Annotated in this window: 106 protein-coding genes, 1 other RNA gene and 7 pseudogenes (2 of these 114 running past the window's edge); 81 read left to right on the top strand and 33 right to left on the bottom strand. The window is 36.3% G+C overall.

Features of this window, described 5'->3' with window-relative positions:
• Both AT575_RS04055 and ssrA read right to left on the bottom strand, forming a co-directional pair.
• Positions 1–564, bottom strand: the 5' portion of a protein-coding gene (locus tag AT575_RS04055) for a DUF3862 domain-containing protein (RefSeq protein ID WP_102777273.1). 66 nt of this gene lie to the left of the window's left edge; 564 of the gene's 630 nt are visible here — the first part of the coding sequence; the start codon lies at positions 562–564; the stop codon falls past the left edge of the window.
• Between the two features lie 248 nt (positions 565–812).
• Positions 813–1,160: a transfer-messenger RNA gene (ssrA, locus tag AT575_RS04050) on the bottom strand.
• Positions 1,161–1,251: 91 nt separating this feature from the next.
• Between ssrA and AT575_RS04045 the strand changes: the two genes are divergently transcribed.
• Entirely contained in the window at positions 1,252–1,863 is a 612-nt protein-coding gene (locus tag AT575_RS04045; protein ID WP_102777272.1) for a TVP38/TMEM64 family protein, read from the top strand.
• Between the two features lie 37 nt (positions 1,864–1,900).
• Here the strand turns inward: AT575_RS04045 and AT575_RS04040 are convergent, their stop codons facing one another.
• From AT575_RS04040 to AT575_RS04030, 3 genes are read right to left on the bottom strand one after another with little or no spacing between them, the layout of a single operon-like run.
• Positions 1,901–2,680, bottom strand: a complete 780-nt coding sequence (locus AT575_RS04040) for an ABC transporter permease (RefSeq protein WP_102777271.1) — start codon at positions 2,678–2,680, stop codon at positions 1,901–1,903.
• 9 nt (positions 2,681–2,689) lie between these two features.
• On the bottom strand, positions 2,690–3,388 hold the full coding sequence (locus tag AT575_RS04035; protein ID WP_102777270.1) for an ABC transporter ATP-binding protein: 699 nt from the start codon (positions 3,386–3,388) through the stop codon (positions 2,690–2,692).
• Between the two features lies 1 nt (position 3,389).
• On the bottom strand, positions 3,390–3,758 hold the full coding sequence (locus AT575_RS04030; protein WP_102777269.1) for a GntR family transcriptional regulator: 369 nt from the start codon (positions 3,756–3,758) through the stop codon (positions 3,390–3,392).
• A gap of 172 nt (positions 3,759–3,930) precedes the next feature.
• Here AT575_RS04030 and AT575_RS04025 point away from each other — a divergent pair, with 172 nt between their 5' ends.
• From AT575_RS04025 to AT575_RS03965, 13 genes are all read left to right on the top strand, one after another.
• The gene (locus AT575_RS04025; RefSeq protein WP_102777268.1) at positions 3,931–7,041 is read left to right on the top strand and encodes a DNA polymerase III subunit alpha; all 3,111 of its coding nucleotides are present in this window, start codon (positions 3,931–3,933) and stop codon (positions 7,039–7,041) included.
• A gap of 79 nt (positions 7,042–7,120) precedes the next feature.
• On the top strand, positions 7,121–8,134 hold the full coding sequence (pfkA, locus tag AT575_RS04020; RefSeq protein ID WP_102777267.1) for a 6-phosphofructokinase: 1,014 nt from the start codon (positions 7,121–7,123) through the stop codon (positions 8,132–8,134).
• A 73-nt stretch (positions 8,135–8,207) separates the two neighbouring features.
• Positions 8,208–9,710 (top strand): pyruvate kinase, encoded by a 1,503-nt coding sequence (gene pyk, locus AT575_RS04015; protein WP_102777266.1) that lies wholly within the window; start codon positions 8,208–8,210, stop codon positions 9,708–9,710.
• Positions 9,711–9,836: 126 nt separating this feature from the next.
• Complete coding sequence (gene lepB / locus AT575_RS04010) at positions 9,837–10,394, top strand: signal peptidase I (protein WP_102777265.1); 558 nt, start codon at positions 9,837–9,839, stop codon at positions 10,392–10,394.
• Positions 10,395–10,669: 275 nt separating this feature from the next.
• A complete protein-coding gene (gene glmS, locus AT575_RS04005) occupies positions 10,670–12,484 on the top strand; it encodes a glutamine--fructose-6-phosphate transaminase (isomerizing) (RefSeq protein ID WP_102777264.1) in 1,815 nt (604 codons plus the stop codon).
• A gap of 139 nt (positions 12,485–12,623) precedes the next feature.
• Positions 12,624–14,384, top strand: coding sequence for a PTS mannitol transporter subunit IIBC (locus tag AT575_RS04000; protein ID WP_102777263.1), 1,761 nt, complete (start codon positions 12,624–12,626; stop codon positions 14,382–14,384).
• Between the two features lie 24 nt (positions 14,385–14,408).
• Positions 14,409–16,361 carry a BglG family transcription antiterminator gene (locus AT575_RS03995; RefSeq protein WP_102777262.1) on the top strand — a complete coding sequence of 651 codons (1,953 nt, stop codon included), beginning with the start codon at positions 14,409–14,411 and terminating at the stop codon, positions 16,359–16,361.
• Positions 16,362–16,363: 2 nt separating this feature from the next.
• On the top strand, positions 16,364–16,801 hold the full coding sequence (locus AT575_RS03990) for a PTS mannitol transporter subunit IIA (protein ID WP_102777261.1): 438 nt from the start codon (positions 16,364–16,366) through the stop codon (positions 16,799–16,801).
• 30 nt (positions 16,802–16,831) lie between these two features.
• Complete coding sequence (locus tag AT575_RS03985) at positions 16,832–17,980, top strand: mannitol-1-phosphate 5-dehydrogenase (protein WP_102777260.1); 1,149 nt, start codon at positions 16,832–16,834, stop codon at positions 17,978–17,980.
• A 138-nt stretch (positions 17,981–18,118) separates the two neighbouring features.
• Positions 18,119–18,460 (top strand): zinc ribbon domain-containing protein YjdM, encoded by a 342-nt coding sequence (locus AT575_RS03980; protein ID WP_102777259.1) that lies wholly within the window; start codon positions 18,119–18,121, stop codon positions 18,458–18,460.
• Positions 18,461–18,559: 99 nt separating this feature from the next.
• Entirely contained in the window at positions 18,560–19,201 is a 642-nt protein-coding gene (locus AT575_RS03975; protein WP_102777258.1) for an amino acid ABC transporter permease, read from the top strand.
• Positions 19,202–19,212: 11 nt separating this feature from the next.
• On the top strand, positions 19,213–19,842 hold the full coding sequence (locus AT575_RS03970) for an amino acid ABC transporter ATP-binding protein (RefSeq protein ID WP_102777257.1): 630 nt from the start codon (positions 19,213–19,215) through the stop codon (positions 19,840–19,842).
• 19 nt (positions 19,843–19,861) lie between these two features.
• Positions 19,862–20,686 (top strand): amino acid ABC transporter substrate-binding protein, encoded by an 825-nt coding sequence (locus AT575_RS03965; protein WP_102777256.1) that lies wholly within the window; start codon positions 19,862–19,864, stop codon positions 20,684–20,686.
• A 34-nt stretch (positions 20,687–20,720) separates the two neighbouring features.
• Here AT575_RS03965 and AT575_RS03960 read toward each other — a convergent pair whose 3' ends face one another.
• Positions 20,721–21,959 carry a cation diffusion facilitator family transporter gene (locus tag AT575_RS03960; RefSeq protein ID WP_102777255.1) on the bottom strand — a complete coding sequence of 413 codons (1,239 nt, stop codon included), beginning with the start codon at positions 21,957–21,959 and terminating at the stop codon, positions 20,721–20,723.
• A 176-nt stretch (positions 21,960–22,135) separates the two neighbouring features.
• Here AT575_RS03960 and pcrA point away from each other — a divergent pair, with 176 nt between their 5' ends.
• From pcrA to tpx, 10 genes are all read left to right on the top strand, one after another.
• Positions 22,136–24,421 carry a DNA helicase PcrA gene (gene pcrA, locus AT575_RS03955; protein ID WP_102777254.1) on the top strand — a complete coding sequence of 762 codons (2,286 nt, stop codon included), beginning with the start codon at positions 22,136–22,138 and terminating at the stop codon, positions 24,419–24,421.
• A 312-nt stretch (positions 24,422–24,733) separates the two neighbouring features.
• Positions 24,734–24,979: a GlsB/YeaQ/YmgE family stress response membrane protein gene (locus AT575_RS03950; RefSeq protein WP_102777253.1), complete on the top strand. Its 246-nt coding sequence runs from the start codon at positions 24,734–24,736 to the stop codon at positions 24,977–24,979.
• Positions 24,980–25,101: 122 nt separating this feature from the next.
• Positions 25,102–25,347 carry a GlsB/YeaQ/YmgE family stress response membrane protein gene (locus AT575_RS03945; RefSeq protein WP_102777252.1) on the top strand — a complete coding sequence of 82 codons (246 nt, stop codon included), beginning with the start codon at positions 25,102–25,104 and terminating at the stop codon, positions 25,345–25,347.
• Between the two features lie 58 nt (positions 25,348–25,405).
• The gene (amaP, locus tag AT575_RS03940) at positions 25,406–25,987 is read left to right on the top strand and encodes an alkaline shock response membrane anchor protein AmaP (RefSeq protein WP_102777251.1); all 582 of its coding nucleotides are present in this window, start codon (positions 25,406–25,408) and stop codon (positions 25,985–25,987) included.
• Between the two features lie 9 nt (positions 25,988–25,996).
• Complete coding sequence (locus AT575_RS03935) at positions 25,997–26,185, top strand: DUF2273 domain-containing protein (protein ID WP_102777250.1); 189 nt, start codon at positions 25,997–25,999, stop codon at positions 26,183–26,185.
• Positions 26,186–26,246: 61 nt separating this feature from the next.
• Complete coding sequence (locus AT575_RS03930; RefSeq protein ID WP_102777249.1) at positions 26,247–26,768, top strand: Asp23/Gls24 family envelope stress response protein; 522 nt, start codon at positions 26,247–26,249, stop codon at positions 26,766–26,768.
• A 38-nt stretch (positions 26,769–26,806) separates the two neighbouring features.
• Complete coding sequence (locus AT575_RS03925; protein ID WP_102777248.1) at positions 26,807–27,010, top strand: CsbD family protein; 204 nt, start codon at positions 26,807–26,809, stop codon at positions 27,008–27,010.
• 11 nt (positions 27,011–27,021) lie between these two features.
• Positions 27,022–27,501 (top strand): Asp23/Gls24 family envelope stress response protein, encoded by a 480-nt coding sequence (locus tag AT575_RS03920; protein ID WP_102777247.1) that lies wholly within the window; start codon positions 27,022–27,024, stop codon positions 27,499–27,501.
• Between the two features lie 155 nt (positions 27,502–27,656).
• Positions 27,657–28,301, top strand: a complete 645-nt coding sequence (locus AT575_RS03915) for a GntR family transcriptional regulator (protein ID WP_102777246.1) — start codon at positions 27,657–27,659, stop codon at positions 28,299–28,301.
• A 99-nt stretch (positions 28,302–28,400) separates the two neighbouring features.
• On the top strand, positions 28,401–28,889 hold the full coding sequence (gene tpx / locus AT575_RS03910) for a thiol peroxidase (RefSeq protein ID WP_102777245.1): 489 nt from the start codon (positions 28,401–28,403) through the stop codon (positions 28,887–28,889).
• A gap of 47 nt (positions 28,890–28,936) precedes the next feature.
• On the opposite strand, the gene AT575_RS03905 is transcribed toward tpx, so the two are convergent.
• Positions 28,937–29,476: a TetR/AcrR family transcriptional regulator gene (locus AT575_RS03905; RefSeq protein ID WP_102777244.1), complete on the bottom strand. Its 540-nt coding sequence runs from the start codon at positions 29,474–29,476 to the stop codon at positions 28,937–28,939.
• A gap of 115 nt (positions 29,477–29,591) precedes the next feature.
• Here AT575_RS03905 and AT575_RS03900 point away from each other — a divergent pair, with 115 nt between their 5' ends.
• The 19 genes and pseudogenes from AT575_RS03900 to AT575_RS03810 all read left to right on the top strand — a co-directional run bounded on the left by AT575_RS03900 (position 29,592) and on the right by AT575_RS03810 (position 49,564).
• Complete coding sequence (locus tag AT575_RS03900; RefSeq protein ID WP_102777243.1) at positions 29,592–30,293, top strand: ABC transporter ATP-binding protein; 702 nt, start codon at positions 29,592–29,594, stop codon at positions 30,291–30,293.
• A 10-nt stretch (positions 30,294–30,303) separates the two neighbouring features.
• The gene (locus tag AT575_RS03895; RefSeq protein WP_102777242.1) at positions 30,304–32,940 is read left to right on the top strand and encodes an ABC transporter permease; all 2,637 of its coding nucleotides are present in this window, start codon (positions 30,304–30,306) and stop codon (positions 32,938–32,940) included.
• Positions 32,941–33,059: 119 nt separating this feature from the next.
• On the top strand, positions 33,060–33,659 hold the full coding sequence (locus tag AT575_RS03890; RefSeq protein WP_102777241.1) for a restriction endonuclease subunit S domain-containing protein: 600 nt from the start codon (positions 33,060–33,062) through the stop codon (positions 33,657–33,659).
• Positions 33,660–33,669: 10 nt separating this feature from the next.
• Positions 33,670–34,629 (top strand): aromatic acid exporter family protein, encoded by a 960-nt coding sequence (locus tag AT575_RS03885; RefSeq protein ID WP_102777240.1) that lies wholly within the window; start codon positions 33,670–33,672, stop codon positions 34,627–34,629.
• A 77-nt stretch (positions 34,630–34,706) separates the two neighbouring features.
• The gene (locus AT575_RS03880; RefSeq protein WP_102777239.1) at positions 34,707–36,050 is read left to right on the top strand and encodes a DUF2130 domain-containing protein; all 1,344 of its coding nucleotides are present in this window, start codon (positions 34,707–34,709) and stop codon (positions 36,048–36,050) included.
• A gap of 132 nt (positions 36,051–36,182) precedes the next feature.
• Complete coding sequence (gene truB, locus AT575_RS03875) at positions 36,183–37,061, top strand: tRNA pseudouridine(55) synthase TruB (RefSeq protein ID WP_102777238.1); 879 nt, start codon at positions 36,183–36,185, stop codon at positions 37,059–37,061.
• Between the two features lie 19 nt (positions 37,062–37,080).
• Positions 37,081–37,995 (top strand): bifunctional riboflavin kinase/FAD synthetase, encoded by a 915-nt coding sequence (locus AT575_RS03870; protein ID WP_102777237.1) that lies wholly within the window; start codon positions 37,081–37,083, stop codon positions 37,993–37,995.
• A 106-nt stretch (positions 37,996–38,101) separates the two neighbouring features.
• Positions 38,102–38,506 carry a Spx/MgsR family RNA polymerase-binding regulatory protein gene (locus AT575_RS03865; RefSeq protein WP_102777236.1) on the top strand — a complete coding sequence of 135 codons (405 nt, stop codon included), beginning with the start codon at positions 38,102–38,104 and terminating at the stop codon, positions 38,504–38,506.
• Position 38,507: 1 nt separating this feature from the next.
• Positions 38,508–38,786: a UPF0223 family protein gene (locus AT575_RS03860; RefSeq protein ID WP_102777235.1), complete on the top strand. Its 279-nt coding sequence runs from the start codon at positions 38,508–38,510 to the stop codon at positions 38,784–38,786.
• Positions 38,776–39,537 carry an inositol monophosphatase family protein gene (locus AT575_RS03855; protein WP_102777234.1) on the top strand — a complete coding sequence of 254 codons (762 nt, stop codon included), beginning with the start codon at positions 38,776–38,778 and terminating at the stop codon, positions 39,535–39,537. The genes AT575_RS03860 and AT575_RS03855 overlap by 11 nt, the downstream gene beginning before the upstream one ends.
• A gap of 177 nt (positions 39,538–39,714) precedes the next feature.
• Positions 39,715–40,575 (top strand): phosphate ABC transporter substrate-binding protein PstS family protein, encoded by an 861-nt coding sequence (locus AT575_RS03850; RefSeq protein ID WP_102777233.1) that lies wholly within the window; start codon positions 39,715–39,717, stop codon positions 40,573–40,575.
• A 10-nt stretch (positions 40,576–40,585) separates the two neighbouring features.
• Positions 40,586–41,520, top strand: a pseudogene (gene pstC / locus AT575_RS03845) (phosphate ABC transporter permease subunit PstC).
• Positions 41,510–42,397 carry a phosphate ABC transporter permease PstA gene (pstA, locus tag AT575_RS03840; RefSeq protein WP_102777232.1) on the top strand — a complete coding sequence of 296 codons (888 nt, stop codon included), beginning with the start codon at positions 41,510–41,512 and terminating at the stop codon, positions 42,395–42,397. The pseudogene pstC and the gene pstA overlap by 11 nt, the downstream one beginning before the upstream one ends.
• A 14-nt stretch (positions 42,398–42,411) precedes the next feature.
• Positions 42,412–43,215, top strand: a complete 804-nt coding sequence (gene pstB, locus AT575_RS03835) for a phosphate ABC transporter ATP-binding protein PstB (protein ID WP_102777231.1) — start codon at positions 42,412–42,414, stop codon at positions 43,213–43,215.
• An 11-nt stretch (positions 43,216–43,226) separates the two neighbouring features.
• Positions 43,227–43,985: a phosphate ABC transporter ATP-binding protein PstB gene (gene pstB / locus AT575_RS03830; RefSeq protein WP_102777230.1), complete on the top strand. Its 759-nt coding sequence runs from the start codon at positions 43,227–43,229 to the stop codon at positions 43,983–43,985.
• 27 nt (positions 43,986–44,012) lie between these two features.
• Complete coding sequence (gene phoU, locus AT575_RS03825; RefSeq protein ID WP_102777229.1) at positions 44,013–44,666, top strand: phosphate signaling complex protein PhoU; 654 nt, start codon at positions 44,013–44,015, stop codon at positions 44,664–44,666.
• Positions 44,667–44,740: 74 nt separating this feature from the next.
• Positions 44,741–47,284 carry a M1 family metallopeptidase gene (locus tag AT575_RS03820; RefSeq protein WP_102777228.1) on the top strand — a complete coding sequence of 848 codons (2,544 nt, stop codon included), beginning with the start codon at positions 44,741–44,743 and terminating at the stop codon, positions 47,282–47,284.
• Positions 47,285–47,577: 293 nt separating this feature from the next.
• Entirely contained in the window at positions 47,578–48,252 is a 675-nt protein-coding gene (locus tag AT575_RS03815; RefSeq protein ID WP_102777227.1) for a response regulator transcription factor, read from the top strand.
• The gene (locus AT575_RS03810) at positions 48,245–49,564 is read left to right on the top strand and encodes a sensor histidine kinase (protein ID WP_102777226.1); all 1,320 of its coding nucleotides are present in this window, start codon (positions 48,245–48,247) and stop codon (positions 49,562–49,564) included. Before AT575_RS03815 ends, AT575_RS03810 begins: the two co-directional genes overlap by 8 nt.
• Before the next feature lie 87 nt (positions 49,565–49,651).
• On the opposite strand, the gene rpsT is transcribed toward AT575_RS03810, so the two are convergent.
• On the bottom strand, positions 49,652–49,894 hold the full coding sequence (rpsT, locus tag AT575_RS03805; protein WP_165778641.1) for a 30S ribosomal protein S20: 243 nt from the start codon (positions 49,892–49,894) through the stop codon (positions 49,652–49,654).
• A gap of 59 nt (positions 49,895–49,953) precedes the next feature.
• On the bottom strand, positions 49,954–50,874 hold the full coding sequence (gene coaA / locus AT575_RS03800) for a type I pantothenate kinase (RefSeq protein WP_102777224.1): 921 nt from the start codon (positions 50,872–50,874) through the stop codon (positions 49,954–49,956).
• 265 nt (positions 50,875–51,139) lie between these two features.
• Between coaA and AT575_RS03795 the strand changes: the two genes are divergently transcribed.
• The 8 genes and pseudogenes from AT575_RS03795 to AT575_RS03760 all read left to right on the top strand — a co-directional run bounded on the left by AT575_RS03795 (position 51,140) and on the right by AT575_RS03760 (position 58,877).
• Positions 51,140–51,730 (top strand): class I SAM-dependent methyltransferase, encoded by a 591-nt coding sequence (locus tag AT575_RS03795; protein ID WP_281254341.1) that lies wholly within the window; start codon positions 51,140–51,142, stop codon positions 51,728–51,730.
• Positions 51,727–53,004: a pyrimidine-nucleoside phosphorylase gene (locus AT575_RS03790; protein WP_102777222.1), complete on the top strand. Its 1,278-nt coding sequence runs from the start codon at positions 51,727–51,729 to the stop codon at positions 53,002–53,004. The genes AT575_RS03795 and AT575_RS03790 overlap by 4 nt, the downstream gene beginning before the upstream one ends.
• Positions 53,005–53,013: 9 nt before the next feature.
• Positions 53,014–53,676 (top strand): deoxyribose-phosphate aldolase, encoded by a 663-nt coding sequence (deoC, locus tag AT575_RS03785; protein WP_102777221.1) that lies wholly within the window; start codon positions 53,014–53,016, stop codon positions 53,674–53,676.
• Positions 53,663–54,052: a cytidine deaminase gene (locus tag AT575_RS03780; protein WP_102777220.1), complete on the top strand. Its 390-nt coding sequence runs from the start codon at positions 53,663–53,665 to the stop codon at positions 54,050–54,052. Before deoC ends, AT575_RS03780 begins: the two co-directional genes overlap by 14 nt.
• 91 nt (positions 54,053–54,143) lie before the next feature.
• Positions 54,144–55,199: a BMP family lipoprotein gene (locus AT575_RS03775; protein WP_102777219.1), complete on the top strand. Its 1,056-nt coding sequence runs from the start codon at positions 54,144–54,146 to the stop codon at positions 55,197–55,199.
• Between the two features lie 128 nt (positions 55,200–55,327).
• Positions 55,328–56,860: an ABC transporter ATP-binding protein gene (locus tag AT575_RS03770; RefSeq protein WP_102777218.1), complete on the top strand. Its 1,533-nt coding sequence runs from the start codon at positions 55,328–55,330 to the stop codon at positions 56,858–56,860.
• Complete coding sequence (locus AT575_RS03765; RefSeq protein WP_102777217.1) at positions 56,853–57,920, top strand: ABC transporter permease; 1,068 nt, start codon at positions 56,853–56,855, stop codon at positions 57,918–57,920. The genes AT575_RS03770 and AT575_RS03765 overlap by 8 nt, the downstream gene beginning before the upstream one ends.
• A gap of 1 nt (position 57,921) precedes the next feature.
• A pseudogene (locus AT575_RS03760) lies at positions 57,922–58,877 on the top strand (ABC transporter permease).
• Between the two features lie 170 nt (positions 58,878–59,047).
• Here AT575_RS03760 and AT575_RS03755 read toward each other — a convergent pair.
• The 4 genes from AT575_RS03755 to AT575_RS03740 all read right to left on the bottom strand — a co-directional run bounded on the left by AT575_RS03755 (position 59,048) and on the right by AT575_RS03740 (position 62,774).
• Positions 59,048–60,763 (bottom strand): phospho-sugar mutase, encoded by a 1,716-nt coding sequence (locus AT575_RS03755; RefSeq protein WP_102777216.1) that lies wholly within the window; start codon positions 60,761–60,763, stop codon positions 59,048–59,050.
• A 145-nt stretch (positions 60,764–60,908) separates the two neighbouring features.
• Positions 60,909–61,478 carry an ECF transporter S component gene (locus AT575_RS03750; RefSeq protein WP_102777215.1) on the bottom strand — a complete coding sequence of 190 codons (570 nt, stop codon included), beginning with the start codon at positions 61,476–61,478 and terminating at the stop codon, positions 60,909–60,911.
• A gap of 71 nt (positions 61,479–61,549) precedes the next feature.
• Positions 61,550–62,095 carry a phosphopantothenoylcysteine decarboxylase gene (gene coaC / locus AT575_RS03745; RefSeq protein WP_102777214.1) on the bottom strand — a complete coding sequence of 182 codons (546 nt, stop codon included), beginning with the start codon at positions 62,093–62,095 and terminating at the stop codon, positions 61,550–61,552.
• Positions 62,088–62,774, bottom strand: coding sequence for a phosphopantothenate--cysteine ligase (locus tag AT575_RS03740; RefSeq protein WP_102777213.1), 687 nt, complete (start codon positions 62,772–62,774; stop codon positions 62,088–62,090). Before AT575_RS03740 ends, coaC begins: the two co-directional genes overlap by 8 nt.
• A 113-nt stretch (positions 62,775–62,887) precedes the next feature.
• Here AT575_RS03740 and AT575_RS03735 point away from each other — a divergent pair, with 113 nt between their 5' ends.
• The 7 genes from AT575_RS03735 to AT575_RS03705 all read left to right on the top strand — a co-directional run bounded on the left by AT575_RS03735 (position 62,888) and on the right by AT575_RS03705 (position 70,283).
• On the top strand, positions 62,888–63,649 hold the full coding sequence (locus AT575_RS03735; protein ID WP_245871446.1) for a lipoate--protein ligase family protein: 762 nt from the start codon (positions 62,888–62,890) through the stop codon (positions 63,647–63,649).
• Positions 63,650–63,823: 174 nt separating this feature from the next.
• Positions 63,824–65,494, top strand: coding sequence for a formate--tetrahydrofolate ligase (locus tag AT575_RS03730; RefSeq protein WP_102777211.1), 1,671 nt, complete (start codon positions 63,824–63,826; stop codon positions 65,492–65,494).
• A 99-nt stretch (positions 65,495–65,593) separates the two neighbouring features.
• Complete coding sequence (locus tag AT575_RS03725; RefSeq protein ID WP_102777210.1) at positions 65,594–65,881, top strand: DUF1905 domain-containing protein; 288 nt, start codon at positions 65,594–65,596, stop codon at positions 65,879–65,881.
• A 68-nt stretch (positions 65,882–65,949) separates the two neighbouring features.
• Positions 65,950–67,521, top strand: coding sequence for a cardiolipin synthase (gene cls, locus AT575_RS03720; RefSeq protein ID WP_102777209.1), 1,572 nt, complete (start codon positions 65,950–65,952; stop codon positions 67,519–67,521).
• A gap of 269 nt (positions 67,522–67,790) precedes the next feature.
• Positions 67,791–68,867, top strand: a complete 1,077-nt coding sequence (locus AT575_RS03715) for an aspartate-semialdehyde dehydrogenase (protein WP_102777208.1) — start codon at positions 67,791–67,793, stop codon at positions 68,865–68,867.
• Between the two features lie 51 nt (positions 68,868–68,918).
• A complete protein-coding gene (dapA, locus tag AT575_RS03710; RefSeq protein WP_102777207.1) occupies positions 68,919–69,848 on the top strand; it encodes a 4-hydroxy-tetrahydrodipicolinate synthase in 930 nt (309 codons plus the stop codon).
• A 96-nt stretch (positions 69,849–69,944) separates the two neighbouring features.
• Complete coding sequence (locus AT575_RS03705; protein WP_071793085.1) at positions 69,945–70,283, top strand: ATP cone domain-containing protein; 339 nt, start codon at positions 69,945–69,947, stop codon at positions 70,281–70,283.
• Between the two features lie 39 nt (positions 70,284–70,322).
• On the opposite strand, the gene AT575_RS03700 is transcribed toward AT575_RS03705, so the two are convergent.
• Positions 70,323–71,597 carry an aminotransferase-like domain-containing protein gene (locus AT575_RS03700; protein WP_102777206.1) on the bottom strand — a complete coding sequence of 425 codons (1,275 nt, stop codon included), beginning with the start codon at positions 71,595–71,597 and terminating at the stop codon, positions 70,323–70,325.
• Positions 71,598–71,736: 139 nt separating this feature from the next.
• On the opposite strand from AT575_RS03700, the pseudogene AT575_RS03695 reads away from it, so the two are divergent.
• The 3 genes and pseudogenes from AT575_RS03695 to AT575_RS03690 all read left to right on the top strand — a co-directional run bounded on the left by AT575_RS03695 (position 71,737) and on the right by AT575_RS03690 (position 74,120).
• Positions 71,737–73,279 (top strand): annotated as a pseudogene (locus AT575_RS03695) (ABC-F family ATP-binding cassette domain-containing protein).
• 318 nt (positions 73,280–73,597) lie between these two features.
• Positions 73,598–73,747 (top strand): hypothetical protein, encoded by a 150-nt coding sequence (locus AT575_RS10605; protein WP_165778640.1) that lies wholly within the window; start codon positions 73,598–73,600, stop codon positions 73,745–73,747.
• A gap of 10 nt (positions 73,748–73,757) precedes the next feature.
• Entirely contained in the window at positions 73,758–74,120 is a 363-nt protein-coding gene (locus AT575_RS03690; RefSeq protein WP_102777205.1) for a hypothetical protein, read from the top strand.
• A 69-nt stretch (positions 74,121–74,189) separates the two neighbouring features.
• Here the strand turns inward: AT575_RS03690 and AT575_RS03685 are convergent, their stop codons facing one another.
• From AT575_RS03685 to AT575_RS03675, 3 genes are all read right to left on the bottom strand, one after another.
• Complete coding sequence (locus tag AT575_RS03685; protein ID WP_102777204.1) at positions 74,190–75,101, bottom strand: diacylglycerol/lipid kinase family protein; 912 nt, start codon at positions 75,099–75,101, stop codon at positions 74,190–74,192.
• 91 nt (positions 75,102–75,192) lie between these two features.
• Entirely contained in the window at positions 75,193–75,843 is a 651-nt protein-coding gene (gene trhA / locus AT575_RS03680; protein ID WP_102777203.1) for a PAQR family membrane homeostasis protein TrhA, read from the bottom strand.
• Entirely contained in the window at positions 75,844–76,296 is a 453-nt protein-coding gene (locus tag AT575_RS03675) for a DUF1836 domain-containing protein (protein ID WP_102777202.1), read from the bottom strand.
• A gap of 208 nt (positions 76,297–76,504) precedes the next feature.
• Here AT575_RS03675 and AT575_RS10780 point away from each other — a divergent pair, with 208 nt between their 5' ends.
• From AT575_RS10780 to topA, 7 genes are all read left to right on the top strand, one after another.
• Entirely contained in the window at positions 76,505–79,159 is a 2,655-nt protein-coding gene (locus AT575_RS10780) for a S8 family serine peptidase (protein WP_245871444.1), read from the top strand.
• A gap of 191 nt (positions 79,160–79,350) precedes the next feature.
• Positions 79,351–81,408, top strand: coding sequence for a hypothetical protein (locus AT575_RS10775; RefSeq protein ID WP_245871438.1), 2,058 nt, complete (start codon positions 79,351–79,353; stop codon positions 81,406–81,408).
• A 152-nt stretch (positions 81,409–81,560) separates the two neighbouring features.
• A complete protein-coding gene (gene ylqF / locus AT575_RS03665) occupies positions 81,561–82,424 on the top strand; it encodes a ribosome biogenesis GTPase YlqF (protein ID WP_102777201.1) in 864 nt (287 codons plus the stop codon).
• On the top strand, positions 82,399–83,172 hold the full coding sequence (locus AT575_RS03660) for a ribonuclease HII (protein ID WP_102777200.1): 774 nt from the start codon (positions 82,399–82,401) through the stop codon (positions 83,170–83,172). The genes ylqF and AT575_RS03660 overlap by 26 nt, the downstream gene beginning before the upstream one ends.
• A 22-nt stretch (positions 83,173–83,194) precedes the next feature.
• Positions 83,195–83,746 carry a sugar O-acetyltransferase gene (locus tag AT575_RS03655; protein WP_174683090.1) on the top strand — a complete coding sequence of 184 codons (552 nt, stop codon included), beginning with the start codon at positions 83,195–83,197 and terminating at the stop codon, positions 83,744–83,746.
• A 69-nt stretch (positions 83,747–83,815) separates the two neighbouring features.
• A complete protein-coding gene (gene dprA / locus AT575_RS03650; RefSeq protein ID WP_102777198.1) occupies positions 83,816–84,655 on the top strand; it encodes a DNA-processing protein DprA in 840 nt (279 codons plus the stop codon).
• 104 nt (positions 84,656–84,759) lie between these two features.
• Complete coding sequence (gene topA, locus AT575_RS03645) at positions 84,760–86,892, top strand: type I DNA topoisomerase (RefSeq protein ID WP_102777197.1); 2,133 nt, start codon at positions 84,760–84,762, stop codon at positions 86,890–86,892.
• Positions 86,893–86,923: 31 nt separating this feature from the next.
• Here topA and AT575_RS03640 read toward each other — a convergent pair whose 3' ends face one another.
• Positions 86,924–87,808 (bottom strand): LysR family transcriptional regulator, encoded by an 885-nt coding sequence (locus AT575_RS03640; protein ID WP_102777196.1) that lies wholly within the window; start codon positions 87,806–87,808, stop codon positions 86,924–86,926.
• A gap of 188 nt (positions 87,809–87,996) precedes the next feature.
• Between AT575_RS03640 and AT575_RS03635 the strand changes: the two genes are divergently transcribed.
• From AT575_RS03635 to trmFO, 5 genes are all read left to right on the top strand, one after another.
• Positions 87,997–89,055 (top strand): PTS sugar transporter subunit IIC, encoded by a 1,059-nt coding sequence (locus tag AT575_RS03635; RefSeq protein ID WP_102777195.1) that lies wholly within the window; start codon positions 87,997–87,999, stop codon positions 89,053–89,055.
• A 15-nt stretch (positions 89,056–89,070) separates the two neighbouring features.
• Positions 89,071–90,063 (top strand): D-lactate dehydrogenase, encoded by a 993-nt coding sequence (locus AT575_RS03630; protein WP_102777194.1) that lies wholly within the window; start codon positions 89,071–89,073, stop codon positions 90,061–90,063.
• A 151-nt stretch (positions 90,064–90,214) separates the two neighbouring features.
• The gene (locus tag AT575_RS03625; protein ID WP_102777193.1) at positions 90,215–90,883 is read left to right on the top strand and encodes a SatD family protein; all 669 of its coding nucleotides are present in this window, start codon (positions 90,215–90,217) and stop codon (positions 90,881–90,883) included.
• A complete protein-coding gene (locus AT575_RS03620; RefSeq protein ID WP_102777192.1) occupies positions 90,880–91,599 on the top strand; it encodes a DUF3307 domain-containing protein in 720 nt (239 codons plus the stop codon). The genes AT575_RS03625 and AT575_RS03620 overlap by 4 nt, the downstream gene beginning before the upstream one ends.
• A gap of 132 nt (positions 91,600–91,731) precedes the next feature.
• On the top strand, positions 91,732–93,066 hold the full coding sequence (trmFO, locus tag AT575_RS03615; RefSeq protein ID WP_102777191.1) for a methylenetetrahydrofolate--tRNA-(uracil(54)-C(5))-methyltransferase (FADH(2)-oxidizing) TrmFO: 1,335 nt from the start codon (positions 91,732–91,734) through the stop codon (positions 93,064–93,066).
• 162 nt (positions 93,067–93,228) lie between these two features.
• Here trmFO and AT575_RS03610 read toward each other — a convergent pair whose 3' ends face one another.
• Positions 93,229–93,714: a PASTA domain-containing protein gene (locus AT575_RS03610; protein WP_102777190.1), complete on the bottom strand. Its 486-nt coding sequence runs from the start codon at positions 93,712–93,714 to the stop codon at positions 93,229–93,231.
• Positions 93,715–93,913: 199 nt separating this feature from the next.
• On the opposite strand from AT575_RS03610, the gene AT575_RS03605 reads away from it, so the two are divergent.
• The 6 genes from AT575_RS03605 to AT575_RS03580 are packed head-to-tail and all read left to right on the top strand — an operon-like array spanning position 93,914 to position 99,151.
• On the top strand, positions 93,914–94,666 hold the full coding sequence (locus tag AT575_RS03605; protein ID WP_102777189.1) for an ABC transporter ATP-binding protein: 753 nt from the start codon (positions 93,914–93,916) through the stop codon (positions 94,664–94,666).
• 1 nt (position 94,667) lies between these two features.
• A complete protein-coding gene (locus AT575_RS03600; RefSeq protein ID WP_102777188.1) occupies positions 94,668–96,623 on the top strand; it encodes an FtsX-like permease family protein in 1,956 nt (651 codons plus the stop codon).
• Positions 96,624–96,666: 43 nt separating this feature from the next.
• Positions 96,667–97,332 (top strand): response regulator transcription factor, encoded by a 666-nt coding sequence (locus AT575_RS03595; RefSeq protein ID WP_102777187.1) that lies wholly within the window; start codon positions 96,667–96,669, stop codon positions 97,330–97,332.
• Positions 97,329–98,273, top strand: coding sequence for a sensor histidine kinase (locus AT575_RS03590; RefSeq protein ID WP_102777186.1), 945 nt, complete (start codon positions 97,329–97,331; stop codon positions 98,271–98,273). The genes AT575_RS03595 and AT575_RS03590 overlap by 4 nt, the downstream gene beginning before the upstream one ends.
• 3 nt (positions 98,274–98,276) lie before the next feature.
• Positions 98,277–98,612 (top strand): DUF5655 domain-containing protein, encoded by a 336-nt coding sequence (locus AT575_RS03585; RefSeq protein WP_102777185.1) that lies wholly within the window; start codon positions 98,277–98,279, stop codon positions 98,610–98,612.
• A gap of 11 nt (positions 98,613–98,623) precedes the next feature.
• Entirely contained in the window at positions 98,624–99,151 is a 528-nt protein-coding gene (locus tag AT575_RS03580; protein WP_102777184.1) for an NUDIX hydrolase, read from the top strand.
• Positions 99,152–99,278: 127 nt separating this feature from the next.
• On the opposite strand, the gene xerS is transcribed toward AT575_RS03580, so the two are convergent.
• The 3 genes from xerS to AT575_RS03565 all read right to left on the bottom strand — a co-directional run bounded on the left by xerS (position 99,279) and on the right by AT575_RS03565 (position 101,152).
• On the bottom strand, positions 99,279–100,349 hold the full coding sequence (gene xerS, locus AT575_RS03575) for a tyrosine recombinase XerS (protein ID WP_102777183.1): 1,071 nt from the start codon (positions 100,347–100,349) through the stop codon (positions 99,279–99,281).
• Between the two features lie 203 nt (positions 100,350–100,552).
• On the bottom strand, positions 100,553–100,768 hold the full coding sequence (locus tag AT575_RS03570) for a hypothetical protein (RefSeq protein ID WP_102777182.1): 216 nt from the start codon (positions 100,766–100,768) through the stop codon (positions 100,553–100,555).
• A gap of 156 nt (positions 100,769–100,924) precedes the next feature.
• Entirely contained in the window at positions 100,925–101,152 is a 228-nt protein-coding gene (locus tag AT575_RS03565) for an LPXTG cell wall anchor domain-containing protein (RefSeq protein WP_102777181.1), read from the bottom strand.
• A 466-nt stretch (positions 101,153–101,618) separates the two neighbouring features.
• Here AT575_RS03565 and AT575_RS03560 point away from each other — a divergent pair, with 466 nt between their 5' ends.
• The gene (locus AT575_RS03560; protein ID WP_102777180.1) at positions 101,619–102,821 is read left to right on the top strand and encodes a peptidoglycan bridge formation glycyltransferase FemA/FemB family protein; all 1,203 of its coding nucleotides are present in this window, start codon (positions 101,619–101,621) and stop codon (positions 102,819–102,821) included.
• A gap of 18 nt (positions 102,822–102,839) precedes the next feature.
• On the opposite strand, the pseudogene AT575_RS03555 reads toward AT575_RS03560, so the two are convergent.
• From AT575_RS03555 to AT575_RS03520, 8 genes and pseudogenes are all read right to left on the bottom strand, one after another.
• A pseudogene (locus AT575_RS03555) lies at positions 102,840–103,291 on the bottom strand (threonine/serine exporter family protein).
• Positions 103,282–104,006, bottom strand: a pseudogene (locus AT575_RS03550) (threonine/serine exporter family protein). The pseudogenes AT575_RS03555 and AT575_RS03550 overlap by 10 nt, the downstream one beginning before the upstream one ends.
• Positions 104,007–104,059: 53 nt before the next feature.
• Positions 104,060–105,282 (bottom strand): annotated as a pseudogene (locus AT575_RS03545) (amidohydrolase).
• Positions 105,283–105,445: 163 nt separating this feature from the next.
• Complete coding sequence (locus AT575_RS03540) at positions 105,446–107,860, bottom strand: flavocytochrome c (RefSeq protein WP_102777179.1); 2,415 nt, start codon at positions 107,858–107,860, stop codon at positions 105,446–105,448.
• A gap of 11 nt (positions 107,861–107,871) precedes the next feature.
• Positions 107,872–108,471, bottom strand: coding sequence for an NADPH-dependent FMN reductase (locus AT575_RS03535; RefSeq protein ID WP_102777178.1), 600 nt, complete (start codon positions 108,469–108,471; stop codon positions 107,872–107,874).
• Between the two features lie 185 nt (positions 108,472–108,656).
• On the bottom strand, positions 108,657–109,079 hold the full coding sequence (locus AT575_RS03530; RefSeq protein ID WP_071793123.1) for a cupin domain-containing protein: 423 nt from the start codon (positions 109,077–109,079) through the stop codon (positions 108,657–108,659).
• A 105-nt stretch (positions 109,080–109,184) separates the two neighbouring features.
• Positions 109,185–110,609 (bottom strand): 6-phospho-beta-glucosidase, encoded by a 1,425-nt coding sequence (locus AT575_RS03525; protein WP_102777177.1) that lies wholly within the window; start codon positions 110,607–110,609, stop codon positions 109,185–109,187.
• Between the two features lie 10 nt (positions 110,610–110,619).
• Positions 110,620–112,476, bottom strand: coding sequence for a beta-glucoside-specific PTS transporter subunit IIABC (locus AT575_RS03520; protein WP_102777176.1), 1,857 nt, complete (start codon positions 112,474–112,476; stop codon positions 110,620–110,622).
• A gap of 166 nt (positions 112,477–112,642) precedes the next feature.
• On the opposite strand from AT575_RS03520, the gene AT575_RS03515 reads away from it, so the two are divergent.
• The gene (locus tag AT575_RS03515; RefSeq protein ID WP_102777175.1) at positions 112,643–113,494 is read left to right on the top strand and encodes a MurR/RpiR family transcriptional regulator; all 852 of its coding nucleotides are present in this window, start codon (positions 112,643–112,645) and stop codon (positions 113,492–113,494) included.
• A gap of 116 nt (positions 113,495–113,610) precedes the next feature.
• Here AT575_RS03515 and AT575_RS03510 read toward each other — a convergent pair whose 3' ends face one another.
• From AT575_RS03510 to AT575_RS03500, 3 genes and pseudogenes are all read right to left on the bottom strand, one after another.
• Positions 113,611–114,462: an aldo/keto reductase gene (locus AT575_RS03510; RefSeq protein ID WP_102777174.1), complete on the bottom strand. Its 852-nt coding sequence runs from the start codon at positions 114,460–114,462 to the stop codon at positions 113,611–113,613.
• A 76-nt stretch (positions 114,463–114,538) separates the two neighbouring features.
• Complete coding sequence (locus tag AT575_RS03505; RefSeq protein ID WP_102777173.1) at positions 114,539–115,087, bottom strand: flavodoxin domain-containing protein; 549 nt, start codon at positions 115,085–115,087, stop codon at positions 114,539–114,541.
• A gap of 24 nt (positions 115,088–115,111) precedes the next feature.
• Positions 115,112–115,343, bottom strand: a pseudogene (locus tag AT575_RS03500) (pyridoxamine 5'-phosphate oxidase family protein) (it continues 142 nt past the right edge of the window).

The following is a 115,343-nucleotide window of genomic DNA, read 5'->3' as shown; positions in this document are numbered from 1 at the left end:
TGTCCCTCGAACAGTTGTTTTTAAGCCACTGACCCAAACGGCTTGAGTTTGGACCTTATCACTTGAACTAGCATGCGTATAGTCATCTGGTTCTGTAAGGATTTTAGTCACCTGATTATAAGTCATGCCTTTTTTCAATTTGTTATAATCCTGTAAGGAAACTTTTGGTTTACGGGCAAAGGCAAAGTTTGCAATCGATTTGACAATAGTAGAATTCTCATACATGTTGGCCTGGACTGTAACATTATCAAAAGTCCAAGTATAGTTATCTAAGGTTACATTACCAGCAGGTTGTTTTTCATGTTTTGTTGGTTCACCATAGAGGGCTTTAAGTTCCTCGATAGTAGATCCCCCTTTGAATTGGGTTTCCGCAGTGGCAATGTGAACCTTTTCAAAAGCAATCCGTTTATCCTGGTGAGGTGCAGTAGGCGCTTCTTTAATGGCCAAAGAATCCTTGTTATCTGAACCTTTGGAAGAAGTTTCCTTGTCTTTAGAACAAGCCACCATGCCAATGCAGAGCAAGGGGAGAAGTGCAGTTATGATTAATTTATTTGTTTTTTTCATGTCTTATTAATTCTCCATATAGATTGCTTCTATTATATCATATTTTGGATGTGGTATTAAGTTGTGAAAGTTTAAAAAGTCTTGTTTTACATCTTCTTTATCATTTTCAATGCTACCTGATACTCTAAAAGATGGAGTAAATTGGGTCTCCCTTTTTGCTAAACTGATGGTGATGCATGTACAAGACCAAAAGAAAAAACCTTGATTTAACAAGGTTTTGGTAAGTTGTGATAACTTACGGTAAGTTTTTATGGAGCTGGTGGGAGTCGAACCCACGTCCAAACACCTGCCAACATATTCGTCTACAACCATAGGTTATGTATTGATTTAACAAACTAAGGACACATAACTCAAGCCATTAGAGTGCGAGTCTAAAAATCTCTTTTTAAGGTACTAGACAATACCTTAAACGTAGCTTGCTGTTTTGAGACTTCTAGCAGGACACAAGCAATCTTGTAGAAGTCACGCTAACTGGTTTTTAGGCAGCTAAAGCGTAAGTGTTTGTATTTTTTGCAGTTATATTTAACTGGCATTTTACATCTGCCGATGGGTCGCAGAACATGTCTCATAATGCCTGTCGAATCCGTAACAACCCCGTGAATAAAAGGGTAAAAAACTTACAAAAATTATTATAACAAAAAACACTTTGGATAGCAAAATCTTTTGGTTTTGTGGTATGATAAAATCATGAAAATGAATAATGCAAAAGCCTATGTCTTTTTTCAACAATTATTTAAAATATTAGGAATTGTTGCTTTGATAGGTTCCTTTGTTTTAGCTTTTTGGTTGTATAAAATGGGCATATTTAACGATAAAAATGTCTTGAAGGATGTTATTAACCAATACAAATTTTGGGGTCCTTTCATCTTCGTCATCATCCAAATTTTTCAAATTGTCTTTCCAGTTATTCCTGGGGGCATCACGACTGTTTTTGGCTTTCTGATCTTTGGTCCCATTAAAGGATTCTTGCTCAACTATGTCGGCATATTAATAGGGAGCTATATCCTCTTTATGCTGGTCCGTGTTTACGGGAAACGGTTTATTCTGCTCTTTATGGATGAAAAGACATTCTACAAGTATGAACGAAAATTGGATACACCAGGGTATGAAAAAATCTTTATCATCTGCATGGTCTCGCCCATCTCACCAGCGGATATTATGGTTATGATTACAGCCTTGACCAATATGTCGGTTAAACGTTTTATGACCATTATGGTAATTGCCAAGCCCATATCAATTGTCGCCTATAGTTACCTTTTCATCTTTGGTGAGGATATTATCAAATATTTTCTGAAATAATTCAAAAGTGCTGGAAATTGATTCCAACACTTTTTTCTTATTGTAAATTGAGTTTGTACTTCATAATGAAGTGGGTTCCAAAGTAGTAGAAGATGACTTGGATTAAGCCCTCAATTGAGGTGATCAAGAAATACTTGTTGCTTGTCATAGCGAAATTATCATCGACCCCTAATCCTAAAAGGTTATTATTAACGAAGAAGATAATAATGGTTAGGATAATTTGAATGGCAAAGTAAGTAAGAAATGCCATGATTCCACGGTGGTTGCTGAAAAGTTGACCGACTGAAATGGAAAAGTAAATAACCAAAACATAGGAAATGCTTGAAAGGATAAATGAGACAATCAAGTAGGCTGTAAAGTTAAGATTACTTGGAATCTCTTTTGCAATATCTTGAAAGCCTTGAACAATATCTGCGTGATTAAATTGTGGCAAGATTAAGATAGCAAAAGCAATAGCTAAGATCAACATATTAAAGAATGAAAAGATTAAGGATGACACCAGTTTGGACAGTAATAGTGAATGTTCTGAAACTGGAAGAGTCATGGTTAAATAGCCTTCGCGACCATATATGTTTTTGTTAAAGCGATTAATGATGATAAGTAATGTTGCTAGTAGTGAACCCGCAATTAGGGCTCCAAAGATGAGCACTAAGGCCATGGGAATGAGACTGGTAAAAAGATTGAACTCTGTTTCCTGTGTGGCAAATCTTTTAATGACAAAAGATAAGATGGCTGCAATGGCAATGATGCCTGCATTTAAGGCAAAGTACCATTTACCAATGGATTTGAATTCATATTTTAATAATTTTCCGAACATTGCTGCCTCCTAAACTTTATAGTTGCTTCTGAAGAGTGTGTCAATTGACATGGCGTGTTCTTGACGGAGATCATCCACAGAACCAGACATGCTAATGTTACCATCTTTTAAGAAGAGTACTTCGTCAAGGATTGGTTCAATATCTGAAATCAGATGGGTTGAAATGAGTACGGATGCCTCTTCGCAGTAATTATTGATAATGGTTTTAAGGATGTAATCCCGGGCAGCAGGATCAACACCTCCGATAGGTTCATCCAAAATATATAATTTGGCTTTACGACTCATAACAAGGATTAATTGAACTTTTTCCTTATTCCCTTTTGAGAGGTTTTTGAGGTGTTCATCCAAGCTTAAATTCAAATCTCTGAGAAGACTGTATGCTTTAGCAATGTCAAAATCATCGTAGAAATCATCAAAATACTGAATAATATCAGAAACTTTCATTTCTTCTCTAAGATATGATGTATCAGGAAGGTAAGAAATGATTTTCTTAGTTTCAATGGATGGGCGATAGCCATCGATGACAATTTCCCCTTTATCGGGTTGAATAAGACCATTAATTAATTTAATAAGTGTTGTTTTACCAGATCCGTTAGGTCCTAATAAACCAATGATTTTTCCAGAAGGCATGCTGAAGGTTAAATCGTCAATGACTTTTTTGCCTTTATAAGATTTACTAACATGATGCAGTTGCAATAGTTGTGGCATCCTATGAATCCCCCTTTAGATATAGTTCAAGTTCTGGTAAGATTTGGTTGACAGTAAAACCCATTTTTACCATATTGGTCACGAAGGATTCAAGCTCACTACGTGATAATTCACGACGTTTTTGGTCAATGAGACTCTGATCTTCAGTAACAAAGCGACCAGCGGTGCGTTGAGAATAGACGATTCCCTCTCTTTCCAACTCTGAAAAAGCGCGCTGCATGGTATTTGGATTGACACCAGCTTGCTCCGCATATTCTCGGACTGTCGGTAATTGATCGCCAATTTTAATTTCTTGACTGACGATTTGCATCTTAATGTGCTGGGCAATCTGGATGTAGATTGGTGATTTTTCATCAAAATTCCAAGACATACCTTCTCCTCTCTGAGATTGCTATTAACAATCAATTGTACTATATAAATAATACAGTAAAAAGACTGGATTGTCAACAATTCAAAGATTTGCAAATTCCTAGTAGGTTATAAAAGCGAGCTCTGGTAGTAAATTTATAGTATAATAGAAGAAATCAATTAAAGGAGAAGCCATGTTTGCACAGTTAGATACAAAAACAGTTTATTCGTTTATGGATAGCTTAATTGACTTGGATAGCTATATTTTAAAAGCAAAAGAACTCGGCTATCAAAGCATCGGCATCATGGATAAAGACTCCTTATATGCTGCCTATCACTTTATTATTAAAACACAAAAGGCAGGGCTACAGCCCATTCTTGGTCTTGAACTCGATTATCTCATTCAGGACCAGGCTATTGCCCTTTATGCGATAGCCAAGGATAATCAAGGTTATCAAAACCTCTTAAAATTATCGACGCTTAAGATGTCTGGGGAGTTCAATCAAGGTCATTTTCAAGATTATCTTGAAGGGGTATTGATTATTATTCCTTATTTTCCACAGTTACTTGAACTTGAATTGGATTTTGACTACTTGATTGGTGTTTTTCCAGAGACTGAATTGCAGCAGCAGCTTGCGGTGAAGAGCTTGTTCCCACTTCAAACGGTGCGGTATTTCGATGATTCTGAACGGGAAACCCTGCAGGTTCTGCATGCTATTCGGGATAATTGTGCTTTGACGGAGTCAGCTTTGGTAGAAGCTGGGCAATTCCTCAAAGACAGACGAGAAATGGACCAATTATTTGAGAGTCGTTTTCCTGGGATTCTGGGTCATGTGCAATCCATTATTGGGACGATTTCTTATCAGTTTAATCAGGATTTCAAATTACCTCGTTTTAATCGGGATATGCCAGCCAAGGAAGAGTTAGCAGAGAGAACACGTGAAGGCTTGCAAGAGAAGGGCTTATGGTCCAATGCTTATCAAGAACGGTTAGCGCATGAGTTACAAGTCATTTCGGAGATGGGCTTTGACGACTATTTCTTGATTGTTTGGGACTTGTTACGTTTTGGTCGAAGTAAGGGTTACTACATGGGTATGGGGCGTGGTTCTGCGGCTGGTAGTCTGGTTGCCTATGCTTTAAACATTACGGGCATTGACCCCGTCAAGAATAATCTTCTTTTTGAGCGTTTTTTGAATAAAGAACGTTACAGTATGCCCGATATTGATATTGACCTTCCTGATATATACAGGACAGAATTTTTACATTATGTTCGTAACCGCTATGGCAGTGATCACTCGGCTCAAATTGTGACTTTTTCAACCTTTGGGGCTAAGCAGGCCATTCGTGACGTCTTCAAACGTTTTGGTGTTCCTGAGTATGATATTAGTAATCTTAGTAAGAAGATTGCCTTTAAGGACACGCTAACTAGTGTTTACGAAAAGAATATTTCTTTCCGTCAAACCATTAATAGTCGGATAGAATATCAAAAGGCTTTTGAGATTGCTAAACGTATCGAAGGTAATCCACGTCAGACCTCTATTCATGCGGCTGGTATCGTCATGAGTGATAACCTGTTGACTGACCATATTCCTTTGAAAGAAGGGGTGGAGATGATGGTCACGCAATACGATGCGCCAGCAGTTGAAGCCAATGGTTTATTGAAGATGGACTTCCTTGGTTTGCGTAACTTAACCTTTGTGCAAAAGATGAAGGAGAAGGTGGCTAAAGATTTTGGTCAGGACATTGTCATTGAGGACATTAATCTTGAAGACAAAGAAACCTTGGAGCTTTTTGCTCGTGGTGATACTAAGGGGATTTTTCAGTTTGAACAAAGCGGTGCTATCAGTCTTTTGAAACGCATCAAACCTGTTCGTTTTGAAGAAATTGTCGCTACAACTAGCTTGAACAGGCCAGGGGCTAGCGACTACACTAGTAATTTTATCAAGCGGCGGAATGGGCAAGAAAAAGTGGATTTAATCGATCCGGTAATTGCTCCTATTCTTGAATCAACTTATGGCATCATGCTCTATCAGGAACAGGTTATGCAGATTGCTCAAGTCTTCGCAGGCTTCAGTCTAGGCAAGGCCGACCTGTTAAGGCGTGCTATGTCCAAAAAGAACCTATCGGAAATGCGAAAAATGGAAGCTGATTTCATGGCGGGGGCGCGTGCTTTGGGCCGTTCGGAAGAGACCGCTAAGTTGCTCTTTAATCGGATGGAGAAATTTGCTGGTTATGGCTTTAACCGCAGTCACGCTTTTGCCTACTCGGCTCTGGCTTTTCAACTTGCCTATTTTAAAGTTCATTACCCATCGATTTTCTTTGATGTCATCATGAATTATTCAAACAGTGATTACATTAGTGATGCTTTGGATTCTGATTTCAAAGTGGTTCCTCTCTCCATCAATTCCATTCCTTATATGGACAAGATTGATAAGCAAAGTATTTTCATGGGGCTTAGGAATCTAAAGGCAGTTCCACGAGAGATGGCCTATTGGATTATTGAAAATCGTCCTTTTAATAGTATTGAATCATTTTTGATGGCTCTTCCTTTGAAGTATCAGAAGAAAGAATTGATTGAGCCTTTGGTGGCTATTGGTCTTTTTGATACTTTTGAGAAGAACCGTAAAAAAGTTATGCAAAATATTGACGGTCTTTTGCTCTTTGTTGCGGAGCTAGGTTCCTTGTTTGCTGATTCTTCCTTCAATTGGGTGGATAGTGATGACTATTCTAATACAGAGAAGTATCAACTAGAGGAGTCTTATATTGGGATTGGCTTGAGTCCTCATCCTCTTTTGGAAATTGCTGAGCGAACTAGGGAGCCTTTCACGCCAATTTCTAAATTAGTTAAAGAAACCAATGCGACGCTTTTGGTCCAAATTGAAAAAGTTCGAATCATAAGAACCAAGTCCAATGGTCAACAAATGGCTTTCTTGACGGTGACTGACACCAAATCCAAAATCGAGGTGACTGTTTTCCCTGAAGCATTCTTGCAGTTCCAAGTTCTCTTAGCAGAAGGTCAGTTAATTTTTATTAGTGGTAAGGTTAATGAGCGCGACAATCGTTTACAAGTGATTGCCCAAAAACTATGGAAAGCAAGTAGTAAGCAGTATTGGATTTTAGTCGCAGATCACGGCAATGACAAGGAGATTGCGGAGATTTTAGCAGCTTATCCAGGGGACTATCCGGTGATGATTCATTATCAAAATTCAAAGGAAACGCTTCAAATTAGTCAGATTTTTGTGGATGGTAGTCAAGAACTGGAGAATGCCTTAAAAACAAGGGTAATGAAAACGGTTTTTCGATAAATTTAACCCATTTGTGAAGAATTTTGCTATGGAATATGCTATAATTAAGACGTTAAATTAATTAAAGGAGTACCAAAAAATGAAACGTATTGCTGTTTTATCTAGTGGTGGTGACGCCCCTGGTATGAACGCTGCTATTCGTGCAGTTGTTCGTAAAGCAATCTCAGAAGGAATGGAAGTCTATGGGGTTAACCATGGTTATGCTGGATTAGTAGCTGGCGACATCTTCCCTATCTCTTCAAGAGATGTTGGCGATAAAATTTCTCGTGGAGGAACTTTTCTATACTCAGCTCGCTATCCTGAATTTGCTAAATTAGAAGGTCAACTTGCTGGTATTGAACAACTTAAGAAAAATGGAATTGAAGGAGTTGTCGTTATTGGTGGTGACGGTTCATATCATGGCGCTATGCGCTTAACTGAACATGGTTTCCCAGCTGTCGGCATTCCAGGTACAATTGATAATGATATCGCTGGAACTGATTTTACAATTGGTTTTGACACAGCTGTCAATACAGCCGTAGATGCTATCGATAAACTTCGTGATACTTCATCAAGTCATGGTCGTACTTTTGTTGTTGAAGTAATGGGTCGAAATGCTGGTGATATTGCTCTTTGGGCAGGTATTTCAAGTGGTGCTGATCAGATCATCGTGCCAGAAGAAGGTTTCGATATCAATGTTGTTGCTAAAACAATCGAAGATGACTTTAAGAAACAAGGTAAGAGTCACCATATAATCGTCCTTGCAGAAGGTGTGATGAGCGGTGTGGAATTTGCTGAAAAACTTAAAGAAGCTGGTGATACCAGTGACCTTCGTGTAACAAATCTAGGTCATATTCTTCGTGGTGGTTCACCAACTGCGCGTGACCGTGTCTTAGCATCACGTCTAGGGGCACATGCTGTTGAACTTCTTAAAGAAGGTCGTGGCGGTCTTGCAGTAGGTATCCATAATGAAGATATTGTTGAAAGTCCAATTTTAGGTACTGCCGAAGAAAATGCATTGTTTAGCCTTTCAGAGGATGGCAAAATTATTGTTAATAACCCTCACAAAGCACGTCTTGACTTTGCTAAACTAAATCGTTCACTTTCAAGATAATCTTATCTGAGAGCTATCGTTTCTATTGTTAAACGTCGATAATCGACAGAAAAATAAGGAGTTTCATATAAATATGAGTAAACGCGTAAAAATTGTTGCAACACTTGGTCCTGCGGTTGAAATCCGTGGTGGCAAAAAATATGGAGAAGATGGTTACTGGGCTGGTCAACTTGATGTTGAAGCATCAGCAAAAAAAATTGCTGAATTAATTGAAGCTGGTGCTAACGTTTTCCGTTTCAATTTCTCACATGGTGACCATGAGGAACAAGGTGCTCGTATGGCAACTGTTCGTCGTGCTGAAGAAATGGCTCGTAAACGAGTTGGTTTCCTTTTAGATACTAAAGGTCCAGAGATGCGTACTGAATTATTTGCTGATGATGCAAAAGAATACAGTTATGTAACTGGTGAAGAAATCCGTGTTGCTACTGAACAAGGTATCCAATCAACACGCGATGTTATTGCTTTGAGCGTTGCTGGTAACTTAGATATCTATGATGAAGTTGAAGTTGGTCATACTATTCTTATTGATGATGGTAAACTTGGTCTTAAAGTTATCGAGAAAGATATTGCTACTCGCCAATTCGTTGTAACAGTTGAAAACGACGGTATCATTGCTAAACAAAAAGGTGTTAACATTCCTAACACTAAAATTCCTTTCCCAGCTTTAGCTGAACGTGACAATGCTGATATTCGTTTTGGTTTAGAACAAGGCTTGAACTTTATCGCTATTTCATTTGTACGTACTGCAAAAGATGTTGAAGAAGTTCGTGACATCTGTCGTGAAACTGGTAATGAACATGTTCAATTGTTTGCAAAAATTGAAAACCAACAAGGTATCGATAACCTTGATGAAATCATTGCAGCAGCAGATGGTATCATGATTGCGCGTGGTGACATGGGTATTGAAGTACCATTTGAAATGGTTCCAGTTTTCCAAAAAATGATCATCACTAAAGTTAATGCTGCAGGTAAAGCTGTTATTACTGCAACTAACATGCTTGAAACAATGACTGAAAAACCTCGTGCAACTCGTTCTGAAGTTTCTGATGTCTTCAATGCTGTTATTGATGGTACAGATGCTACAATGCTTTCTGGTGAATCAGCTAACGGTAAATACCCTGTTGAATCAGTTCGCACAATGGCAACAATTGATAAAAATGCGCAAACACTTCTTAATGAATATGGCCGTTTAGATTCATCAAAACTTTCACGTGATAACAAAACTGATGTTGTTGCATCTGCAGTAACTGATGCGACACATTCAATGGACATTAAATTAATTGTCACAATCACTGAAACTGGTAGTACAGCGCGTGCTATTTCTAAATTCCGTCCAGATGCAGACATTTTAGCTGTTACATTTGATGAAAAAGTTCAAAGAGCTTTAATGATTAACTGGGGAGTTACTCCAATTGTAGCTGCGAAACCATCTTCAACAGATGATATGTTCGAAATTGCAGAAAAATTAGCTCTTGAATCAGGTATGGTTAAATCAGGCGATAATATCATTATCGTTGCTGGTGTGCCAGTTGGTTCTGGTGGTACTAACACAATGCGTATTCGTACTGTTAAATAGTAATATGATTTGAGTCACAAGCTTGCTTGTGACTTTTTTTTATTCAGAGAATTCAGATTCTTTAAAGTTCTAACCTTTTGTTATTTCTTAGAAAATGTTATAATGTTAACAAGGTAAGGAGTATATATGGTCAAAAGAGATTTTATACGCAATATTATCATTGCCTTAATTGTTATTGTAATTGCAATACTTTTAAGAATATTTGTTTTCTCTACGATTGAAATTAACAAAGACTCAGCTAATTCATACTTGAAAGCTGGTGACTTAGTTACGATCAAACGTAATATAAAACCGCAATATAAAGATTTTGTGGTCTACGAGGTTGATGATAAGGAGTTTGTCAGCCGCGTCATTGCTACAGGTGGTCAGTCTGCAACTTATATGGATGATATTTTTTATTTAAATAATGGTATTGAGGATCAACAGTATATTGAAAAACTTAAGAACGATTATTTATCAACATCACCAATGGGCAGTCTATTCACAGATGATTTTAATATCTCAACGATTTCAAGAGAAAATAACACCGTTATTCCTGATGGTAAATTTTTACTTCTAAATGATAACCGTCGAAATCGAGCTGATTCACGAGAATTTGGATTGATTGACCGCAAACAAATAAAAGGTGTCGTTACCTTTAGAGTACTTCCTTTAGATGACTTTGGTTTTATTGAAGTTGAATAAGAAAACTATTTGTTAAGAAGTTGCTCTTAAAGGAGATTAAAGTTAGTTAGCTTATGACAGACTGATTGTCATTAGTTGTCGTAACAAAGCGTGAAGCTAGGATATATATCTTAGCTTCATTTTTTTGATTTAAATCAGACTATACCAATATAATGTTTGACAAGAAAAAGTCATTAGTTTATACTGGGAACATAGAGTTTTGGTTGGAATAATCAGACTATACCAATTTTATTTGAAAAAGAAAGAAGTAAGTTCACTTACTTAGGTATTTATTTATGTGTGGAATCGTAGGAGTTGTAGGAAATCGTAATGCTACAGATATTTTAATGCAAGGATTAGAAAAACTTGAATATCGTGGTTATGACTCAGCTGGTATTTTTGTTGCTAATGGTGTTAAATCTAGTTTGGTGAAGTCAGTTGGTCGTATTGCAGACTTACGTGCTAAAATCGGAATTGATGTTGCTGGTAGCACTGGTATTGGTCATACCCGTTGGGCAACTCATGGTCAAGCAACAGTTGAAAATGCACACCCTCATAGATCAGCAACTGAACGTTTTGTTCTTGTACATAATGGGGTTATTGAAAACTATCTTCAAATGAAAGAAGAGTACTTAGCTGGACATACTTTCAAAGGTCAAACAGATACTGAAATTGCTGTTCATTTAATTGGAAAATTTGTTGAAGAAGATAATCTTTCAGTTCTCGAAGCTTTTAAAAAAGCTCTTTCTATCATTGAAGGCTCATATGCTTTCGCTTTGATTGATACTGAAGATGCAGATACAATTTATGTGGCTAAAAATAAATCACCTTTATTAATTGGTTTAGGTGAAGGCTATAACATGGTATGTTCTGATGCCATGGCTATGATTAGAGAAACTAGTGAATTTATGGAAATTCATGATAAAGAACTGGTTATCTTGACCAAAGATGCTGTTAAAGTTCTTGATTATGAAGGAAATGAAGTTGAACGTGACTCTTATACTGCTGAACTTGATTTATCTGATATTGGTAAAGGAACTTACCCTTTCTACATGTTAAAAGAAATCGATGAGCAACCAACTGTTATGCGTAAATTGATTTCGACATATGCAACTGAAGATGGTAAAATGGCTATTGATCCTGCAATTGTTAAATCAGTTCAAGAAGCAGATCGTATTTATATTCTTGCTGCTGGTACGTCTTATAATGCTGGGTTTGCATCAAAATCAATGATTGAACAATTAACAGATACGCCTGTAGAACTAGGTGTTGCTTCAGAATGGGGTTACAATATGCCATTATTAAGCAAAAAACCAATGTTCATTCTTTTAAGTCAATCAGGTGAAACTGCTGATAGTCGTCAAGTATTAGTTAAAGCAAACCAAATGGGTATTCCAAGCCTAACAGTTACCAACGTACCTGGTTCAACCCTATCACGTGAAGCCACTTATACAATGCTTTTACACGCTGGACCTGAGATTGCAGTAGCATCAACTAAAGCTTATACAGCACAAGTAGCTGCTCTTGCTTTCTTATCAAAAGCTGTAGGAGAAGCAAATGGTAAACAAGAAGCTCTTGAATTTGATCTTGTTCACGAATTGTCATTAGTTGCTCAATCGATTGAAGCAACATTGTCTGAAAAAGACTTGATTGCTTCAAAAGTTGAAAACCTATTAGCAACAACACGTAATGCATTCTACATCGGTCGTGGTAATGATTACTACGTAGCTATGGAAGCATCTCTTAAATTAAAAGAAATTTCATATATCCAATGTGAAGGCTTCGCTGCAGGTGAACTAAAACATGGAACAATTTCATTGATTGAAGATAAAACACCAGTTATTGGTTTAATTTCATCAAGTGAACTAGTTGCGGCACACACTCGCGGGAACATCCAAGAAGTAGCTGCTCGTGGAGCAAGTGTTTTAACAGTTGTTGAAGAAGGCCTTGAACGTGAAGGTGATGATATCATTGTTAACAAAGTACACCCTTACTTAGCAACTATTGGTATGGTTATTCCAACGCAATTAATTGCTTACTATGCATCATTACAGCGTGGACTTGATGTTGATAAACCTCGTAACTTAGCAAAAGCTGTAACAGTTGAATAATATATAATCTAGCTAGGACTGATGTCCTAGCTTTTTGTCATATTTTCGTTTTTGTCACAAGACTTGTGCCAAAGTTTGAGTTTTCCTGATAACCCTTACATGATAAGATTAAAATGTAAATAAATTAGGAGGCGTTCTGATGGAACAAAAATCTTCACTTAAAGTAAAAATCCAAAAATTAGGTACCTCACTATCTAATATGGTAATGCCCAATATTGGTGCATTTATTGCATGGGGTGTTTTAACTGCACTCTTTATCCCAACTGGTTGGATGCCAAATAAAGAATTTGGTGCTGCAGTTGGCCCAATGATTACTTATCTATTACCATTATTAATTGGTTATACTGGCGGTTATGTTGTTCACGGTCAACGTGGAGCCGTCGTTGGTGCTATTGCAACTTTCGGTGCCATTGCAGGTTCAACTGTACCTATGTTCATCGGTGCTATGGCAATGGGACCTTTAGGTGGATGGGTTATCAAGAAATTTGATGAAACCTTCCAAGAAAAAATCCGCCCTGGTTTTGAAATGTTGGTGAACAACTTCTCAGCAGGTTTAATCGGTTTTGCCCTCCTCTTATTAGCTTTCAAAATTGTAGGACCATTCGTTGCTATCTTTACAACCGCAGTAGGGCACGGTGTTCAAGCGATTATCGATATGAAATTATTGCCATTAGCAAATATTCTTATCGAGCCAGCTAAAATTTTGTTCTTAAACAATGCCCTTAATCATGGTATCTTTACACCTCTAGGAGCAGAACAAGTTGCAAATACTGGTAAATCAATTCTCTTCTTACTTGAAGCAAACCCTGGACCAGGTCTTGGTATCTTATTAGCTTACCTTGTATTTGGTAAAGGCGCAGCTAAATCGTCATCATGGGGTGCATTAATTATCCACTTCTTTGGTGGTATTCATGAAATCTACTTCCCATACGTGATGATGAAACCAGCTTTATTCTTAGCAGTTATCGGTGGTGGTGTAACTGGTACATTTACAAATCAATTATTAGGGTCAGGTCTTGGAGGACCAGCATCACCAGGTTCAATTCTTGCTATCATGAGTATGGTTCCTAAAGGTGGTTCTTACATAGCAGTATTGTCAGGTGTCTTCTCTGCAGCCCTTGTTTCATTCTTAATTGCATCAGTTATTCTTAAAGCTGATAAATCAGAGGATGACGAAAGTGCTTTGTTAGAAGCACAAGCAGCAACCAAAGCAGCTAAAGCTGAATCAAAAGGTCAAGCACTAGCTTCTTCAGAAGATTTTGCTAGCGATGATATTCAACAAATTATCTTTGCTTGCGACGCAGGTATGGGTTCTTCAGCAATGGGAGCTTCAATCTTACGTGATAAAGTGAAGAAAGCTGGTCTTAATATCACAGTAACAAATAAAGCTATCTCTAACTTAACTGACGTAACAAATACATTAATTGTTACACAACAAGAACTTGCACCTCGTGCAGCGCAAAAGACCCCACGTGCAGCTCATGTTTCAGTTGATAATTTCTTAGCAACACCTAAATATGATGAAATCGTAGCCAAACTTGCAAAAAAGCCTAGTGCTGAACTTGCTGCTGCTTTAGCACAAGATTCAGCTAAGGAAGAAGCAATTGATCTCAATTACATTGATGAAGTCGTTTTCGCTTATGATCAAGCAAAAGGTTCAGCAACAATGGGGCAAGCAACCTTACAAGAAATCTTTAAAGTCAGAAATATTGGCATTCCAGTATCAAAAGCGGAAAATACAAATCTTGCTGCTTTCAATTCTAAAAATATTTTACTTGTCACAACAATTAACAATCAAGCAAAAGCGCAACAATATGCACCAAATGCTCAAGTCCTTGTTGTTGATAGTTTAGTTACAAGTCCTGAATATGATAAAATGGTTGAAAGAATGCATAAATAATAGAGATTGGTGTATAATTAATATATGCTACTAACTAAAAGAGAAGAACAATTAATGAAAGCTTTCCTAACATACGGAAGGCTTTCAATTGATAATATGGGTGATATTCTTAAAGTATCACGACGTACAGTCTATCGAGTCTTAAATGATCTATCTAAGAGTCTAAATACCATTGATATTGGTATTATTAAAGACGATCAAAAGTATTTTCTAACGGGAGATTTGGCGCAATTACAATCTTTTAGCAGTCAGGAAAGTTTTAGTCGTAATGAGCGTTTAAATTTAATTACTTATCAATTATTGATAAATGATGAAGAAATTACAAACGATTATTTACAAGATTTATTATCTGTTTCAAATGTCACTGTTATTCAAGATATTGCACAAATTGAAAAAAGGTTAGCCGACTTTAACATTGTTTTACAGCGTCAAAGGGGCTACCAATTGGGCCCTATTCCAATGTCAAAGAGGCGTCTATTGGCTATTTTACTTTGTAACAGTATTAGTTTGTCAGATTACTATCACTTACGATTTGGTCATTTTGACTTGATTTCAACAGAAAAAGTTAAAATCGCAAGACGAATTTTTCAACAATATCAAGCGGAATTGCCGGAAATGGATTCAAAACTAAGTCAGTTTTTTGTCACTCTTCTAGCTTTAAGTAATTGGGATAAGGTTAATCAGGATAAGCATCAAGTCTCAAAACTTGCTTTAGATTTCTCAAAGAAGGTATTCGGCGATTTATCAAAAGAATTACACACTTTTTATCCTCTTCAAGAAATCGTCTATTATGCTCAAATTTTAGATCAGTTAGTTTTAAAGCGTCAAGAAACACCGCTGTTTCAAGAAAATTTTGATTCAGAGTTTTTCTACAATGTGACCAATTTGATTGATAAAGTAGCACTATATACCAAAATTAATTTTACCAAAGATCAAAAACTCTTTAAGTTTCTTTTCAATCATATACGTCTAAATTTAGCTGTTCCTACTATTTTTGCAGATACCAATATTGCTGATTTGGCTCATCAGGCCTTGAACCATAGTGATTACCTGCATAGGGTTATCAAACTCTTAGTGATGGAAATTTTCCCACAGTATTTAAGAACAGAAAATGAATTAGAATTAATTACTCTTCACTTTGCTTCCAGCTTAAGAAGGAGTCCTCAAATCTATCCTATCCGCCTTTTATTACTAACGGATGAACGACCTTTGGCGACTGAGTTACTCATTACAAGACTAAAAAACATCGCACCATTTATTGAAAGTATTGATACGAAAGGGACAAATAATTTAGAATCTAGTGATTTTGACAATTTTGATGCTGTCTTATCAACAAAATTACTCGTAGATCAACGGATTCGTTTAGTGTCAAGTTTCCCTAGTCCAAATGAATTATTGGAGTTAGAAACTTTCTTTAATCACATTCAAGTTAGCCGTGACTTTAAACCACGTCAGGACCTGCTAAACGGTCATTCCATAAATCTAAAAGATTACTTTGATGCTAGTCAGGTTATTTTAGAAGCTTTTCGTTTGACTTACATTTATAATGATAGGACTTTTGATTTGACTATTAAGCAGATCATGGCGTCCTTGGAAAACGTTAAAGATAATGACTATTTAACTAAAAAAGTGACAGCCCGTTTTCATGAGAGCCCCATGGCTATTCCAGAAACAAACCTTGCCTTAATTCATACCCAATCGAGTCATGTGACTTCTTCGACATTCTTGATTTTTGAATTGGACAAGCCAGTTATAGCTAAGTCAATGAATGGTCAAGACGAGACTGTGAAACGAATTTTAGTCATGCTGACGCGACTCAATGAAAGTGAAGAGATAAGAGATTTAATGACTGCCATAAGTCAATCCATCATTGAAAATCACCTTTATACCGAAATTTACCGTAAAGGTAATGATGATATTATCTATCAATTGCTAAATCAAATTTTTACTGACAAAATTAAGAAATTGGAGAATTAAAAATGGAATTCCAACAAGAATTAATCAAACTCAATCAGAATTTCCATAGTTACGAAGCTGCCATTCGTTACTGTGGTCAATTACTTTATGATAACGGCTATGTTGAAGAAGACTACATTCAAGCCATGGTAGACCGTAACGAGGAACTCTCTGTTTATATGGGCAACTTTATTGCCATTCCACATGGAACAGACGCAGCTAAAGAAAAGGTTAAAAAATCTGGCTTAGCTGTAGTTCAAGTACCAGACGGAGTTAATTTCGGTACAGAAGAAGCCCCTCAAATTGCTACCGTATTATTCGGTATTGCTGGTATTGGTGATGAACACTTACAGTTAATTCAAAAAATCTCTATTTTCTGTGCAGATGTTGATAATGTGGTTAAATTAGCAGATGCTAAAAGTGTTGATGAAGTTGTAAGATTATTGAATTCAGTCGACTAAGAACTGAATTTAACTGAAGGAGTTGTTAAAATGAAAAAAGCAGTACATTTTGGAGCAGGTAATATTGGTCGTGGTTTTATTGGTGAAATCCTAGCAGCAAATGATTTTTCCATCCAGTTTGTTGATGTTAATGAAGCTATTATCAATGCCTTAAATGAAAGACATTCTTATGAAATTGAAATTGCAGAAGATGGTAAACGTCATGTTGCAGTTTCTAATGTCTCTGGTATCAATAATCGTCTTAATCCAGAAGCAGTTGTCGGAGCCGTAGCTCAAGCGGATATCATCACAACAGCTATTGGACCAAATATCTTACCCTTTATTGCTGAATTAATTGCTAAAGGGATTATGCAACGTCGTCAATTAGGTGTGACTCAAGCAGTAGATGTATTGGCTTGTGAAAATATGATTGGTGGCTCACAATTCTTGTTGGAAGAAGTGAGTAAATATCTTTCTGAAGAAGATTTAACTTATCTTGATACTTATGTTGGATTCCCTAATGCAGCCGTTGATAGAATTGTTCCAGCTCAAAGTCATGAGGATCCTCTCTTTGTTGTGGTTGAGCCTTTCAATGAGTGGGTTGTTGAAACGAGTCGTATGAAAAATCTAGACTTGAGACTTGAAGGTGTTCATTACGAAGCTGATTTAGAGCCTTTCATCGAACGTAAATTATTCTCAGTCAACTCTGGTCATGCAACCTCAGCTTATACAGGCGCACACGCAGGGGCTAAAACAATCTTAGAAGCTCTGCAATTGCCAGAGGTAAAAGAACAGTTAGAAGCTGTTTTAGCAGAAATTCGTTCTTTACTTGTTGCTAAATGGGACTTCGATCTTGCTGAATTAGAGGCTTATCATCAGGTTATCATCAGTCGTTTCGAGAATCCTTACATTGTTGACGATGTGGTTCGTGTGGCTAGAACGCCGATTCGTAAACTTGGTTTTGATGAGCGCTTTATTCGCCCAATTCGCGAGTTGAAAGAACGTGGCCTTGCTTATGATAATCTCCTTAAAACAGTGGCTTACGTCTTTAAGTATAAGGATGCTCAAGATGAGCAAAGTAATCAATTACAACTGATGCTTTCTGAGAATAATCTTGAAAAAGTCGTTGCTGACGTGACGTCACTTGATGATCAAGACTTGATTCAGGAAATTGTTCAAAGTATTGAAGCACTAAATTAGGCAGTCATGCCCTTTCATAGCCATATGAAAGGGTTTTTAAATTTTAATGCTTTTGACAACGTATTCATCTTGTCAAATACCTTTTTCTAAAGTAGAATAGTAAAAACACAATTTATTGAATAAAAAGGAGTTTCATCCATGTCCATACCAAATTGTTTACAATGTCAATCAGAATATGTTTATGAAGATGGTCTTATGCTTATTTGTCCCATGTGTGGTTTTGAGTGGGCTACAGATCAAACGGAAAGTCTGCAAGAAGAAGATGGGGTAAAAGTTCTAGATAGTAATGGTACACAACTCGTTGATGGTGATACTGTAACTGTTATTAAAGACCTTAAAGTAAAGGGTGCACCTAAAGATATCAAACAAGGTACACGGGTTAAAAATATTCGGTTAGTAGAGGGTGACCATAATATTGATTGTAAGATTGATGGTTTCGGCGCTATGAAGCTGAAATCTGAATTTGTTAAAAAATTATAGTCAATTTCAATCCATTTCTTGTATTTTTATTCAAATTTCTCCCAAAAATTTAGATAATTTGATATAATGAGAACAACTATTTTCACAATTGGAGCTTACATGTCATATATTTTACAAGTCCTGCCCAGTCTTTTAGATGGTGCCAAAGTGACTTTACAAGTTTTTTTCATTGTTATTTTATTATCCATCCCCTTGGGTATGCTTATAGCCTTTCTGATGAAAGTCCAGTTTAAACCATTGCAATGGTTATTAACTATTTATGTCTGGATTATGCGGGGAACACCTTTGCTCTTACAATTAATCTTTTTCTATTATGTCTTGCCAAGTATAGGAGTCACATTTGACCGGATGCCGGCAGCCATTCTAGCATTTACCATGAATTACGCAGCTTACTTTGCTGAGATCTTCCGTGGTGGTATTGAAGCTATTCCCAAAGGACAATATGAAGCTGCTAAAGTTTTGAAATTAACACAACTTCAAACGATTCATCATATCATTGTGCCTCAAGTCTTCAAAGTTGTTTTACCTAGTGTCTTCAATGAAGTCATTAATTTAGTCAAAGATTCTTCTCTAGTTTATGTCCTTGGTGTAGGAGACCTCTTATTAGCCAGTAAGACAGCTGCTAATCGAGACGCCAGTTTAGCACCAATGTTTATTGCAGGAATGATCTATTTACTCTTAATTGGTTTGGTCACAATTCTATCACGACGAGTTGAAAAGAAATTTAACTACTACAAATAAGGAGGCCAGTGATGTTAGAACTTAAAAATATTTCCAAACAATTTGGCCATAAACAAATTTTCGACAAGTTTTCCTTATCGGTTGCTGATGGTCAAATTCTTTCATTAGTTGGCCCTTCAGGCGGTGGAAAGACAACTCTATTAAGAATGTTGGCAGGTTTAGAAGCCATTGATTCAGGTGATATTATTTATAATGGAGAAACAGTGCCAATCAATCATTTGGAAAATCGCAATCTTTTAGGCTTTGTTTTTCAAGATTTTCAATTATTTCCCCATTTATCTGTCCTTGATAATTTAATTTTGTCACCTACAATCACAATGGGCTTAGGAAAAGAAGCGGCTAAGAAAAAAGCAGAGGACTTACTTAGCCGATTAGGCTTGAAAGATCATCTGCATGCTTATCCTTATTCCTTATCAGGTGGACAAAAACAACGTGTTGCTCTTGCAAGGGCAATGATGATTGATCCACAAATTATTGGATATGACGAACCAACGTCTGCATTAGATCCCGAACTAAGAGATGAAGTTGCCAAACTGATTTTGCAGAACCGTGAAATGGGTATTACTCAAATTGTCGTAACCCATGATATGACTTTTGCTCAGTCTATCTCAGATCAAATTATTTCCGTTAACCCAAAATAGAATAAATTGGAGAAAAAGTATGAAAAAATTCCTAATGACACTATCAACACTAGCTTTTACATTTCTTTTGGTTGCCTGCGGCAATAGCCAAGCTAAAAAGGGTGATTCATGGGAGACTTACCAGAAAGAAAAGACCATTACACTTGGTTTCGACAATACCTTTGTCCCAATGGGTTTTAAAGATAAAGATGGCAAAAACACAGGGTTCGATGTTGAATTAGCTAAAGCTGTTTTCGTTGAATATGGGATTAAAGTTAAATTCCAACCAATCAACTGGGACTTAAAAGAAACAGAATTAAAAAATGGCAAAATTGACATGATTTGGAATGGCTATTCTGTAACCAAAGAACGTCAAGCAAAAGTGGCATTTTCAAATCCCTATATGAAAAATGAACAAGTTTTAGTTTCAAAAAAATCCGCAGGTATTGAGTCTTTCTCTGACATGAAGGACAAAGTACTAGGTGCTCAATCAGGTTCATCTGGCTATGATGCTTTTACTAAGAATCCAAAAGTCTTAAAAGATATTGTTAAAGATAAAGATGCGACTCAATATGAAACCTTTACGCAAGCCTTTATTGACCTTAAAAATGATCGTATTGATGGACTATTAATCGATAAAGTCTATGCGAATTACTACTTGAAACAAGAGGGTGAATTAGCTAATTATAACATCACTAAGAGTGAATACACAGGTGAAGACTTCGCTGTTGGCGTCCGCAAAGAGGATAAAACGCTTATCAAGAATATTAATAAAGCCTTCAAGAAACTTTATAAAGATGGTAAATTCCAAGAAATATCAAATAAATGGTTTGCTGAAGATGTAGCCACGGATCAAGTCAAATAAGATATTAAAAAGCAAGTTCAAAAATGAACTTGCTTTATTTTTTAGTAATTTTATAACGGTTGGTTTTTAATGGGCTTGACTGTTTCGATGTGACTTGATGGAAAATCAAATACCAAACTTCGTTGCGACGCCAGATGCTGGTATGTCTCTTTCCATCTAGTTGATAGGAAATGAGTTTTGTTTTTTGGCTGATAGACTGAAGTTGGAAATCTTCAAAGTTGCAAGGGTAAAAAATAGGATTTTCAATTAATTCTTGACGGTTTAGCACTTGACCATTTTCATTAATTTGGGTAAAATCCTCTGCTATAAATTCTTGAAAATCAGGTAGTTTGGATAAGATCATTTTCTCGTTTTTTAAGAGTTTATTGGTGACATTATCAATCTGTTCATCTTCTGGAATTAAACCAGGTTCCACATGAATATCAATATCATAAATTGAGAACTTTTCACTTAGTAGTTGTTCAACTTCTTCGGTAATAGCATGACTTTCAAAGACGGACAGGTCGGGATTCATTTCTAGAACAATATCAAGGTATACGTTACTCCCGTATGTTCGGCCCCGTTGTGACTTAACAGCTGAAATTTTCGGGATTTGGAGGATAGCTTCTTCGTATTTTTTAAGGTGTTTGTTATCAAAACCATCAGATAAACTGAAGGCGCTGGACATGAAAATATCATAAGCTGTTTTTAAAATGAAAAATGTAATAATAATGGCAGCAATTCGGTCAATAATGGGAAGATGAAGTGAAGCCGCTAAAACAGCAACCGAAGTACCAATTGAAGTAACCGCGTCGGATAAATTATCTTTTGAAGCAGCAACTAAAGCACTAGAACGAACTTTTTTTGATAACTGTTTATTGTAGGCATAAACCCCAAGCATTATGATGGCTGAAATGACACCAACAATGGCACCTAATGGGTCAACCGGACTTTGCTTACCAGCAATGATATTTTGAATGGTTTGAATCAGTACTTGAAAGCCAACAATAAACATAATGAAGGAAGTAATCAAGGAGGATAAATCCTCGAACTTCCAATGTCCGAAACGGTGATTAGCATCTGCGGGTTGACTAGCAAGTTGTAGTCCAATTAAAAGAGCTACATTGCCAACAATATCAGATAAGTTATTAAAACCATCGGCGACCAGGGAATTTGAATTAAGCATATAACCACTGACTAACTTGGCAATACTTATCAGTAAGTAGGCTATGATACTTATTATTGGTCCTCTTTTGGCGAGTTTTAAATTACTAATAGGATTTAATTCTGACATGGTAACTCCTTTGTATTCAATGCAACTATTATATCATATTAATGACCATATCAATCTTGATTGCGATTTCAAGAATATAGAAGAAACTTACTTTCATTGACTTGGTCATTTTTCATTTTAGTCAGAAAATGATATAATTTTATAGTTAATTGATGGATAGATTTTAAGGAGATAAGATGAATCCTTTATTAAATGGAATGAATGACAAACAAGCGGAAGCAGTTCAAACGACAGAAGGTCCGCTTTTAATTATGGCCGGCGCAGGCTCAGGTAAAACTCGGGTTTTGACTCATCGAATTGCCTACTTAATCGATGAAAAATTTGTAAACCCTTGGAATATTTTAGCCATAACCTTTACCAACAAAGCGGCGCGTGAAATGCGTGAAAGAGCTATAGCTTTAAATCCAGCAACTCAAGACACTTTGATTGCTACCTTTCACTCCATGTGTGTCCGGATTTTAAGACGAGAAGCCGATCATATTGGTTATAATCGAAATTTTACCATTGTTGATCCCGGGGAACAAAGAACCCTGATGAAGAGGATTTTAAAAACTCTGAATTTGGATCCTAAAAAGTGGAATGAACGCTCTATTTTAGGAACTATTTCCAATGCCAAAAATGATTTGTTGGATGAAGTTGCTTACCAGGCTCAAGCAAGTGATATGTACCAACAAATTGTCGCTCGCTGCTATAAACTTTATCAAGAAGAACTGAGACGAAGTGAAGCTTTCGACTTTGATGATTTAATTATGCAAACTCTTAGACTCTTTGATAAGAATCCAGATGTATTGGCTTACTACCAACAACGCTATCAGTACATTCATGTAGATGAGTACCAAGATACTAACCATGCTCAGTATCAATTGGTAAAATTGCTAGCCTCACGATTCAAGAACATCTGTGTTGTTGGGGATGCAGATCAGTCTATCTACGGTTGGCGTGGCGCTGACATGCAGAATATACTTGACTTTGAAAAAGATTATCCTCAGGCAAAAGTGGTCCTTTTAGAAGAAAATTACCGGTCAACTAAAACGATTCTAAAAGCAGCCAATGATGTCATTAAAAATAATCGTAATCGGATTGATAAAAAGCTTTGGACTCAAAATAATGACGGTGAACAAATTGTCTATTATCGTGCAAATGATGAACGAGATGAAGCCGTTTTTATCGCATCAACAGTGTCAAATATGTGTCTGGAACTTGGAAAGAGTTTTAAAGATTTTGCCGTTTTATATCGTACCAATGCACAATCACGTACAATAGAAGAAGCTTTCCTAAAATCGAATATTCCGTACACAATGGTCGGCGGAACTAAGTTCTATAGTCGTAAAGAAATTAGAGATTTAATTTCTTATTTAAATATTGTTGCCAATCCTGCTGACAATATTTCATTTGAACGAATCGTTAATGAACCTAAGCGAGGCGTTGGTCCAGGGACTTTGGAAAAATTGCGACAATTTGCCTATGATAACCAATTATCCTTATTAGAAGCAGCAAGTAATCTCTTTTTATCGCCATTAAAAGGAAAAGCGGCTCAGTCTATAATGGATTTTGCCACTCTCCTTAGTGATTTACGGTCGCGGTTGGATCACTTAACAATAACGGAATTATCTGAAGAAATACTAGAGAGATCTGGTTATTTGGATGCTTTAAGAATTCAAAACACATTAGAAAGTCAAGCTCGGATTGAGAATATTGAAGAGTTTCTCTCAGTAACGAAAAACTTTGATGACTCTGCCAAGGCTGAGACAGATGAAAATGGTCTCGATAAATTAGGACGCTTTTTAAATGATTTAGCCTTAATTGCTGATACGGATGATTCAGATACTGAGGTTGCTGAAGTGACCCTAATGACTCTTCACGCAGCTAAGGGACTTGAGTTTCCAATAGTATTCTTAATTGGCATGGAAGAAGGTGTCTTCCCATTATCACGTGCTTTAGATGAACAAAGTGAACTGGAAGAGGAAAGACGTTTAGCATATGTTGGTATCACCAGAGCAGAGGAAATCCTTTTCCTAACTAATGCTAGCACTCGGACTCTGTATGGTAAAACCAATTATAATCAGCCGACCCGATTTCTTAGAGAAATTTCTGATGATCTTCTTGCCTATCAAGGCTTAGCTCGCCCAGCCAATACTTCATTTGGCGTTAAGATGAGCCAACAAAATCAAAGACAGTTCGGGCAAGGAATGAGTTTGTCACAAGCTATTCAATCTCGCAAATCACAAGCTCAACCAGGAAGTCCTCAGAGAATCACTGACAATGATTTACCTTTTTCTAACACAAAGACAAGCATTGACCAAGAGTGGGAAATAGGTGATATTGCCCGTCATAAAAAATGGGGCGATGGGACTGTTTTAGAGGTTAGTGGAAGTGGTACTTCAACTGAGCTGAAAATTAAATTTCCAGAAATTGGACTCAAAAAATTATTAGCCAGTGTTGCTCCGATTGAAAAAATTTAAAAATTTATTTTAGCCATAAAGCCCAATCTAATAGGCTTTATGGCTTTTTTGTTATTAAATTTCAATTTTTTTTTTAAAAAATGATACTTTTTTCTTGCATCTCAGATTTAGTATTGTATAATAACAATATAAATAAAAACACGAGTGGTCACTTTAGAAAAAGCCTTATTTAATATATAGTTCATGATATTATTTGAAATTTAATTAAGGATTTAAAAGTTGATTGACATTCCGGTTTTATTTAAAGTAGTCACTTTAAAATGTGAATACAAATAATTTGAAAGTGCATGAGCACTAGAATAGGAGAAGATTATGGGACTAATTTGGACATTAATTGTCGGCGGCCTTATCGGTCTAGTTGCAGGAGCTCTTACAAAACGTGGTGGTTCAATGGGTTGGATTGCTAATATTTTAGCCGGTATTATCGGCTCTTGGGTTGGTCAATCCCTATTAGGAGCTTGGGGTCCTTCCCTAGCAGGTATGGCATTGATTCCATCAATTATTGGTGCAGTCATTGTTGTATTAGTTGTATCATTTGCTTTAAGTAAATTGAACTAGGATAATCATTTCCTTATTAGACAACTGTTTGAAATGAATTTAAATAATTAATTACTAAAAATAGTTAAATAGTTATTAAGAGTTCAACTTATATAGATCATTAAGAAAAAGAGGTATTTATTATGGCACTTATTTGGACATTAATCGTTGGTGGTATTATCGGTTTAATCGCAGGAGCTCTTACAAAACATGGTGGCTCAATGGGCTGGATTGCTAACATTTTAGCAGGTATCATTGGTTCATGGGTTGGTCAATCATTACTTGGTGCATGGGGGCCATCCCTAGCAGGTATGGCATTGATTCCATCAATTATTGGTGCAGTCATTGTAGTTGTTGTTGTTTCATTTGTTTTAAGCAAATTGAATTAAGATAAGGTCACTTTAAGCCAAGTATTATCATTTAGTGATCAACTAGAAAGAGGTAGATATGGCAAAAATATTGAAAATCTTTTATAGTTTATTTGGCCTTATCCTCCTATCCATCTTTATTATGGTAATGGGAGTGACCCAAGGTTACCTAAAAATGCCCCCTAAATATGACTGGATTGGCTGGGACTTAGATAAAGTTCCTGGCTTCCTAAATCCAGGTTTGTATTACTATTTTTACTGGGCAGCAGTACTGCTAGCATTATTAACGATAATTGGTATTCTAGTAGTTATCTTTTATCCAAGAACATATACAGAAGTACGTTTGAAAAAGAAAAATGGAAGTTTATTACTTAAAAAATCTGCCATTGAATCTTATGTAGCTACTGCAATTAAAAATGCAGGACTGATGAGTAAGCCTAACGTATCGGCAACTCTATATAAACGCAAATTCAAAATCGACGTCACTGGACGTTTAGATTCACGAGTTGCAGTTAGTGATCAAGTTCGTGGAATTAAAGAAGGTATTGATGCTGGTTTCAAAGAATTCTTTGGCATAGATAAACCTGTTAACTTTAAGGTTTTTGTTAAAGATATCTCGCAAGTTGAGACCAAACATGGCAAAGCCAGACGTGTAGAATAGGAGGTCAAAATGGTATTTTTTGAAAAGAATAAGTATGCCATAATTGGTGGATTAGTAGGCTTAATTTTAGCTATCTTACTAATGACTATTGGCTTCTTTAAAACTTTACTCGCACTCATCTTTGTAATTCTAGGTGTTTGTGCAGGAATTTTTCTTAAGCAGACTGGTATTATCGATCAATTCATTGACCGTAGATAATGAACAATTTAAATTGATTTAAACAATTTAACATTTATATTTTAGAAGAGGAGAAACGATTATGACTGACACATTTATTAAAAATACAGATTTAAACAATAGCCCAAGTATTCGTGGTGAATTAACATACGAAAATAAAGTTATTGAAAAAATTGTAGGATTGGCTGTAAATAACATTGATGGTCTTTTAGCTATCAATGGTGGCTATTTATCAAACATCAAAAATAAATTAGTTAATAGTAATTCAGTTCGTGATGGTGTTTCTGTAGAAGTTGGTAAAAAACAAGTTGCAGTTGATTTAGATATTATCGCTGAATATCAAAAACATGTTCCAACTATTTTTGACGAAATTAAAGCAATTGTTGAGTCAGAAGTTAAGAAAATGACTGATTTAGATGTCATTGAAGTTAACTGTAATGTCGTTGACATTAAAACTAAAGAACAGCATGAGGCTGATAAAGTGACTCTTCAAGATAAGGTAACTGATGCAGCACATGCAACTAGTGAATTCACTAGTAAACAAGTTGGTAATGTTAAATCTTCAGTAAATGACAATGTACAGACAGAACCACGCGTAAAATGATATAAAAATCCTAAATCATTTTTAGGAAGGTGAATCTAATGACAGATGAAAAGATGAAAGCAAAACTTGAACAAGCTTCAGGCTCCGTTAAGGAATCCATTGGTAAAGTATCTGGTAATAAATCGCTTGAAACAGAAGGAAAAATGAATAAAATTTCTGGTAATGTGAGAGAAGTAAAAGCTGATACTAAAGATACTATTGATGGTATATCTAAAGGCCTACAAAATAATCAAGAAAAGTAGAGGAAGAATATATGACAGCTAATGAAATCAAAACGAAATTGACATATAACGACAAGGTTATCGAAAAAATTGTCGGACATGCTCTTGAAGAAGTTGATGGGCTCTTAGCAGTCAATGGGGGCTTCTTCTCAAATCTTAAAAACAATGTAGTCAATAGCAATTCTGTCAGGGACGGTGTTTCTGTAGAAGTTGGCTCAGAGGAAGTTGCAGTTGATTTGGATGTTATTGTTGAATACGGTAAAGACATCCCTCAGATTTCTGATAAAATCAAAGAAATTGTGGCCCAAAATGTTGAGCAGATGACGCATTTAAAAGTTGTTGAACTCAATACAAATGTGGTTGATATCCGAACGAAAGAAGAACAAAAAGCAGCTGAGGTTACGGTCCAAGATCGTGTTACCAATGCAGCAAGTAAAAGTTCTGAATACGTAAGTTCAAAAACACAAGATCTAAAATCATCTTCAGTAAACGAAGCCAATCAAACCTATTAAAAACTAGCCCTTTTTGAATCAAATAGTAGGGAAAAAGAGAGAACTGGTTGAAAAACCAGTTCTCCTTTATGTACACCTAAGGACGGAGCTATTGAAATCTTTCGAGAAATGTGATTTAATTAGACTGTTTGAGTTAGTCAGTAAAGGAGTATATGATGACTACAGCTAGTAAAAATGAAATTACCACATCGAAGTATCAAAAAATAGCTATTTCTGTTGCCCAAAGAATCGCCAGTGGAGAGTATGAAGTTGGAGAAAAATTAAAATCTCGGACGACAATTGCGTCAACCTTTAATGTCTCACCTGAGACAGCTCGAAAAGGATTAAATATCTTAGCTGATTTGAAGATATTATCCTTAAAACATGGGAGTGGGGCTATTGTTCTTTCAAGAGAAAAGGCCATCGAGTTTATTAATCAGTATGAATCGACACATTCTATTGCGGTCATTAAAGAAAAAATTCGGCAAAATATTCAGAAGCAAAATGAAGAACTGAATGATTTGTCATTGTTAGTCAACGATTTCTTAATGCAAAGTCAAAATATTAGTAAACAGTTTCCTTTGGTTCCATATGAAATCATTGTTAACAAAGATACAGATCATTTTGGCAAATCTATTGGTGTTTTAAATTTATGGCATCAAACAGGTGCGACTGTTGTTGCCATCGAACATGAAGGTAAATTTTTAATTTCCCCTGGACCGTACGCGGTTATTGAAAAAGGAGATCACATTTATTTTGTAGGTGATGAGTCTGTCTATTCAAGAATGAAGAATTACTTTAACCTCTCAATGGGTCTTTGATTTCTGAGAACAAAAAAATCGCTTTCTTGCTCCAAATTGGATACAATAAATTTGTAAACATTTAAAAGATTGCTATAAATATTTCAAGGAGAAAGACTTATGACAACATTTATTGGAAAACCCGTCACCTTACCTGGTCAACAGTTTCAAGTTGGACAAATTGCTGATGATTTTACATTATTAGCGACAGATCTTTCAAAACGATCACTTTCTGACTTTAAAGGAAAAAAAGTGATTAGTGTTGTTCCGTCAATTGACACTGGTATTTGTTCAACACAAACTCGCAAATTCAATCAAGAATTAGCAAGTCTAGATGACACTTATGTGATAACTATTTCAGTAGACTTACCTTTTGCTCAAGCTAGATGGTGTGGTGCAGAAGGGTTAGATAAAGCCATTATGTTATCAGATTATTATGATCATTCTTTTGGTAAAGCCTATGGACTTTTGATGGAAGAGTGGCATTTATTGGCCAGAGCAGTCCTTGTTCTTGACCAAGATAATAAAGTTGTATATACGGAATATGTTGAAAATGTGAACACTGAACCAAATTATGATGCAGCAATCCAAGCCCTTAAATCAATTTAATAATATGCAAAAGAACAAAGAGCAGAGGCTCTTGTTCTTTTTTTGCATTAAAGACTGACTGTTTTCAGAATAATATCTGTCAGTTCTTCAGGCGATTGCTGACCATCATTAGCAATCCAGTAGGAAATAATACTTTCAATACTAGCCAGATAGACTTCTAAGGCATAACCAAAGGGGATGCCACCATACTGATGGCTAACAATTTCCTGATAGTTATCAATCGTCAGAAGTACCTTGTAAATAAAATCCTTTAGAGTTTGTTTAAAATTTAAGGACTGGGATTTTGAAATGGCAGCAAAAAAAGCAAAATTGTCTGCCAAAAAGGTTAAGGTTTGAATGAGTAATTCTCTGGTATTAGTTGATATCTCGGGAGCGTCTAAAAGCTGGAAAAAAGTATCCATGTGCTCATTTTTAAAACTTTCAATCATGTCATATTTATCTTGAAAGTGTAAGTAAAAGGTCCCCCGATTAATTCCAGCCTTCTTAGTTAAATCAGAAACTGTAATGGCTTCAAAATCTTTTTCGGCTAATAAGCTTATCAGTGCCTCTTTTAAATAGTTTAGGGTATCTGTTTGTCTTTTAACCATAAGATCTCCTTAAATCAACATATTGTCTATTTTTGTTCTTGTTGCTTGAATAAGGTCATTATATAATAGTCATATATTTAAATCAACAGATTGTTCATATAAAGGAGTGGCAGTAATGACTTATATCCAAATGATAAATTCATCTAAAACCTATCAGATTGGAGAAAATACCATAAAAGCTAATGACCAAGTCTCTTTTGACATCGAAAAAGGAGAATTAGTAATTATTTTAGGTGCCTCAGGAGCTGGTAAATCAACGGTACTTAATATATTAGGGGGTATGGACACCAATAGCACTGGCCAAGTCATCATTGATGGAGAAGATATTTCTTCCTATTCCGCCAAGCAATTAACTAAATACCGACGTCATGACATTGGCTTCGTTTTTCAATTTTATAATCTGGTCCCTAATTTAACAGCTAGGGAAAATGTCGAATTGGCAGTCGAAATTGTTGACAATGCTCAAGACCCTGTCCAAGTCCTCAAGGAAGTTGGCTTAGAAAAGCGCCTCGATCATTTTCCTAGTCAATTATCTGGTGGGGAGCAACAAAGGGTTTCAATTGCCAGAGCAATTGCCAAAAATCCGAAACTCTTGCTTTGTGATGAGCCAACTGGAGCCTTAGACTATAAAACTGGTAAACAAATCTTAGCCTTACTCCAGGAAATGGCACAGACCAAAGGGGCAACAGTTGTCATTGTTACCCACAATGCTGCGTTGGCACCGATTGCTGATCGTGTTATTCATATGCATGATGCGCGTGTGGTAAAGACGGAGATAAATAAACATCCTCTGCCTATTGAGGCAGTTGAATATTAGGGGGTGCACAATGACAAAATCATTTTGGAAAGACTTGAAGAGGTCGATCTGGGCGACCAAGACCCGCTTTATTTCTCTTATTCTACTCATGGCCTTAGGTTCCTTTGCCTTAGTTGGGTTAAAAGTGACCAGTCCAGATATGGCCAGATCTGCTAACTCTTATATCAAGTCTCATCAGATGATGGACCTAGCAGTTGTCACTTCTTATAGCTTTTCAGCAGATGATAAAGAAGAGTTAAAGAAAGTTTCCCATGCTGAAATTGACTATGGTCATCTCTTAGATGCAGAAATTGGCAAGAATCAAGAATCCATCCGCTTATTCTCAAATCCCAAGGTGATTTCCAAAGTCACTTTAACAAAAGGACGACTTCCAAAAAACAATCACGAAATTGCACTAGCCAGTTGGCAAGCCCCAAATTATAAAATTGGCCAAAGTATTACCTTATCAACACCAAAAGATAATCTATTAAAAGAAAAAAGATTAAAAATAGTTGGTTTTGTTTCAGCTTCGGATATTTGGTCTAAAGAAAACTTGGGTGCTTCACAAACAGGTGATGGAAATTTGGCCTTATATGCCTTTCTAAGCCCCTCTAACTTCCAGATGGACGATAACATTGCCAAGTTAACTTTTAAAGATGTGAAGGCTCTAAATGCCTTCTCAGAAGACTATAAAAAGAATGTCCAGCTAAAGGAAGAAAAAATTGAGAATTTAATAGCTGATAACGGTGAAAAACGTCTTTCTGAACTCAAAAGTGATACTCTAGCAAAATTCAAAAAACCTGAGGAAAAAATCAATAAGGCCTTGTCTGAAATAAAGACAAAAGAGCAATCCCTAAAAGGATTACCGCCCCTTCCTCAAGTGATTGACTCACGTAAACAGTTAGCAGAAGCCAAGGCTAAACTTCAAGCAGAAAGTAGAAAACTGCAAGTAAGGAAGACTGAAGTCACTAAGCTAACGAAACCAACTTATCAAGTTTATAATCGATCTACTTTTCCAGGTGGCCAAGGCTATCAGATATATGATACCTCTATGGGCTCTATTTCACAGGTTGGCAACATCTTCCCAGTCGTTCTCTATTTGGTTGCTGCCTTAGTCACTTTTACAACCATGACCCGGTTTGTCGATGAAGAGAGAATAAATTCTGGACTTTATTTGGCCTTAGGTTTCGGTCCCAAAGATATTCTCAAGAAATTTTTAATTTATGGCTTTTTGGCAAGCTTTATCGGATCGACAATCGGAATCATTGGCGGAACCTACTTTCTATCTGGCATGATTGCTAAAATTATTACCCAGCCTCTGGTAATTGGAAAAACCAACTTGGATTTCAATTGGTATTACGCAGGCATAGCCTATTTCTTAGCAGCTTTATCAGCTTTACTACCTGTTTACATCATTGTTCGCCGGGAACTTTTTCATGTGCCTGCTCAGCTATTGTTACCAAAACCACCAAGCAAAGGCTCTAAAATCCTTTTAGAAAAAATACCAATTATTTGGAAACGATTATCTTTTACCCAAAAAGTGACGGCTCGTAATATTTTCCGCTATAAACAAAGGATGTTGATGACCATTTTTGGCGTCGCTGGTTCAGTCGCCCTATTGTTTTCTGGTTTAGGTATTCAATCTTCGTTATCAAAAGTAGTGGAACACCAATTTCAGGAATTGACCCCTTTTCATGTCATGGTGGTTGGTAAATCTAAGGATGAGGAAGCGTCTCTAAAGCTTGAAAAAGCTCTAGCCAGTGATCAAACCATTGAAAATCAAGAAAAAGTCAGCTTTTCAACTTTGTATTTAGCCATAAAAGGGCAAAATAGTAAAATTGCGACGAGTATTATTGCCAGTCCAAAAAAGAGCTTGTCTCCATTAATCAATCTTAAAGATATCAGTGGTGAAAAGTCACTATCTATTCCAGATCAGGGAATTGTGATCAGTCAAAAACTAGCTCATTTTTATCAGGTTAAAGCTGGTCAAAATTTAACTTTGAGGAATGAAAAAAATCAGGAATTCAAAGTCAAAGTAGTCGCCATCTCAGATATGAATGTAGGACACTATCTCTTTATGTCCGAAGATTATGCACGGGCTAAGTTTGGGCAGTTGACCTTTAGTCCAGCCCACTTACTTGCTTTAAAAAATGGATCTTTGAACCATGTTAAATCTTTCGCTAAGAAGTTACTAAATAAAGAAGGTGTTGAAGCAGTTTCTCAGAATACTGTGATTATTGAAATGGTTTCTTCAATAGTTAGTTCCCTTAAACAAATTATGACCTTGTTAGTAGTCCTTTCCTTACTCTTAGCCTTAGTCATCCTTTATAATTTAACGGCCATAAACATCGCTGAGAGGCTGCGCGAGTTATCAACCATAAAGGTATTGGGATTCTTTGATAAAGAAGTGACATTATATATTTATCGAGAGACTATTTTACTGAGTTTGATTGGTATCGTAATTGGCTTCATCGGAGGAAAATACCTTCATCAATTATTAATGTCCTTAATGGGTTCTTCAGATATGAATTTCGGTTATCAAGTGGATACTTATGTTTACATCATTCCCGTAATAGCTATTAGCTTCATTGTATGTGTCTTAGCCATTTTGGTTCATCGTCAACTCAAGCATCTGGACATGTTGGAAGCATTAAAATCTGTTGACTAAAATGCTTGTGTCCTAGTAATACATAAAGTCGGTCTGTGACCGTCTTTTTTTAACTTGCAAATCTTGAAAAATAGTGATAGTATTTAAATACTACAAATTAATAGAAAGATACTAATGATATGGATGAGCTATTAGAGACCTATCTTAATAATAATCAAGAGAAAGTCATTTTAGGAGAGGTAGTAGATTGTTTTAAAGGAAAAGCAGTCAGTAGTAAAGTTGAAGCTGGGGACTTTGCTTTAATTAATCTCTCAGATATGACACCAACTGGCATTGCTTATGAACAGTTACGTACCTTTCACTTAGACCGTCGGCAACTCTTACGCTATTTACTCGAAGATGGTGATGTTCTGATTGCGTCAAAAGGAACGATCAAAAAAATCTGTGTCTTTCATAAACAGGAACGGGAAGTTGTTGCTTCGTCAAATATTACAGTTATAAGACCTTTGTCTAAACTGCGAGGATATTACATCAAATTCTTTTTAGATTCTGCCATCGGCCAAAGGCTTCTTGACCAAGCTGATCATGGTAAAGATGTCATTAATTTATCGACCAAAGAATTATTAGAAATTCCTCTACCTCTTATTCCACTTGTCAAACAAGATTACATGATTAATCATTATTTACGTGGACTCAGTGAATATCAACGTAAACTGCAAAGGGCTGAGCAAGAGTGGAATCATTTACAAAAGGAAATTGAAAAATCTTTACAAGGATAAAGGATGAGAAATGCCCTTATTTGAACGAACTATAAAAATGGTCTTAACGACCTTGTTGGCTATAATCTTAGCTGAACAATTACAATTGTCATACAGTATATCAGCTGGGATTATTGCTTTATTAAGTCTTCTGGATACGCGGAAATCAAGTTTAGCCATTGCCAAAAGTCGTCTTTTAGCTTTCTTTTTAGCTTTTGCTATTGCCTATTTGGCCTTTTACCTATTAGGCTTTAATCTTTGGGCTATGTTTATCTATTTACTCCTTAGTGTGCCCTTATTATATTACTGGCAATTGGAAGCTGGGCTTGTCCCCATTACAGTCTTAGTTTCCCATCTCTTATTACTGAAAAGTTTAAGTATTCCAGTTTTATTAAATGAATTATGGCTTTTCCTTATTGGGACTGGAATAGCTTTGCTTGGAAATACCTATATGGGAAAACAGACAGAGGCCATCAAAAACTTGCAAATGCAAGTGGAAACGGAATTCAAGGAGCTTCTCTTTGCCATTGAAGAATCCCTTTTAGATCAGTTCAATCATAGCTTGTGGGAGAAAAGGGATGCTTTAGAAAAAAATCTAAAATATGCTCTCAAGTTAGTCTATCGCGATAGTCATAATCAACTCTTTAGTCAAACCAATTATCAGGTCCACTATTTTGAAATGAGACAGCGTCAAATTCGGATTTTGAAAGATATCTTGAAGTCTTGTCAAAAGTTAAGAGGAGAAACGCGACAAAGTATTTTGTTGGCTCACTTGATCCATGAGACAGGGCAACAATTGAGTGAGAAAAATTCTGCTTTAACACTTTTGGAAGATATTGACTTACTGCTTGAAACCTACCGGCAAGGTGAATTGCCACATAGCAGACAAGAATTTGAAAATCGAGCGCAACTCTTTTTACTTTTACAAGATTTAGAGCGCTTCATTACTGAAAAAACGCAATTTTATAAAGAGTACAAAGAAGTGGATTAGGATTAGAGAAAGATTTTGACAACTGGTCAAAGTCTTTTTTGTTATAATAAGGGTAATTATAAATAAGGAAGTTTATTATGAAAGAAATCAAGTGCCCCCATTGTCAAACTGTTTTTACCATTGACGAGTCGGAATATAGCCATCTACTAGCACAAGTTAGAGGTGAAGAATTTGAAAAAGAAATCAGCGAACGCTTACGTAATGAGCTAGCCTTGCATGATGAGAAGGCTAAAAATAATTTGCAGGAAGCTCTTAGTCAAAAAGATTCTGAAATCAACCACTTGCAAAATCAATTAGAGCAAAGTCTAAAAGATGCTCAATTTAATCAGGAAAAGGAATTGGCTAAAAAGAATGAACAGATTCTGTCTCTAGAAGCTAAGTTGGAAAAGATAGCTTCACAAAATGCTTTGGAATTAGCTAATAGTCTTTCTGATAAGGATAAGGAAGTAGTGGCTTTAAAAAACCAGTTGGAAAAACTTGAGTTGGAAAATCAAGCTAAGATGCAGTCCGCCCTAACTGATGTGGAGAAGGAACGTGACTCCCTTAAAAATGAATTATTACTGCAGGAAAAAGAAGCAGCCCTTTCCCTATCTTCTTTAAAGAGTGATTTCCAATCGCAATTAAAGGCAGCTAATGAGCAAGTTGAGTTCTACAAGAACTTTAAAGCGCAGCAATCAACCAAAGCCATTGGAGAAAGTTTGGAGCTTTACGCTGAAACAGAATTTAATAAGGTCCGGAGTTACGCTTTTCCAAATGCTCAATTTGCTAAGGATAATGCCTTATCCAGTCGGGGCTCTAAGGGTGATTATATTTATCGGGAGTGTGATGAGAACGGGGTGGAGATTTTGTCCATCATGTTTGAGATGAAGAATGAGGCTGATACTACAAAGACTAAGCATAAGAATAGTGATTTCTTCAAGGAGTTGGATCGAGATCGCCGTGAGAAGAACTGTGAATATGCGGTTTTGGTAACCATGTTGGAGGCTGAAAATGACTATTATAATACGGGTATTGTCGATGTCAGCCATGAATACGAGAAGATGTATGTGGTTCGGCCGCAACTCTTTATTCAATTGATTGGTCTTTTGCGAAATGCTGCGCTTAATAGCTTGAAATATAAGCAAGAGCTGGCCTTGGTTAAGGAACAGAATATTGATATTACCCACTTTGAAGAAGATTTAGATCATTTTAAAACTGCTTTTGCGAAAAACTATAATTCGGCCAGCAGTAACTTCAAAAAAGCCATCGATGAAATAGACAAGTCGATCAAACGGATGGAAGAAGTGAAACGCTTTTTAACGACCAGTGAGAATCAATTGCGTCTAGCAAACAATAAACTGGATGATGTCTCTGTCAAAAAACTGACCCGTCAAAATCCGACCATGGCTGCTAAATTTAAAGAACTTGGCAGTAGCGATTAGGTCTAATGGTTACATGTAAAGTTGATAAGCTTTGTAAAACTCCTTTTTGGAGTTTTTTCTCTTGTCAATTAAGTTTTAAAACAGTTATAATGATGAGAGTATAAGTCAAAGTAATGAAAGATAACGAGAAGTATGAACGGAATAATTAATGTCAAAAAAGAAGCTGGCATGACCTCTCACGATGTGGTTTTCAAACTGCGTCGCATTTTATGGGAAAAGAAAATTGGTCATGGTGGCACCTTAGATCCGGATGTGGTTGGTGTTTTACCAATTGCCGTTGGTAAGGCAACACGGGTAATTGAATACATGACTGAAGCCGGAAAAGTTTATGAGGGGCAAGTGACTTTAGGTTACTCAACCGATACAGAAGATGCTTCGGGTCAAGTGGTGGAAGAAACTCCTGTTAAGGAAGTCATTTCTGAAGAAGAGATTGATTTAGCTATGTCAAAGTTTGTCGGACAAATAACCCAGATTCCTCCCATGTATTCAGCTGTCAAAGTAAATGGCCGCAAATTGTATGAATATGCGCGTGCTGGTCAAGAGGTTGAACGTCCTCAGAGACAGGTGGCCATTTCGGAATTTGTCAGAACCAGTCCTGTGGAGATGATTAATGGTTTATGTCGTTTTAACTTCCGTGTGGCTTGTAGTAAAGGGACTTATGTTCGGACATTAGCAGTTGATTTAGGGAAATCCCTTGGTTATGCTAGTCACATGTCCTTGCTTGAACGTACGGCAGCGGCTGGGATGACTCTAGCTGATTCTTACAGCTTGGCCGATATCGAGAAAATGGTTGCTGATAAAGACTATTCTTTCCTCTTATCGATCGAGTATGGCGTATCGGATTTACCAAAACTAATGATCAACGATTGGGAGAAAACAGAAATTTCTTTTGGACGTCGGATAAGTCTGCCTAGTTCAGAGGAGCTCTTGGCGGTATTCCATCAGGATGAATTGGTTGCTGTTTTAGAAAAAGCAGATGAGGTCTATAAACCTAAAAAGGTTTTCTTATAATGAAAGTAAAAGTGAAAAAATGAAAGTTAAACAAATTACATCGGCGATTGATATTGACCAAGCTGAGGATACAGTATTGGTTCTAGGCTATTTTGATGGTCTTCATCGAGGCCATAAAGCGCTTTTTGATAAGGCTCGGGAGATTGCTGAGAAGGAGTCCTTAAAAATTGTGACCTTAACCTTTAATGAGACGCCGAAATTAGCCTTTGCGCGTTTCAACCCTGAATTACTGCTTCATATCGCCTACCCAGAGAAACGCTATGCCAAATTTGCTGAATATGGTGTTGATAGCCTTTATCTGATTGATTTCACAACAGCTTTTTCTAAGGTTTCTTCGGATGATTTTATCAAGGATTTTATTGGCAACCTTAAAGCGAAGCATATTGTTGTCGGTTTTGATTATAAATTTGGTCATAACCGGACAAATTCAGATTACTTGCAACGTAATTTTGAGGGAAAAGTTCATACTATAGAACAGGTTTCAGAAGAAGGGCGCAAAATTTCTTCAACATGGATTAGAGAATTGATTAAAGAAGGCCTTGTGGCGAAAGTCAATCAATTATTGGGCTATGAATTATCGACGCGTGGAATGGTCGTTCATGGGGATGCGCGTGGTCGGACATTAGGTTTTCCAACTGCAAACTTAGCTCCCATTGATCGGACTTATTTACCAGCTGATGGTGTATACGTTTCGGATGTTTTAGTGGCAGGTAAACGTTATCGGGCTATGACAAGTATCGGTAAGAATATTACCTTTGGTGGTACAGAATTGCGTTTAGAAGCAAACATTTTCGATTTTGATCAAGAAATTTATGGTGAATCCATTGAAATTATTTGGTTAGAAAAAATTAGAGAAATGACCAAATTTGAAGGAATTGAAGATTTGGTTGACCAATTAAATGCTGATAAAGAATTCGCCCTTAACTGGAAATAAAACCATTTTTCAAAGTTTAATTGTCATAAATCTTATCCTAAAAAAAGGATAGCCAATTTTATTAAATTTTTGTATAATAAGGTAAGTATATTGATAGAGGAAAAATATGGTCACCTTATTTTTATCACCTAGCTGTACCTCTTGTCGTAAGGCGAGGGCATGGCTTTTAAAACATGAAGTTAATTTTCAAGAACATAACATAATTACTAGTCCACTAAGTCGTGATGAGTTGATGGCTATTTTAGCCTTCACTGAGAACGGTACAGAGGATATTATTTCAACGCGATCAAAAGTTTTCCAAAAACTTAATATTGATGTTGATGAATTATCGATTTCTGATTTGATTACGCTTATTGCTGAAAATCCAAGTCTTTTACGTCGCCCAATCATCATGGACTCTAAGCGCATGCAGATTGGTTTTAATGAAGACGAGATTCGAGCATTTTTACCAAGAGATTACCGTAAACAAGAGTTGCGCCAAGCAACCATTAAAGCAGAAACTGAGGGCTAGTATGTCAGATAATTATTCTTATCCACTTGACATAAATTGGAGCACTGACGATATTACATCAGTGCTTTCTTTTTTAAATCAGGTTGAAAAAGCTTATGAATCTAAAGTAGAGGCAAGTCAAGTATTGCAGACTTATAAGGCTTTCAAGGAAGTTGTTCCAAGTATGTCTCAAGAAAAGCAGATTGACAAATCCTTTCAAAAATCAAGTGGTTATTCAAGCTATCAAGTTGTCAAAAAGGCAAAAGAAATTGAGAAAGGATTTTTTTCAATTGGAAGATAAGTTCTTATTTGCCCAGCAATTGATAAGAGAAGCAGGGCAATTTATCAAGAAAAAAATGACTGAGCAAGTGGCAATCACCATAAAAAGTCAAAATGATGATCTGGTCACTAACGTTGATCAGGAAACACAAGAGTTCATGATTGCAAAAATTTTGCAACAATATCCAGAAGATCATATCCTTGCTGAGGAAGACGAAGTTAGGCATCCCATTAATGATGGCAATGTCTGGGTTATCGATCCAATCGACGGGACAGTCAATTTTGTTGTTCAAAAAAATCAATTTGCAGTTATGGTAGCCTACTTTGAAGATGGAGTTGGTCAATTTGGTTGCATTTATGATGTGATGAACGATCTTTTATTGAGTGGTGGCGTAAATTTGAAAGTCACCTTGAATCAGCAAGAAGTTGCGCCTTACCAATCTAAACCACTGGATCGTGCCTTAATCGGATGTAACTCAGGTCTCTTTCTTACAAATGAATTTGGTGTTACCCATTTGATTAGTCATACTTTAGGGGTTCGGGTATATGGCGGAGCAGGAATCTCAATGCTCAAGGTCATGACGCAAGAATTAATGGCATACTTTTCACATATCCAACCCTGGGATTACGCGGCTGCCATGATAATTGGCAAGCAATTGGGATATTTGGTTAGGACTTTTGATGGGCAAGAGCCAGATTTCAAAACCCGCCAAAAGGTCATGTTTTTACCGGAATGTGAATTAAAGCATTTTGAAAATTATTTATCTGAGTAGTTTTCATCGCTTTTTTTTATCTTAATTTTTTTGTAAAGAATAGGTAAGGAATCTGTAAAAAAAAATTGCTTGTTTTGAAGCCAAAGCCCTTTAAATAGGGCAACAGATATGTTACTATTAAGATTGAGTTTGTTTAAAAAACTCCCTAACTTTTTAATGAATAGGAAATAATGAATTATGAAGAAGAAGTTCTTTTATCTCAGTATATTAGCACTGTCGACAGTGTTTTTAACAGCTTGTTCAAGTTGGATACAAAAAGGGGAATCTATTACCGCCGTTGGATCAACTGCCTTACAACCTCTTGTCGAAGCAACGGCGGATGAATTTGGGAAACATCATTTAGGCAAAACCATTAATGTCCAAGGTGGTGGTTCAGGTACTGGTTTGTCACAGGTACAATCACAATCTGTTCAAATCGGCAATAGTGATTTATTTGCTGAAGAAAAAGATGGAATCGATGCCTCTAAACTAGTCGACCATCAAGTTGCAGTAGCAGGTTTAGCGGTTATCGTAAATCCAAAAACAAAGGTTTCCAATTTAACAACTGACCAATTACGTCGCATTTTTTCTGGAGAATATACTAATTGGAAGCAAGTTGGGGGACAAGACTTAAAAATTTCAGTTATTAACCGGGCCGCAAGTTCTGGTTCTCGTGCGACCTTTGATAATGTTATTATGCAAGGTGTTAATGCTAAACAGAGTCAAGAACAAGATTCAAATGGTATGGTTAAATCCATTGTTTCTCAAACTCCTGGAGCTATTTCATACTTGGCTTTCTCATATGTCGATAAATCCGTAAAAGCTATTAATTTAAATGGTTTCTCACCAACTGCAGAACATGTTAAGACAAATGATTGGCCAATTTGGTCTTATGAACATATGTATACTTATGGCAAACCAGATGGTTTGACAAAAGAGTTTTTGGATTACATGTTATCAGAAAAAGTTCAGAAAAATATAGTAACACATATGGGTTACATTCCAATGACTGATATGAAAGTTATCAAGTCACATGATGGTAAAGTAACTAAAAAGTAACGAGGGAATTATGAATAATCAGGATTTAGCTAAAAACTTAGTCTCACCTTCTAAAAATTCACGTTTGGAGAAATTTGGTAAAACACTTACCTTCTTGTGTTTGGGACTAATTGTATTTATTGTTGCAATGATTCTTATTTTTGTTGCACAAAAAGGTCTATCAACTTTCTTTGTTGATAAAGTGAATATTTTCGACTTTCTATTTGGTCGCAAATGGGAACCAAGTATTAAAGATAAAAATGGTATTCCAATTCTTGGTGCCTTACCGATGATTAGTGGTTCATTTATGGTTACCATTTTATCAGCCTTAATAGCAACTCCTTTTGCCATTGGAGCAGCTGTCTTTATGACAGAAATTTCACCAAAATATGGTGCTAAATTGTTGCAGCCAGCTGTCGAATTGCTTGTCGGTATTCCATCAGTAGTTTATGGATTTATCGGTCTTCAAATTATCGTACCTTTCATGCGTAGCATTTTTGGTGGAACTGGGTTTGGTATATTGTCAGGGGTTTGTGTCCTCTTTGTTATGATTTTGCCTACTGTAACCTTTATGACTGTTGATAGTCTTAAAGCTGTTCCAAGACATTATCGTGAAGCAAGCATGGCCATGGGAGCTACAAGATGGCAAACCATTTGGCGTGTTGTCTTAAATGCAGCTCGTCCAGGAATTTTTACAGCCATTATCTTTGGTATGGCTAGAGCCTTTGGTGAAGCCTTGCGATTCAGATGGTCGTTGGTAATTCTGCCGTTATGCCAACTTCATTAACAACACCAGCAGCAACGTTAACATCAGTTTTAACAATGGGTATCGGTAATACCGTTATGGGAACTGTTCAAAATAACGTTCTTTGGTCATTAGCCCTAGTATTATTATTAATGAGTTTAGCCTTTAACTCATTGGTTAAATTAATTACGAAAGAGAGAAAGAGAAACTATGAACGCTAAGAAAGTCGATAAATTAGCAACAGGTATTCTGTATACCATTGCTGGAATTATTGTAGCTATTCTAGCTTCATTAATTCTTTTCATTCTTTTACGTGGACTTCCACACATTAGTTGGCATTTCCTTACTGGTAACTCATCTTCTTATGAAGCTGGTGGTGGTATTGGAATCCAACTTTACAATTCTTTCTTCCTCTTAGTGGTAACATTGATCATTTCAATTCCACTTTCAACAGGAGCTGGAATTTATTTAGCAGAATATGCTAAAAAAGGACCACTTACTAACTTCATCCGTACTTGTATTGAGATTCTATCTTCTTTACCATCAGTAGTTGTTGGTTTATTCGGTTATTTAATTTTCGTTGTACAATTTCAATATGGCTTTTCAATCATCTCCGGAGCTTTAGCCTTAACGGTATTTAATCTCCCACAGATGACTCGTAATGTTGAAGACAGTCTCTTGCATGTTCACCATACTCAAAGGGAAGCAGGACTTGCTCTTGGACTTTCAAGATGGGAAACTGTTTTCCATGTTGTTATTCCTGAAGCTCTTCCAAGTATCGTTACAGGGATTGTCTTAGCTTCTGGTCGTATTTTCGGTGAAGCAGCAGCATTAATTTATACTGCTGGTCAATCAGCGCCTGCTCTTGACTGGAGCAACTGGAATCCACTAAGTGTAACTAGTCCAATCTCTATTTTCCGTCAATCTGAGACCTTAGCGGTTCATATATGGAAAGTTAATAGTGAGGGAACAATTCCAGATGGTACTCTAGTATCTGCAGGAAGTGCAGCCGTATTATTAATCTTTATTCTAATTTTCAACTTATCAGCTCGTTTTATTGGTAAGAAATTACATTCACGATTGACAGCTGCTAAATAAGTATAGGAGAACATATGACAGAATATAATTGGGATGAACGTCATATCATGACTTTCCCTGAAGATAACCTAGCGTTATCAACCAAGGACTTACACGTTTACTATGGTGGTAACGAAGCTATCAAAGGGATTGATATGCAGTTCGAAAAAAATAAAATAACGGCCTTAATCGGCCCTTCTGGTTGTGGGAAATCGACTTATTTAAGAAGTTTAAACCGTATGAATGATACTATTGACATTGCTAAAGTAACTGGTCAAATTATGTATCATGGAATCGATATCAATCGACCAGAAATGAATGTTTTTGAAGTTAGAAAACATATCGGTATGGTTTTCCAAAGACCGAATCCATTTGCAAAATCAATTTATCGTAATATCACTTTTGCCCATGAACGTGCAGGAGTTAAAGATAAGAATGTATTAGATGAAATTGTTGAAACATCACTTAAACAAGCAGCTCTTTGGGACCAAGTAAAAGATGACCTTCATAAATCAGCCTTTACTCTCTCAGGAGGGCAACAACAACGCTTGTGTATTGCACGTGCTATCTCTGTTAAACCAGACATTTTGTTGATGGACGAACCTGCGTCAGCTTTGGACCCAATTGCAACCATGCAATTAGAAGAAACCATGTTTGAGCTAAAGAAAAACTATACCATTATTATTGTTACCCATAATATGCAACAAGCAGCACGTGCTAGTGATTATACTGCTTTCTTCTATTTAGGCGATTTAATCGAGTACGATAAAACAAGAAATATTTTCCAAAATGCACAATGTAAATCAACAAACGATTACGTTTCAGGTCATTTCGGATAGAAGGGAATATCATGACAGAACCTATATTACAAGTTAGAGATCTTTCTGTTTACTACAATAAAAAGAAGACCTTGAAAAATGTGACGCTTGATATTTACCCAAAAGAGATTACCTCTTTCATTGGTCCTTCAGGATCAGGTAAATCAACTTTATTAAGAGCTATTAATCGGATGAGTGATTTAAATCCAGAAGTAACTATCACGGGTTCAATTACTTATAATGGCCATAACATTTACAGCCCAAGAACAGATACCGTTGATCTTCGTAAAGAAATTGGAATGGTTTTCCAACAACCTAATCCATTTCCAATGTCAATTTATGAAAACGTTGTATTTGGTTTAAGAATCAAGGGAATTAAGGATAAACAAGTTTTAGATCAGGCTGTTGAATCTTCCCTAAAAGGAGCATCAATCTGGGATGAGGTCAAGGACCGTCTTCATGATTCTGCCTTAGGTCTATCTGGTGGGCAGCAACAACGTGTCTGCGTAGCCAGAGTACTTGCAACAAGTCCGCAAATCATTTTATTAGATGAGCCAACGTCAGCCTTGGACCCAATTTCTGCTGGTAAAATCGAAGAAACGTTATTTGCCTTAAAGAAAGACTACACAATGGTAGTTGTTACACGTTCAATGCAACAAGCTTCACGTTTATCTGACCGTACGGGCTTCTTCTTAGCTGGTGATTTATTAGAGTTTGGTAACACTAAGAAAATGTTTATGAATCCTGAACGTAAGGAAACAGAAGATTATATTTCTGGTAAGTTTGGTTAATAAAACCAATAGTTATAAGGAGAAACGATGTTAAGAACTAAGTTTGAAGAAGAATTAGATAAATTACATAACCAATTCTATTCTATGGGGACTGAAGTATTGGCTCAATTGAATAAATCGGTTAGAGCTTTTGTCAGTCATGACAGAGATTTAGCTAAAGAAGTAATTGAAGAAGATGTTGTTATCAACGAATTTGAAACAAAATTAGAAAAAAAATCGTTAGAAATTATTGCTTTACAACAGCCTGTATCAAATGACTTAAGAACTGTTATTACTGTTTTGAAAGCTTCAAGTGATATCGAACGGATTGGTGACCACGCTTCATCAATCTCAAAAGCTACCATCCGTATGAAGGGTGAAGAACGCATTCCTGTTGTTGAAGAACAAATCAACTTAATGGGGAAAGCCGTAAAACACATGGTTGAAGATGCATTGAATGCCTATATCAATCATGATGAAGCTAAGGCTTATGAAATTGCTGCTCATGATGAAGTGATTGATAATTTCTATCGTGAAATTCAAGCATTAGCCGTTGAAGAAATTAAGAAAACTCCAGATGCAGCTTTTGCTGGTAAAGAGTACTTCCAAGTTTTAATGTACTTAGAACGTATCGGTGATTATGCCCGTAATCTTTGCGAATGGATTGTTTATCTCAAGACAGGAAAGATTATTGAATTATAATCAAATATGATATAATAGTGGTTAGAAAGTTTTTTTCTAATCACTATTTTTCTTGATATTAACAAAGGAGATTTATGAAGACAGTAGAACATCTGGTTGAGAAATTTGTTCCGGAAAATTACAATATCTTTTTAGATATAAACCGTCAAAACAAGACTTTTTCAGGTAACGTTGCCATTAACGGTGAGGCTTTGGATCATCACGTCGCTTTTCATCAAAAAGACTTGGAAATCCATTCTGTATTATTAGACAATGAGGCCATCTCATTCCAGACTAACCATGACAACGAGACTGTAGAAGTTGATTTACCAGTAACTGGACTTATGACTTTAGTCATTGAATTCTCAGGTAAAATCACAGATAACATGACTGGGATTTATCCATCATATTACACCATTGATGGCCAACAAAAAGAGGTTATTTCGACTCAATTTGAAAGCCACTTTGCTCGCGAAGCCTTCCCGTGTATTGATGAGCCGCAAGCAAAAGCAACTTTCGATTTAAGCATTAAGTTTGACCAACAAGAAGGCGAAATTGTCCTTTCCAACATGCCAGAAATCAATGTTGACCTTCGTAAAGAGACAGGACTTTGGATTTTTGATACAACTCCTAAAATGTCTTCATATCTTCTTGCATTTGGCTTAGGGGAATTGCAGGGCTTAACAGCAAAATCAAAAAATGGTACTGAGGTTGGTATTTTTGCCACATTAGCCCATCCGAGTAGCTCTTTAGAATTTGCCTTGGATATCGCAGTCCGTGTCATTGATTTTTATGAAGATTACTTTGGTGTTAAATACCCAATTCCTCAATCTTACAACCTTGCCTTACCAGACTTTTCAGCTGGTGCCATGGAAAACTGGGGCTTAATCACTTACCGTGAAATTTATCTCTTAGTTGATAAAAATTCTACCGCAGCAAGCCGTCAACAAGTTGCCTTAGTAGTAGCCCATGAGTTAGCCCACCAATGGTTTGGTAACTTGGTAACCATGAAATGGTGGGATGACCTCTGGTTGAATGAAAGTTTTGCTAATATGATGGAATATGTATCAGTTGATGCTGTTGAACCATCTTGGAAAATCTTTGAAGACTTCCAGACAACTGGTGTACCTCTAGCTTTAAAACGTGATGCTACTGATGGTGTTCAATCTGTTCACGTAGATGTTAACCACCCTGATGAAATTAACACATTGTTTGATCCAGCGATCGTCTATGCTAAAGGTAGTCGTCTTATGCACATGTTAAGACGATGGATTGGTGATGCTGATTTTGCTAAAGGCTTAGGACTTTACTTTGAAAAACACCAATATGGTAACACAATTGGTCGTGATTTATGGGATGCTCTTGGTCAAACTTCTGGCAAAGATGTTGCTGCCTTTATGGATGCATGGTTAGAGCAACCTGGCTATCCTGTTGTGACGCTTTCAGTTGAGGGAGATAACTTACACATCAGTCAAAATCAATTCTTCATCGGTGAACATGAAGAAAGTGACCGCATTTGGCCAATTCCTTTAAATGCGAGTTGGACTGGTTTACCAGAAACACTCACAAAAAAAGAAATTGTCATTCCAAATTTTAGTCAACTTGCTCAAGCAAATCAAGGACCTTTACGTCTTAACACAGAGAATACAGCTCATTATATCTCTAATTATAAGGGGCAATTATTCCAAGATATTCAGGAGCACTTAAATTTCCTTGATCAAACAAGTTTACTGCAAATTATTCAAGAACGTCGCCTATTAGCTGAGAGTCAATTGATTTCATACTCTGAACTTGTACCATTAATTGCTTCACTTAAAGATGCTAAATCCTTTATGGTTGCCTCAGCTATCAATCAGGTTCTTGTTGGACTCAACCGTTTTGTTGACGAAGATACTACAGAGGAAGCAGCCTATAATCAGTTGGTAAAAGAGATTTTCCAAGCAGATTATGAATTACATGGTTTCGATAAAAAAGCTGATGAATCTGATGAAGCAGAAATGGTACGGCAAATTGCTTTAGGTAATTTAGTGACAACTGGTTACCAACCAGTTATCGATAAAGCTCATGACGTTTTTGGCAAATACGCAGATGATATCAGCAAATTACCAGCAGCAACTCGTCGTTTTGTCCTCGTAAACGAAATGAAACATTTTGAAACAGAAGACTTGCTTGATCAATACTTTGACACCTACATTGCTACTAACGATAATAATATTCGTGTTGACCTTGCTTTAGCTATGGCTAGAACTCATAGTCAAAAAGCTTTAGGAAGAATTCTTGTTAGTCTTAAAGATAAAGCCATTGTCAAACCACAAGATTTATCCATGTGGTATAATTTCCTTCTCTCTCAAGACTTTAGTCAAGAGAAAGTTTGGGAGTGGGGGCGTAGCGATTGGGAATGGATAAAAGCTGCCTTAGGTGGTGATATGAGCTTTGATAAGTTTGTTATCTACCCTGCAAATATCTTCAAAACCCAAATACGTTTAGATGAATATAAAGCTTTCTTTGAACCTAAACTAGATGATATGGCTATTAGCCGTAATATTAAAATGGGTATCAATGAAATTGCTGCTCGTGTGACCTTAATGGCTAATCAAAAAGAAGCTGTTTCAAATGCTTTAAAAGACAAGTCTGTTTAAAAAAGGTTGATTCTAAAGGATTAAGAATAGAGAGGTTGATTACCAAATGGGTCAACCTCTTTTTGGTGGAGTATCTAGTGTCAATCAATGCTTATTCTATCTGCTAGTCAATTGATAACTTCATATGTACATTACCAAGCGGAGCTAAATGCTATCCAAACTATTGGGTGGGGGATCAATTTTTCTCATATTCTAGCTTTTACGGACTATTTTTAGAAAAAGTTAAGGCAAATATGGTATGATTTATAGTAATAATAATGCTTTGGAAGACTTGTAAAGTTATAGGAGTTACGATGATAAAAATATTACTTGTAGAAGATGATCTTAGTTTATCAAATTCCATTTTTGATTTTTTGGATGATTTTGCTGATGTGATGCAGGTTTTTGATGGAGATGAAGGCTTATTTGAAGCTGAGAGTGGCGTCTATGATTTGATTTTATTAGATTTAATGCTTCCTGAAAAAAATGGTTTCCAAGTACTTAAAGAATTGCGAGAAAAAGATATTAAAACACCTGTCCTCATCATGACTGCTAAAGAAGGTTTGGATGACAAGGGACATGGTTTTGAACTTGGAGCTGATGATTATTTGACTAAACCTTTTTATTTGGAAGAATTAAAAATGCGCATCCAAGCCCTATTGAAGCGAACTGGCAAATTCAACCAACATCTTATCACTTATGGTGATTTAACGGTTGATTTAGACCGTAATGCCGTTATGGTCAACAATAAGAGCGTCGAATTACTGGGGAAAGAGTATGATTTGTTGATTTATTTGTTGCAAAATCAGAATGTTATTCTACCCAAATCACAAATTTTTGATCGCATTTGGGGTTTTGATAGTGATACAACAATTTCTGTAGTCGAGGTTTATGTTTCTAAAATTCGTAAAAAATTAAAAACAACCGATTTTGCTGCTCGTTTACAAACACTTAGAAGTGTTGGCTATATTCTAAAGACAAATGACTAAATATAAAGCGATTCTTAAATCTGATAACTTTGACCGATTTTTCCATTTCTTTGCTGTTTTCACTGGAATTTTCGTGGTTATGACGATTATCATTTTACAAATTATGAAAGTCGGGGTCTACTCTTCTGTCGATTCAAGTTTAACTTCGGTTGCTAACAATGCAACTACTTATGCAGATCGAACGATGGAACGGATTTCTTCCTTTTATTTCTACAGTCAAGACCTTAATATCAAAACTAATTTTGATGATCTTAAAAGTAAAGGTGGGGATCAACCAGTCGCTAATACTGACATCATTTTGTTCAGTTCAAATGGAACGGTTATTAATACATTCGATGCGCTCTCAAACTTTCATAATTTTTCCTTTAAGCGTAGTGATTTAAATGAAATTAAGACTCGTCGTTTAGTCAATTACTATGGCCATGAAGAAAAATTTCATACCATTACAGTTAGGGTTAATTCGAACAACTATCCCGCGGTTGCTTATTTAATGGCTGTTGTTAATGTAGAACAGTCTGAAAAAACGAGTGAGCGTTATGAAACTATTATTATTGTGGTTATGGCCACTTTCTGGCTGATTTCAATTTTAGCAAGTATTTACCTGGCTAATTGGAGTAGCAAACCTATTCTTGAAAGTTATGAAAAGCAGAAGATGTTTGTTGAGAATGCTAGTCATGAATTAAGGACGCCTCTGGCAGTACTTCAAAATCGCTTAGAATCTCTTTTCCGTAAGCCCAATGAAAGTATTCTTGATAATAGCGAAGCCATTGCGTCTAGCTTAGATGAAGTTCGTAACATGAGACTTCTGACGACGAATTTGCTTAATTTAGCCCGTCGGGATGATGGCATTAAACCAGAATTGGAACTAGTAGGACGCCCCTTTTTCGACGCTATTTTTGAGAATTACCAGTTAATCGCCGAAGAATATGGTAAAGGTTTTGAAGCTAATAACGCTATTACAAAGCCTTTCAAAATGGACAAGTCTTTGATGAAGCAGGTCATGACTATTCTTTTTGACAATGCCATCAAATATACTGATGATGACGGCAAGATTAGAATGTCGATTACTAGCAAGGATCGTTATCTAACGCTAAGAGTTGAGGACAATGGACCGGGTATTAAAGATTCTGATAAAAAGAAAATATTTGACCGTTTTTATAGGGTTGATAAAGCTAGAACTCGTAGTAGTGGGGGATTTGGTCTCGGCCTCGCTTTAGCACAACAAATTGTTAATGCATTAAAAGGGAGTATTCAAGTTAAGGACAATCATCCTAAAGGAACAGTATTTGAAGTAAAATTGCCAATAAACTAAAAAGAAGCCAGAAAGTGAATACTTCCTGGCTTTTTGGTGTTTGTTCAAAAGAAAAAAACTCCTGGTGGAGTTTTCATTGGATATTTATTAGCCAAGTTTTGCAGCAAGACGTGCTTTATCGCGGCTAGCTTTGTTAGCGTGAATCAAACCTTTTGATTCTGCTTTGTCGATGCTTGAAGAAGCAGCGCGGTAAAGCTCTTCAGTTGGGTTAGCTTCAAATGCTTTGATAGCAGTACGCATAGCTGATTTTTGTGCTGAATTTTTTTCGTTTGCTTTAACGTTTAATTCTGCACGTTTGATAGCTGATTTAATATTTGCCAATGTTTTCACCTCCGTATTAATCTAACTACACTATTATATAGAAATAATGTTTGTTTGGCAAGTCATATTCATTTTTTGATAAAAATTTCGTCAATTTTATGATCAGATGCCTTGTGAAGGATGATTTGAGCCCGGTTACGTGTTGGTTCAATATAATTTTCTAAGTTGACTAAGTTAATGGTCTTCCAAACATCTTTTGCAAAAGTAACGGCTTCATCGCGTGGCATAGCAGCATATTCTGTATAAAAACTGGTCTCATCATCTTTTGCTAGATCAAGAATACTTTCAAAGCGTTCAATGTACCAATTTTCAATATGTTTACTGTCGGCATCAATATAGATTGAAAAATCGAAGTAATCATTCATATATAGGCGATCATTTTGTTGATTTTGGAAAACATTGATCCCTTCAACGATTAAAAAGTCAGGACTTTCAATTGTCTGTTTTGTATCTGGTAAAATATCGTAAGTCTCGTGAGAGTAAACTGGGACTTCAGTGGTCACTCCATTTTTCATAGCATCTAGGAAGTTGAGAAGGAGTTCCATATTATATGACTCAGGAAAACCTTTGCGATTTAAGATGCCATGTTCTGTCAAATAATCATTTGGGTAAAGAAATCCATCTGTCGTAACTAATTCTACCTTGCTAGATTTGAATGTTCTGGATAGAAGCAGTTGTAGTAGGCGACTTGTTGTCGATTTGCCGACAGCCACTGAGCCAGATATTCCGATGATAAACGGTCTATAGTGAGCATCTTTTTTCAAAAAAAGACTCTTTGAGAAAGATAGATTCTCTTGATTGATTTTATAGATTTGAATCAGATTTAGTAATGGTAGGTAGACTTCAATAACATCATTAATATTGATATTATCGTTCAAACTTTTAATGGTTTCTAGTTCATCTTCAGTTAATAAGGGACGCGATTTTTGATGGAGCAATTTCCATGATTCTCGAGACATTTTGATAAAATTGATAAATTCGTTAGTCATATGATCTCCTATTTGAGTGACAATAGGCTTATTATATCATGTTGAAAAAAAAATTAAAAAAATTTTCAACTATTATTTGGAAAAATCACATATTTAGCAAGCATGTAAGCGCTACATTCAGTTATTCATAAATCTTTAATAATTATAAATCTCAATGTTCGCTTTTAACGAACGATTATAAGCGAAAGCTTGAAAATCAAGCGTCTTGTAAACCATTTCAAAGTATGTTAGAATGTATAAGCATCTAAAATGGATAGGAAACGCTATGAGTAAAATGTATTACGATGAAAATCCAGATAGTCAACATGACATCCATGAATTAAAAGTGGTCCTTTTGGATCAATCTTTTATTTTTTATTCTGATTCTGGTGTTTTTTCAAAAAAAATGATAGATTTTGGTAGTCAAGTCTTGCTCTCTACACTATCATTTAAAAAAGGAGAAAAGTTACTTGATGTTGGCTGTGGTTATGGTCCACTAGGCATTAGTTTGGCTAAAGCCCAAGGTCTTGAAGCAACTTTAATTGACATCAATAATCGTGCTATTGAATTAGCAAAAAAGAATGCTATTAAAAATAATGTCAATGTCACAATCTATCAATCTAATATTTATGAACAAGTGAATGGTTCTTTTGACCATATCATTAGCAATCCTCCTATTAGGGCTGGAAAAAAAGTTGTTCACGAAATTATTGAAAAGGCTTATGATTTTCTGAATGAAAATGGTGACCTGACAATTGTTATTCAAAAAAAACAAGGGGCGCCGAGTGCTAAAGAAAAAATGGAAAGCATTTTTGGTAATGTGGAAATACTAAAAAAAGATAAAGGCTATTATATTTTAAGGAGTGTTAAAGCATGAGAGCCGTAGATTTAATTCAGAAAAAAAGAGATGGCAAGGAATTGTCAACTCAAGAGATAGAATGGTTAATTTCAAACTATGCTAAAGGTGATGTTCCCGACTATCAAATGTCTGCTTTCGCTATGGCAGTTTATTTTAAAGGAATGTCAACTCGCGAAACCAGAGATTTAACCATGAGCATGGTCGCAACTGGCGAACAAATTGATTTGTCAGCTATTTCAGGAGTGAAAACAGACAAACACTCAACAGGTGGCGTGGGTGATAAGGTCACTTTAATCCTGGTACCATTAGTAGCTAGCTTTGGTGTGCCTGTTGCCAAAATGAGTGGTCGTGGATTAGGCCATACTGGTGGAACACTTGATAAATTAGAATCTATAAAAGGATATAATATCAACATTAGCCAGGAAGATTTTATTAAACAAGTCCAAGATATTGGATTGTCAGTTATTGGTCAATCAGATCAATTGGTTAAGGCTGATAAACTTTTATATGGCCTTCGTGATGTCACTGCAACAGTTGATATTATTCCATTAATAGCTAGTTCAGTGATGAGTAAAAAAATTGCTGCTGGAGCTGATAGTATTTTATTGGATGTTACTGTCGGTGATGGTGCTTTTATGAAAACCCTTGAGGATGCTGAAAAATTATCACGTCTCATGGTTGACCTAGGTAAAGAAGTCGGTCGAAAAACAGTAGCTGTTATCACAAATATGAGTCAACCTGTCGGACAAGCTATCGGTAACCGTTTAGAGGTACTAGAAGCAATCCAAATTATGCAAGGGAAAGGGAGAACTGATGTCACTGATTTTATCTGTGAATTAGGACAGTTAATGCTAGAACTTGCAGGTGTGAGCAAATCACTAAATGACATCAGAGACCATTTGGTGTCAGGTCAAGCACTTAAAAAGTTTGAGGAAATGATTATACGTCAAGGTGGCGATTTGGAGGATCTATACCGACCTGCAAATGTTAGTCATAAGATAGAGATTTTAGTCAAGGAAAGTGGTTTCGTTACCGAATTGCCTGCTTTAGAATTTGGTCTGTTTGCTATGAAATTAGGTGCAGGTAGAGCGGTCAAAACTGATTCATTAGATTATGAAACAGGTATTGTTTTTGATAAAAAAGTAGGAGACAAAGTCACAAGCGGAGACCGTATTGCAGTCATCTATTCTAACATAGAATTATCTGAAAATGTGATTACAGAATTCGAAAAAAATGTTAAAATAGGAGTAGAGCCAATCGCTCCTAAAGAGATCTTAGAAATCATTTCTTGAGGTAAAAATATGAATATTAACAAATACATTGATCATACATTATTGAAAGCAGATAGTGTCAAAGATCAAATTGATCAATTATTGCAAGAAGCAAAAGAATTTGATTTTGCAAGCGTTTGTGTAAATCCTTCTTGGGTTTCATATTGTGCAAAAGAATTAACAGGTACTGACGTTAAAGTTTGTACGGTAGTAGGCTTCCCTCTTGGTGCTACAACTTCAGAAACAAAGTCTTTTGAAACAAAAAATGCCATTGCTAATGGTGCAGATGAGATTGATATGGTTATCAATATCGGAGCCCTTAAACAAGGTGATTTCGAAACTGTTGAAAAAGATATTAAAGCTGTAGTTGATGCAAGCGGAGATAAACTAGTTAAAGTTATTATTGAAGCATGCTTATTAACAGATGAACAAAAAGTTAAGGCATGTACTCTAGTAGTGAATGCTGGCGCAGATTTTGTTAAAACATCAACTGGTTTTTCGACTGGTGGCGCTACTGTCTCTGATGTTAAGTTAATGCGTCAAACAGTTGGTCCAGATATTGGTGTTAAAGCAGCTGGTGGCGCTCGATCTCTTGAAGATGCTCTAGCCTTTATTGAGGCAGGCGCTACAAGAATTGGAACTTCGTCTGGTGTGAAAATTATCAACGGAGAAATTGCAAATGGTGGCTACTAAGATTGAAATTGAAGCAATGGAAGCTAGCAAAAATGCTTACGTTCCATATTCTCACTTTCCTGTTGGAGCAGCAATTTTAACAAGTAAAGGCAAAATTTTCACAGGATGTAATATTGAAAATGCTAGTTTTGGATTAACCAATTGTGCTGAAAGGACAGCTATTTTTAAAGCTGTTTCGGAAGGTTACAAAGAATTGACTGAAATTGCCATTTTCGGTAAAACGCATGAGCCAGTTTCCCCATGCGGTGCCTGTCGCCAAGTTATGGCAGAATTTTTTGCACCGACAGCTAAAGTAACTCTTATTGCAAAAGATGGTTCGACTAGTTTGACAACTGTTGGTGAGTTACTTCCATATTCTTTCACAGATTTATCATAATCTGTCTTTAAATTTTGTTATTTAGCCATAAGGCTATATATATTTTTTCAGCAAGCGATTGCTAGAAACATTTTTAGGAGGGTTCATTTTCATGAACAAGAAATTTATTGGTCTTAGTTTAGCTTCTGTAGCTTTATTGAGTTTGGCAGCATGTGGACATCGTGGTCCTTCAAAATCTGACAGCAAAAATGCAAAAACAGATTTAAAAGTTGCTATGGTTACTGACACTGGTGGTGTTGATGATAAATCATTCAACCAATCAGCTTGGGAAGGTATGCAAGCTTGGGGTAAAGAAAACGGTCTTAAAAAAGGTTCTGGTTTCAACTACTTCCAATCTAACAGCGAATCTGAGTATGCAACAAATATGGATACTGCAGTAGCAGATGGTTACAAAGTAATCTACGGAATTGGATTCTCTCTTAAAGATTCAATTTCTAAAGCAGCAAAAGACAACGCTGACACTAAATATGTTATCGTTGATGATGTTGTTGAAGGACAAGACAATGTTGCAAGTGTAACATTTGCTGATCACGAAGCAGCTTACCTTGCAGGTATTGCAGCAGCTAAAACAACTAAAACTAAAACTGTTGGTTTCATCGGTGGTATGGAAGGTACTGTAATCACTCGTTTTGAAAAAGGTTTCATTGCTGGTGTTAAATCAGTTGACGATACTATCAAAGTAAAAGTTGATTATGCTGGATCATTTGCTGATGCTGCTAAAGGTAAAACAATCGCTGCAGCACAATATGCTGGTGGCGCAGACGTAATCTACCAAGCAGCTGGTGGTACTGGTGCTGGTGTATTTAACGAAGCTAAAGCTGAAAATGAGAAAAAAGCTGAATCTGAAAAAGTTTGGGTTATCGGTGTAGACCGTGACCAAAAAGAAGAAGGAAACTACACTTCTAAAGATGGCAAAAAAGCTAATTTTGTATTAGCTTCATCAATCAAACAAGTTGGTAAAGCGGTTCAACTTATCAATAAACTTGTTGAAGATGACAAATTCCCAGGTGGAAAAACTACAGTTTATGGTCTTAAAGACGGTGGTGTTGACATCGCTTCAACTAACCTTTCTGACGATGCTGTAAAAGCAATCAAAGAAGCTAAAGATAAAATTATTGCTGGTGACATCAAAGTTCCAGAAAAATAATCCTAAATGTTGAGCGACCTTAGTCGGTCGCTCTTTTTAGACTGAGACAATTTTTGTCTCAGTAAAGCTTGCGACTAGTGGCAGGCTTTACTGAAATAAAAGTGTGAATTGAAAGGAAGCGCGATCCTATGACACAACATGTCATTGAAATGAAAGAAATTACAAAAAAGTTTGGTGATTTTGTCGCAAATGACCATATTAATTTGAACGTTCGAAAAGGTGAAATACATGCCTTGTTAGGGGAAAATGGAGCAGGAAAATCAACATTAATGAATATGTTGGCTGGTCTTTTAGAACCGACTGAAGGAGAGATTATTATTAATGGACAATCTGTTCAAATTGACTCCCCTTCAAAATCATCTCGTTTAGGAATTGGCATGGTTCACCAACATTTTATGTTGGTGGAAGCATTTACCGTTGCTGAAAATATTATTCTAGGTAATGAAACTGTCAAAAATGGACGCTTAGATTTAAAACAAGCTAGTAAGGATATTCTTGAATTATCCAATAAATATGGACTTGCGGTTGACCCTCATGCGAAAGTAGCTGATATCTCAGTTGGTGCTCAACAGCGTGTTGAAATCCTAAAAACCTTATATCGTGGGGCCGATATTCTTATTTTTGATGAACCAACTGCAGTTTTAACGCCATCAGAAATTCAAGAATTGATGGCGATTATGAAAAATTTGGTTAAAGAAGGTAAGTCAATCGTCTTAATCACACACAAATTAGATGAAATTCGTGCTGTTGCCGACCGCGTTACTGTTATTAGACGTGGTAAATCTATTGAAACAGCAAATGTTGCAGGTGTTAGTTCTAAAGAATTAGCAGAAATGATGGTTGGTCGTTCCGTTTCCTTTACAACCAGTAAAATTCCTGCAGTTCCTAAAGATGTTATCCTTTCTATCAAAGATTTAATTGTCGATGAGAACCGTGGTGTTCCTGCCGTTAAAGGTTTATCACTAGATGTAAAAGCTGGAGAAATTGTTGGGATTGCTGGTATTGATGGGAATGGTCAAAGTGAGTTAATTCAAGCCATTACTGGTTTACGTAAAGTGAAATCTGGCGCCATTACTATCAAAGGTCAAGATGTCACACATTATTCATCACGTAAAATTACTGAATTATCAGTTGGTCATGTACCTGAAGACAGACACCGTGATGGCCTGATTTTAGACATGTCATTAGCGGAAAATACTGCTTTGCAAACCTATTATAAAGAGCCCTTAAGTAAAAATGGAATCTTAAATTATAATAAAATTAATGATTACGCCCGTAAGTTGATGGCTGAATTTGACGTCCGTGGTGCCAGTGAATTAGTTCCTGCTCGTGGATTTTCAGGTGGTAACCAACAAAAAGCAATTATCGCTAGGGAAGTTGATCGTGACCCAGATTTATTAATTGTTAGTCAGCCAACACGTGGTTTGGATGTCGGAGCAATTGAATACATTCATAAACGTCTGATTGAAGAGCGTGATAAAGGCAAAGCGGTTCTTGTCGTTAGTTTTGAATTAGATGAAATATTAAATTTATCAGATCGAATTGCCGTTATTCATGATGGTAAGATTCAGGGGATTGTTTCTCCAGAAACCACAAATAAACAAGAGCTAGGTATTTTGATGGCTGGTGGTTCGATTGATAAGGAGGAAGAAAATGTCTAAAAAGGCACAACAAATTGCTGTTCCAGTCATTTCCGTACTATTAGGATTTGTACTTGGCGCAATTATCATGTTTATCTTTGGATATGATCCTATTTGGGGTTATGAAGGGCTCTTTCAAATTGCCTTTGGAAGCGTCAAAAATATTGGTGAAATTTTAAGAGCAATGGGTCCACTGATTCTTATCGCCCTTGGCTTCACCGTAGCAAGTCGCGCTGGTTTCTTTAATATTGGACTTTCAGGACAAGCCTTAGCGGGCTGGATTTCATCAGTATGGTTCGCCCTTTCTCATCCAGATATGTCTCGTCCACTCTTAATCATCCTTACTATTATCATTGGTATGATTGCTGGGGGAATCGCTGGCGCAATTCCAGGTATCTTGAGGGCCTATCTTGGAACCAGTGAAGTTATCGTTACCATCATGATGAACTACATCATTTTGTATGTTGGTAATGCCGTCATCCAAAAAGGATTTGCAAAAAATATTAAACAAAGTATCGATTCAACGATACAGGTCAGTCAGAATGCTAGTTACCAGAGCCCATGGCTATCAGAATTAACTAACAACTCAAGGCTTAACATTGGTATCTTTTTCGCCTTGATAGCAATCGTTTTAATTTGGTACTTACTGAATAAAACAACCTTAGGTTTTGAAATTCGCTCAGTTGGTTTGAATCCACATGCCAGTGAGTATGCTGGTATCTCTTCTAAGAGAACCATTATCTTATCTATGATTATTTCAGGTGCTTTAGCAGGACTTGGCGGTGTAGTTGAAGGACTTGGAACCTTTGAAAATGTCTTTGTTCAATCAAGTTCATTAGCTATTGGTTTTGATGGTATGGCGGTAAGCTTGCTTGCAGCAAATAACCCTATCGGGATATTCTTCTCATCATTCTTGTTTGGTGTCTTGAATATCGGCGCTCCCGGGATGAATATCGCTGGAATTCCACCTGAATTGGTTAAAATTGTAACTGCATCAATCATCTTCTTCGTCGGAGCACATTACCTAATTGAACGTTTCATGATTAGAAGTAAAAAATCAACAGTGAAAGGAGGTAAATAAGATGTCATTAGTAACAATTCTTTCATTGATGGTATCATCAATGCTCATCTATGCGACACCTCTTATTTTCACTAGTATTGGGGGAACTTTTTCAGAAAGATCCGGAGTTGTTAATGTCGGGTTAGAAGGGATCATGGTTATTGGTGCTTTCTCGGGAATCATTTTCAACTTAACCTTTGCTGAAAGCTTAGGAAAAGCAACACCTTGGGTAGCAGTATTAGTCGGTGGTTTAGTAGGACTTATTTTCTCACTTATCCATGCTGTAGCGACCATTAATTTCCGAGCAGACCATATTGTATCTGGTACCGTTCTTAACTTATTAGCACCATCTTTGGCCATCTTCTTGGTTAAGGTTTTATATGGAAAAGGACAAACTGATAATATTCAGGCTTCATTTGGTAAATTTGATTTTCCAATTTTATCTGATATTCCAGTACTAGGTCCAATCTTCTTCAAAAACACAACACTTATTGGCTACTTAGCCATTGCCTTTTCATTTTTGGTTGGTATATCCTCTATAAAACACGCTTTGGACTTCGACTACGTTCTGTCGGTGAACATCCACAAGCAGCTGATACCTTAGGGATCAATGTTTACTTGATGAAATACTATGGTGTTATGATTTCTGGTTTCCTTGGGGGAATGGGCGGAGCCATTTATGCTCAATCTATCTCTGTTAACTTTGCCATTACGACAATCCTAGGTCCTGGATTCATTTCACTAGCAGCTATGATTTTTGGTAAGTGGAATCCAATTGGTGCTATGTTATCAAGTTTATTCTTTGGCTTGTCTCAAAGTTTAGCAGTTATTGGTGCTCAGTTGCCACTTTTAGAAAAAATTCCAACAGTATATCTGGAAATTGCACCTTACTTAGTGACTATTGTCATCCTAGCAGCCTTCTTTGGTCAAGCAGTCGCGCCAAAAGCAGATGGTGTCAATTATATCAAATCAAAATAAAAAAGAGCCTAGGGCTCTTTTTTGGCTTCTGTGATGATATACTGACTTGACTGATGAAAATATTATCAGGAGCATAAGTACTTTGTATGAAGACAAATAATCTTTTCGATTATAAAGTAAGAGTTTCTCATATCAGAAAACAAAAGGAAGTCACTGACTTCCTTTTGTGATTAGCCTACAAAGGCATTAATTTCTTCTTCGATACTTGCAATTTTAGCATTGGCGTCTTCTAAACTGTCACCAACTGTTGCAATGTAGAATTTGATTTTTGGTTCAGTCCCTGAAGGACGAACGGCAAACCAAGATTCATCAGCAAGTGTGTATTTAAGGACATTACTTGGTGGCGTTGTCAAAGCAACAGTACCTTGATCTGACTTGGCTGTTTGAGCTTGGAAATCTTCAGTTAAAACGATATCTGTTGCATTAAATTGACTTGGAGCATTGTCACGGAATTTATCCATGATTTTTTTAATTTCAGCAGCTCCGTCAACACCAGAAAGGGTAACTGAAATTGTCTTTTCTGCAAAGTAGCCATATTCCTTATAGATTTCATCAATACCATCAGCCAATGTCAGTCCACGTGAGCGGTAGTAAGCTGCAATCTCAGCAACCATTAGAACAGCTTGGATGGCATCTTTATCACGAACGAAAGGTTTGATAAGGTAGCCGAAACTTTCTTCAAAACCAAACATGTAAGTATGATTGTGTTTTTCTTCAAACTCTTGAATTTTTTCAGCAATAAATTTGAAACCAGTTAGGACGTTAAACATTGTAGCGCCATAGCTTTCAGCAATTTTTGTCACCAACTCAGTCGAAACAATAGACTTAGCAAGAGCAGCATTGGCAGGTAATGTACCAGCTTGTTTATGTGCTTCTAAAATATATTTAGCGATAAGAGCACCAATTTGATTACCTGAAAGATTCCAGTAAGAACCATCAGCTTGACGAATTTCTACTCCTAGACGGTCAGCATCTGGGTCTGTTGCGACCAAGACATCCGCATTGACTTGGCGACCTAATTCTTCAGCCATTGCAAAAGCTGCTTGGCTTTCTGGATTTGGTGATTTAACAGTTGAAAAATCAGGATCTGGTTTGGCTTGTGCTTCAACAACTTCAACGGATTCAAAACCAGCTTGTTCTAAAGCACGACGAGCTAACATTTCACCAGTACCATGAAGCGGTGTGTAGACAATTTTCATGTCTTTTCCGAATTCATTAATTAAGTCTTGGTTTATATTGACATCTTTAACTTCTTTTAAGTATTCGAGATCGACAGCTTCACCGATAACTTCAATAAGACCATTTTCTTTTGATTCCTCTAAATCAGCAAGAGCGATAGAGAATGGGTCTTCGATAGCACGAATGTAGTCTGTTAAGGCATCTGCGTCTGCAGGAGGCATTTGGCCGCCGTCAGCTCCATAAACTTTATAACCATTAAATGGTGCCGGGTTATGACTTGCGGTAACCATGATACCAGCAAAAGCATTTAGATGACGAACAGCAAAAGATAATTCTGGGGTTGGTCGTAAGCTTTCAAAAACATAAGACTTAATACCATGAGCAGCTAAAACTTGAGCTGATTCAAAGGCAAATTCTGGTGAGAAGTGGCGGGAATCATAGGCAATAGCAACACCGCGTTTTTTGATGTCTTCTCCCTTAGATTCTAATAGTTTTGCTAAACCTTCAGTAGCCTGACGAACAACAATAACATTGATACGGTTTGTTCCAGAACCAATGATACCACGCATACCAGCAGTACCAAATTCAAGGTTAGTATAAAAGGCATCTTCTTTGGTTTTTTCATCCATTTGTGAAAGTTCCTCACGAAGATAATCTGGAAGATTAGTTACCTTGTACCATTTTTCAAAGTTCTCTGTATAAGACATTAGCTTTCTCCTTATTACTTTTTAAACGCTTTCAGTATACCATTTTCAAGAGTAAAAATCACTAATTTTCGGTGTAAACTTACAATTATTTTTCAAATAGCTACTTTCAAAAAAGCATATATCCTTAAGATATATGCTTTTGATGTTATTTCTTTAATTTTGTAAGTGTAGGTACAATTGCCAAAACAACTATTGCTGAAATAATCATTTCTGCGATGGCGTTGGTTGAAACGATCCCTGCCAGTAGAGCCTTGATGTTGCCTCCAAAGACACTTGCGAAAAAGACGAAAATTCCACCAAGAACAAAAATAGTATTGGTTAGAGACCCAAGGATACCAGCTGTAATAAGTCCAGCTTTGTTTTTGAAGAGTTTATAGCAGAAGTATGGGGTGATACCGATTAAAACACGAGGAACAATTGCAATCATCAATGAGTATAAGTTACCATTTTCGACAAAAGGTGAGAAGAGGTAGCTTGTTGGCAAAAGGACAATAGTATTGGTGATAAGACTAATGATACCCATTAAGCCCCCAAGAATACTGCCGATTTTTGGTCCATAAATGATCGATGCAACAATGACTGGAATGTGAACCAAAGTAGGTTTGATTGGTACTGGCCAGATATTAAAGACGAATGAACTGATAAAATGAATCAGTAACATGATAGCAAAAAAGATTGAGATTGTTGCAATATCTGACGATTTTCTAGTTTTCATTAAAAAGACTCTCCATTAAAATTTTTCTTTTAAAATATTATCACAATAATATGTCACAAAACTGAGATGGTTTACGCTTCAAAAACCCCTATTATTTGCTGATAGATGTCATCAACATTAGCTAAGGCACCTATACCAACATCGCCACATGCTAAGAGGGCAGATTTTGGTTGAATTTGCTGATAACCATAAGCCTCCAAACGTTTCATGTTTTCCTGGGTTGCTGGATGTAAAAACATTTTTGTATTCATGGCCGGCGCAAAGAACTTTGGCGTTTCTTGGGGAATGGCCAAGGCTACACTGGTCACAATATTATCTGCAAAGCCATAAGCCAAATGCGCAATAGTATTAGCAGATGCAGGCGCTAGCAGAAATAAATCAGTCTTTTTAGCAAGTTCGATATGATTGACAATAGAGACGTCATCTTCTCGCATGACATCAAGATGTACAGTATTTTTAGAGAGGACTTGCAAGGTAAGAGGTGTGATAAAAGCTTGGGCAGCTTCGGTCATTAGGACGGTGACATTGTAGCCAGCTTTTGTTAAAAGACTTGTTAAATCAGCTGCTTTATAGGCAGAAATACTACCCGTTACAGCCAGTGTAATATTTTTAGTCATTATTGCTCACTTTCTGATAGATTGCATCAGCAATTTGATCCTTTGTTTCCAAGGTGAGAGCCTCAGTTGCTGAAACAAGATAGGCCTTGTGTTGATTACCTTTAATCTGATTGAGATCGTTTGCTAAAATATAAGCGGCTTGATTTTTACTTAAACTAGCTCGAGCAACAGAAATTAATTGATCCTTACAAACATCAACTAGTAATTTGAAACCAATTAACTGAATCATCGGGTTCCAGTCTTTGACCAAGGAGATGAGTTTAGGTGTTTTTTTTAAGAAAAGAACCTGGTAGTCGGAATTGGAAGATATCTTTGATTCCGTATTCTTTTCGTGCAGAAGTGTGTCTAAATCTTGGGTATTTTTAAGGTTTTCAAAGTCCGTCATATAAACTGGTGTATAATCGGAAACAGCCATGCTATGGATGAGGACATCATGACTTTTAACCAAAGGCTCAAGTGTTTCCATCAAACTTGCAACATTAGAAATCTTATAAATACTTAAATTAAGATTGGTTTCAGGCTTGACAGCATTCTCAGTTGTTACTAAAGAAACTTGATGACCATTTCTTAAAAAAGTCTCAGCAATAATTTTACCTAATTTGCCAGTGGAATGATTGGTAATGCCACGAACGGAATCAATTTTTTCGGTAGTACCGCCAGAAGTAATTAAAATTTTCATAAAGATATTTTATCATAAATCGACTATTTTAGTAACCGTTTCAACTCCTGATTTCATAGCTATTCTTGATAGCATATTCCAATGAATTAGGCTAAAATAGAGAAGAAATCAAGATGAAAAGAGTAGATATGAAAAGCTTAAGAGACTTTAGCAATTTACCCATTAAAACAATTATTCAAGATAGGCACACAAATGACATTGATCACGCTTTAGTCTATTCTCAAGAATTACTAGAGGAAGTAAATGATAATCCCAACCAATTCCTTGTTCATTATTGGCCTTTGGAAAAAACAGTAATTCTAGGACTATTAGATCAGCAATTGCCTAATTTAGAAAAAGGAATTTCTTTTATTAAGGAACAAGGCTATCAAGTTGCTGTTCGTAATATTGGCGGTTTAGCAGTGGTTGCTGACTCTGGTATTCTTAATTTCTCTATTTGTCTTCCAATAAATCAAAATAACTTTCGTATTTCCGACGGTTATGAATTAATGGTGGAATTAATACGAAAGACTTTGGCACCCTTTGGTAAAACCATTGAAGCCTACCAAATAGATAACTCCTATTGTCCAGGAAAATTTGATTTAAGTATTGACGGACAAAAGTTTGCTGGTATTGCCCAAAGACGAAAAAAAGATGCTTTATTAGTTTCTATTTATCTTAGCGTGAACGGTAACCAGAATCAGCGTGGTCGATTAATTTCTGATTTTTATCAAGAGGCAGGTGCGCAGTCATCATCGATTTCTTATCCAATTGTGGAACCGGAAGTAATGGCTAATTTAAGTCAGCTGCTAGAAAGTGACTTAAGGATTGAAAAAGTCATCACTATGATTGAAAAATCCTTTAGTGACCTAGGTTTTATGAAAGTTAGAGAATGAGAAGTATTAATTTATAGTTCGCTTTTACAATTGTGTTGTCTTAAAATTATATTGATTAAGTCATGAACACCAATTAAAAACGAACATTATATAAGCTTTAAGCCGAAATAATTAGCAATGTTAAAAAATATGTTATAATGACTATATTAGTTTGAGAACCAAAAGGAGTTTAACATGAAATCAGATATCGAAATTGCCCAAAGTGTCCCATTAAAACCAATTACAGAGATTGTTGAAAAAGTTGGTATCGGAGTAGATGATATTGAGCTCTATGGTAAATATAAAGCCAAATTATCATTTGATAAAATTAATTCCCTAGTTAACAACCCTCTAGGGAAATTAATCCTTGTGACTGCCATTAATCCTACGCCAGCAGGTGAAGGTAAGTCAACAATGAGTATTGGTCTTGCTGATGCCTTAAATAAAATTGGTAAAAAGACCATGATTGCACTTAGAGAGCCTTCTCTTGGTCCTGTAATGGGGATAAAGGGTGGAGCAGCTGGTGGTGGATTCGCCCAAGTCCTCCCAATGGAAGATATTAATCTTCACTTTACTGGAGATATGCATGCCATCACAACAGCAAATAACGCTTTATCTGCTTTAATTGATAACCATTTACAACAAGGAAATGAACTTGGTATCGATCAACGCCGTATCATTTGGAAACGTGTATTAGACCTAAATGATCGTGCCTTACGTCAAGTTATTGTTGGACTTGGTAGCCCAGTCAACGGTATTCCTCGTGAAGATGGTTTTGACATTACAGTAGCTTCCGAAATTATGGCAATTTTATGTTTAGCGACAGATCTTAAAGATTTGAAGGAACGTCTTGCAAGTATTGTAGTAGCTTATGACTTCAATCGCAAACCGATTTATGTTCGTGATTTAAAAGTAGAAGGGGCTCTCACTTTAATTCTTAAAGACGCTATTAAGCCAAACTTGGTACAAACTATCTATGGCACGCCAGCCCTTGTCCACGGTGGTCCATTTGCCAATATTGCTCACGGCTGTAATTCAGTTCTTGCTACCTCAACAGCTTTGCGATTAGCCGACTATACCGTAACAGAAGCAGGATTTGGTGCTGACCTGGGAGCTGAGAAGTTCTTAGATATCAAAGTGCCTAATCTTCCAACTACGCCAGATGCAATAGTTGTTGTAGCGACTCTTAGAGCATTGAAGATGCATGGTGGAGTTGCTAAAACTGATCTAAATCAAGAAAATGTTGAAGCTGTAAAAGCAGGATTTGCCAACCTTGAGCGCCACGTGAAAAATATGCGCCAATACGGAGTACCAGTTGTCGTAGCCATCAATGAGTTTGTTGCTGATACAGAAGCTGAAATTGCTGCATTAAAGGAATTGTGCCAGTCTATTGATGTTCCTGTTGAATTAGCAAGCGTATGGGCTAATGGAGCAGACGGTGGGGTTGCACTAGCAGAAACAGTTGTTAAGGTCATTGAGAGTGAAAAGGCAGACTATCAACGCCTTTACAGCGATCAAGATAGCATCGAAGAAAAAGTCACGAAAATTGTTAAGCATATCTACGGTGGTGATGCAGTTCAATTCTCAGCTAAAGCTAAAACACAATTGAAACAGTTTGCTGAATTTGGGTGGGATAAAATGCCGGTATGTATGGCTAAAACACAATATAGTTTCTCAGATAATCAATTTTTACTAGGAGCACCAACTGGATTTGATATTACTATTCGTGAGTTTGTTCCAAAGACTGGTGCTGGCTTTATCGTGGCCTTAACCGGTGATGTCATGACCATGCCAGGTTTGCCTAAAGCGCCTGCCGCATTAAATATGGATGTTGCTGAAGATGGAACAGCTATTGGTCTCTTTTAATAAGATAAGAATGGAGGAAGGAAGCTTCCTCTTTTTTGTATTAAGATAAAACTGACAAAATTTGAATTTTTTGCTAGACTTAAGCCAAAGGAGATACAGATGAATTCAAAAATTTATAGTTATCAATCAAAAATATATGCCGTTCCAGAAAAAGGAGGGGCATATACCATTTTCCCTTACAATGTTCGAGAAGAATTCGGAAAAGGTCGAGCAAAAGTGCACGTTACCTTTGATAATTATCCTTATGATGGTTCCGTTGTCAATATGGGGATTAAAGATGAAGAAGGAAAGATTTGTTATATTATTGGTATTCGTAAAGATATTCAAAAAGCTATCGGCAAGTCAATTGGGGATACTGTCACAATAACTGTCACTGAAAGAGAATAAATTCTTTAGGAAATGAAAAATATGCTATAATATTTTTTAATAATAAATGACAATAGGAGGGCCATAAGATAAATAAAAAAATCAAAGTGAAACACTTACTTCACAAAAGTAAGCTTGGATTCTTACGTGGTATTTTTAGTCGTGCCACATTAATTGCCCTACTCATATTGTTACAAATCCTCTTTTTGATGCAGTCCTATGTATGGATGGAACAATATCATTATTGGCTAACCATGATAGGTTCAATATTCACTGTCTTAATCGTCTTATATTTGGTTAACAGTGAAATGGATGCCATTTCTAGAGTGACTTGGTTGATTCTCATTATGATTGCACCACTTTTTGGCTCTCTAATGTTAATTTATACTAAACTTGACTGGGGCTATCGAGGTTTAAAAAAACGAATTAATCAGTTAGTAGAAGAAAGTCGTCCTTTTTTAAAGGATGATGAAGCAGTCGTTGATATCTTGAAGGATAAAACCTCTACGACCTACCATCTGGTTCAATACTTACAACGCAGTCGAGCAAGTTTCCCTGTTTATAATAATAGTCAAACTCGCTATTATCCTGGGGGAGAAGATTTCTTTGAGGATTTGAAAGCTGACTTGCTCAATGCTAAAGAATACATCTTTTTAGAATTTTTCATTATAGCCGAAGGTTTAATGTGGGGGGAAATTCTTGCTATTTTGGAGGAAAAAGTACGAGAAGGTATTGAAGTTCGAGTTCTATATGATGGCATGACTGAATTGTCAACCTTATCATCAGATTACGCCAAAAGATTAGCTGAAATCGGTATTCAAGGAAAAGCCTTTTTACCAATTTCACCTTTTATTTCAACTTATTACAACTATAGAGATCACCGGAAAATTGTCGTCATTGATGGGGAAATTGCCTATACTGGCGGCATTAATTTAGCTGATGAATATATCAATGAATTGGACCGTTTTGGTCATTGGAAAGATGCCGGACTTCGTGTTGAGGGTGAAGCTGTAGACTCATACTTGATTTTATTCTTACAAATGTGGTCAACCACGGAAAAAGAATTCATAATCCAACCCTATTTAAAAGAACATAGCAATCCAATACCTTCTGATGGTTTCTTGATTCCGTATGGGGATTCACCTTTAGATACTGATAAGATCGGCGAAAACGTCTATATTGATATTCTTAATCATGCCAAAGAGTATGTTTACATTATGACCCCTTATTTAATTTTAGACAGCGAGATGGAACATGCCATTCGATTTGCTGCTGAACGTGGGGTTGATGTTCGTATCATTATGCCAGGTCAACCGGATAAGGCAATTCCTTATGCCTTAGCCAAAACTTACTATAAATCATTGATGGATTCTGGTGTTAAAATTTATGAGTACCAACCTGGTTTTGTCCACTCTAAACTATTTGTCAGCGATGGCATTAAAGCAGTTGTGGGTTCTATCAACCTCGATTATCGTAGTTTGTATCATCATTTTGAATGTGCAACTTATCTCTATCGTGTTTCAACCATTGCTGATATGCTTAAAGACTTCCAAGAGACAGAAGCAAAATCTCAACTGGTTACCTATCAAGCCTTGAAAGAGAGACCTTGGTATCAAAAAATAATTGGTCTTATAGTAAAAACTATTGCACCTCTCTTGTAATCTCAATACCTTTCTGTTAGAATAGTTTTATGCGATGAGTCGATTATGGTATTTTAACCATTATTGCGCGGGGAGGTCATTAAGGCAGGAGCCGACTTTGATAAACTGTGTGAACCTTTTTATCACATTCTTTGAATGCCCCAAATCCCTGTCTTTGGACAGGGATTTTTTTTATTCTTTTCTTTTGGATAAAAATACGCTATAATAACATTTATATAAAATTTTGAATATTTTAAATATATCAGAATATTTAAGAAAAGAGGTCTACCATGGGATATACAGTAGCAGTCGTCGGCGCAACTGGTGCAGTCGGTACACAAATGATTAAGATGCTAGAAGAATCAATTTTACCAATTGAAAATCTTCGTTTACTTGCTTCTGCACGCTCTGCGGGCAAAATACTTACCTTCAAGGGCCAAGAAATCTCTATTGAAGAAACCCGCGAAGACTCTTTTGAGGGTGTCGATATTGCACTATTCTCGGCTGGTGGGTCAACCTCTGCTAAATTTGCACCTTATGCTGTTAAGGCCGGAGCTGTCGTTGTAGATAATACCTCTTATTTCAGACAAAATCCTCAAGTTCCCCTCGTAGTTCCTGAAGTCAATCCTGATGCCTTAGATAGTCATAAAGGAATTGTTGCCTGTCCAAATTGTTCAACGATCCAAATGATGGTTGCTTTAGAGCCAATTCGTCAAAAATGGGGTCTTGAGCGGATTATTGTTTCAACCTATCAAGCGGTATCTGGAGCTGGTCAATCAGCAATTAACGAGACTTTAAATCAGTATGCTCAAGTCATTAATGAAGGTCTTAATCCTAAAGAGGTAACAGCTAATATCTTGCCTTCAGGTGGGGACAAAAAACACTATCCTATTGCCTTTAACGCCTTAGCTCAAATTGATCTCTTTACTGAAAATGATTATACCTATGAAGAGATGAAGATGACAAATGAAACTAAGAAAATTATGTCAGACGAGAATATCCAAGTTTCAGCAACCTGTGTACGTATTCCAGTTCTATCAGCTCATTCAGAATCAATTTATATTGAAACTAAAGAAGTCGCTCCAATTGACCAAGTAAAAGCTGCCATTTCGGCCTTTCCTGGGGCTGTTTTGGAAGATGATCCCAAAAACCAAGTTTACCCTCAGGCTGTCCAAGCAGTTGGTCAGAAAGAAACTTTTGTTGGACGCGTCAGAAAAGACTTAGATGCGGAAAAAGGGATTCATATGTGGGTGGTATCCGATAATTTATTAAAAGGTGCTGCTTGGAATTCCGTTCAAATTGCAGAAAGCTTGCATGACCGTCAGTTAGTCAAGCCGACAGAAGAGATGGTTTTTGAATTAAAATAATCCTCCTCTTAAGATGTTTCATCTTATTGGCACCAAATGAAAGGTTACGCCATGTCACTTGAAGAATTACAGAATTGCCAGATTATTACTGCCTTAGTAACGCCGTTTAATGCCGATGGTTCCATCAATTTTACTGCCTTGCCAAAATTAATAGAGTACCTCTTAGATAATCATAGTCAAGCTTTACTCCTAGCAGGAACCACTGCTGAAAGTCCAACTTTAACCCACGAAGAAGAATTGGAACTCTTTGCAGAGGTCCAAAAAATTGTAGATGGACGAGTTCCACTGATTGCCGGTATTGGGACTAATGATACTAGGGATTCCGTTGACTTTGCCAAAGAAGTTGCTGAATTCGGTGGTTTCTCTGCCGGTTTAGCCATTGTTCCTTATTATAATAAACCAAGTCAGGAAGGACTTTATCAGCATTTTAAAGCCATTGCTGATGCTAGTAGTTTACCCATAATAATATACAATATCCCGGGTCGAGTTGTCGTTGACTTACACCCTGATACCTTATTAAGACTAGCAAATCATCCCAATATTATTGGTGTTAAAGATTGTAGTAACTTAGACCACTTGGGGTATTTGATTGAAAATAAACCCAAGGACTTTCTTATCTATACTGGTGAAGATGGACAGGCTTTTCATGCCATGAATTTGGGTGCAGATGGTCTGATTAGTGTGGCTTCACATACTAACGGACCTGAAATATTTGATATGTTTACGGCTATTTCTGAGAATGATATCAAGAAAGCAGCCCAAATTCAAAGACGTTTCCTGCCAAAAGTGAATGCTTTATTCTCACAGCCAAGTCCAGCACCTGTCAAAGCTGTTTTAAATGAACTGGGATTTGCTGTTGGTCCCCTACGCTTGCCTCTTGTGGCTTGTAATCGCCAAGAAGCGGAAGCGATTATCAATATCGTCCTAGATAAAGCTCCTCAAGAATATTCGTCAACTGGTGTCTTAAGACCTGATTACTAAGCAAATTTAAGCTTCAAACAAAAGTAATAACTTGACAAAGTGCTAAAAGATTTGCATAATGTAAGTAACTTGAAAAGTAATGAAAGAGGTTAATCGATGCAAATTATCAAACGTGATGGTCAAGTTGCTGAATTTGATCCAGATAAAATTTATCAAGCAATCATCAAAGCTGCACGAACTGTGTATGTCATTGATGAAGTATGGCGTCAAAACCTAGCTCAAGTTACCAAAAAGGTTGTTCTTGATTTAGAAGATGCTAAAGTGGAAAAACCAACCATCAACATGATTCAATCATTAGTTGAAAATCGATTAATGGATGCTGGTTATATCAATATTGCTGAACATTATATTTCATACCGACTTCAAAGAGATTTGGAAAGAAATGGCTATGGTGATAGTATTATTGTTCATTTACGCTTTGAACAAACAAAATAAAGAAAAGACAATTGCTTGGCGATTGTCTTTTTTGTGTATCTATTTTCTAGTTTCTGTCGCTGGAAGCAAATCAGAAATCAAGCTATCAATCACATCGGGCCTTACCTTTAAGAGATTGAGTTTGATATATGTATGATCGCTAAGTGGCAAATATTCGTAGTCCCTAGAAGACAAGGACTTAATTTTGGGGATTTGACTGGAGAAAGCCAAAATCAAAAATTGGGGGCTAATACGAAAGGCAAGTTCTGGGTATTTCTCATTCAAATAGTCCTCAATTTGGTCCATTTTCTCTTGAAAATAGTTCCTGAGATGACGAAAGTTCCTGGCAAACATACCATTGGTCAGGTAGAGCGATAGGGCCTTTTGCATAATCAAGTTTGTATCCAGGTCAATCATGCTTTTGTGCTTTAAGAATAAGTCTTTCAGGGTCTCTGGAATAACCAGTGCACCGATACGCAGTGAAGGAAAGAGACTCATGGAGAAGGATTTGAGATAGATAACCCGTTGGTGGGTATCAAAATAATGAATGGGAACTTGTTTACTGGCCGCAAAATCCCCCATAAAGTCATCTTCAATAATATAAACATCATATTTTTCTGCTAAGTCAATGATGGCTTTTTTCTCAGCATTGTTATAGGAAAGTCCTAGAGGGCTAGAAAAGTGGGGGATGGTATAGAAAAATTTGATCTTTCCCTTTTGGAAAATGGATTCTAACTGTTCTAAATCAAGTCCCTGAAAGGTCCTTTGAATAGTTTGAAAAGGGACACCTAAGTCCTTAACCATCTTYTCCATACGACTATAGGTTGGTTTCTCTAATAAGATAATCTCTTTATTTTCCATAAAATGCAATTGACTAAGGATATAAAGGGCTTGTTGGGTACCTGAGGTGATGATAATGTCTTTGGCCTTACAGTAGACGGATTGCTGATTAAGATGTAGCTCAAGTGCCTGACGTAAGTCTGCAAGTCCTTCAACTTGGCTGTAGTAGTTAAAGAGGTAATTATCATTATTGGTCATGGCCTCGTTGAGACAAAGTTTGAAGTCACTGTATGCGAAATTATGGTAATCCTCAAGACTTAATTGATTTTCTACTTTATCAGAAACTTTACCCAAGACATAATAACCACTTTTTGGAACAGCATATATATAACGTTGGTATTTGAGTTCAAGAAGCGCTTTTTGGACGGTATCCTTACTGCAAGCATAGTACTTGCTCAATTGGCGTACTGAAGGTATCCTATCGCCTTTTTTGAGCTGATTAAGGTCGATAGACTCTTTGAGATCTCTGATAATTTTTTGATAGATACTAGTCATAATTGTCCCCATACAGTTGATTCATTTACCACTATTTTACCCTAACGGCCATAGATTGACAAATGCCTTCATTTTTGCCATAATGACAGTAAGTAAGTGCCGTCATAAGGCCTTTTTTAGTGAAGCAAAGGGTAAGAAAATGAGTATCTTAGAAGTAAAAAATTTGAGTCATGGATTTGGTGATCGTGCCATTTTCGAAAATGTCTCTTTCCGACTTTTAAAAGGGGAACATATTGGTTTGGTAGGGGCTAACGGTGAGGGTAAATCAACCTTTATGAGTATCGTTACTGGTCATTTACAACCTGATGAGGGAAAAGTGGAGTGGTCAAAATACGTGACAGCTGGCTACTTGGATCAGCATACTGTTTTAGAACCAGGACAAACGGTTCGCGATATCTTAAGGACGGCTTTTGATGAGTTGTTTAAAACTGAAGTCCGCATCAATGATATCTACATGTCAATGGCTGACGAAGGAGCAGATGTCGATGCCCTGATGGAAGAAGTTGGTGAATTACAAGACCGTCTAGAATCCAGAGACTTTTATACCCTAGACGCAAAAATCGATGAAGTGGCTCGCGCTCTGGGAGTTATGGATTTTGGTATGGAGTCTGATGTGACAGAATTATCGGGTGGCCAAAGAACTAAAATTTTATTAGCCAAGCTCTTATTAGAGAAACCAGATATTCTATTACTAGATGAGCCTACCAACTATTTGGATGCTGAGCACATTGAATGGTTAAAACGATATCTTCAGAATTATGAAAATGCTTTTGTTCTAATTTCACATGACATTCCATTTTTAAATGATGTGATCAATATTGTTTATCATGTTGAGAATCAAGACTTGGTTCGTTATTCTGGTGACTATTACCAATTTAAAGATGTTTATGAGATGAAAAAATCGCAGTTAGAAGCTGCATATGAACGTCAACAAAAAGAGATTGCTGATTTACAAGATTTTGTTAATCGGAATAAGGCGCGCGTGGCAACTCGAAACATGGCTATGTCTCGTCAAAAGAAACTTGATAAAATGGATATTATCGAGTTGCAGTCCGAAAAACCTAAGCCATCCTTCGAGTTTAAAGAAGCTCGGACACCGAGTCGTTTTATCTTCCAAGCCAAAGATCTTGTCATTGGTTATGACCGCCCTCTAACAAAGGAACCGCTAACCCTGAATTTCGAACGCAACCAAAAAGTAGCTATTACAGGAGCCAATGGTATTGGTAAATCAACACTCTTAAAGAGTTTGTTGGGTATTATTGAACCTTTAAGTGGTCAAGTTGAACGGGGTGACTTTATTGAACTTGGGTATTTCGAACAAGAGGTTTCAGGTGTCAACCGCCAAACACCACTAGAAGCCGTTTGGGATGCCTTTCCATCCCTAAATCAAGCAGAGGTTCGGGCAGCTTGGCTCGTTGTGCTTAACGTCAAAACATATTGAAAGTCAAATTCAGGTCTTATCCGGTGGAGAACAAGCTAAAGTTCGTTTCTGTCTCCTCATGAATCGTGAAAATAACGTCCTGGTCTTGGACGAACCAACCAATCACTTGGATGTGGATGCTAAGGATGAATTAAAACGTGCTCTTCAAGCATATAAAGGCTCTATTTTAATGGTCTGTCATGAACCTGATTTTTATCAAGGTTGGGTCAGTGATGTCTGGGATTTCAATCAATTGACTTAAAAAAATTTTAAAATGATTATTGAAAAGTTGAGTATTAACTCAACTTTTTTTCAATTTTACAGCTAAATCCTTGACCAGTTATTAAAATAAAAGTATAATGACAATATAAATAATAAATAGTGTAGTCACTTTGATAAACACCTTATATTAAAAGCTTTGTTAGATATTTTACAAACTTTAAATAGTGCTTGTTCTTATCAAAGTCGGCACCAAAGTTATTGGAATGGTCACTTAACATTAAACTACCTTTGATAAGACAATCACTAATAGTGTTCCATTCAATTCAATAACTTGTTTTAGAGAAGAGAAGGAGAGCTTATGATTTTGAAAAAGAAAACATCACCAAATGTGAATACGGTAAATACGACTAATAAAGTAAATATGGCAGAAGTTGTTCAACTTGTTTTGCTACTAGTGCCAGTTTTTAAATTAGCTCGTAAAATCATGAAAGATCGTAAAATGAAATAGGAGAATCATTATGAACTCAAGGGATAAAGGAATTATCTTTGGTGTCTTTGTTGGAACTGTTGCTGGTACACTAGCATATCTCTCATTATCTGAATTGGAAAAAGAAGAAATGATTGAAGAAAGTAATGATAAATTGACTGATATCAACGATACCTTTTCTAGTATAAGTGAAGGTCTCTTAGAGAATTTTGCTAAAAAATTGGAAGAGTCAAAGGAAACTATTGATCATTTTACACAATTAGCTTCCCAAACCCTTGAGGAGTCACTGGTAAAAGCGAAAGCAAATAGTGACCATTATTCTCAAATAGCAAGTCAATTAATTGATGAGAAATTAAAAACTCTAAAACAAAAGGGAGATGATAGTCAAGAGTAAAAAACTTGAGTTCGATAAGACAATCAACTCATTCGATAAGACAAAAAAAAGACCTTCGGGTCTTTTTTATTATCGTCTCGGAACTCTTACTGTAATGGCTTCATGGAGCACTTCTAATGTGACAGGAACAAAGTCATCTTTATCCCCGTCCACTCTGGTTCTTGGAAGCATTAAAGTCCTAATTTTAAGAGGCTCAATGGTCAGTTGTTTTGTTGAAAAATGAGTGATTTCGCGTGCTTTTGAAAAGTCTCCCTTACGAAAGTCATTAATATGGAAAAGAAATTTGAAGAAAGAGACTTTTTTCATGGTATAGACTTGTATGAGACCATCATTGATTAATGCTGTTGGTGAAAAGGAGGGAAAGCCTCCAATCATGTTGGTCATGGTAATCAACAAGAATTTGGTTTTGATGGGTAAAATATTTTTTCCATCATCAAGCCTGAGGTAATAAGAGCGATTGCGCCTGAGGATTCTAAAACTATCTTTTGCAAAAGCCAAAGGACCAAACTTGCGTTTAGCTTGTGGTGTGACATTTGTAGCGATGTCAGCGAGTAAACCTAAGGTTAAACTACTAATCATATAATGGTCATTGACCTTACAAATATCCACTTTTTGATCACGTCCATGGACAATGACATCGATAGCAGCCTCTACTGTTAAAGGAATAGCTAGAGCTTTAGCAAAATTATTGACCGTACCTGAAGGGATAAGCCCGATTTTTGATTGATTGCCACCTTCATAAACACCGGCAATAATTTTATTAATATTGCCGTCACCACCGATTGGAATCACATAATCCACCTTATTTTGCGATGCTTTTTTTGCTTGCTGAAAAGCATCTTTAGGAGAAGTCGGGAAAACGAAGGAAATCTCATCCTCGTCAAATCCCTTTTCCATAAAGGAGTTTTTAATCTGCTCCAAAAGTTCTTTATCTTTATTTTTCCCGGAAATTGGGTTGAAAAATACATGTACAGACGCCATAACAAGCTCCCATCCTTCTTAATGAATACTATTATAACATTGTCTTTCTGTTATGGAGTAAAAGAAAAGACTTCCTTTAGGAAGTCGATACTTAGAGCATATAGAATACAATTGCGATGAATTGCAAGGCTGACGCTAGCAGAATAAATAGATGCCAGATCATATGGAAGTAAGGCTTTTTCTTGGCGTAAAAGAGAGCACCAATTGTATAGGCCAGACCACCAGCCAACATGAGAAGACCAAAGGTAAGTCCCATTTTACTGATAATAATTGGTAAGATAAAGACCACTAACCAACCCATAATTAAATAAAGAATTAAGCTAAAACGCTCATTAATATTTTTAGCAAATATTTTATATAAGATACCAAAAATGGTAATACCCCATTGTAGAATAATAATCAGATAGCCCAACCAACCACCTACTAGCGAAAGGGCTACTGGCGTGTAAGAACCAGCAATAGCAATATAGATCATGCTGTGATCGATAATCCTCAAGATATATTTATGGGGTGTTCCATAAGCCATTGAATGATAGATACAAGATGACAAAAACATCAGAAAGAGACTAATGACAAAGATGGAAATACCACTTGCTGTTTTTAAGTCATAATTTTGGTAAGCATAAATAGCTGTAAATGGTAAAAGAAACAACATGATAAGGGCACCGACAGCATGGGTGACAGCATTAGCAATCTCTTCACCGAATGATAGGGGTAAACTTTGTTTAAAGGTTTGATTCATTTATAGTTCCTCGCTTGTTAGAGTCATTAATTTTATGGTTTTGTAGTAAAATTGGATAGTTTGACAGGCATTAATAATGATTTCAGGAGTGTTGTTGACTTGTGACGTATTCCAATAGTCAACAAATAGATTATAAAGAGCCTCTGAACTTGATTCTTCTTGAAGTTTTTCAAGAACTTTACTAATTTCCTGGATAGGAAAAGCATTTTTTAAAATGGTTATCGCAATCAAACGTGCAATCTGATGTTTACCATATTTCTTTTTTTGAGGTTTATCAAGGAAACCGTGCTTTACGTAATTATTAATCATAGATGCAGTAAGATCACGTTTTTGCCCATTGATAGTATTGGTGTGATTAAAAGTGGTTATTTGGTTGACATAAAGGAGAACTTGATCTAAGTATAAATCAATCTCTGGTAATTGTTCCCAGCGTGGTAGTGAAGTTGAATTCATGTTTGTTAAACTCCGTTATCTAGTTTTTATAACTAGATTATATATTTTTAAAAATAAAAAGGCAAGGAAAAAGATGATCTGACGTTTATCCTTTTAAAAGATACTTGCTAATATAATATAAAATGTGTATAATGAAATTGAATTAAGCTTGCTTAATATTTTTATTAATTATCATGAAATATGCATGTATCACTTAGAAAGTTTTAAAATGAAAGGTAAAAAATTTTATAAATATGCTTTAATTAGTTTTTTGTGTCCACTAACTATTATTTTATCTAGTCAAGTTGGAGCCGATGATTATCAATTAAGAAAACCCGATGAGGTAGCAGTTTCAGAAGGACAAGGTAATAGTGAATGTTTAACTGAATGCAATGTCACAAAAACCAATCTATCTCAAGATTATTCGTTAATTGAGAAGAAAACGGATCACCCTGAAACTAAAACAGATTTAGATGAAAAGATATCCGCTCCTATCAAATCAAATACAAATAATGATCAATCTAACGGTTCTTTTTACAACAATTCAGAAACAAATCATTCCTTACAAACTGAACAAGTTTTTAGACAATATGAGATTGAGATGGATGAAAAGACAAAAGAGGTTAATCAAGATTTACTTGCTACTTTACCAAAAGTTAAGACAGGAGCATCACAAACTGCTCAATCTTCCAAAGTCACTGTTCAAATTCCAGAGAATTTATCCTATCATCTTAATAAATTAATAGGGGTCAAACATATCTCAGAAATCGCAGAATTAAAACTTAGCATAGATGAGAAGAAAGCATTACTTGATATAATTCACTCCTCCGAAAAACATTCTAAAATGTATCAAAATGATGGACGAGGAGTTGTCATTGCAACAATTGACTCTGGTGTTGATATCAATAGTCGAGATATGCATATTGATCAAAACCCTGATGTAAAAAAACACTTAAAAATAAAACCAAATACTGAATTAGGGTTTACAGAAAAAGTTCCATTTGGTTTTAACTACATCACTGGGACATATGATTTGAAAGACGATAGTAATCGTCCACATGGTATGCATATTGCTGGGATCCTAGCTGGAAATTCAGGAACAGTGGGTGGTTTCAAAGGTATTGCTCCGAACGCACAACTCCTCGCCTATCGTGTTTTTTCGACTGGACCTAGAGATAAAGATCATCCAAACTATGTTGGACCAGATTCTACTTATCATGCTATTGATGATGCCATCAGAAGAAAAGCTGATATTATAAGTTTAAGTATTGGTAAACGAGCGAGTGGACAAAATGAAGATGTCTTTTACGATGCTGTAAAAAAAGCAACAGATGCGGGTCTAATTGTCGTGGCTGCTATGGGAAATTATGCGGGGGCAGCTTCTACAAATTCATACGATACCTATGTCGATAATGAGTATAATCTTAAAGACACAGCTGCAGCAGTGGGAGTAGCAGCAATACGACGAGCTATTGGAGTGGGCTCGATGAATAATTTGGTTGTACCACTTCCTAGAGTAGCTATTGATGGAATTGAGTATCCATATACTGAAGTTGGGGCTCATTCAATGACACGTTTGCCAAAATTGAAACAAGAAATGGAAATGATTTTTCTTGGTAAAGGGACAGAAGAAGACATTGCAAAATATAATCCTAATAAAGTTGACTTAAAAAATAAAGTTGTCGTTATTCAAAGAGGCGATGAATCAGTAAAAACAAAAGTTAAACGATTTTTAAAAAATACAAAAGGTATCATTCTTGTAAATGAAGTTGTGTCATCCACTCGTGGAAATTATCAGAAAGCCCCTGTCATGGGTTATGATGACTTGGACCTTGGGCAGAATTGGATTATTTCATTATCCCATAACGATGGGCAAGCTTTAATTTCAAAAATCAAAAACCTAAATGACTCTAAATTATCTGTTTCTTTTGATACTTCTGTTAAACCCTATTTAATTGCGGATAGTAATGGTGTTTCTGGATTTAGTAGTTGGGGACCTAATTTTAGTCTTGAAATGAAACCAGATGTTTTAGGTCGCGGTGAATACATTTATTCTACTAGGAACAATGATGACTATTATCTTAGTTCAGGGACATCAATGGCAGCGCCACACGTTGCTGCCTCTGCAGCTTTGCTATTACCAAAAGTAAAAGAATGGGTAAAATCCAACCCTGAGTTAATGAGTCGTTTTCAATTAACAAATGTTGATATCATGAAAATACTATTAATGAATACCGCTACTCCTTTGATAAATCATCAATCTGAAATAAAAAGTGAAGAAGTGGAGTATTCCCCTAGACAACAAGGGGCTGGTTTTATTAATGTTGAAAAAGCATTTAAGTCTCAAGTTTTGATAAGAAATGGCTTAAGTGGTGGAGCTTCTTTGGGTGAAATCGGTAAAGAACATACCTTTACATTGACTTTGCATAATTTAAGTGAACAAAGACAAACGTTTGATCTTAATTTCGGTGATCTATACACAACAACCACTAGAGTTATTAATAGAGATGATGAATACGGTTCAGTTAAGATAAAAGCTGTCATTCCTCAAAAACTGTCTAATATAAGCTTTTCAGGTCCAAAACAAATCAGTTTAGCTGCTAAAGGAAATATGGAAATCACATTCAAGCTTCAAAGTCCTGATATAATCAATGACTTTGTTGAAGGATTTATTTACTTCAAGTCAAAAGATAAAAGTCATCCTGATTTAAGTGTTCCAATTATGGGATTTATGGGTGATTGGAATAAAGAGACTATATTAGATTTTCCAGCGTGGCACGAGGACTCCAAAACGCAACTTATAGAATTAGTAAGAGAAAAATACCTTGAACATGATAAAAGTGATTATGAACCTCTTATTAAACCGAAAAAGGGAAGAAAATAGATCCTCAAAATTATGCTATGACCACCAATCTTAATCGTAAAGTTGGACCAAGAATAGCTTTCTTACGAGATGCAAGTGATTATGATGTAGCAATTGTTAAAGGAGATCAAAAAAATCAAGTTGTCCGTGTTCTAAAAGTTGGACACTATCCATTCAAATATATGGAAAGTCCTTATAGAGAAGATTCCGACATGAAGAAAACTTTTAACAATCCTGATCCAGTAACTTTATGGGATGGAAAAGTACATGATCCAGCTAGTTTTGGACAATTAAAAAAAGCTGATCCAGGACAATATTATTTTAGAATCCGAGCAAAAGCTGGGAAAAATGATGACTTCGAGTCTATCTATTTGCCAATATTAATTGACAATGAAAAGCCGAAAGTTAATATTACACTTAAAAACAAGGTATTAGGAATTGATGCAACAGATAATCATGGCATTGAATCTATAACTGTTTCAGTCAAAACAGGATATATTTATCAAAAATTAAAAATGACTAAAAGTGTAAAAGGTATTTTTGAAGTCAAGCTTCCTGAAAATCAGGAGGAATTAAGTACTTATAGAATAGAAGCTCTAGATTTTGCTGGAAATAGTTGTGAAAAAACGATAACCATTAATAAAGAAAATAAAATTACCAGTGAAGAAGAAAATGACGCAAGCTTGTACACTTATCCTAAAAAAACAAGTACAAAACAATTGGATGAAGATTCAGATTCTCATCAGTTACAATTAGGAAATGTTCGACATCAGTCTGATGACGAGAAGGATGCTGAAAGTATGAGTGATTGGGATGAGGAAGAAGATGATATTGATGATGACAATATCTTACTCACACATGGTAAAGAAATAACACTACACGCTTTGACAAACCTTCACGAAGATAGACTATCCTACGATGATGCTTCGAAAACTGCTCAATTAGATTATGCTATTTATCTCAAAAAAGGCTACAGCGCTCGAGTTCGTAATATTAATACTTACTACAATAGCCTCATGGAAAACCTTGAAAATCCTTATCAACCCATTTACGAAAAAACATTAATTAATAACCGAAAGGATTTAGAATACGAGTCTGATAAAATTGAAAGCAAGCTAACTCTCGCAAATGGGAATAATTTGGTCTATGTTGAAATATTTGATGATAAAGGACAGCTGAAATATCGTAAAAACTATTTTATCTTTGTAGATTTGGAGAACCCTACCTTAGAATTGCTTAATAAAGAGGTCTTTGATGCAAAAGACATGGCGATAAATGCAGTTAAACAAGAGTCGGTAGTTCCTAAAGAACATACTTATGATGATGGTGAATATGATGATGAAGACGACACAAGAAAATCTGAAAACATTGATTCTAGTTATTTTAAAGGTTATCTTAAATCAAAAGACCAAAATTTGACTTTACAATTAGCTGTAAAAGATAACTTAGATAGATGGAGACTTTATATCAACAACGATATGGTAGATTCTTTTGATTTAGATGGTTATTATCAAAAAAATCGAAAAATAGTTACCTATAGCATGAAGGTAAAAGATGGACAAAAAATTGCTATTCGACTAGAAGATAAATATGGTAATGAAACAGAGCACTATTATATTGTTAAGATTGATCCTAATCATCAAGAAAAAGTTGTCATTCCGCAAACAAAGGTTGAAGCAGTAGCAAGTTCAAATTGGATTAAACAAAAAAATATTTTAAAAATTCCAGAGTCGATTACAATTTCAAAAGGAGAAAATCTTAAGTTAAACGATTTTCTTAAAATTCCAGCAGATGTGTCATATAGTTTAGATAAGCAATTGGATGTAACTACTATTGGGGATTACTTACTAGAAATGACTATTTATCGTGGGAATAGTTATAGTGAGTCACGAATAAAATATCATGTCATTCCGAAAGTTGAAGAAGAAGTTCATAATATAGTTGAAATCAAAGAAGAGAAATCGCCTTCTCAGGAAATGCGTACAACTATTCCAATTAACACCTCAGAACCATTTATTTTACTGAAATCATTGCCGACAAATGTTGACTCTAAAGAGTTGATATGTGATCAAAATAGTCACAATAACAATAAACTTGAAAATGATAAACAAAATCATTTTCCAAGAGATCATTTTAAAGTTATTCAAGACATGACAAATGAGCAATTACCAAATACAAACGATCGTAAGGAGTCTATTTTTAAGATAAGTCTTGCTTTGCTCCTGCCTTTCTTCAATTTCTTATATAATAAATTAAAACAAAAAAACTAAGTATTTTATAAGCTTGTCTATCGGCAAGCTTATTTTTTTTGAAGTTAATTGCTAGTATTATAGTAGTGTTCAAAGTAAATACGGCTGTCGGTTACTTATGATATAATAAATATAATACTGTATTTTAACAGTTCAAGTGAAAGGAAGTATCTATGGCAATTATTCAATGGTTCCCAGGACATATGTCCAAAGCCCGTAGACAAGTACAAGAAAATTTAAAACATGTTGATTTTGTAACTATATTAGTTGATGCCCGTTTACCTTTATCAAGTCAAAACCCGATGTTAACTAAAATAGTCGGTGATAAACCAAAATTGATGATTTTGAATAAGGCTGATTTAGCAGACCAAAGTCGTACTAAAGAGTGGCGTCAATTCTATGAGAATCAAGGTATTAAAACTCTAGCCATTAACTCAAAAGAGCAATCAACAGTCAAAAAAGTAACTGATGCCGCAAAAAGTCTGATGGCAGATAAAATTCAAAAATTACGCGACCGCGGTATTCAAAAAGAAACCCTAAGGACCATGATTATTGGGATTCCAAATGCTGGTAAGTCTACTTTAATGAATCGTCTTGCCGGTAAAAAAATTGCAGTCGTTGGGAATAAACCAGGTGTCACTAGGGGTCAACAATGGCTTAAAAGTAACAAAGATTTAGAAATTTTAGATACGCCAGGGATTTTGTGGCCTAAATTTGAAGATGAAATGGTCGGTTTAAAATTGGCTCTGACCGGGGCTATCAAAGATCAACTTTTGCCTTTAGATGAGGTTACCATTTTTGGACTTAATTATTTTAAAGAGTATTACCCACATCGCTTGACTGAACGATTTAATGGTATTAATCTTGAGTATGAAGCTCCAGAAATTATTATGACTATGACCAAAAAACTTGGTTTCAAAGATGATTATGACCGTTTTTACAATTTATTTATCAAAGAAGTACGAGACGGAAAATTAGGCGTTTTCACCTTAGATCAAGTGGAGGATACCAATGACAAAGACCATCAAGGAAATTAAAGAAGCGCTTGAGGCCGTTACAGAGCTCTCTGACCCTTTGTTTGAGCTATTGCAGTCTGATAGTCGTTCTGGTGTGAAAAAAGCTGTAGCAGGCAAATTAAAGGCTCTAGAGGCAGAACGTTTGGAAGACCAACGGCTTGAAAATATGCTTCGCTTTGAACGTCAATGTTACCAAATGGGCTATGACTATCCTGCAGGAATTGACGAGGTTGGCCGGGGGCCACTAGCAGGTCCAGTGGTTGCAGCAAGTGTAATCCTTCCGAAAAACTGTAAAATCAAAGGACTCAATGACTCTAAAAAGATCCCAAAATCTAAACATCAGGCTATTTATCATGAGATTTTAGAGAAAGCCTTAGCCATTGGCATTGGTATTATTGATAACCAAACCATTGATCAAGTTAATATCTACGAAGCAACAAAATTTGCTATGTTAACAGCATTGAAAAACATGGAGCAAGTTGGTCCTAAAGCAGATTACTTGCTGATTGATGCCATGAAACTTGATTATGATCTCCCCCAAGAATCTATCATTAAAGGGGATGCTAAATCATTATCCATCGCGGCAGCTTCTGTTGTCGCAAAAGTGACAAGGGACCAAATCATGTCAGATTTTGATCAAACTTATCCGGGCTACGGATTTTCCCAAAATGCTGGCTACGGTACTAAACTTCACTTAGATGGGTTAAGGGAATTGGGAGTAACACCAGTCCATCGTAGGAGCTTTGAACCCATTAAATCTATGCTATAAAAAATTTAATATGAAAAGGAAAATGATGACTGAAAAAGAAAAAATGTTGGCTGGGCAACTTTATGATGCTGGCGACGTTGAATTGAAAGAAATGCGTCAGCGACGTCGTGAGTTGATGGAAGCTTTTAATAATGAGATTGATGGTGATAAGAGAAGTCAGATTCTGAAAAACTGGCTGGGTAAGACTGGTCAAAATATTTATATGGAAGCACGTTTCGTCTGTGATTATGGGTCAAATATTTATGTTGGTGAGAATTTTTATGCCAACTTTAACACAACCATGTTAGATGTTTGTGAGATTAGAATTGGTGATAATGCCATGTTTGGCCCTAATTGCCAACTCCTGACACCTCTACATCCCTTAGATGCTCAAGAACGTATTTCTGGTTTAGAATATGGAGCACCCATTACCATTGGTAATAACGTCTGGTTAGGTGGTGGTGTAACCATTTTGCCTGGTGTGACACTTGGTGATAATATAGTTGTTGGAGCAGGAGCAGTTGTTACTAAATCATTTGGCGATAATATTGTCTTAGGCGGTAACCCGGCTAGAATAATCAAAACGTTAGATTAAATAAAAAACTTTTGTTTTTGTGCAAAAGTTTTTTTATTTTTCGAATTATTCTTATAGAGAGGTATTATTATGAATAATTTTGAATGTTATAAGTTACGAAAAGCTGGACTGAAAAATCATCAAGTTCTCAATATCATCCAGTATTTTAAAGTGAATAAGACGTCAATGAGTCTTAGGAATATGGCTGTTGCTTCTGAGTGTACTGATCCCATTAAGTTTATGGAGTCATACAAACAGTTGAATACAAAAGCTTTGCGAAAAGAATTTACGAAATTTCCTAGTATTTCAATACTAGATAAAAGCTATCCTGATTTGCTCAAACAAATCTATAATCCCCCTGTTTTACTTTTTTATCAAGGGGATATAGAACTACTTGCTTATCCCAAATTAGCTGTTGTCGGATCACGTTCAGCTAGTAAACAAGGTATTGAGGAGACTCACAAAATCATAGAAGAGCTGGGAAACCAGTTAGTTATTGTTAGTGGATTGGCTCGTGGCATTGAGACAGCGGCCCATTTAAGCACCTTAAAACAGGGTGGGCAGACAATTGCCATCATTGGTTCAGGATTTAATCATTTCTATCCTAAAGAAAATCAACGTCTTCAAAAGTTTATTGCCTCAAATCATTTATTGCTTTCTGAATACGGACCAGATGATCCACCACATGCCCACCATTTTCCGGAGCGTAATCGAATCGTTGCAGGACTAGTAAGGGCTATTTTAGTCATCGAGGCTAAAAGTCGTTCAGGCAGTTTAATGACATGTCAAATAGGACTTGAAAATGGTCGGGAAGTCCTTGCTTTACCAGGTAATATTGGTCATGGTTTTTCAGGTGGTTGTAATCAACTTATAAAAGATGGGGCAAAGTGCGTCACCAATGGTTTTGATGTACTTTCAGAGTTGTTTTAGTAAACAAGTTTCTTCTTATATAGAAATTTTTTTATTGACAGTTACCTAAAAATGGGATATTATTCTATAAGCTTTAACCATTAAGTTATAGGAAGTGTGACACATTGGTAACTAAAACCGCAACCAAGGCTAAAACACCTGCAAAAAAAGCCACAAGTAAGAAAAAAACAAGTAGCAAAAAGAACTTGGTCATCGTAGAGTCTCCTGCAAAAGCTAAAACGATTGAAAAATATTTAGGTCGTAACTATAAAGTAGTAGCTTCAGTAGGACATATCAGAGATTTAAAGAAATCATCGATGTCTATTGATTTTGAAAATAATTATCAACCGGAATATATAAACATTCGCGGAAAAGGTCCCCTCATTTCTTCTCTTAAAAAAGAAGCTAAAAACGCTAAAAATGTTTATTTAGCAAGTGACCCGGATCGTGAAGGGGAAGCTATTTCTTGGCATTTATCACATATTCTTGGATTAGATATTGCTGAAAAAAATCGTGTTGTTTTCAACGAAATTACTAAAGATGCCGTTAAGAACGCTTTTGTTGAGCCTAGAGCCATTGATATGGATTTAGTTGATTCTCAACAAGCCAGACGTGTATTAGACCGTATCGTTGGTTATTCTATTTCACCAATTTTATGGAAAAAAGTTAAAAAGGGCTTGTCAGCTGGCCGTGTTCAGTCGGTTGCCTTAAAATTAATTATTGATCGTGAAAATGAAATCAAAGCCTTTATTCCGGAAGAGTATTGGACAATTGATGGTTTATTTAAAAAAGGCAAACAAAAGTTTCAAGCTAGTTTTTACGGTATCAACGGTAAGAAAATGAAATTAGCCACTAATGAAGATGTTCAATTAGTGCTTTCAAAAATTACCAGCAAAGATTTCGAGATTGCTAAAGTTGAGAAAAAGGAAAGACGGCGTAATGCACCTCTTCCTTACACAACTTCATCCATGCAACAAGATGCAGCTAACAAGATTAATTTCCGAACACGTAAAACCATGATGGTTGCTCAGCAACTGTATGAAGGAATCAATCTCGGTAGTAACGGGACCCAAGGTTTAATTACCTATATGCGTACCGATTCGACTCGTATCAGTCCAGTTGCTCAAAATGATGCAGCAAATTTTATTAGTCAAAAATTTGGTAGTCAATATTCTAAACATGGAAATAAGGTTAAAAATGCCAGTGGAGCACAAGATGCCCATGAAGCAATCAGACCTTCAAGTGTTTTCCACACACCTGAATCCATTGCAAAATATTTAAATAAAGATCAATTAAAACTTTACACCTTAATTTGGAATCGTTTTGTAGCCAGTCAAATGACAGCAGCTATTTTTGATACGGTTAAAGTTAATTTAGAACAAAATAGCGTCCAATTTGTTGCTAATGGTAGTCAAATTAAGTTTGATGGTTACATGGCCGTCTATAATGATTCTGACAAAAATAAAATGTTGCCTGAAATGACAGAAGGTGAAGTGGTAACAAAAGAAACGACTAGCCCTGAACAACACTTTACACAGCCTCCAGCAAGGTATTCAGAAGCAACCCTCATTAAAACTTTAGAAGAAAATGGTGTTGGACGTCCATCAACCTATGCACCAACTCTAGAGGTTCTTCAAAGACGTTATTATGTTAAGTTAGCAGCAAAACGATTTGAACCAACTGAATTAGGTGAAATTGTCAATCAATTGATTGTTTCATTCTTTCCAGATATTGTTGACGTGACCTTCACCGCTGATATGGAAGCAAAATTAGACCAAGTTGAAACTGGAGACCGTCAATGGCAAACTGTTATTGATAGTTTCTATCAACCATTTGCTAAAGACTTGGAGAAAGCTGAATCTGAAATTGAAAAAATTCAAATTAAAGATGAACCAGCTGGATTTGATTGTGACCTTTGTGGCCATCCTATGGTTATTAAATTAGGACGTTTTGGTAAATTCTATGCGTGTAGTAATTTTCCGGATTGTCGCAACACTAAGGCCATTACTAAGGAAATTGGCGTAACTTGTCCAACTTGTGGTAAAGGTCAAGTTATTGAACGAAAAACTAAACGAAATCGTGTCTTTTATGGCTGTGATCGTTACCCAGAATGTGAATTTACTTCTTGGGATATTCCAGTTGGACGTGAGTGTCCAAAATCTGGTGATTTCCTGGTTGAGAAGAAAATCCGAGGTGGTGGGAAACAAGTGGTTTGTAGCAATGAAAGTTGCGATTACAAAGAATCAAAAGTTAAATAAAAAAGGAATTTAGGTTATTCTAAATTCCTTTTTAATTTGTTTTTATTGTTGTTAAAAGTTCTTCAATCATAGGGCTAAATGTATAATCATCACGATAGGCGATACCTATTGGATAAAAATCATTTTTATCTTGGAAAGGTATCCAGACTAAACCTTCAATTTGACTTAAGGGTTTGAATTCACTAGCTAGAATAGTGACTGCATTTAAGCTTTTTAAACTGTGAATAATGACTTCCCAATCATCATGTTTAAAAACGATATTTGGTTCAAAACCGATTGCTCTTGCACGACGAGGTAACATTTCACCAAGCATAAAATTTTCTGTTAATGTAGCAAACTTACAGTCTTTCAAATCGATTAAGCGTAGACTTTTTCTGTTAGCCATAGGATGATTCTCTGGTAAAACAATACTAACTTTATAACCTTTAGTTGTCGTCTGTAATGGGTCTATAGTAATATTGTTATAAATACTTGGGAAAGATAGCAGTCCGATATCAATTTCTCCTAAAGATAATAATTCCTGAAGTTTTCGAGAACCATCTTGAATCATTGAAACTTCAACATTAGAATGTTTAGCCATGAAAGTTGCAATTTGCTTCATAAATTGAATAGCAAATAATCCCGTCAAACCAATTCTAATAATTTCTTTTTTCTCTTGTCCTAATTGATGAATTTCATCAACAATTTGATTAAATTCTGATACTAAGTGCTTACCTCGTTCATAGAGTATTACACCAGCTTCAGTAAGTAATAATTGCCGTCCGTTTTGAAAAAATAAGGTCGTGTTTAATTCAGATTCTAGTTTTTTGATTGATTGTGATAGTGTAGGCTGTGTCACAAATAAACTTTTGGCAGCAAGAGAATAATTTTTTGTCTCCGCCACTGTGATAAAGTAGGTTAGTTGTCTAATATCCATGATTTTTCCTTTTTAACTTAAGTATAGCATATTTATCTTTAATTTTTTGGAAGTTAGTATTTTATACGTAAATAGAATTGTAAAAACTTATAGAGGTATAAGTTTTACTAAGTTCAATTATAAGGATAACTATGATACTATTATAATAGTTAGTGAAATCACAAACAAATACATAAGGAGGCATATCAATGTCAGAAAAAATACAGGGACAGTCTGCTAAAGCATTTACGATGAACATCTTAAATGGGATAGCATTAGGAACTGTTATCGTTTTAATTCCAGGTGCAATTCTTGGAGAATTAATGAAAGCTTTATTACCAATGTGGTCTGGATTTGCAACACTTATTGCAGCTACCGGCCTTGCTACAAGTATGATGGGCTTAGTCATTGGGATGTTAGTAGCGGGGAATTTTAAATTTAATCCTATTCAATCTGCATCTTTAGGTTTAGCAGTTATGTTCGCAGGAGGAGCAGCAAACTTTGATAATGGAATGATGATGCTTCAAGGTACAGGTGATATCATCAATATGGGTATCACAGCAGCTTTAGGTGTTTTATTAATTCAATTTTTAAACGATAAAACAAAATCTTTCACTTTGATTATCGTACCAACAGTAACTTTACTTTTAATTGGTGGTATTGGTCGTTTCTTATTACCACATGTTAAGTTAATTACAGCCATGATTGGTCAAGGTATCGCTGGTTTACTTGGTTTACAACCAATTCTTATGTCAATTTTAATCGCTATTATTTTCTGTTTCTTAATTGTTTCACCAATTACAACAGTAGGTATTGCTCTTGCCATTAGTTTAGCTGGCATTGGATCTGGTGCAGCAAACCTTGGTATTTGTGCGGCTAGCTTTGGTCTATGTTTAGCTGGTTGGGCAGTCAATTCAAAAGGAACTTCCCTTGCTCATGTTCTTGGTTCACCAAAAATCTCAATGGCTAATGTTCTTTCAAAACCAATTATTATGTTACCAATGATGTCAACTGCAGCTGTTTTAGGTTTACTTGCAGCAATCTTAAACATTCAAGGTACACCAGCAAGTGCTGGATTTGGTATTAGTGGATTAATCGGACCTATCAATGCTTTAAATTTAGCTAAAGGTGGTTGGTCACTTGGTAATATTATCATTGTTTTACTAGTCTTTGTGGTTGCACCAATTGTTTTAAGTTTCGCTTTCAACTATCTTTTCATTAAGGTGCTTAAAATTATTTCACCTGAAGATTACAAATTAGATATTTAAAAAAGGAAAGACACTATGAAAATTAAATTATATAATGTTCGTGGAGAAGAAGCTGTGCTCGCTGAGCAATGGGCTAAAAATAATCAAATCGAAATTTCACTTAATGAAGGACCTTTAACTGCCGAGTCTGTGAAAGAAGCGTATGGGTTTGATGGTATTGCTAATGCTCAAATAGGGCCACTAGATGATGCTGTTTACCCGCTTTTGAAAGAAATGGGGATCAAACAAATTGCTCAACGTAGTGCCGGAGTTGATATGTACAACTTGGAGTTAGCTAAAGAAAATGGCATCATTATTTCGAATGTTCCAAGCTATTCTCCAGAATCAATAGCTGAATTTACAGTAGCAATTGCTTTAAATTTAATCCGTAAAATTGAATTAATTCGTGCTAATGTTAAAGAACAAAACTTTACATGGAACTTGCCTGTTCGTGGTCGTGTTTTAGGTGATATGACTGTAGCCATTATTGGGACAGGTCGAATTGGACTTTCTGCTGCTAAAATTTTCAAAGGCTTTGGTTGTAAAGTTGTTGGTTTTGATGTTTATAGAAGCGAAAAAGCAGCTGAGGTATTGGAATATAAAGATAGTATTCTAGAAGCTATTAAGGATGCTGACGTGATTTCCTTACATATGCCACCAACAGCTGAAAATATCCATTTCTTCAATGCTGAAATCTTCAAGCAATTCAAAAAAGATGCTATTCTGTTAAACATGGCTCGCGGTGCTTTAATTGAAACAAGAGATTTACTTGATGCTTTAGATCAAGACCTCATAGCTGGTGCTGGTATTGATACTTATGAATTTGAAGGACCATATATTCCTAAAAATTTCCAAGGTCAAGAAATTACAGATAAACTCTTCCTCGACTTAATTAATCATCCTAAAGTAATCTATACTCCTCATGCTGCTTATTACACAGATGAAGCGGTGAAAAACCTTGTAGAAGGTGCTTTAAATGCAACTGTCGACGTAGTTACTACTGGGACAACTGACAATCGCGTAAATTAAAAAATATCAAGTGGTCAATCAGATCACTTGATATTTTTTTACTATATAGGAAAGCAAAGTTTCCATTATAACGGAAAAAGCATATTCTTTCCGTTATAATGGACTTTTTAAATAATGTCTGTTATAATGGACTTTATAAAAGGAGAATATTATGGTCTATTTAGCATTAATTGGTGATCTGATTCAGTCAAAACAATTAGCAAATCGCAATCAGGCTCAAGAACAATTCCATCAGGTTTTGGAAAAAATAAACCAACAATACGAAAACTGTCTGGTTTCCAATCTTTCCCTAACGCTAGGTGATGAATTTCAAGGATTATTTACCCTAGAAGCCCCAATTTTCCAAATTATTGATCAAATTAATCACGAAATGGCTGATTTTTCCATCCGCTTTGGCCTAGGACTAGGTGATATTTTAACAGCAATAAATCCTCAAATCAGTATTGGGGCTGATGGACCTGCCTATTGGAAGGCAAGAGAGGCTATTAATTATATCCACCAAAAAAATGATTACGGGCATACGCAAATCGCCATCCGAACTGGTCAGGAACCAGAAGAAGACATTCTGAACAGTCTCTTATCTGCTGGAGAGGCTATCAAAAGCAGTTGGCGTGCTAGTCAATTAGATGTCTTCCACGCGCTTATAGAGGCGAATTATTTTGATGAACAGTTTGACCAGGGGGAAATTGCTAAGCGACTCAATTTAAGTCCTAGCGCCTTATCTAAACGCCTCAAAAGTAGTAATATTAAAGTCTATCTACGAACACGTCAAAGTGCTCTGCAATTGATCCAAGAAAAAACTGGAAAGGAGACCGCATGACCCTACATGGTTTATCTCCCTATCTGCAAACCCATCCAATACTCACTTTATTATTGATTTCCCATTTTTTGTCAGATTATCATTTGCAAAGTCAGAAAATGGCTGACCTTAAGGAAATGGATAAGACATATTTGATTTACCATATTATTGTTATTACCATTCCTTTAGTCTTGCTTACAATATTGATTCCTTCCATTTGGTTGGCAAGTCTAATAATAGTTATCAGCCATAGTTTCATTGATTTTATGAAGCCAGTTATCAGTCAAAGAGCAAAACTTAGAAAAGAATGGCTATTTATCATCGACCAAGTGTTACATCTGTCTGTAATTGCACTTGTTGCTAGTCAATTCACTCAAATTAATTGTCCAGATTGGCTCAATCCACAATTTTTATTGGTTTTTCTCTTTTTATTAATCATTTCTAAACCATGTAATATTATCTTCAAAATCTTTTTCAGTAAGTACCAACCAGAATTGCAAGGAAGAATGGATACGATTAATGGTGCAGGAGCAACCATTGGGATCTTGGAACGGATAATTATTGGCATATGCATGGTTATGGGCCAATACGCTTCAATTGGCTTAGTTTTTACCGCAAAATCCATAGCTCGATATAATAAAATATCTGAAAATCCAGCCTTTGCTGAGTATTATTTGATTGGATCACTCTTTAGTATCTTAAGTGTTTTCGTAGCATCTTGGATTTGTTTCTTTTGATTAAAACATAACTATAGTTATGTAAACATGAAACCAACACTTTTTGCTTTTAGAAAAAAGTTTGCTATAATATAGCAAGTAAATTTATAGAAAGATTTGTGGAAAGTTACTTTCCAAAGAGGTATTAGTCTATTGTCTCAATCTTATATTAATGTTGTCGGCGCTGGTCTTGCGGGATCAGAAGCTGCTTACCAGATTGCTAAACGTGGCATTCCCGTTAAACTTTACGAGATGCGCGGCGTTAAAGCAACTCCTCAACATAAAACCACGAACTTTGCTGAGTTGGTCTGCTCCAATTCCTTCCGTGGGGATAGCCTAACCAATGCAGTTGGTCTTCTTAAAGAAGAGATGCGTCGACTTGATTCGATTATTATGAGAGCTGGAGAATTGCACCGCGTTCCAGCAGGTGGTGCCATGGCAGTTGACCGCGTTGGTTATGCCGAAGCTGTCACAGCTGAGCTGGAAAATCATCCACTGATCGAGGTCATCCGAGGAGAAATCACAGAGATTCCAAATGATGCTATTACAGTAATTGCGACTGGTCCTTTAACATCAGATGCCCTTGCTGAAAAAATCCACGCCCTAAACGGTGGTGACGGATTTTATTTCTACGATGCCGCAGCACCAATCATTGAAAAATCAACCATTAACATGGAGAAAGTTTATCTTAAATCTCGTTATGATAAAGGGGAAGCTGCTTACCTAAATTGTCCAATGACCAAAGAAGAATTTATGGCATTCCATGAAGCTTTAACAACAGCAGAAGAAGCACCCTTAAATTCCTTTGAAAAAGAAAAATACTTCGAAGGCTGCATGCCAATTGAAGTCATGGCCAAACGTGGAATTAAAACCATGCTTTATGGACCGATGAAACCAGTTGGTTTAGAATATCCAGAAGACTATACTGGACCACGTGATGGCGAATTTAAGACACCATATGCTGTTGTTCAATTGCGACAAGATAACGCAGCAGGAAGCCTATACAATATGGTTGGATTCCAAACACACTTGAAGTGGGGCGAACAAAAACGTGTCTTCCAAATGATTCCTGGACTGGAAAATGCAGAATTCGTCCGCTATGGTGTGATGCACCGTAACTCTTATATGGATTCCCCAAACTTATTGAAACAAACCTTCCAATCACGCGCCAATGAGAATTTATTCTTTGCAGGTCAAATGACAGGGGTTGAAGGTTATGTTGAGTCAGCCGCATCAGGTCTTGTAGCTGGTATCAATGCCGTTAAGAAATTTAAAGGTGAAGCAGAAGTTATCTTCCCAGAAACAACTGCTATTGGTAGTTTACCGCATTATGTCACTCATACTGACAGTAAACATTTCCAACCAATGAATGTTAACTTTGGAATTATCAAAGAATTAGAAGGCCCACGCATCCGCGATAAAAAAGAACGCTATGAAGCCATTGCAGAACGGTCATTGCGCGATTTAGAACCTTACTTAGCCAACTAAGAAAAAAAGTTAGTCGTTTATGAGTTTAAAGTCTACTAGACTCAAAAGGATAAAAGTTTCATCTCTACTTGAAACAAATGATGTATCAAGTAGATTAATATAAGAGAAAGCACCCGCTAGTTAAGTGGGTGCTTTCTTGCTAAACGTATTCTTCTAAAAGGGCTATTTTCGACTAAAAGGTAGTTTGATGTGTTTAAAACTATCAAAAGTATCCGCAATTTTTTGATTGCGTTCAACAACTCGTAAGTTTTCTTGATCTAAGATTTCTTGACTCTTTTCAAGAACATCATAAGTGATATAGTAAAGTTTTACCAGACTACCGACTGGTAATTTCCCAGACCGAGGAGACATAATAACCACTTCATCTAAAGAAGCTTTTAACCACTTTTTATCTGGACGGACAGGAATTGTTGCGACAATAAAACCTTGTTTTTCTAGATGTTGTCTAGCTTCCTCAACAGGAAGATTAATGACATTATCGAGACTTTTTAATTTCTCTTCTCGAGCTTGCTTTTGATCCATGTATTTTTCAACTATGGGACGGCCATTATCTAGGCCTTTACCAATAATTTCTGTTGTATCTGGGATGATAGAGATAATCTTGCCGAAAACACCGAATGATTTCGAAAATTTACTGATTTTAACCATAATACTCTCCTTTAGGGGAATTCTTAAGTCTATTATAGCAGAAGAAGGACTGATTCCCTTTTTGAAAACTTACAAAATTGTAAGATTTCAAGCGTAGCCTGTAAGTTTGCAAGCTTGATAGAAAACTATAATAGTAAGTGTTAATAAGTCTTCAGACATTAATTCCCAAAAAAAGTTATAATGATAAAAGGAGATGCATATGCTATTAGACATTCAACATTTAGAAAAAGTATTTCGGACCCGTTTCTCAAAAGAAGAGACAAGGGCCTTGCAGGACGTTGACTTTAAGGTCGACCAAGGTGAGTTTATCGCCATTATGGGGGAATCTGGATCTGGTAAATCAACCCTATTAAATATTCTTGCAACCTTAGAAAAGCCAACCAGTGGATCGGTCTTGCTTGAAGGTAAAGATATTACAAAAATTAAAGAGAATCAGTTGGCACAGTTTCGTTTGCATCACTTAGGTTTTGTTTTCCAGGAATTTAACCTCTTAGATACTTTATCTATTAGAGATAATATTTTTCTACCGCTAGTCTTAGACCGCAAACCCTATAAAGAAATGAGTCGCCGTTTAGATCAACTTGCTCCTAAGCTTAGGATTGAAGACTTGTTGGACAAACGTCCTTTTGAAATTTCAGGTGGACAGAAGCAACGTGTCGCTATTGCACGTAGCTTAATCACCAATCCTAAGTTGTTATTGGCGGATGAACCTACTGCAGCTCTGGATTACCGTAACTCAGAAGATCTCTTAAACCTCTTTGAAGATATCAATATGGATGGTCAAACTATCTTGATGGTTACCCACTCAGCCAATGCAGCTAGTCATGCAAAACGCGTTCTCTTTATTAAGGATGGTCGTATCTTCCACCAAATGTATCGGGCTGATAAAAGCACTACACAATTCTCAAAGGATATCTCTTTAGCCATGACTGGTTTATTAGGAGGTGAGTGACATGTTTTACCTCAAATTAGCCTGGAATAATCTTAAAAAATCAAAAGAAGTAGTAGCACCGTTTTTACTAGCAAGTTCAGTTCTATTTATGTTAAACGGTATCGTTACGATTATTTTAATGAGTCCTATCTCAAAAGGAATGCAAAATGGCAAAATTCTTTTAGGATTGGCGGCAGTGGTTCTAACTATTTTTGCTACTATCATGGAAATTTATAGTTACAATTTTCTTTTGAAACAAAGGAGCCGTGAATTTGGCTTATACAATATTCTCGGAATGACCAAAAAACAAATTGGATTTATTTCTGTTTTAGAGCTGTGGATCCTCTTTCTTGCAGTTGTCATTATTGGTTCAATTGCTTCCTATATTTTCTCACATCTCTTTTATTTGATTTTTGTCAATTTGGTTCACTATAACAAATTACAATTAGAAATTGCCCCAACTGCTTTTGTTCAAACCAGTCTTATTTTTGCCTTGATTTTTGTCCTACTCATGATTATTGGACTTTTCAAAGTTCGTCAGACATCACCATTAATGCTTTTTAAAGACCAAGAACAGGGGGAAAAAGAACCCAAGGGGAATATTTTACTTGCTAGCATTGCTATTATTGCAATAAGTATTGGTTATTATCTTTCAATAACCTCCACTAAATTAGCTGCCTTAGCTGTTATTTATCGCTTTTTTATCGCTGTTCTCTTTGTAATTATAGGAACTTATCTCTTTTATATTTCGTTTATGACTTGGTACTTAAAACATAAAAAAGCACAAAAAGATTATTTCTATAAACCTGAACATTTTGTTTCGACTTCCCAAATGATTTTCCGGATGAAACAAAATGCCGTCGGTCTAGCGAATATTACTCTATTAGCAGTCATGGCCTTTGTTGCAATAGCGACTACAACAGCTTTATATAACAATACTGAATATCAAACTAATGAGATTTTTCCTAAAAACACCAAAATTCTCCTTGAGGGAAAAAATCAGAAGGAACTTCAGCACTATTTTGAAGCATCTGTTTTAAAACCCTTAGATCGGTCTTCGGAAGAATTTATCACTTATACAAGTGCGATGATAAACTTTCAATTAGAGAATAAAAAATCAGTCTCAATTACAGAAGCAGGGCTAAAAAATCCAAATTATGCTTCCTTATCCTATTCTTACCTTATTACAGCTGCTGACTTCAAAGCACTTGGTAATAAAATCCCCGACCTTGCGACTAATGAAATTCTCTTTTATAAGCAAAAGGGCAACAGTCGTTTGGAAAAACTTGATTTTCTGGGACTATCACTAAAAGTCAAAAAAAATCTTAAAACAGTTTCTCACCCTGAAACAGTTAATACCTACAATCCTTCTGTCATCGTTGTAAAAAATCAAGCTGTTTTCAATGCATTACTCAAACGTTACAATCGCTATCCGAAATATCCTGCAAGTTTATCCTTAATTAGTATGACTGATATGTCCAAACAAGAGGTAGGTCGTTTGCTAGATGAGAAAGGTGTCTTGAGTATCAACGACAAATATGTTGGTCATCTCGAACAGAGAGATCAGTTTAAAAAAGAATTCTATGCCATTTCAGGTGGTTTTCTCTTTACAGGCTTTATTTTAGGGCTAAGTTTTATTCTTGGTGCAGCATTAATAATCTATTATAAACAATATACAGAAGGACACCTTGATAAAAAATCCTACAAAATCTTACAGGAAGTCGGTATGTCTAAGCAACAAGTCAAGAAAACCATTAATTCACAGTTACTTTTGGTTTTCTTTACCCCCATTGCCTTCGCAGTATTGCATTATATAGTTGCTTCGGTCATGTTGAACCAAATGCTATTGCTCTTTGGTGTCACCAATAGTCCTATGATTTACTTGGTAAGTAGTCTAACTATATTGGTTATTATTAGTATTTATTTTTTGATATATCGCTTAACAAGTCGAACTTATTATAAAATCATTGAAAGGTAGCAGAAGTAGCGTATTTTCGCTACTTTTTTGTTAGAATAGAGCTATGAAGAAAACCATGAAAATTTACTTAGTGGAAGATGATCCAACTATCCTCTCTCTTTTAAAATCACATTTAGAAAAAGACTATCAGGTTGCTGCCGTCACCAATTTTAGGGATATCAAAAATGAAATCTTAGATTTTGAACCTGACTTAATCCTTATGGATATTACCTTGCCATTTTTTAATGGTTTTTATTGGACAAGTGAAATTCGAAAACGATCCACTGTTCCTATAATATTTATTTCTAGCTCCAATGATGAGATGGATGCAGTCATGGCTCTTAACATGGGAGGTGATGACTACATTACCAAACCATTCTCTCTGACTATCTTAGACGCTAAAATAGCAGCATTTCTACGGAGAGTAACTCAATTTGCTGCAGATAGTCTAACTTATTTAGAATATCAACTTCATTTTGACTCAAGTTTAAGTAAAGGAGATCAAAAGATATCCTTATCACCAACTGAGCATAAAATTCTTTCTCTCTTATTTAGTAATCAAGGAGCTATTGTTAGTAAAGAAGAGCTTTTAAAATCCTTATGGGATAATGACCAATTTATTGATCAAAATACATTAAATGTTAATATGACTCGCTTGAGAAAGAAATTATTAGATATTGATTTTGATTATATTCACACCGTGAGAGGAGTAGGCTATATCCTAAAATGATCAGATTATTTTTTAAAGAATACCGAATCTGGTACCTTCAGTTTTGCTTGCTCATTCTCATGTACCTACTGGTATTCAGTCTCTATCATCTGCCTTTGACCTATTTCCAAACGGCTAGCCTGATTTCAGTGACACTTATCATTCTTGTAACGATTACTCACTATCTAAGATTTCGACGCAAACTAAAAACATTACAAGAATTTAGTTATGTAAACGAACTAGAACCATTTGATAATCCAAGTGATTTAGAATATAAACGGTTAATTTCTAGGGTAATTGCTGAGCAGAATCAACAATTGGACTCTGAGAAATCTCGGCAAAAAGATCTTGATGCCTTAATTAAGATTTGGTCTCATCAAATGAAAATCCCACTATCAGCAATCTCTTTAATGGTTCAAACAGATAACTTATCAAAAAATGAATTGCAAAACCAATTGCTCTATTTAGAAAATCATTTAAACCAGCTTTTAAGTTATTTAAAATTTAGTCAAAATAAGGATGATTATCGTTTTGAAAAACTTGACATTTCTGGTATTGTAAAAGATATTCTGAAAGAAATGGCGCCGATTTGTTTTAGTAAAGATATCAGCTTTACCATTGATGGAAATTGGACAGTAACAAGTGATAAAAAATGGTTACGTTTTGCATTAATGCAAATTATTGATAATGCCATTAAATACTCCCTTCAAGGTGGTCATATTTCTATTAAACTAGATGATGGTATTGAGATATCAGATAATGGTATTGGAATACTTCCAGAAGACATCCCTCGATTATTTGAAGAAGGTTATACAGGTTTCAATGGCCATGAACACCAGAAAGCCAGTGGTTTAGGGTTATTTATGACTAAAACAATTCTTCATCAATTACAACTGGATATTAAAATAGAGAGTCAAGTTGATCAAGGGACAAAGGTCAGTATTTTGAAAAAAGAAAGGTAAAAAATGAGCAATTACAAACAATTATTTGGCAATAAAGAGGAAGACGTTTTAGCTATTTTTTCGACTCTATTAGATTTTTTACAAGACATAGGACCCTTTGACATTGAAGTCAAAAAGACTAGTCTGCACTTGGTTAAAGAAAAAGCATTTCTAGGCGTTCACCCAAAAAAGAAATGGTTAGATCTGAATATTGTGAGCAATCAAGCTATCGAACATCCTCTGATTACAAAAAATGAACAAGTTTCTAAGAATTGCTGGCATAGTAATCTTCGTCTGACTACTGTAGAAGAAGTGGATAACACTGTAAAAGACTTACTACATACAGCTTATCTGCGTTAAGGAGACTTTGAATGACAGAATATTGGGATATCTATACGAAAGAACGTCAACTAACTGGACAAAGAATGATTAGAGGTCAAGCTTTTACTGAGGGGGCTCGTCATTTAGTTGTACATGTCTGCCTTTTTAATGATAAGGGGCAAATGTTGATTCAGCAACGGCATAAAGATAAGGACTCATGGCCGGAGTTCTGGGATGTTACGGTTGGTGGAAGTGCCTTAGCAGGTGAAAATGCTCAGCAAGCTGCGATGCGGGAAGTTAAAGAAGAAATTGGGTTAAGTATAGACCTGACTGAAACCTCACCTGCCTTTACCACGAATTTTGATTATGGTTTTGATGACACTTTCTTAGTGGTTGGGGACTTCAATATCGAAGACATCAATTTCCCAGATAATGAGGTTCAAGCTGTTAAATGGGCTTCATACAGTGACATCTGCCAGATGATTGAGCAAGGCATTTTTATTCCTTACTTTGACAGTAAAATCAGAATGTGTTTTGAAATGAGGGGACTAAACGGATCTCATAAACACCGTCCTTAATCATTTTTATAAGCAAAAATCACCGAGGATCTTCTCAGTGATTTTTTTATAAGTGGATTGTTTACATAACTATAATTATGTTGTTTTTAAAAAATGAAATTGAAATCTTGTTTGGATTCTTCTAGTTTTATAATTTATCTAAGGCATTCTTTTGTTCGTCATTGACAATATGGGTATAAAGGTCGGTAACCTGTGTAGAGGCGTGCCCCAGTTGATGGCTGACAAGTACTTGAGACTTGGTCGCATCATAAAGTCGCGTTGCAAGGGTATGCCTTAATTTATGGGGAGTGACACGTATTTTAAAATCTTGAGAGTATTTAGCTACCATTTTTTCGATACTAGAAGCATCAATCCGGTTGGGAATGCCACGATACTCAGTCAAAAAGAAGGCCAAATCTTGTTTTTCAGCTTTATAACGCTTTTGCCGTATATCCAAGTAGGCTTCGAGATAGGGTTTAGCAAAGCCTGCAACGTTGACTGAGTCTCGTTTACCCCCTTTTCGGGTCACTTCAATGACCATCATTCTGAGATTGACATCTTTAAGATCAAGGTTAACAGCCTCTGATAAACGGACGCCAGAAGCCAGTAGTAGAGCGATGATAGCTAAATCGCGTTCTTTATTTTTTCGGAAAGATGATTTTGCCCGATTTGAGAGCTTGTTTTCATATTCACAATCAACATACTCGAGGAACTCCATAGTTTCATCCCCTAAAAAGAGTTTTTGCTTAATATTTTCTGCTCTCGATGCTAAGGTTTCCTTTTTCTTCTTGGTAGCAACCTTTTTCATGACATTACGGTAAAAATAAGGTTCGCCCTGTTCATTTTCGACTTCCTCAGTCAGATATTTAAAGAGAGAAGAGAGGGCTGACAAGGTTCTATTGATGGTTATTTGAGAGACGCCTTCCTTGGTCGAGTAAGTATTAAGTGAAGGTCTTTCTCGTAAATAGAGGACAAAAGACTCCATATCTTTTTTGGTCAATTGTTCCAAAGTAACCAGGTCAATATCAGCAATTCTAGGAGCATTTGAGATACCAGAGTCCAGTAACCAATCGAAAAAGCGTTTATATTCCTTAAGGTATTCGTATAAGGTCGTAAAACTATAAGGCACAGATAATTTAGATTGGTAATATTCTAAAACAAACCAAGGCATCATGGTTTTGTATTCTTCAATTTTTTCTAAAAGCAGTTCACGTCTCATTATTTTGATAACCTCATTTGGTTGATTTTCCTTAGTAACTGTAAGGATTTCCTATAATAGAAGTATACCATATACTTATATGTTTTTCAAGAAAATTACAGTTTTTCGGAAAGATGTATTAAGGAATATTAATCCCTCTTTATGCAGCCTTGAATGCAAATAAAAATGCTAACCAGTCTTCTGATTAACATTCTAAGCTCTTTTTAGATTTCATTTGCCAGTATAGCTTCAATTCGCTCTTTACGACGCATTAAAATATTAAGGCGTGTCTGACTTGGGTTTTTGCTATCTTTCAATTGTTGGATATTGTCATTGATTTGAGCCAGCTCCTCTAAATAAGATGCTCTATTTTTGTCGATGTATCGTTGGCGATCTTCTTCACGGGATGTTTTTGCGATGAGTTTTTTGAGAATTGACAAAGTCTAACCACCTTAAATAATATATTTGCACATTTTTTCAATTATACCATTTATTTCTCGAATCTTATAGTATGGAGAGAGAAAACCACACCTTAAAATCTCCAGGGTGTGGTTATTGATATTTTTGTGATAGAATTCACTTTTTCTTTGCTGTGCCTATTCTCTGTCTTTTTTAGTCTTTTTTCCTAATACAAGACTTGCTGTAGCCATCATAATGCCCATATAAAACACGATTTGACTATTGTCTTGGCCAGTATTAGGAACTGTTGGTTGGCTTAATTTAGCGTCGATTTCACTGCTCGCCATTTCACTGGCTGTTTGATCGTTTACTAAATTTTCACCAATGATGACTGCTTGATCAGACATTCTATTGAGGTCAGTCACGATAACTGCATTCGGGTCAGTAATGACTGTTGTTTCAGCAGCTGATAGGTCTTGAGAAAAAGCGAATAAAGAGCTGACTATGATTACTGTTGCTAAGCCTAGTTTGCATTTTCGTAATGAAAAGGTTAGTTTTTTGTTTCTAAAATTCCAATTAAGGACACCTCTTTTCTAATTTGATAACAATATAAAACAAATTTTTAGAAAAATAGAAAATCTTTTTGAAATATTTTATTATTTTTTTATTTAAGACAATAGTCCCATTTTTATGGGCTTAAGTACTATTTTTTACCATTTTTTAAATAGGTTGTTGACATCTAAAATATATAGTTGTAATATAATTGTAACAAACGTAATAATAAAGTCATTTAACACAACCAGCTATTTCTATTGTTTTCTTAATTTTACTTTTTAAATGTCTCTTATATTATGATTTGCTAATAATAAATACATCGTGAGGTTTTTATCCATGCTTACTATCTCTTCAGTTTCCAAAGAAGATTTTTTATTTTGGCAAGAGAAAATAGCTACTGCTAATTTTCTTCAATCCAATGAAATTTTTGAGTTACAAACTGAACGCCAGAACTTTCTTGATACGCAACGCTTAGCATTCTTAAAGGATGGACAAATTGTTGGTCTAGCTATTGTCAATTATCGAAAAAAATGGCGTTTCTTCAAAGAAGCACTACTCGTTCAAGGGCCAATATTAGACTATTCTGATCCCCAATTACTAGATCAAGCCTTGCTGGTACTTGAATCCAATGTAAAAAAACAAGGAGCTATTCGTTTAATTTGTCACCCTTACTTGATAGCTGAATTTGAGGGTGTTGCTAACCCTTCTAGTATTTTTAGGAAGAATGGTTATTTAAACTATTATGATTCAAACTTCCTTCTTAACGGTATGGTCCAAGCTTTTATTAAAGATTTACGATTATTTAAAGATGTAAAGGCCATCGAAGAATCCTATCCCCCTGTTTTAAAAAGAAACATAAAGAAATATAAAGAATCTCATGTGAATGTCAGAGATTTGAACAGAGATGAGATTCCGCTCTTTTATGATATTTTGTTAGCAACTTCCGATCGTCGTGACTTTGCTGTTCCTGATATTGATTTCTTTTATAAGCTTAAAGACAAATTTGGGAATCGGACACTGTTCATGTATGCGAGTTTGGATTGCCGAGAATATATTGCTTATTTAGATCAAAATATTGTTTCTTTGGAAGACCAGATAGACCTTCTTGGACAAAAGGCAGATTCCAAGAAACGTAATATGGCTATCAAAAATGCTGAGCAAGAATTAAAAAGTTACTTAAAACGATTAAAAGACTTTGAAGAACTAGATATTAAAAGTAATTTTTTACCACTTTCCTCTTACCTTTTTATTGCCTATGGGAATGAAGTCTTATCTTATTATGGCGGTAATTTACCTCAGTATTATATCTATGGTGGTGCGACTTTAATTAATGCAGAAATGATTGCTTACACTAAGAATCAAGGATATGATTTCTTTGATTTTGGTGGCACTATCGAGGTCGAAGATAGTCAATATGGTAAAGGTAATTTTAACTTTAAAAAGCAATTTGGTGGGCAATTGATTCATAGTTATGGTTCATTTATAAAACCCCTGAATGTTATTGGAAAAATTTGTCAAAAAATTGCAAAAGAAAACTAGAGCATTGTTTAATTAACTCTAGTTTTTGCTTAAGTTGGAATTTTTCGATTTAATGACGTAATAGATTTCAATTAAGGAATCTATCAAGAAGACTGATAAGGCAATAGCACCGGAAACCATCATTGATTCTATGAAGTTTTTGCCAGCTAGATGGCTATTTCCTTGAATATAATAATAGGCAATTTTATAGACACCTGCTCCCGGAACAATGGGAAAATAGGAAGGGATATAGAATATAGTGACTGGTGATTTAAAAAGTCGGGCAGCTATTTGTGATAAGAGTGCAATCACTAGACTTGCGCTGAGGGCAGCTAGGGCCAAGTCAGCATGTGGTAAGACTAATAGATAGACGGTGTAGCTATAGCACCAATAAATCCTGTTTTAAAAATTAAATGTCTTGGTATTTCTAAGATAATGCCTGAGGTAACTGTTGCCACATAGGCACCTAAAATTTGTAATATCATACCCATGCGATAATTCCTTTCGCGATAAATAATCCTAGTGCCACTCCCACTCCTAAACTAACGGCACTAATTAAGGCTTCAACAATTTTTGAAATACCAGCACCATAGTCTCCTTTAAAGGTATCACGGAAGCCATTTGTAAAGGCTGTACCAGGGAAAAGTGGCATTAAGACGGAAATAATAACGATATCAAAGGATGGATGAGTTTTTCCGATGAAATGAATGATTATGGGAATAACAGTTGCTACTATGGCAGTGGCTACTGTCCCAAAAATAAAACTATTTAATTGAAAATATGCTTTTAACCTATATGAAAACAAGAGGGAGAAGGCTGCTACTAGAGATAAGAGGATCTCTGGTGTTTGCCCACCAAGTAAGATGCGAAAGCCACTACCAATAGCAAGGTTGAATAGGAAACTATTCTTTCTGAATAATGACTTTTATCAATTGTTTTTAATTGCTTCTGAGCTTCTTCCAAGGTAATCAAACCACTTGTCAGATCACGAGATATTTGATTGACGATATGGATTTTACTCAAATTGGTATCCCTATGAGTAATCCTTTTAATGAATGTAATAGGCTCATCAAGTTCAGGACCATCTAAAGTAATAAAGAGACCTGTAGTATTGGCAAATACTTCTGTGATGGGTTGATTACTGACTTTTAATATTCGAGAGACTGTATTTTCGACGCGATAGCTTTCGGCATTTGATTCTAGCATGGTGATTCCTGCTAGAGTTGCTACCTCAAGAACACGTTTATTGTATTTATCTGTCATTGTTTTTTAATTCCTAAATAATGTAAGACTGCGACCAATGCGGCCTGACTTCCTGTTTTTAATGTTGGCTGTAGGCTAGGTGCAAAATGCGGGTTGTGATTGGCATAGATTTTTTGATCACTAGTAAAAGCACCAAATCCCCAATAGAGGTATGGGATATCAAAGGCCCTTGGGATATATGAGAAGTCTTCTGATGCCGTCATAGCTTGATAATCAACGACATTTTCTGCCCCTAGATGTTTAATGAATGCTTCTTTAACTTCTTTAGCCAATTGCTGATTATTGTCCGTCACTGGGAAACGATCGTAGACTGTAATCTCAGGTTCTTCTTGACCATTTCCGGCTTGATTTTCTGCTTTAGCGATTCTTTCAATACTAGCAAGGAGTTGGTTAAGAACTGCATCGTCGTAGGCACGGATATTAAGCAGTAAAGTTGCTTGGTCAGGAATAATATTAGCTTTTAAACCTGATTGGATTGAACCTACAGTTACGACCGCGAACTTAAAAGGATCAACTTCGCGGGCAACGATGGTTTGGAGTTTGAGGACAATCGAGGAGGCAATGACGATTGGGTCAATGCTGAGGTGTGGCATGGAGCCGTGGGCACCTTTTCCTTTGATGACCAGTTTGACGGATGCTGCGGATGATAAGAAAGGGCCTGACATAATTCCTACTTTACCTGCTTGAGGTTGAGCCAAAACATGCTGAGCTAGAGCCAGGTCTGGCTTAGGAATTTTGCTCATTAGTCCGTTATCAAGCATGGCTTGAGCTCCACTGGCTGTTTCTTCTCCTGGTTGAAAAAGGAGAAGAAATGTTCCCTGCCAAAGCTCTTGATGATTAATCATAAGATGGGCTAATCCCAAGCTGCAGCCATATGCATATCATGTCCACAGGCATGCATAACTGGAACTTGGTTTCCATCTAAATCTTGCATCATTTTGCTAGAAGCATAATCCAATTCGGTTTCTTCTTTGACTGGTAAGGCATCAATATCAGCTCGAAAGAGAACCCTCTTGCCTGGTCCATTTTCTAAGACCGTCACAAGGCCTCCGCCAATTTCTTGACATTGATAGCCAAGTTCTTCTAGTGTGTCTCGCAGATATGAAATGGTTTCAATTTCTTGCATGGATAATTCAGGATTGCTATGGAGATATTTGTAGGCATTTTCTTGCCAGTCTCTAATCTTTTCTAATTCTTGAAAAAGTTTTTCTATAGCCATGGTTTATCCCTCACTTCCCTTTAATCACTCTTTTTAGTATATCATGACTTTATCTGAAAGCGATAAATTTTCTTTATGTCTTTTTGAGTTTAAGCACTAAAAACCCCCTCTTGTGTTAAACAAGAGGGGGAATGATGCATTTGCATTATCAAGTTTTTATTGGTTATGAACAGAATTCTTGGATAGCAGTTTCCGTTGCAATTCTACCAAAAGTAAAGATATCAGTTAGGGAGTTACCACCAAGTCGATTACCAGCATGTAGTCCACCAGCAACTTCTCCTGCTGCATATAAACCTGGAATCACTTGGTTTTCAGTATTTAGGACATGGGCTTTCGTATCAATCTTAAGTCCACCCATAGTATGGTGTACGGCAGGTTTTCTTGGTGTTGCGTAAAATGGCGCTTTAACCACTTTCAAATCGAAAGCCCCTTTATTGAATTCAGGGTCGTGACCTTGATCAACATAAGAGTTATAGTTTGAAATGGTTTCAGCAAGTATACTTGGCTCCATTCCTAGTTGCTCAGCTAATCCTTCAATGGTATCAGAACGGAAAAGGGTACCTGCTTCTACTTGGGCATCAATTTTTTCTTGACTAGTATTATAGGCTGTTTCCTTGATAAGGTCGTCAGCAATCAGGTAGAAGAGGCCTCCATTATCAATGGCTGCTTGCGATAGTTGGTCACGACTTCCATATTCGTCAACAAAACGTTTCCCTTGGGTATTTACCATAATGAAATTAGCCGGAGGGACTTGGAGACCTGAGAAGAGTGCTCCTGTTTCTGGGTCTGAGACAGGCATCATTTGAGTGAAGCCCATTCCGACAAGGTCAGCACCAACGCTTTCTCCTAGGATAATACCATCACCTGTAACAGCGGGTGTATTTGAGGTTTTGATGTCATCCGCAATTTCTGTCCAATAGGTATTATATTTTTGCAACATTTTAGTGTTGGCACCAAATCCACCTGAGGCAAGAATAACTGCTTTGGCATTGACGGTAATGGATTGGCCATTGCGACCTTTTGCTTGAACGCCTTTGACTTGTCCTTCTTCTACAATTAATTGGTCAACAGGTGTGTCTGTTAAAATAAGTCCTCCGTTTTCACGGACATATTTATCCAAGACAGATATAAAGGCAACTCCCATTGGCATAAATGGTTTATGGCCACGACGCCATAGTGCTCCTACTGGCATTGTCACATCACTATGGTCAAACTCCACTCCTACTTCTTCTAGCCAACGAACGGACTCTAGTGCTCTTTCGGTCATGATTTTAACTAAGTCGTAGTTACCGTGGATTTCATTTCCTTTTAAGTCTTTGCGTTTGCCTCCGAGGTAGGTTTGGATGCGATAAAGACGCTTAGAGTCAAAGAGATAAGTTGGATTTTTAAGGTAGTCTTCTAGTTCTCCTTTTAATGCTCGGAAATCTTCTAAGTATTCTGGATCAATGAGGGCTTCATCCATAGCTTTTAATTCTTGTAGGTTATGGTCCTCACCTGGATTTGCCGCAAAACTTGCCTGCCATTCAGGATCTGGTGCATTCATTGGTCCACCTGCGCGAACGGTATTACCACCAACACTTGGGAATTTCTCTAGGACAATAACTTGTTTGCCCTCTTGCAAGGCCTTAGCAGCGGCAGCTAATCCCGCTCCTCCTCCACCTACAACAACTAAATCAGTATCATAAGTCTTGTCTTCTTGGTCCAATGCTGATGGTGCTTTTGGTCTTGATCTTAGGATATCAGGATTAGCGCCAGCTTTTTTAACAGCCCGAGCAACCCCATCTAAAACCCCATTTGATGTTACAGATGCACCAGAAACGGTATCGACATTGAGGGTTTGGCCTTCTAAAATTTCATTAGGGATACGGGTAAAGACCACATCAGCAATACCACCTGTTTCACCTGAAGAGTCAATATCAATTTTTTCAATCCGGTCTTTAGAGAAGGTAACTGACATTGGCAGTTTACCATTATGACCAGGTGTGGTAACTTCATAGGTGCCTGGCTCAAAGACTAATTCTTCCGGCTCGTTCATTTGGTCGATAATGCTTGCGAAGCGGATAAAGCGATAGAAACAGGTTTCTAAGAAATCGACAGTTCTTTCATCCTTGAGATTCCCTTCTTGATCGAAAGCTTTATGGGCATAGCCTAAAAGAAACTCATTTCCTGGCATAACATTTGCATTAACACCAGGAGCATCGAGGATTTGTCTGAGGTGAATTTGGGCGCGTGACGAGCCTTGTTCGCTGTAGGAAGCCCCGACTAACATGACTGCTTTTCCAGCAAAGGGGTGAACTTTAAAGGACATCCATTCAATCAGACTATTGAGCGCTGAAGGAATGGTATGGTTGTGTTCTGGCGTTGCGATAATAACACCATCAGCCGCCTCAATTTTATGATAAAGGTCCTGTATGACAGGGCTTTGTGTTTGATCATCACTTTCATTAAACATTGGGACATCGTTAATTTCGACGACTTCAATGTCAGCTTTATGAGCAAAATGTTTTTGCATGAAAATTAATAGTTGACGATTATAGGATTTCTCAGCATTAGTTCCAACAATGGCAAGATATTTCATGACAGTCCTCCTTATTTCTTGTCCCAGGCAAAATCACGTTTACGATTGGTATCAGACTGGGTGACAACTTGCTTAGTGACCGTAACAAAGGATAAGAACTCAGCAAAGTTATCTTCTAGTTCTGCTACTTTTTCTGGGTTGATCAAGTTGTTATCGGCATCAAAGGCTTGTTCTGACTGTCCTAATAAGAATTCCATTCCAGGCATAGTACGAGCTTTTAATTCGGGAGCATTAAGGATTTGCCGCAGATGTCCTTGTGCGCGTGATGAGCCAAGGGAACCTAATGAAGCGCCAACAATCATGGTTGGTTTATTAATAAGGGCACGGCTTGTATAGGCAATCCATTCTAAAGCACTAGATAAGGGTGCAGGAATGGTATGGTTATATTCTGGAGTAGCAATGATAACCCCATCAGCCTCAGCGATAGCTTGAGAAAAGAGACGAACACTTTCGGGAGCCGTTTTATCTGTAGGCTCATTGAATGCTGGTAACTCTTTGATTTCCAAAAGCTGAATCTCAGCCTTATCTGCAAAATGTTTTTGCATAAATTGTAAGAGTTTCCGATTGGTTGAACGATCTGAATTCGTCCCTAATATAGCGACACATTTCATTTGTGAAAAACCTCCTTAAATAACTTACTACTTTTAATATATGCCTAAATTTAATAAAATGCAAGTGTTTTCAGGCACATATTTATTTTTATGCAAAGTCAACAACCACGTGAATGACTCCGCTTACAAAAAAAGAGTAAAAAAGTACTCAAGTTTTAAACTTGAGTACTTTGATTTAGTTAGTTCTAGTGTTCATTAGGATCGTTTTCAGCATCCTCGTGTGTTTTATGGACAGTCCCTGGAACATGATCAGGTCCAGCATAGATTGAGTAAATTTTTAGTGGTGTATCACCAGTATTTGTAATGTTATGCCATGTATCAGCTGGTACTAAAACAACATCATCGTCAGACACTTCTTGCTCAAAGCTGAGATTATCTTCGGCATCACCCATTTGACATAGGCCTTTACCTTCTTCGATACGTAAAAATTGATCGATACCCATATGTACTTCTAGACCGATATCATCGCCTGGTTGAATAGACATTAAGGTAACCTGAAGTTTATCACCAGTCCAAATGGTTGTCCGGTAGTTTTCGTTTTCTTTAGTGTAATCTTCAATATTAACGATATACTTTTCTTTTCCGTGATCCTTGTAGTCAAATGTCATGTGACTGCCTCCTTTATTTTTTCTTAATTAGATTTATTCTAATTAACTTACACCCTTATCATCCCATAAAAGCCCTTACAAGTCAAGAAAAAGGATGGAAATTTCTTATAATTTTTCAGCATTAGAAGCAATGACATCTCGGTACCAATAGAAGGATTTTTTTGGCGTTCGTTTAAGACTTCCGCTACCGTCATCTTCTTTATCTACATAAATAAATCCGTAGCGTTTGCTCATTTGCCCAGTTGATGCAGCGACCAAATCGAGAATTCCCCAACTTGTGTAGCCCAGCAATTCTACACCATCAATCTCGATAGCGTCCTTCAGAGCTTTGATGTGCTCCCTAGTATAAGCAATTCGATAGTCGTCTTCAACATATCCTTCTTCATTCGGCTTATCAACTGCACCAAGACCATTTTCAACAATAAAGAGGGGCTTCTGATAACGATTATAGAGCATATTTAACGAAGAACGCAAACCAAGAGGGTCAATTTGCCAACCCCACTCCGTAGAAGCTAGATGCGGATTTTTGACAGATTTGAAAAGATTCCCGGTTGTCATTTGATAGTCTTCCTCAAAAGCCGTTACTGTCCGTGAACAATAGTAAGAAAAGGAAACAAAATCAACAGGATTTTCTCTTAACAGTTCTTTATCACCATTTTCAAATGGAATCTCAATGCCTTCACGTTGGCATTTTTTCAAAGCGTAATTTGGATAGTAGCCACGCGCCTGGACATCAATAAAGAAGTACTCGCCATTATCGCGGTGAATAGCCTCAAGATAGTCTTCTGGCCTGCAGGTATAAGGGTAATGGCTTCCGCCTGCAAGCATGCAACCTACTTGATTATCAGTGTCTACTTCATGAGCAATCTTGGTCGCCAGAGCTGACGCCAACAATTGATGATGAGCAGCTTGGTAAATCACCTGTGCACGATTATCCTGATCAGTAAGAATTAACCCACCCCCTACAAAAGGTTGGTGTAAGAGAATATTGATTTCATTGATGGTTAACCAGTACTTAACTAAACCCTGATAGCGTGTGAAGACTGTTCTGGCATAATGAGTGTAGGCCTCAACCATACGACGATCACGCCAAGCACCATATTTTTTTATCAAAGCCAGAGGAACATCAAAATGGGCAAGGGTAACAAGAGGTTCAATTCCTTTTTCTTTTAATTTACGGAAGATATTTTCGTAAAATAGCAAGCCTTCCTCATTAGGACTTTCATCATCACCATTTGGAAAAATACGGGTCCAAGAAAGAGACATGCGAAAAATTTTTATTCCCATATCAGCCAACAAATCAATATCTTCCAAGTAATGATGATACATATCAATGGCAACTTCAGAAGGGTAATAGTAATCATCTCGACGTTCTGTATTGTCTAAGTCACCTTTAGCAATAGCCATACGGTCTTTACCATGAGGTAAAACATCGACATTGCTTAAACCGCGACCACCTAAGAAGATACCCCCTTCAGCTTGATTTGCCGCAATAGCGCCACCCCATAAAAAATGTTCTGATAATGTCATAAGTTACTCCTTAAGCCTCTACTTTGGCTACTGTTTCTAAACTTTCTACCTGACTTTCACTCACTAATTCAATATTACTATAATTAGCTGAATTTGTAATAATAACCGGAATCTGAGAATTGTAGCCTTTGTTTTCAATAATAATCTTATCAAAATGAATAAGTTTTTGACCAACACTTACTTGGTCGCCTTCTTTAACAAAAGTCTCAAAATGGTCTCCAGCTAGTTCTACTGTATTTAAACCAATATGGATTAATATTTCCATTCCATTTTTAGATTTAAGGCCAATAGCATGTTTTGTAGGAAATACCGTTAAAACTTCTCCTTCAATTGGTGATACAAGTAAATCCTCATTAGGATTAATGACAAATCCTTGTCCTAAAGCACCTGAAGCAAAAACAGGATCATCAGCTTTTTCAAGTGCCTTAACTTGACCAGCTAAAGGAGATTTTAAAGCTTCGTCTTCAATAATAATTGATTTGACACTTGGAATTGTTGAAGTAAGATCTGTTTTTTCATATTTTAGTGATAATAAGTAGGTGATAACGGCTGTCGTAACAATTGTAATTAGCATTGCGATAATAATGTTCCAGAAAAATGCCATTGTATTATCGCCAATATATAATAATACCGCTGGTAAACCAGATGAGCCTGTTGCAAAGCGATGAACATGTGTTAACCCAGCATACAATCCACCAAGTGCACCACCAATCATTGAAGCATAGAGTGGGTATTTTTTTGGTAAACTAACACCATATAAGATGGGTTCTGTAATCCCCATATAACCAGTAATGGCTCCCGATGTCGCAATTTGTTTCATTTTTTTATCTTTAGTCCGTAAGGCAACTACTGTTGCTGCAGTTGCCTGAGCCATGTTAGATACTAGAGCTCCTGGGCCGAAGATTGACTCATAACCTAATTGTGCCATTTGCATGATGCCAAGAGGTGCGACAGCGTTATGAATACCGAACATGACCATTACTGGTAATAGTCCACCAATGAGAACTGGCGGTAACCAACTAACATTGGTAGAAAGGTACATAAATGCATTTGCTAAGACTTGACCGATAATAGCTCCGATAGGTCCTAAAAGAGAAAAAGCTAAGACCCCCATGGTTAAGAAGGTTAATAAGGGTACAAAGACTAATTCTACTGACTTAGGTATGTATTTATAATAGAATTTTTCAATGTAGGACTGAACAAATACAACCAGAATGGCAGGAATTACTGAAGAGGTATAAGTTGCAAGAGTGAAAGGAATAAAATCAAAGAAGAGGACTGGTTTAGCCGCCGTTACAAAGGTAGTCCAATTGGGATGAAGCATCATTGCAACTACTCCAACGGCAAGTATTGGGTTGGATTTCAATTTTTGAGCAGTTGTAAATGCTAAGATGAGTGGTAGGAAGTAAAAGACACCATCTGCAAAAGTAGTTAGCATGATATATGTTTGGGAGGTATTGGTAATTAGTTTAAAAACTACTAGAAGGGCTAATACAGCCTTTACCATACCTGCTCCAGATAAGGCTGGAATGATAGGTTGAAAGACAGCAGCGACAAAACTGATGACATTTTGTAAGAATGGCAATTTTTCTTCCGTTTGATTTTGACTTTCTAAATCACCTAATTCAGCTTCTACTTCCTCAAAGACATCTTTTACATGTGTTCCAATAACCACTTGATGGACACCGGCATTAAAGAGATACATGGTTACACCATCTAAATGTTCAAGTTCATCTTTTTGAATACGTGTTGCGTCTTGAACCTTGAAGCGTAATCTTGTTTGGCAGTGATAAACGGTTGTAATATTTTGTTTTCCGCCTAATTTTTCAATAATTTGTTTGGCTAATGCTTGATATTCTTTGGTCATTTTTCCTTTTCCCTTAAAATATATTTTGGTCTGATCAGAACTTAATTTGATTATAAGATACTTCCTAGACAAATAGTCTCTTTTTCGATACACTTGGTATGCAGTTTCACATTTTTTAACTTTTTAATGGTAAAACTGAAATATTCTGAAAAAAGGGGTTAACCTCATGTTAGAAGAGATTAAAGGCATCGCCCAGACCAATCACTCCTCAAAAGCTACAATTGCTAAGGCTATCTTAGAGCACTTGGCTCAAATTGAACAGCTATCACTTGAGGATTTAGCCAATCTCAGCTTTAGTTCCAAGTCCAGTATTGTTCGCTTTGCGCAGGTCTTAGGTTATAAAGGTTGGACAGATTTTTTACCTGCTCTTCTTTCAGAGCGCTATTACTCGGACACCCATTATTCCGACGTCGACCACAACCTCCCCTTCCACGAAGACGATAGCAACCAAGACATCATTCAAAAAATCGCCACCATCGAGAAAGAAAGTATCCAGGATACAGCCGATAAGATGTCTTTAGAGGCTTTGGAAATAGCAGGGCAAGAATTGCGCAAGGCCAAACGCATCGTTATTTTTGGACTTAGTCCTAATGACTATTTAGCCCATCTCTTTCGCCGTAAAATGCTGACGCTAGGAAAAATTGTTGAAGTCGCATCAGCAAGCGAATTTGGCTTGATGGCTTCTTCTCTTGAAAAAGAAGACCTAGCTATTCTCATTTCTTATTCTGGAACATCAGAGTCAAGTGACACCCTGAAGCATTTACCATCCCTGAAAGATAAAGGTGTTTTTATTATAGGTTTATCCAGCCAAAATGGAACCTATCTTAAAGACAACTCTGACGCCTTCTTCACCATTTGTACTCGAGAAGATAAACATAAAAAGATTGGAAATTTTTCAACAGAAGAATCTATTCTCTTTATCTTAAATAGCCTTTATGCTGTTTACTTTAAATCGGATTATATGAAGCATTACGTTCGCAAGTTAAACTTGTCCACGGACTTAGAAAAAGAACGGTAAAAAATAGATAGTCTAATCCTTGTTGAATTTGTGCTTACTTTATGTCATTTGATACGCACCAATGCAATACAGCGACTGTAATATAGCAAAAAAGCAGCTCATGCGAGCTGCTTTTCTTAATCGTGGATTTTATAGTTTGCTAGGAGGTAGTCACCAATTCCTGGTGCGTCCGGATCATGTTTCCCTTTACCTTTATCCAAGGCTCTGATAGCATCCATTTCCTCTGCTGTTAGCTCAAAGTCATAGATATCTAAGTTACTTTCAATACGACTTGGTGTCACTGATTTTGGTAAAACAATGAAACCTTCTTGTAATTCAAAAGCAAGAATGATTTGCCCAATATCTTTTTTGTATTTACTTGCTAAATCAATCAATACAGGTTCTTGGAAGAGTTCCGGATTGCCTTGTCCAAGTGGTGCCCAACATTCAATTTTAACGTCATCAGCAGCCATTACTTCTCGTAAGGCTTTTTGTTGGAAGTATGGGTTACACTCTACTTGATTGACAGCTGGTTTGCTAGCAAATTGAGGGACAAATTCTTGATAGAATTTTGGCGTCATATTACTAATCCCAATTGACTTTAATTTCCCTTCTGCTTTGGCTTCTTCCAAGGCTCTCCAAGCACCTAGGACATCACTGTAAGGTTGGTGTAATAGGTATAAATCAATATAATCCATACCTAATTTTTCAAGCGATGTGGCTATTCCTTTTTGAGCAGCTTCATAACCGAAGTCTTGGAGCCAAAGTTTGCTGGTAATGAAAATCTCTTCTCTTGGAATCCCACTGTCACGAACAGCTTGTCCAACTTCTGCTTCATTCATGTAGGCTGCTGCCGTATCGATATGACGGTAACCAACTTTTAAGGCATGAGAAACAGCTTGATAAGTTGAACCATCTGCTGGAATTTGAAAAACCCCAAAACCAATTGTTGGAATGCCATTGCCATCATTTAGAATCATTTTTTTCATTTGTCTTACCTTTTACTTTCTTAAGATAAGTCCATTATAGACCCTGGAGTCAACTCCAAGTCAAGGGAAAAATGACTTATTCTGCATTTAACTGCTGATAGCGGGTAATGAGTGGTTCTAATGTCTGAATATCAATGAAGTCAACTTTCTTATTGTATGTTTCTAACAATTGTTTACTTTCACTATCTAGTTTTTCAGGATCTTCTTTCTTGACCTTCTTATTTAGCATCCCCATTAAAAGGCGATGACTAAACTTCAATTTAGAATAGTCAATGGATCCTCTAAGGTGAAAGACATTTTCTGGAACTACTTGTATTTTAGGAAGTTGTTGCTCGATGTGTTCTTTTATCTTATCTGTATTAGTCTTATTTTGTGGATCAGACAAACCGACGCTTGCAATCAGCAAGTTTTGATAAGAATCTTGCGGTATTTTTTTTAGAGTTGGTGCCATTCCTTTTACACCGCCTGCATAAAGTGAACCGATGTAAATTAATGTTTGAAGCGGCTCAACTGCTTTAAATTGTCGATAAGAAACAGCATCAATTCCAAGTTTTTTAGCCAGTGCTTTGGCATATTTTTCAGAACTTCCATATTCACTTCCATAAATGATTAATGACTTGGCCATCTTTGTCACCTCCGAACGATAAACTTAGAGTAATTGTTTTGCTTCAGTTACCTTAACTTGTAATACACTTCTGATGAAGGGGTATTTTTCTTTCATTTCTTCAAAGTATTTTCCTTCTGTTAAAAAGTTGGCGATGCATTAATTCTGAAACCTGTTCCTTGATAACCATTGAAGCCTTCTACTTCACGCGCAGCCATGGTAAGAATTAACTGATTGTTGACTGCTAGGTCTTCTTCCGTGCTTCTCATCCCCGCCG

The sequence above is a fragment of the Streptococcus penaeicida genome (assembly GCF_002887775.1).
GTDB lineage: Bacteria > Bacillota > Bacilli > Lactobacillales > Streptococcaceae > Streptococcus > Streptococcus penaeicida.
The sequence above is the reverse complement of the archived record's forward strand: the minus strand, read 5'-3'. Positions and strand labels throughout refer to the sequence as shown.

What these genes read in the sequence shown, in the direction of transcription:
- AT575_RS04045 (WP_102777272.1), top strand. Translation starts at nt 1,252, where the DNA reads ATGAAAATGAATAATGCAAAAGCCTATGTCTTTTTTCAACAATTATTT.
- AT575_RS04040 (WP_102777271.1), bottom strand. Translation starts at nt 2,680, where the DNA reads ATGTTCGGAAAATTATTAAAATATGAATTCAAATCCATTGGTAAATGG.
- AT575_RS04035 (WP_102777270.1), bottom strand. Translation starts at nt 3,388, where the DNA reads ATGCCACAACTATTGCAACTGCATCATGTTAGTAAATCTTATAAAGGC.
- AT575_RS04030 (WP_102777269.1), bottom strand. Translation starts at nt 3,758, where the DNA reads ATGTCTTGGAATTTTGATGAAAAATCACCAATCTACATCCAGATTGCC.
- AT575_RS04025 (WP_102777268.1), top strand. Translation starts at nt 3,931, where the DNA reads ATGTTTGCACAGTTAGATACAAAAACAGTTTATTCGTTTATGGATAGC.
- pfkA (WP_102777267.1), top strand. Translation starts at nt 7,121, where the DNA reads ATGAAACGTATTGCTGTTTTATCTAGTGGTGGTGACGCCCCTGGTATG.
- pyk (WP_102777266.1), top strand. Translation starts at nt 8,208, where the DNA reads ATGAGTAAACGCGTAAAAATTGTTGCAACACTTGGTCCTGCGGTTGAA.
- lepB (WP_102777265.1), top strand. Translation starts at nt 9,837, where the DNA reads ATGGTCAAAAGAGATTTTATACGCAATATTATCATTGCCTTAATTGTT.
- glmS (WP_102777264.1), top strand. Translation starts at nt 10,670, where the DNA reads ATGTGTGGAATCGTAGGAGTTGTAGGAAATCGTAATGCTACAGATATT.
- AT575_RS04000 (WP_102777263.1), top strand. Translation starts at nt 12,624, where the DNA reads ATGGAACAAAAATCTTCACTTAAAGTAAAAATCCAAAAATTAGGTACC.
- AT575_RS03995 (WP_102777262.1), top strand. Translation starts at nt 14,409, where the DNA reads ATGCTACTAACTAAAAGAGAAGAACAATTAATGAAAGCTTTCCTAACA.
- AT575_RS03990 (WP_102777261.1), top strand. Translation starts at nt 16,364, where the DNA reads ATGGAATTCCAACAAGAATTAATCAAACTCAATCAGAATTTCCATAGT.
- AT575_RS03985 (WP_102777260.1), top strand. Translation starts at nt 16,832, where the DNA reads ATGAAAAAAGCAGTACATTTTGGAGCAGGTAATATTGGTCGTGGTTTT.
- AT575_RS03980 (WP_102777259.1), top strand. Translation starts at nt 18,119, where the DNA reads ATGTCCATACCAAATTGTTTACAATGTCAATCAGAATATGTTTATGAA.
- AT575_RS03975 (WP_102777258.1), top strand. Translation starts at nt 18,560, where the DNA reads ATGTCATATATTTTACAAGTCCTGCCCAGTCTTTTAGATGGTGCCAAA.
- AT575_RS03970 (WP_102777257.1), top strand. Translation starts at nt 19,213, where the DNA reads ATGTTAGAACTTAAAAATATTTCCAAACAATTTGGCCATAAACAAATT.
- AT575_RS03965 (WP_102777256.1), top strand. Translation starts at nt 19,862, where the DNA reads ATGAAAAAATTCCTAATGACACTATCAACACTAGCTTTTACATTTCTT.
- AT575_RS03960 (WP_102777255.1), bottom strand. Translation starts at nt 21,959, where the DNA reads ATGTCAGAATTAAATCCTATTAGTAATTTAAAACTCGCCAAAAGAGGA.
- pcrA (WP_102777254.1), top strand. Translation starts at nt 22,136, where the DNA reads ATGAATCCTTTATTAAATGGAATGAATGACAAACAAGCGGAAGCAGTT.
- AT575_RS03950 (WP_102777253.1), top strand. Translation starts at nt 24,734, where the DNA reads ATGGGACTAATTTGGACATTAATTGTCGGCGGCCTTATCGGTCTAGTT.
- AT575_RS03945 (WP_102777252.1), top strand. Translation starts at nt 25,102, where the DNA reads ATGGCACTTATTTGGACATTAATCGTTGGTGGTATTATCGGTTTAATC.
- amaP (WP_102777251.1), top strand. Translation starts at nt 25,406, where the DNA reads ATGGCAAAAATATTGAAAATCTTTTATAGTTTATTTGGCCTTATCCTC.
- AT575_RS03935 (WP_102777250.1), top strand. Translation starts at nt 25,997, where the DNA reads ATGGTATTTTTTGAAAAGAATAAGTATGCCATAATTGGTGGATTAGTA.
- AT575_RS03930 (WP_102777249.1), top strand. Translation starts at nt 26,247, where the DNA reads ATGACTGACACATTTATTAAAAATACAGATTTAAACAATAGCCCAAGT.
- AT575_RS03925 (WP_102777248.1), top strand. Translation starts at nt 26,807, where the DNA reads ATGACAGATGAAAAGATGAAAGCAAAACTTGAACAAGCTTCAGGCTCC.
- AT575_RS03920 (WP_102777247.1), top strand. Translation starts at nt 27,022, where the DNA reads ATGACAGCTAATGAAATCAAAACGAAATTGACATATAACGACAAGGTT.
- AT575_RS03915 (WP_102777246.1), top strand. Translation starts at nt 27,657, where the DNA reads ATGACTACAGCTAGTAAAAATGAAATTACCACATCGAAGTATCAAAAA.
- tpx (WP_102777245.1), top strand. Translation starts at nt 28,401, where the DNA reads ATGACAACATTTATTGGAAAACCCGTCACCTTACCTGGTCAACAGTTT.
- AT575_RS03905 (WP_102777244.1), bottom strand. Translation starts at nt 29,476, where the DNA reads ATGGTTAAAAGACAAACAGATACCCTAAACTATTTAAAAGAGGCACTG.
- AT575_RS03900 (WP_102777243.1), top strand. Translation starts at nt 29,592, where the DNA reads ATGACTTATATCCAAATGATAAATTCATCTAAAACCTATCAGATTGGA.
- AT575_RS03895 (WP_102777242.1), top strand. Translation starts at nt 30,304, where the DNA reads ATGACAAAATCATTTTGGAAAGACTTGAAGAGGTCGATCTGGGCGACC.
- AT575_RS03890 (WP_102777241.1), top strand. Translation starts at nt 33,060, where the DNA reads ATGGATGAGCTATTAGAGACCTATCTTAATAATAATCAAGAGAAAGTC.
- AT575_RS03885 (WP_102777240.1), top strand. Translation starts at nt 33,670, where the DNA reads ATGCCCTTATTTGAACGAACTATAAAAATGGTCTTAACGACCTTGTTG.
- AT575_RS03880 (WP_102777239.1), top strand. Translation starts at nt 34,707, where the DNA reads ATGAAAGAAATCAAGTGCCCCCATTGTCAAACTGTTTTTACCATTGAC.
- truB (WP_102777238.1), top strand. Translation starts at nt 36,183, where the DNA reads ATGAACGGAATAATTAATGTCAAAAAAGAAGCTGGCATGACCTCTCAC.
- AT575_RS03870 (WP_102777237.1), top strand. Translation starts at nt 37,081, where the DNA reads ATGAAAGTTAAACAAATTACATCGGCGATTGATATTGACCAAGCTGAG.
- AT575_RS03865 (WP_102777236.1), top strand. Translation starts at nt 38,102, where the DNA reads ATGGTCACCTTATTTTTATCACCTAGCTGTACCTCTTGTCGTAAGGCG.
- AT575_RS03860 (WP_102777235.1), top strand. Translation starts at nt 38,508, where the DNA reads ATGTCAGATAATTATTCTTATCCACTTGACATAAATTGGAGCACTGAC.
- AT575_RS03850 (WP_102777233.1), top strand. Translation starts at nt 39,715, where the DNA reads ATGAAGAAGAAGTTCTTTTATCTCAGTATATTAGCACTGTCGACAGTG.
- pstA (WP_102777232.1), top strand. Translation starts at nt 41,510, where the DNA reads ATGAACGCTAAGAAAGTCGATAAATTAGCAACAGGTATTCTGTATACC.
- pstB (WP_102777231.1), top strand. Translation starts at nt 42,412, where the DNA reads ATGACAGAATATAATTGGGATGAACGTCATATCATGACTTTCCCTGAA.
- pstB (WP_102777230.1), top strand. Translation starts at nt 43,227, where the DNA reads ATGACAGAACCTATATTACAAGTTAGAGATCTTTCTGTTTACTACAAT.
- phoU (WP_102777229.1), top strand. Translation starts at nt 44,013, where the DNA reads ATGTTAAGAACTAAGTTTGAAGAAGAATTAGATAAATTACATAACCAA.
- AT575_RS03820 (WP_102777228.1), top strand. Translation starts at nt 44,741, where the DNA reads ATGAAGACAGTAGAACATCTGGTTGAGAAATTTGTTCCGGAAAATTAC.
- AT575_RS03815 (WP_102777227.1), top strand. Translation starts at nt 47,578, where the DNA reads ATGATAAAAATATTACTTGTAGAAGATGATCTTAGTTTATCAAATTCC.
- AT575_RS03810 (WP_102777226.1), top strand. Translation starts at nt 48,245, where the DNA reads ATGACTAAATATAAAGCGATTCTTAAATCTGATAACTTTGACCGATTT.
- coaA (WP_102777224.1), bottom strand. Translation starts at nt 50,874, where the DNA reads ATGACTAACGAATTTATCAATTTTATCAAAATGTCTCGAGAATCATGG.
- AT575_RS03795 (WP_281254341.1), top strand. Translation starts at nt 51,140, where the DNA reads ATGAGTAAAATGTATTACGATGAAAATCCAGATAGTCAACATGACATC.
- AT575_RS03790 (WP_102777222.1), top strand. Translation starts at nt 51,727, where the DNA reads ATGAGAGCCGTAGATTTAATTCAGAAAAAAAGAGATGGCAAGGAATTG.
- deoC (WP_102777221.1), top strand. Translation starts at nt 53,014, where the DNA reads ATGAATATTAACAAATACATTGATCATACATTATTGAAAGCAGATAGT.
- AT575_RS03780 (WP_102777220.1), top strand. Translation starts at nt 53,663, where the DNA reads ATGGTGGCTACTAAGATTGAAATTGAAGCAATGGAAGCTAGCAAAAAT.
- AT575_RS03775 (WP_102777219.1), top strand. Translation starts at nt 54,144, where the DNA reads ATGAACAAGAAATTTATTGGTCTTAGTTTAGCTTCTGTAGCTTTATTG.
- AT575_RS03770 (WP_102777218.1), top strand. Translation starts at nt 55,328, where the DNA reads ATGACACAACATGTCATTGAAATGAAAGAAATTACAAAAAAGTTTGGT.
- AT575_RS03765 (WP_102777217.1), top strand. Translation starts at nt 56,853, where the DNA reads ATGTCTAAAAAGGCACAACAAATTGCTGTTCCAGTCATTTCCGTACTA.
- AT575_RS03755 (WP_102777216.1), bottom strand. Translation starts at nt 60,763, where the DNA reads ATGTCTTATACAGAGAACTTTGAAAAATGGTACAAGGTAACTAATCTT.
- AT575_RS03750 (WP_102777215.1), bottom strand. Translation starts at nt 61,478, where the DNA reads ATGAAAACTAGAAAATCGTCAGATATTGCAACAATCTCAATCTTTTTT.
- coaC (WP_102777214.1), bottom strand. Translation starts at nt 62,095, where the DNA reads ATGACTAAAAATATTACACTGGCTGTAACGGGTAGTATTTCTGCCTAT.
- AT575_RS03740 (WP_102777213.1), bottom strand. Translation starts at nt 62,774, where the DNA reads ATGAAAATTTTAATTACTTCTGGCGGTACTACCGAAAAAATTGATTCC.
- AT575_RS03735 (WP_245871446.1), top strand. Translation starts at nt 62,888, where the DNA reads ATGAAAAGAGTAGATATGAAAAGCTTAAGAGACTTTAGCAATTTACCC.
- AT575_RS03730 (WP_102777211.1), top strand. Translation starts at nt 63,824, where the DNA reads ATGAAATCAGATATCGAAATTGCCCAAAGTGTCCCATTAAAACCAATT.
- AT575_RS03725 (WP_102777210.1), top strand. Translation starts at nt 65,594, where the DNA reads ATGAATTCAAAAATTTATAGTTATCAATCAAAAATATATGCCGTTCCA.
- AT575_RS03715 (WP_102777208.1), top strand. Translation starts at nt 67,791, where the DNA reads ATGGGATATACAGTAGCAGTCGTCGGCGCAACTGGTGCAGTCGGTACA.
- dapA (WP_102777207.1), top strand. Translation starts at nt 68,919, where the DNA reads ATGTCACTTGAAGAATTACAGAATTGCCAGATTATTACTGCCTTAGTA.
- AT575_RS03705 (WP_071793085.1), top strand. Translation starts at nt 69,945, where the DNA reads ATGCAAATTATCAAACGTGATGGTCAAGTTGCTGAATTTGATCCAGAT.
- AT575_RS10605 (WP_165778640.1), top strand. Translation starts at nt 73,598, where the DNA reads ATGATTTTGAAAAAGAAAACATCACCAAATGTGAATACGGTAAATACG.
- AT575_RS03690 (WP_102777205.1), top strand. Translation starts at nt 73,758, where the DNA reads ATGAACTCAAGGGATAAAGGAATTATCTTTGGTGTCTTTGTTGGAACT.
- AT575_RS03685 (WP_102777204.1), bottom strand. Translation starts at nt 75,101, where the DNA reads ATGGCGTCTGTACATGTATTTTTCAACCCAATTTCCGGGAAAAATAAA.
- trhA (WP_102777203.1), bottom strand. Translation starts at nt 75,843, where the DNA reads ATGAATCAAACCTTTAAACAAAGTTTACCCCTATCATTCGGTGAAGAG.
- AT575_RS03675 (WP_102777202.1), bottom strand. Translation starts at nt 76,296, where the DNA reads ATGAATTCAACTTCACTACCACGCTGGGAACAATTACCAGAGATTGAT.
- AT575_RS10780 (WP_245871444.1), top strand. Translation starts at nt 76,505, where the DNA reads ATGAAAGGTAAAAAATTTTATAAATATGCTTTAATTAGTTTTTTGTGT.
- AT575_RS10775 (WP_245871438.1), top strand. Translation starts at nt 79,351, where the DNA reads ATGAAGAAAACTTTTAACAATCCTGATCCAGTAACTTTATGGGATGGA.
- ylqF (WP_102777201.1), top strand. Translation starts at nt 81,561, where the DNA reads ATGGCAATTATTCAATGGTTCCCAGGACATATGTCCAAAGCCCGTAGA.
- AT575_RS03660 (WP_102777200.1), top strand. Translation starts at nt 82,399, where the DNA reads ATGACAAAGACCATCAAGGAAATTAAAGAAGCGCTTGAGGCCGTTACA.
- AT575_RS03655 (WP_174683090.1), top strand. Translation starts at nt 83,195, where the DNA reads ATGATGACTGAAAAAGAAAAAATGTTGGCTGGGCAACTTTATGATGCT.
- dprA (WP_102777198.1), top strand. Translation starts at nt 83,816, where the DNA reads ATGAATAATTTTGAATGTTATAAGTTACGAAAAGCTGGACTGAAAAAT.
- AT575_RS03640 (WP_102777196.1), bottom strand. Translation starts at nt 87,808, where the DNA reads ATGGATATTAGACAACTAACCTACTTTATCACAGTGGCGGAGACAAAA.
- AT575_RS03635 (WP_102777195.1), top strand. Translation starts at nt 87,997, where the DNA reads ATGTCAGAAAAAATACAGGGACAGTCTGCTAAAGCATTTACGATGAAC.
- AT575_RS03630 (WP_102777194.1), top strand. Translation starts at nt 89,071, where the DNA reads ATGAAAATTAAATTATATAATGTTCGTGGAGAAGAAGCTGTGCTCGCT.
- AT575_RS03625 (WP_102777193.1), top strand. Translation starts at nt 90,215, where the DNA reads ATGGTCTATTTAGCATTAATTGGTGATCTGATTCAGTCAAAACAATTA.
- AT575_RS03620 (WP_102777192.1), top strand. Translation starts at nt 90,880, where the DNA reads ATGACCCTACATGGTTTATCTCCCTATCTGCAAACCCATCCAATACTC.
- AT575_RS03610 (WP_102777190.1), bottom strand. Translation starts at nt 93,714, where the DNA reads ATGGTTAAAATCAGTAAATTTTCGAAATCATTCGGTGTTTTCGGCAAG.
- AT575_RS03605 (WP_102777189.1), top strand. Translation starts at nt 93,914, where the DNA reads ATGCTATTAGACATTCAACATTTAGAAAAAGTATTTCGGACCCGTTTC.
- AT575_RS03600 (WP_102777188.1), top strand. Translation starts at nt 94,668, where the DNA reads ATGTTTTACCTCAAATTAGCCTGGAATAATCTTAAAAAATCAAAAGAA.
- AT575_RS03595 (WP_102777187.1), top strand. Translation starts at nt 96,667, where the DNA reads ATGAAGAAAACCATGAAAATTTACTTAGTGGAAGATGATCCAACTATC.
- AT575_RS03590 (WP_102777186.1), top strand. Translation starts at nt 97,329, where the DNA reads ATGATCAGATTATTTTTTAAAGAATACCGAATCTGGTACCTTCAGTTT.
- AT575_RS03585 (WP_102777185.1), top strand. Translation starts at nt 98,277, where the DNA reads ATGAGCAATTACAAACAATTATTTGGCAATAAAGAGGAAGACGTTTTA.
- AT575_RS03580 (WP_102777184.1), top strand. Translation starts at nt 98,624, where the DNA reads ATGACAGAATATTGGGATATCTATACGAAAGAACGTCAACTAACTGGA.
- xerS (WP_102777183.1), bottom strand. Translation starts at nt 100,349, where the DNA reads ATGAGACGTGAACTGCTTTTAGAAAAAATTGAAGAATACAAAACCATG.
- AT575_RS03560 (WP_102777180.1), top strand. Translation starts at nt 101,619, where the DNA reads ATGCTTACTATCTCTTCAGTTTCCAAAGAAGATTTTTTATTTTGGCAA.
- AT575_RS03540 (WP_102777179.1), bottom strand. Translation starts at nt 107,860, where the DNA reads ATGAAATATCTTGCCATTGTTGGAACTAATGCTGAGAAATCCTATAAT.
- AT575_RS03535 (WP_102777178.1), bottom strand. Translation starts at nt 108,471, where the DNA reads ATGAAATGTGTCGCTATATTAGGGACGAATTCAGATCGTTCAACCAAT.
- AT575_RS03530 (WP_071793123.1), bottom strand. Translation starts at nt 109,079, where the DNA reads ATGACATTTGACTACAAGGATCACGGAAAAGAAAAGTATATCGTTAAT.
- AT575_RS03525 (WP_102777177.1), bottom strand. Translation starts at nt 110,609, where the DNA reads ATGACATTATCAGAACATTTTTTATGGGGTGGCGCTATTGCGGCAAAT.
- AT575_RS03520 (WP_102777176.1), bottom strand. Translation starts at nt 112,476, where the DNA reads ATGACCAAAGAATATCAAGCATTAGCCAAACAAATTATTGAAAAATTA.
- AT575_RS03515 (WP_102777175.1), top strand. Translation starts at nt 112,643, where the DNA reads ATGTTAGAAGAGATTAAAGGCATCGCCCAGACCAATCACTCCTCAAAA.
- AT575_RS03510 (WP_102777174.1), bottom strand. Translation starts at nt 114,462, where the DNA reads ATGAAAAAAATGATTCTAAATGATGGCAATGGCATTCCAACAATTGGT.
- AT575_RS03505 (WP_102777173.1), bottom strand. Translation starts at nt 115,087, where the DNA reads ATGGCCAAGTCATTAATCATTTATGGAAGTGAATATGGAAGTTCTGAA.